The 115343-nt window shown below is 58.1% G+C and carries 99 protein-coding genes, 1 tRNA gene and 4 pseudogenes (2 of these 104 only partly in view); 50 read left to right on the forward strand and 54 right to left on the reverse strand.

The genetic code is table 11. The features are described from left to right. On the forward strand, positions 1-72 hold the 3' end of the coding sequence (locus N6G83_RS01390) for a type 1 fimbrial protein (RefSeq protein WP_004935734.1). 237 nt of this gene lie to the left of the window's left edge; 72 of the gene's 309 nt are visible here — the last part of the coding sequence; its start codon lies off the left edge, out of view; it ends in the stop codon at positions 70-72. 61 nt (positions 73-133) lie between these two features. On the opposite strand, the gene N6G83_RS01395 is transcribed toward N6G83_RS01390, so the two are convergent. Next, positions 134-1606, reverse strand: coding sequence for a mannitol dehydrogenase family protein (locus tag N6G83_RS01395; RefSeq protein WP_260514405.1), 1473 nt, complete (start codon positions 1604-1606; stop codon positions 134-136). A 293-nt stretch (positions 1607-1899) separates the two neighbouring features. Here N6G83_RS01395 and uxuA point away from each other — a divergent pair, with 293 nt between their 5' ends. Further along, positions 1900-3090, forward strand: a complete 1191-nt coding sequence (gene uxuA, locus N6G83_RS01400; RefSeq protein ID WP_049208508.1) for a mannonate dehydratase — start codon at positions 1900-1902, stop codon at positions 3088-3090. A gap of 42 nt (positions 3091-3132) precedes the next feature. On the opposite strand, the gene yeiP is transcribed toward uxuA, so the two are convergent. Continuing rightward, positions 3133-3705: an elongation factor P-like protein YeiP gene (gene yeiP, locus N6G83_RS01405; RefSeq protein WP_004935725.1), complete on the reverse strand. Its 573-nt coding sequence runs from the start codon at positions 3703-3705 to the stop codon at positions 3133-3135. Between the two features lie 126 nt (positions 3706-3831). Then, complete coding sequence (mtr, locus tag N6G83_RS01410) at positions 3832-5076, reverse strand: tryptophan permease (RefSeq protein ID WP_197826440.1); 1245 nt, start codon at positions 5074-5076, stop codon at positions 3832-3834. 271 nt (positions 5077-5347) lie between these two features. Between mtr and N6G83_RS01415 the strand changes: the two genes are divergently transcribed. Continuing rightward, positions 5348-5602 (forward strand): YkgJ family cysteine cluster protein, encoded by a 255-nt coding sequence (locus tag N6G83_RS01415; RefSeq protein ID WP_019453627.1) that lies wholly within the window; start codon positions 5348-5350, stop codon positions 5600-5602. On the opposite strand, the gene N6G83_RS01420 is transcribed toward N6G83_RS01415, so the two are convergent. The 4 genes from N6G83_RS01420 to N6G83_RS01435 form a co-directional block, all read right to left on the reverse strand. Next, on the reverse strand, positions 5599-6774 hold the full coding sequence (locus N6G83_RS01420) for a sugar efflux transporter (protein WP_260514409.1): 1176 nt from the start codon (positions 6772-6774) through the stop codon (positions 5599-5601). The genes N6G83_RS01415 and N6G83_RS01420 overlap by 4 nt on opposite strands. A gap of 154 nt (positions 6775-6928) precedes the next feature. Then, positions 6929-9403, reverse strand: a complete 2475-nt coding sequence (torA, locus tag N6G83_RS01425; protein ID WP_025303546.1) for a trimethylamine-N-oxide reductase TorA — start codon at positions 9401-9403, stop codon at positions 6929-6931. Between the two features lie 12 nt (positions 9404-9415). Further along, positions 9416-10576 (reverse strand): NapC/NirT family cytochrome c, encoded by a 1161-nt coding sequence (locus tag N6G83_RS01430; protein WP_043136424.1) that lies wholly within the window; start codon positions 10574-10576, stop codon positions 9416-9418. Between the two features lie 215 nt (positions 10577-10791). Continuing rightward, on the reverse strand, positions 10792-11214 hold the full coding sequence (locus tag N6G83_RS01435; RefSeq protein WP_043136420.1) for a nucleotide triphosphate diphosphatase NUDT15: 423 nt from the start codon (positions 11212-11214) through the stop codon (positions 10792-10794). 247 nt (positions 11215-11461) lie between these two features. Here N6G83_RS01435 and fruB point away from each other — a divergent pair, with 247 nt between their 5' ends. The 4 genes from fruB to N6G83_RS01455 all read left to right on the forward strand — a co-directional run bounded on the left by fruB (position 11462) and on the right by N6G83_RS01455 (position 15984). Continuing rightward, on the forward strand, positions 11462-12595 hold the full coding sequence (gene fruB, locus N6G83_RS01440) for a fused PTS fructose transporter subunit IIA/HPr protein (RefSeq protein WP_025303543.1): 1134 nt from the start codon (positions 11462-11464) through the stop codon (positions 12593-12595). Further along, complete coding sequence (fruK, locus tag N6G83_RS01445) at positions 12592-13533, forward strand: 1-phosphofructokinase (protein WP_043136417.1); 942 nt, start codon at positions 12592-12594, stop codon at positions 13531-13533. The genes fruB and fruK overlap by 4 nt, the downstream gene beginning before the upstream one ends. 11 nt (positions 13534-13544) lie before the next feature. Next, entirely contained in the window at positions 13545-15230 is a 1686-nt protein-coding gene (gene fruA, locus N6G83_RS01450) for a PTS fructose transporter subunit IIBC (protein ID WP_049208513.1), read from the forward strand. 160 nt (positions 15231-15390) lie between these two features. Beyond that, the gene (locus N6G83_RS01455) at positions 15391-15984 is read left to right on the forward strand and encodes a DJ-1/PfpI family protein (RefSeq protein ID WP_080287108.1); all 594 of its coding nucleotides are present in this window, start codon (positions 15391-15393) and stop codon (positions 15982-15984) included. A gap of 19 nt (positions 15985-16003) precedes the next feature. Here the strand turns inward: N6G83_RS01455 and nfo are convergent, their stop codons facing one another. Continuing rightward, positions 16004-16843: a deoxyribonuclease IV gene (gene nfo / locus N6G83_RS01460; protein WP_049205268.1), complete on the reverse strand. Its 840-nt coding sequence runs from the start codon at positions 16841-16843 to the stop codon at positions 16004-16006. A 98-nt stretch (positions 16844-16941) separates the two neighbouring features. Further along, entirely contained in the window at positions 16942-18015 is a 1074-nt protein-coding gene (locus N6G83_RS01465; RefSeq protein ID WP_049205269.1) for a YeiH family putative sulfate export transporter, read from the reverse strand. A 192-nt stretch (positions 18016-18207) separates the two neighbouring features. Here N6G83_RS01465 and N6G83_RS01470 point away from each other — a divergent pair, with 192 nt between their 5' ends. The 3 genes from N6G83_RS01470 (at position 18208) to N6G83_RS01480 (ending at position 21066) form a co-directional block, all read left to right on the forward strand. Beyond that, the gene (locus tag N6G83_RS01470) at positions 18208-18405 is read left to right on the forward strand and encodes a hypothetical protein (RefSeq protein WP_049294861.1); all 198 of its coding nucleotides are present in this window, start codon (positions 18208-18210) and stop codon (positions 18403-18405) included. Positions 18406-18502: 97 nt separating this feature from the next. Then, complete coding sequence (gene yieE / locus N6G83_RS01475) at positions 18503-19369, forward strand: DNA-binding transcriptional regulator YeiE (RefSeq protein ID WP_025303536.1); 867 nt, start codon at positions 18503-18505, stop codon at positions 19367-19369. Positions 19370-19587: 218 nt separating this feature from the next. Further along, positions 19588-21066 carry an amino acid permease gene (locus N6G83_RS01480; protein ID WP_167324457.1) on the forward strand — a complete coding sequence of 493 codons (1479 nt, stop codon included), beginning with the start codon at positions 19588-19590 and terminating at the stop codon, positions 21064-21066. 45 nt (positions 21067-21111) lie between these two features. Here the strand turns inward: N6G83_RS01480 and N6G83_RS01485 are convergent, their stop codons facing one another. After that, a complete protein-coding gene (locus tag N6G83_RS01485; protein WP_089181131.1) occupies positions 21112-22212 on the reverse strand; it encodes a GGDEF domain-containing protein in 1101 nt (366 codons plus the stop codon). 364 nt (positions 22213-22576) lie between these two features. Between N6G83_RS01485 and N6G83_RS01490 the strand changes: the two genes are divergently transcribed. Further along, positions 22577-23659, forward strand: a complete 1083-nt coding sequence (locus N6G83_RS01490) for a FecCD family ABC transporter permease (protein ID WP_025303533.1) — start codon at positions 22577-22579, stop codon at positions 23657-23659. After that, complete coding sequence (locus N6G83_RS01495) at positions 23656-24444, forward strand: ABC transporter ATP-binding protein (protein WP_004935663.1); 789 nt, start codon at positions 23656-23658, stop codon at positions 24442-24444. Before N6G83_RS01490 ends, N6G83_RS01495 begins: the two co-directional genes overlap by 4 nt. Before the next feature lie 33 nt (positions 24445-24477). Here the strand turns inward: N6G83_RS01495 and N6G83_RS01500 are convergent, their stop codons facing one another. The 5 genes from N6G83_RS01500 to puuR all read right to left on the reverse strand — a co-directional run bounded on the left by N6G83_RS01500 (position 24478) and on the right by puuR (position 30936). Further along, positions 24478-25431 (reverse strand): siderophore ABC transporter substrate-binding protein, encoded by a 954-nt coding sequence (locus N6G83_RS01500; RefSeq protein ID WP_260514415.1) that lies wholly within the window; start codon positions 25429-25431, stop codon positions 24478-24480. Positions 25432-25486: 55 nt separating this feature from the next. Continuing rightward, on the reverse strand, positions 25487-27475 hold the full coding sequence (locus N6G83_RS01505; protein WP_049205277.1) for a ligand-gated channel protein: 1989 nt from the start codon (positions 27473-27475) through the stop codon (positions 25487-25489). Between the two features lie 244 nt (positions 27476-27719). After that, positions 27720-28715, reverse strand: a complete 996-nt coding sequence (locus N6G83_RS01510; protein WP_016926998.1) for an ABC transporter permease — start codon at positions 28713-28715, stop codon at positions 27720-27722. Further along, entirely contained in the window at positions 28712-30223 is a 1512-nt protein-coding gene (locus N6G83_RS01515; protein WP_049294859.1) for a sugar ABC transporter ATP-binding protein, read from the reverse strand. Before N6G83_RS01515 ends, N6G83_RS01510 begins: the two co-directional genes overlap by 4 nt. Before the next feature lie 155 nt (positions 30224-30378). Then, positions 30379-30936, reverse strand: coding sequence for an HTH-type transcriptional regulator PuuR (gene puuR, locus N6G83_RS01520; RefSeq protein ID WP_025303528.1), 558 nt, complete (start codon positions 30934-30936; stop codon positions 30379-30381). 395 nt (positions 30937-31331) lie between these two features. Between puuR and N6G83_RS01525 the strand changes: the two genes are divergently transcribed. Beyond that, positions 31332-32750 (forward strand): glutamine synthetase family protein, encoded by a 1419-nt coding sequence (locus N6G83_RS01525; RefSeq protein WP_025303527.1) that lies wholly within the window; start codon positions 31332-31334, stop codon positions 32748-32750. A 535-nt stretch (positions 32751-33285) separates the two neighbouring features. Beyond that, the gene (locus N6G83_RS01530) at positions 33286-34653 is read left to right on the forward strand and encodes an APC family permease (RefSeq protein ID WP_025303526.1); all 1368 of its coding nucleotides are present in this window, start codon (positions 33286-33288) and stop codon (positions 34651-34653) included. 71 nt (positions 34654-34724) lie between these two features. On the opposite strand, the gene sbcB is transcribed toward N6G83_RS01530, so the two are convergent. The 3 genes from sbcB to N6G83_RS01545 form a co-directional block, all read right to left on the reverse strand. After that, entirely contained in the window at positions 34725-36152 is a 1428-nt protein-coding gene (sbcB, locus tag N6G83_RS01535; RefSeq protein WP_089196082.1) for an exodeoxyribonuclease I, read from the reverse strand. A 90-nt stretch (positions 36153-36242) separates the two neighbouring features. After that, a complete protein-coding gene (locus N6G83_RS01540) occupies positions 36243-36431 on the reverse strand; it encodes a DNA polymerase III subunit theta (RefSeq protein WP_025303524.1) in 189 nt (62 codons plus the stop codon). A 54-nt stretch (positions 36432-36485) separates the two neighbouring features. After that, on the reverse strand, positions 36486-36692 hold the full coding sequence (locus N6G83_RS01545) for a hypothetical protein (RefSeq protein ID WP_149570617.1): 207 nt from the start codon (positions 36690-36692) through the stop codon (positions 36486-36488). A gap of 258 nt (positions 36693-36950) precedes the next feature. Between N6G83_RS01545 and N6G83_RS01550 the strand changes: the two genes are divergently transcribed. Further along, positions 36951-38060 carry an SDR family oxidoreductase gene (locus N6G83_RS01550; RefSeq protein ID WP_025303522.1) on the forward strand — a complete coding sequence of 370 codons (1110 nt, stop codon included), beginning with the start codon at positions 36951-36953 and terminating at the stop codon, positions 38058-38060. Positions 38061-38094: 34 nt separating this feature from the next. Here the strand turns inward: N6G83_RS01550 and N6G83_RS01555 are convergent, their stop codons facing one another. Further along, positions 38095-38841, reverse strand: coding sequence for a helix-turn-helix transcriptional regulator (locus N6G83_RS01555; protein ID WP_033643785.1), 747 nt, complete (start codon positions 38839-38841; stop codon positions 38095-38097). 176 nt (positions 38842-39017) lie between these two features. Between N6G83_RS01555 and N6G83_RS01560 the strand changes: the two genes are divergently transcribed. The 10 genes from N6G83_RS01560 (at position 39018) to araD (ending at position 49469) form a co-directional block, all read left to right on the forward strand. Next, positions 39018-39785 carry an N-acetylmuramoyl-L-alanine amidase gene (locus N6G83_RS01560; protein ID WP_025303521.1) on the forward strand — a complete coding sequence of 256 codons (768 nt, stop codon included), beginning with the start codon at positions 39018-39020 and terminating at the stop codon, positions 39783-39785. Positions 39786-39879: 94 nt separating this feature from the next. After that, positions 39880-40947: an FUSC family protein gene (locus N6G83_RS01565; protein WP_260514418.1), complete on the forward strand. Its 1068-nt coding sequence runs from the start codon at positions 39880-39882 to the stop codon at positions 40945-40947. A 160-nt stretch (positions 40948-41107) separates the two neighbouring features. Continuing rightward, positions 41108-41425 (forward strand): PTS system regulator TmaR, encoded by a 318-nt coding sequence (gene tmaR, locus N6G83_RS01570; RefSeq protein WP_004935612.1) that lies wholly within the window; start codon positions 41108-41110, stop codon positions 41423-41425. A 354-nt stretch (positions 41426-41779) separates the two neighbouring features. Then, on the forward strand, positions 41780-42847 hold the full coding sequence (locus N6G83_RS01575) for an erythritol/L-threitol dehydrogenase (RefSeq protein WP_016927009.1): 1068 nt from the start codon (positions 41780-41782) through the stop codon (positions 42845-42847). Positions 42848-42982: 135 nt separating this feature from the next. Further along, positions 42983-43900: an ABC transporter substrate-binding protein gene (locus N6G83_RS01580; protein ID WP_015378502.1), complete on the forward strand. Its 918-nt coding sequence runs from the start codon at positions 42983-42985 to the stop codon at positions 43898-43900. A gap of 54 nt (positions 43901-43954) precedes the next feature. Then, positions 43955-45445, forward strand: a complete 1491-nt coding sequence (locus N6G83_RS01585; protein ID WP_033655112.1) for a sugar ABC transporter ATP-binding protein — start codon at positions 43955-43957, stop codon at positions 45443-45445. Continuing rightward, positions 45442-46431 carry an ABC transporter permease gene (locus N6G83_RS01590; protein WP_167324452.1) on the forward strand — a complete coding sequence of 330 codons (990 nt, stop codon included), beginning with the start codon at positions 45442-45444 and terminating at the stop codon, positions 46429-46431. The genes N6G83_RS01585 and N6G83_RS01590 overlap by 4 nt, the downstream gene beginning before the upstream one ends. An 8-nt stretch (positions 46432-46439) precedes the next feature. Continuing rightward, positions 46440-47927 carry an FGGY-family carbohydrate kinase gene (locus tag N6G83_RS01595; RefSeq protein WP_260514419.1) on the forward strand — a complete coding sequence of 496 codons (1488 nt, stop codon included), beginning with the start codon at positions 46440-46442 and terminating at the stop codon, positions 47925-47927. Then, a complete protein-coding gene (locus N6G83_RS01600; protein WP_046687461.1) occupies positions 47914-48783 on the forward strand; it encodes an L-ribulose-5-phosphate 3-epimerase in 870 nt (289 codons plus the stop codon). Before N6G83_RS01595 ends, N6G83_RS01600 begins: the two co-directional genes overlap by 14 nt. Beyond that, a complete protein-coding gene (araD, locus tag N6G83_RS01605; protein WP_033632583.1) occupies positions 48777-49469 on the forward strand; it encodes an L-ribulose-5-phosphate 4-epimerase in 693 nt (230 codons plus the stop codon). Before N6G83_RS01600 ends, araD begins: the two co-directional genes overlap by 7 nt. Before the next feature lie 6 nt (positions 49470-49475). On the opposite strand, the gene N6G83_RS01610 is transcribed toward araD, so the two are convergent. Next, positions 49476-50480: a LacI family DNA-binding transcriptional regulator gene (locus N6G83_RS01610; RefSeq protein WP_043147707.1), complete on the reverse strand. Its 1005-nt coding sequence runs from the start codon at positions 50478-50480 to the stop codon at positions 49476-49478. Positions 50481-50750: 270 nt separating this feature from the next. Between N6G83_RS01610 and N6G83_RS01615 the strand changes: the two are divergent. Further along, positions 50751-51134, forward strand: a pseudogene (locus N6G83_RS01615) (phage virion morphogenesis protein). Positions 51135-51138: 4 nt separating this feature from the next. Here N6G83_RS01615 and N6G83_RS01620 read toward each other — a convergent pair. The 3 genes and pseudogenes from N6G83_RS01620 to N6G83_RS01630 all read right to left on the reverse strand — a co-directional run bounded on the left by N6G83_RS01620 (position 51139) and on the right by N6G83_RS01630 (position 54021). Continuing rightward, positions 51139-52809, reverse strand: coding sequence for an AAA family ATPase (locus tag N6G83_RS01620; RefSeq protein ID WP_312847094.1), 1671 nt, complete (start codon positions 52807-52809; stop codon positions 51139-51141). After that, positions 52804-52914 (reverse strand): annotated as a pseudogene (locus N6G83_RS01625) (AAA family ATPase); the annotation flags it as partial. The pseudogene N6G83_RS01625 and the gene N6G83_RS01620, both read right to left, overlap by 6 nt. Before the next feature lie 213 nt (positions 52915-53127). Then, positions 53128-54021 (reverse strand): LysR family transcriptional regulator, encoded by an 894-nt coding sequence (locus tag N6G83_RS01630; protein WP_260514422.1) that lies wholly within the window; start codon positions 54019-54021, stop codon positions 53128-53130. Between the two features lie 107 nt (positions 54022-54128). Between N6G83_RS01630 and N6G83_RS01635 the strand changes: the two genes are divergently transcribed. Next, positions 54129-55436, forward strand: coding sequence for a serine hydrolase domain-containing protein (locus N6G83_RS01635; protein WP_260514424.1), 1308 nt, complete (start codon positions 54129-54131; stop codon positions 55434-55436). A 67-nt stretch (positions 55437-55503) separates the two neighbouring features. Here N6G83_RS01635 and N6G83_RS01640 read toward each other — a convergent pair whose 3' ends face one another. From N6G83_RS01640 to N6G83_RS01675, 8 genes are all read right to left on the reverse strand, one after another. Continuing rightward, positions 55504-56253 (reverse strand): glycosyltransferase family 2 protein, encoded by a 750-nt coding sequence (locus tag N6G83_RS01640; RefSeq protein WP_043143064.1) that lies wholly within the window; start codon positions 56251-56253, stop codon positions 55504-55506. 103 nt (positions 56254-56356) lie between these two features. Beyond that, positions 56357-57436: an LPS export ABC transporter permease LptG gene (gene lptG / locus N6G83_RS01645; protein ID WP_197765087.1), complete on the reverse strand. Its 1080-nt coding sequence runs from the start codon at positions 57434-57436 to the stop codon at positions 56357-56359. After that, a complete protein-coding gene (gene lptF, locus N6G83_RS01650; RefSeq protein ID WP_025303507.1) occupies positions 57433-58503 on the reverse strand; it encodes an LPS export ABC transporter permease LptF in 1071 nt (356 codons plus the stop codon). Before lptF ends, lptG begins: the two co-directional genes overlap by 4 nt. A gap of 28 nt (positions 58504-58531) precedes the next feature. Next, on the reverse strand, positions 58532-59098 hold the full coding sequence (locus tag N6G83_RS01655; RefSeq protein WP_025303506.1) for a YtfJ family protein: 567 nt from the start codon (positions 59096-59098) through the stop codon (positions 58532-58534). Positions 59099-59118: 20 nt separating this feature from the next. Then, positions 59119-59988 (reverse strand): hypothetical protein, encoded by an 870-nt coding sequence (locus N6G83_RS01660; protein ID WP_164099709.1) that lies wholly within the window; start codon positions 59986-59988, stop codon positions 59119-59121. Then, positions 59985-61322, reverse strand: coding sequence for a lipopolysaccharide biosynthesis protein (locus N6G83_RS01665; protein ID WP_004935553.1), 1338 nt, complete (start codon positions 61320-61322; stop codon positions 59985-59987). Before N6G83_RS01665 ends, N6G83_RS01660 begins: the two co-directional genes overlap by 4 nt. 72 nt (positions 61323-61394) lie before the next feature. Then, positions 61395-62189: a hypothetical protein gene (locus N6G83_RS01670; protein ID WP_260514426.1), complete on the reverse strand. Its 795-nt coding sequence runs from the start codon at positions 62187-62189 to the stop codon at positions 61395-61397. Positions 62190-62219: 30 nt separating this feature from the next. Beyond that, positions 62220-62945: a lipoprotein gene (locus N6G83_RS01675; RefSeq protein ID WP_038629668.1), complete on the reverse strand. Its 726-nt coding sequence runs from the start codon at positions 62943-62945 to the stop codon at positions 62220-62222. Positions 62946-63316: 371 nt separating this feature from the next. Between N6G83_RS01675 and N6G83_RS01680 the strand changes: the two genes are divergently transcribed. Further along, a complete protein-coding gene (locus N6G83_RS01680; RefSeq protein ID WP_025303502.1) occupies positions 63317-64048 on the forward strand; it encodes an ATP-binding protein in 732 nt (243 codons plus the stop codon). 68 nt (positions 64049-64116) lie between these two features. On the opposite strand, the gene spt is transcribed toward N6G83_RS01680, so the two are convergent. From spt to N6G83_RS01700, 4 genes are read right to left on the reverse strand one after another with little or no spacing between them, the layout of a single operon-like run. Then, entirely contained in the window at positions 64117-65289 is a 1173-nt protein-coding gene (gene spt, locus N6G83_RS01685; protein ID WP_025303501.1) for a serine palmitoyltransferase, read from the reverse strand. Beyond that, positions 65276-65536 (reverse strand): acyl carrier protein, encoded by a 261-nt coding sequence (locus N6G83_RS01690; RefSeq protein ID WP_015378483.1) that lies wholly within the window; start codon positions 65534-65536, stop codon positions 65276-65278. Before N6G83_RS01690 ends, spt begins: the two co-directional genes overlap by 14 nt. Before the next feature lie 31 nt (positions 65537-65567). Next, a complete protein-coding gene (locus N6G83_RS01695) occupies positions 65568-66482 on the reverse strand; it encodes an NAD-dependent epimerase/dehydratase family protein (protein ID WP_025303500.1) in 915 nt (304 codons plus the stop codon). After that, the gene (locus tag N6G83_RS01700) at positions 66479-68218 is read right to left on the reverse strand and encodes a fatty acyl-AMP ligase (protein WP_260514427.1); all 1740 of its coding nucleotides are present in this window, start codon (positions 68216-68218) and stop codon (positions 66479-66481) included. The genes N6G83_RS01695 and N6G83_RS01700 overlap by 4 nt, the downstream gene beginning before the upstream one ends. 738 nt (positions 68219-68956) lie before the next feature. Between N6G83_RS01700 and N6G83_RS01705 the strand changes: the two genes are divergently transcribed. From N6G83_RS01705 to N6G83_RS01715, 3 genes are all read left to right on the forward strand, one after another. Continuing rightward, positions 68957-70081 carry a hypothetical protein gene (locus N6G83_RS01705; protein ID WP_043143083.1) on the forward strand — a complete coding sequence of 375 codons (1125 nt, stop codon included), beginning with the start codon at positions 68957-68959 and terminating at the stop codon, positions 70079-70081. Between the two features lie 219 nt (positions 70082-70300). After that, positions 70301-70666 carry a diacylglycerol kinase gene (locus tag N6G83_RS01710; RefSeq protein ID WP_004935528.1) on the forward strand — a complete coding sequence of 122 codons (366 nt, stop codon included), beginning with the start codon at positions 70301-70303 and terminating at the stop codon, positions 70664-70666. 103 nt (positions 70667-70769) lie between these two features. Beyond that, positions 70770-71669 (forward strand): LysR family transcriptional regulator, encoded by a 900-nt coding sequence (locus N6G83_RS01715; protein ID WP_043143085.1) that lies wholly within the window; start codon positions 70770-70772, stop codon positions 71667-71669. Here N6G83_RS01715 and N6G83_RS01720 read toward each other — a convergent pair. Both N6G83_RS01720 and N6G83_RS01725 read right to left on the reverse strand, forming a co-directional pair. Continuing rightward, a complete protein-coding gene (locus N6G83_RS01720) occupies positions 71644-72450 on the reverse strand; it encodes a substrate-binding domain-containing protein (RefSeq protein ID WP_060447908.1) in 807 nt (268 codons plus the stop codon). The two genes, N6G83_RS01715 and N6G83_RS01720, sit on opposite strands and share 26 nt — an antisense overlap. Before the next feature lie 26 nt (positions 72451-72476). Then, complete coding sequence (locus N6G83_RS01725; RefSeq protein WP_025303494.1) at positions 72477-73772, reverse strand: MFS transporter; 1296 nt, start codon at positions 73770-73772, stop codon at positions 72477-72479. 438 nt (positions 73773-74210) lie between these two features. Here N6G83_RS01725 and N6G83_RS01730 point away from each other — a divergent pair, with 438 nt between their 5' ends. The 3 genes from N6G83_RS01730 (at position 74211) to N6G83_RS01740 (ending at position 76493) form a co-directional block, all read left to right on the forward strand. Beyond that, entirely contained in the window at positions 74211-74564 is a 354-nt protein-coding gene (locus N6G83_RS01730) for a type II toxin-antitoxin system RelE/ParE family toxin (protein ID WP_025303493.1), read from the forward strand. Between the two features lie 4 nt (positions 74565-74568). Beyond that, entirely contained in the window at positions 74569-74871 is a 303-nt protein-coding gene (locus N6G83_RS01735; protein WP_016927038.1) for an XRE family transcriptional regulator, read from the forward strand. A gap of 413 nt (positions 74872-75284) precedes the next feature. Continuing rightward, complete coding sequence (locus N6G83_RS01740; RefSeq protein WP_260514431.1) at positions 75285-76493, forward strand: aldose 1-epimerase family protein; 1209 nt, start codon at positions 75285-75287, stop codon at positions 76491-76493. A gap of 390 nt (positions 76494-76883) precedes the next feature. Here the strand turns inward: N6G83_RS01740 and N6G83_RS01745 are convergent, their stop codons facing one another. Continuing rightward, the gene (locus tag N6G83_RS01745; RefSeq protein WP_135718557.1) at positions 76884-77723 is read right to left on the reverse strand and encodes a hypothetical protein; all 840 of its coding nucleotides are present in this window, start codon (positions 77721-77723) and stop codon (positions 76884-76886) included. Positions 77724-77738: 15 nt separating this feature from the next. After that, the gene (locus N6G83_RS01750; protein ID WP_260514446.1) at positions 77739-79439 is read right to left on the reverse strand and encodes a zinc ribbon domain-containing protein; all 1701 of its coding nucleotides are present in this window, start codon (positions 79437-79439) and stop codon (positions 77739-77741) included. 77 nt (positions 79440-79516) lie between these two features. Between N6G83_RS01750 and N6G83_RS01755 the strand changes: the two genes are divergently transcribed. Beyond that, complete coding sequence (locus N6G83_RS01755; protein ID WP_197832533.1) at positions 79517-80653, forward strand: N-6 DNA methylase; 1137 nt, start codon at positions 79517-79519, stop codon at positions 80651-80653. A gap of 49 nt (positions 80654-80702) precedes the next feature. On the opposite strand, the gene N6G83_RS01760 is transcribed toward N6G83_RS01755, so the two are convergent. From N6G83_RS01760 to N6G83_RS01770, 3 genes are read right to left on the reverse strand one after another with little or no spacing between them, the layout of a single operon-like run. Further along, a complete protein-coding gene (locus N6G83_RS01760; protein WP_197832534.1) occupies positions 80703-81617 on the reverse strand; it encodes a hypothetical protein in 915 nt (304 codons plus the stop codon). Continuing rightward, positions 81614-83617 carry a hypothetical protein gene (locus tag N6G83_RS01765; RefSeq protein ID WP_197832535.1) on the reverse strand — a complete coding sequence of 668 codons (2004 nt, stop codon included), beginning with the start codon at positions 83615-83617 and terminating at the stop codon, positions 81614-81616. Before N6G83_RS01765 ends, N6G83_RS01760 begins: the two co-directional genes overlap by 4 nt. A gap of 2 nt (positions 83618-83619) precedes the next feature. Continuing rightward, positions 83620-84525: a hypothetical protein gene (locus tag N6G83_RS01770; RefSeq protein WP_124988805.1), complete on the reverse strand. Its 906-nt coding sequence runs from the start codon at positions 84523-84525 to the stop codon at positions 83620-83622. A 470-nt stretch (positions 84526-84995) separates the two neighbouring features. Here N6G83_RS01770 and N6G83_RS01775 point away from each other — a divergent pair. After that, positions 84996-85781 (forward strand): annotated as a pseudogene (locus tag N6G83_RS01775) (ArdC family protein); the annotation flags it as partial. Positions 85782-85789: 8 nt separating this feature from the next. Here N6G83_RS01775 and N6G83_RS01780 read toward each other — a convergent pair. The 3 genes and pseudogenes from N6G83_RS01780 to N6G83_RS01790 form a co-directional block, all read right to left on the reverse strand. Then, a protein-coding gene (locus N6G83_RS01780; RefSeq protein ID WP_260514448.1) for an IS3 family transposase occupies positions 85790-86967 on the reverse strand; the annotation gives its coding sequence in 2 pieces (ribosomal slippage) (positions 85790-86709 and positions 86709-86967; 1179 coding nt in all). Between the two features lie 72 nt (positions 86968-87039). Then, positions 87040-87729 (reverse strand): annotated as a pseudogene (locus tag N6G83_RS01785) (tyrosine-type recombinase/integrase); the annotation flags it as partial. A 161-nt stretch (positions 87730-87890) separates the two neighbouring features. Further along, positions 87891-87966 (reverse strand) — tRNA-Asn (locus N6G83_RS01790). A gap of 456 nt (positions 87967-88422) precedes the next feature. Here N6G83_RS01790 and N6G83_RS01795 point away from each other — a divergent pair. The 5 genes from N6G83_RS01795 (at position 88423) to N6G83_RS01815 (ending at position 93463) form a co-directional block, all read left to right on the forward strand. Then, complete coding sequence (locus tag N6G83_RS01795; RefSeq protein ID WP_016927040.1) at positions 88423-89541, forward strand: branched-chain amino acid ABC transporter substrate-binding protein; 1119 nt, start codon at positions 88423-88425, stop codon at positions 89539-89541. A 125-nt stretch (positions 89542-89666) separates the two neighbouring features. Continuing rightward, on the forward strand, positions 89667-90581 hold the full coding sequence (locus tag N6G83_RS01800) for an ABC transporter permease subunit (RefSeq protein WP_004928592.1): 915 nt from the start codon (positions 89667-89669) through the stop codon (positions 90579-90581). Positions 90582-90591: 10 nt separating this feature from the next. Next, positions 90592-91878 (forward strand): high-affinity branched-chain amino acid ABC transporter permease LivM, encoded by a 1287-nt coding sequence (gene livM, locus N6G83_RS01805; RefSeq protein WP_260514450.1) that lies wholly within the window; start codon positions 90592-90594, stop codon positions 91876-91878. Beyond that, complete coding sequence (locus tag N6G83_RS01810; RefSeq protein ID WP_260514451.1) at positions 91875-92750, forward strand: ABC transporter ATP-binding protein; 876 nt, start codon at positions 91875-91877, stop codon at positions 92748-92750. Before livM ends, N6G83_RS01810 begins: the two co-directional genes overlap by 4 nt. Beyond that, positions 92747-93463, forward strand: coding sequence for an ABC transporter ATP-binding protein (locus tag N6G83_RS01815; protein WP_025303489.1), 717 nt, complete (start codon positions 92747-92749; stop codon positions 93461-93463). Before N6G83_RS01810 ends, N6G83_RS01815 begins: the two co-directional genes overlap by 4 nt. 30 nt (positions 93464-93493) lie before the next feature. On the opposite strand, the gene N6G83_RS01820 is transcribed toward N6G83_RS01815, so the two are convergent. Next, positions 93494-93916, reverse strand: a complete 423-nt coding sequence (locus N6G83_RS01820) for a winged helix-turn-helix transcriptional regulator (protein ID WP_260514455.1) — start codon at positions 93914-93916, stop codon at positions 93494-93496. 86 nt (positions 93917-94002) lie between these two features. Between N6G83_RS01820 and N6G83_RS01825 the strand changes: the two genes are divergently transcribed. Further along, positions 94003-94950, forward strand: a complete 948-nt coding sequence (locus N6G83_RS01825) for an aromatic alcohol reductase (protein ID WP_260514456.1) — start codon at positions 94003-94005, stop codon at positions 94948-94950. Positions 94951-94967: 17 nt separating this feature from the next. On the opposite strand, the gene N6G83_RS01830 is transcribed toward N6G83_RS01825, so the two are convergent. Then, complete coding sequence (locus N6G83_RS01830; protein ID WP_025303486.1) at positions 94968-95654, reverse strand: aspartyl/asparaginyl beta-hydroxylase domain-containing protein; 687 nt, start codon at positions 95652-95654, stop codon at positions 94968-94970. A gap of 268 nt (positions 95655-95922) precedes the next feature. Here N6G83_RS01830 and N6G83_RS01835 point away from each other — a divergent pair, with 268 nt between their 5' ends. The 6 genes from N6G83_RS01835 to N6G83_RS01860 all read left to right on the forward strand — a co-directional run bounded on the left by N6G83_RS01835 (position 95923) and on the right by N6G83_RS01860 (position 102842). Then, positions 95923-97113, forward strand: a complete 1191-nt coding sequence (locus tag N6G83_RS01835) for a sugar transporter (protein WP_049209254.1) — start codon at positions 95923-95925, stop codon at positions 97111-97113. Between the two features lie 174 nt (positions 97114-97287). Next, positions 97288-98682, forward strand: coding sequence for an MFS transporter (locus N6G83_RS01840; protein WP_187181963.1), 1395 nt, complete (start codon positions 97288-97290; stop codon positions 98680-98682). A 142-nt stretch (positions 98683-98824) separates the two neighbouring features. Beyond that, positions 98825-99655: an alpha/beta fold hydrolase gene (locus N6G83_RS01845; RefSeq protein ID WP_043143107.1), complete on the forward strand. Its 831-nt coding sequence runs from the start codon at positions 98825-98827 to the stop codon at positions 99653-99655. Positions 99656-99664: 9 nt separating this feature from the next. Further along, entirely contained in the window at positions 99665-100090 is a 426-nt protein-coding gene (locus tag N6G83_RS01850) for a DoxX family protein (protein WP_049209251.1), read from the forward strand. Beyond that, entirely contained in the window at positions 100083-101693 is a 1611-nt protein-coding gene (locus N6G83_RS01855; RefSeq protein ID WP_260514466.1) for an MFS transporter, read from the forward strand. The genes N6G83_RS01850 and N6G83_RS01855 overlap by 8 nt, the downstream gene beginning before the upstream one ends. 96 nt (positions 101694-101789) lie before the next feature. Then, positions 101790-102842 (forward strand): nitronate monooxygenase family protein, encoded by a 1053-nt coding sequence (locus N6G83_RS01860; protein WP_142590222.1) that lies wholly within the window; start codon positions 101790-101792, stop codon positions 102840-102842. Positions 102843-102949: 107 nt separating this feature from the next. Here the strand turns inward: N6G83_RS01860 and N6G83_RS01865 are convergent, their stop codons facing one another. From N6G83_RS01865 to N6G83_RS01885, 5 genes are all read right to left on the reverse strand, one after another. Then, positions 102950-104332, reverse strand: a complete 1383-nt coding sequence (locus N6G83_RS01865; protein ID WP_089181109.1) for a serralysin family metalloprotease — start codon at positions 104330-104332, stop codon at positions 102950-102952. A gap of 502 nt (positions 104333-104834) precedes the next feature. After that, the gene (locus N6G83_RS01870; RefSeq protein WP_260514472.1) at positions 104835-106124 is read right to left on the reverse strand and encodes an alginate export family protein; all 1290 of its coding nucleotides are present in this window, start codon (positions 106122-106124) and stop codon (positions 104835-104837) included. 41 nt (positions 106125-106165) lie between these two features. Beyond that, positions 106166-107065 (reverse strand): glyoxalase/bleomycin resistance/dioxygenase family protein, encoded by a 900-nt coding sequence (locus tag N6G83_RS01875; protein ID WP_025303477.1) that lies wholly within the window; start codon positions 107063-107065, stop codon positions 106166-106168. Positions 107066-107593: 528 nt separating this feature from the next. After that, positions 107594-109789, reverse strand: coding sequence for a catalase/peroxidase HPI (katG, locus tag N6G83_RS01880; protein WP_260514480.1), 2196 nt, complete (start codon positions 109787-109789; stop codon positions 107594-107596). Positions 109790-110048: 259 nt separating this feature from the next. Continuing rightward, positions 110049-111473, reverse strand: a complete 1425-nt coding sequence (locus N6G83_RS01885; RefSeq protein WP_260514481.1) for a coniferyl aldehyde dehydrogenase — start codon at positions 111471-111473, stop codon at positions 110049-110051. A gap of 204 nt (positions 111474-111677) precedes the next feature. Between N6G83_RS01885 and N6G83_RS01890 the strand changes: the two genes are divergently transcribed. Beyond that, on the forward strand, positions 111678-112508 hold the full coding sequence (locus N6G83_RS01890; RefSeq protein ID WP_260514482.1) for an alpha/beta fold hydrolase: 831 nt from the start codon (positions 111678-111680) through the stop codon (positions 112506-112508). A gap of 67 nt (positions 112509-112575) precedes the next feature. Beyond that, positions 112576-113520, forward strand: a complete 945-nt coding sequence (locus N6G83_RS01895; protein ID WP_260514487.1) for an NAD-dependent epimerase/dehydratase family protein — start codon at positions 112576-112578, stop codon at positions 113518-113520. 120 nt (positions 113521-113640) lie between these two features. On the opposite strand, the gene N6G83_RS01900 is transcribed toward N6G83_RS01895, so the two are convergent. Together N6G83_RS01900 and amiA are read right to left on the reverse strand one after the other, a co-directional pair. Then, positions 113641-114693, reverse strand: a complete 1053-nt coding sequence (locus N6G83_RS01900) for a porin (protein WP_260514488.1) — start codon at positions 114691-114693, stop codon at positions 113641-113643. A gap of 54 nt (positions 114694-114747) precedes the next feature. After that, positions 114748-115343, reverse strand: the 3' portion of a protein-coding gene (gene amiA / locus N6G83_RS01905) for an N-acetylmuramoyl-L-alanine amidase AmiA (RefSeq protein WP_260514492.1). It continues 247 nt past the right edge of the window; only the last 596 of its 843 coding nucleotides appear in the window; the start codon falls outside the window, past its right edge — the gene reads right to left on this strand; it ends in the stop codon at positions 114748-114750.

Below are 115343 nucleotides of genomic sequence, written 5' to 3' on the forward strand. Positions count from 1 at the left end.
CTTGGCACAACCGAAATGAAGTGGGTAGACCAACAGAAGAAACTTGCTGTTATGACGGTCGTTTATCGTTAAGTCGTTCCGCCATGCCGGCGTAACGTTACGTCGGCATGGTTATTCTCAGCCTGCAGGCACTTCACTGCTTCACCCACTCCTTCACCGTTTCACGCGCACCGCGATCGCGCAGTGATAAATAGGCTTGCGTCACTGCGTCGGTAAACCCCCCATGCGTCGCCAGCGCTTCGCCGAACACCGGTTTGAGCGCCAGCAGCGCCGTTACGCGCCGCCGATCGTCCGGCGTGGCGGCGACAGTCTGTTGCAGCACGTCTGCCAGCGGATCGCGAATGTCGATCGGCTGTCCGGCGTCATCGACGCCGCCGACGTAACGCATCCAGCCCGCCACGCCCAGCGCCAGCCCGCTATAGTCGCCGCCGTGCCGCAGATGCCAGCGCACGGCGTCCAGCAGACGCTGCGGTAGCTTCTGCGAACCGTCCATGGCGATCTGCCAGGTGAGGTGTTGCAGCGCCGGATTGCTGAAGCGCGCGATAAGCTGTGCGGCGTAGTCGGCCAGACTGATGCCGGTGACGCTCAGCGTCGGGGCCTGTTCGTCCAGCATCAATCGCAGGGCGGCGCGACGGTAGTGCTCATCCGCCATGCACTCGTTGATATAGCGGTAGCCACCCAGGTAGCCGAGATAAGCCAGGAACGAGTGGCTGCCGTTCAGCATGCGCAGCTTCATGTGTTCAAACGGCAGCACATCGCTGACCAACTGGGCGCCGGCCAGCTCCCACGCCGGGCGTCCGGCGACGAAGTGGTCTTCCACCACCCATTGAATGAAGGGCTCGCAGGCGATAGCGCATTCGTCGCGCACGCCGCCCAGCGCGGCGGCGATCTCATCCAGCGTAGTCGGCGTGGCGGCCGGCACGATGCGGTCCACCATGGTGCAGGGGAAGGTGGCGGCGGCGGCGATCCAATCGGCGAGCGACGGATCCCGCGCCTGCGCCAGATCGAGCACCGCCCGGCGCAGCACGTGGCCGTTCTCCGGAATATTGTCGCAGGAGAGCAGGGAAAAGGCGGGCAGGCCGCGTTCGCGCCGCAGCCGCAGCGCCTCTACCACAATGCCGGGCACGGTCTGCGGCTGATGCGGCGCCGCCAGATCGGCGACGATCCCCGGATGCTGCCAATCCAGTTGCCCGTTGCCGGGCTCGATGCAGTAGCCTTTTTCGGTGATGGTCATCGAGACGATTGCCACCTGCGGCTCTGCCAGCTTCTCCAGCACTGCGGCGATGCCCTCCAGCTTGCGGTGCAGGCTTTCATGCACCGCGCCGATCACAATGGCCTGATGGCCGTCCGCGCCTTTCTCCAGCACGCTGTACAGATGATCCTGCTGCCGCAGCGCCTCAAACAGCGGCACGCCGCCAGACAGGCTGATTTCGCAAATGCCCCAGTCGCCGCCCTGGGCGTTCAATACCCGATCCGTCAGCAGCGCTTGATGTGCGCGGTGGAAAGCGCCGAAACCCAGGTGCACGATACGGCTGCGCAGGGCACGGCGATCATAGTTCGGTTGCCGGACGGTGCCCGGTAGCGGGGTGTTGGCGATCGTTTTCATCTCATCTCCAAAGCGTGTAGGACAGCTGGCGGGCCACTTGCATCAAGTTAGCGGACCAGTTTGCCGCCGTATGGGCAGGGTGGCGCCGGCGATAAAAAACTGCGACCAGTGTAGGTCTGTCGACAAGTTAAAGGAATTGGTCAGTCCAAAATAAGCCAAAATCGTGAAGTGGATCAACCAATGCGCGGTTCACTTTTGACAGCGCGTTGCGAAAGAGTACCTTAAAGGTAACTGACATCTACGTTAAACTGGTATAACAGCATCGCGATGCGAGACAGGCATAAGGACAAAACATGGAACAAACATGGCGTTGGTATGGCCCGAACGATCCGGTCTCTTTGGATGATGTGCGTCAGGCCGGGGCGACCGGAGTCGTGACGGCGCTGCATCATATCGCGAACGGCGAAGTCTGGCCGATTGATGAGATCCGCGCGCGCCAGACGTTACTGGCGGAAAAAGGACTGGTGTGGTCGGTGGTGGAGAGCGTGCCGGTGCATGAGGAAATCAAAACTCACAGCGGTGACTGGCAGCGGCATATCGCCCATTACCAGCAGACGCTGCGCAACCTGGCGGTCTGTGGCATCGATACCGTCTGCTATAACTTCATGCCGATCCTCGACTGGACGCGCACCGATCTGGCCTATTCGCTGCCGGACGGCGCCAAAGCGCTGCGTTTCGATCAGATCGCCTTCGCCGCGTTCGAGCTGCATATCCTGCAGCGCGCCGGCGCCGAGGTGGACTATACGCCGCAAGAGCGCAGTCAGGCGGCAGCCTATTTCGCCGCCATGAGCGAGGAGGAGAAAGCCACGCTGACCGGCAATATCATCGCCGGCCTGCCGGGAGCGGAAGAAGGCTATACGCTGGATCAGTTCCGCCGCCGCCTGGCGGAATACGACGGCATCGACAAGGCGCAATTGCGCGAAAACATGGCGATCTTTCTGCGCGCCATCGTGCCGGTGGCGGAAGAGGCCGGCATCCGGCTGGCGGTGCATCCCGACGATCCGCCGCGGCCGATCCTCGGCCTGCCGCGCATCGTCTCCACGATTGAAGACATGCAGTGGCTGAAGCAGACCGTCGACAGCATTCATAACGGTTTCACCCTGTGCACCGGTTCCTACGGCGTGCGCGCCGACAACGATCTGGTGCGGATGATTGAAACCTTCGGCGATCGCATTCACTTCACCCACCTGCGCGCCACCTGCCGCGAGGAGAACCCGAAAAGCTTCCACGAGGGGGCGCACCTGCAGGGCGATGTGGACATGGTGGCGGTGATCGAAGCGATCCTGACCGAAGAGCTGCGTCGGCAACGGGCCGGCGATCGGCGGCCGATCCCGATGCGCCCCGATCATGGGCATCAGATGCTGGACGATTTGAAAAAGAAAACCAATCCGGGCTATTCGGCCATCGGGCGGTTGAAAGGGCTGGCGGAGCTGCGCGGCGTCGAGCTGGCGCTCAAGCGGCGCTTTTTCCCGGAATTGCCGTAGCGGAAAATGAAACGGGGCCGAGACTCGGCCCCGCTGGCGCGACTAGTCAGCGCGGCTCATGTAGCGGCGTTCGGCGATATGAATGCGAATTTTGTCGCCGGCGCTGAGGTATTCCGGCACGTGGATCACCAGACCGGTCGCCATGGTGGCCGGTTTGTTGCGGGCGCTGGCGGAAGCGCCTTTGATGCCCGGCGCGGTCTCGACGATTTCCATATCTACGGTCTGCGGCAGCTCCAGCGCCAGCACCTGGCCATCCAGCGTCAGCACCTGCATGCCCGGCAGGCCGCCTTCCGGAATGAACAGCAGCTCGTCTTCGATCTGGTCTTTCTTGAAGATGTACGGCGTGTAATCTTCGTCATCCATAAACACGTATTCTTCGCCATCGATATAGGAGAAGTTCACCTTGCGGCGCGACAGGGAAATGGTGTCCAGGATATCGTCGCCCTTGAAGCGTTCTTCCACTTTCAGGCCGGTGCGCACGTCGGAGAAGCGCATTTTGTACAGGGTGCTGGCGCCGCGGGCGCTCGGGCTCTGCACGTCGATATCTTTTACCAGCAGCAGCTTGCCGTTGTAGCTGATCGCCATGCCGCGTTTAATTTCGTTAGCTCTTGCCATTTCAATTCATCCGCAATGAAGAGTATTAGAGAAGTTGCGACAAGGTACTCGCGCCACCGATTTCAGGCAATAGCCCGGCGCAAAAACAGTGCGGGAAAGGGAGGGCGGCCGCCCTCCCGTCGGGGATTAGTGGAAGACCGGCAGCAGGCCGAAAAGCGACAGAATATGCGCGGCGGCGTTGATCAAGCCGAACAGGATGACGAACAGGATCACGCCGTTACCGCCCGGTGCGCGGTAACCCGCCTGCGGATAGCGGCGGCGGCTGGCGCGCGCCATCAGCGCCGGCACGATCACCGCCCAGATGGTGGCCGCCAGCCCGGCAAAGCCGATGGCGTACAGAAAACCGTTCGGGAACAGCAGCGCGGCCAGGGTCGGCGGCACAAAGGTCACCAGCGCGGTCTTGCTGCGCCCGACGGCGTCATCCTTGAACTTGCAGAAGTCCGCCAGGTAGTCGAACAGGCCCAGCGACACGCCGAGGAACGAGCTGGCCAGCGCCATATAGGAGAAGGCGTTCAGCAGTTGGCTGACGGTCTGGCTGCTGGAGACGTTGCCCATTTGCTTGAGCAGGCTGCCGATATTGCCGCCTTCGGCGATCACCTGCTTAAAGGCATCACGCGCGATATTGCCCTGAATCACATACTGCCACAGGATGTAGATAGCCAATGCCAGCAGGGTGCCGTACACCAGGCTGCGCACCACGGAGCTGCTGTCCTTGTGGTAGTACTTCACCAGCCCGGGAATGTTGCCGTGGTAGCCGAACGAGGTCAGCAGGTAAGGCAGCGCCGCCAGGGCGTAAGGCAGATAGCTGGCCTGGCTATCGCCGGTGTTGAACAGCACCGCGGGCTGCACGTGGGTGAACATGTCGCCCACGGACATCACGAAGGTGATCACCATGCCGCCGATCAGAATGGTGCTCAGGCGGTCGACCGCGCGGGTGGAGAGCCAGACGATAAACGCCACGACCAGTGCGAAGACCAGGCCGGCGGTGGTCTGGCCGACGCCGACGATGCCCTCCAGCGTATGCGCGATAATCGAGCCGCCGGCGGAGATATAGGCGTAGGTCAGGATGTAGAGTACGAACGCCACCGACAGGCCGTTCACGGCGTTCCAGCCCTTACCCAGCAGATCCTTGACCATGGTGTTGAAGCTGGCGCCGCTCGGGTAGTGCAGCGTGGCTTCGAGGATCATCAGGCCGGAAAGCAACATGCAGGCCCAGGTATACACCAGCAGCGCGACGGAGCCGCTGAACCAGACACCGGAAGTGACGATCGGAATGGAAAACATGCCGGCGCCAACGGCGGTTCCGGCAATGATCATCGCGCCGCCGAGGACGGAAGGGCGGGCTAGCTTCTGGATGGTGTCCGTAGACATGCGTGCTCCTGATGGAAGAAGTTCTTTTGTACTAGCTCAATGGTACATGGGTGCATGGCGCATGTAAAGCGGGGGGATTGCACGTTTCACGCGTTTTTGTCTTTAAATTGCGGCTTTTTGGGCGTTTACTCGCCAGGCGGCGAATCAGGCGGGGTAAGACGGTTGCGGGACGAGTGTAAAGATCGCCAAGGCGCAGGGATTCTGCTGGCGGCCACCGCGCGCGGCTGCTATTGTCGCGCTTCTTTTCCCCAGCCCACCAGGAGTAGCGCTGATGGACTGTCGCAGCGACTGCGGCGCCTGCTGTATCGCGCCGTCAATATCCAGCCCGATCCCCGGCATGCCGAACGGCAAGCCCGCCAATACCCGCTGCATTCATCTGGATGAACAGCTGCGCTGCGGCCTGTTTCATTCGCCGCTGCGGCCGAAAGTGTGCGGCAGCCTGCAGCCGAGCCGCGATATGTGCCACGATCACCGCGATCAGGCGCTGATCTACCTCGCCAGGCTGGAAGCGGACACCGCGCCCTAAGCTTCCCTCAGCTTCCACTGACACAGCGTCGCACCTGCCGCCATCGCCAGCGCGGCGTAAAATACCGCATGGTAGTTCCAGATTTCCGCCACCGCACCGGCGATGGCGCCGGCAATGACCCAGCCGACCCGAATGGTGTTGGTGAACAGCGTGGTGGCCGTGCCGGCCTGGCCGGGCATCAAATCCTGGAAGTAGAGCATGCCGATCCCCGCCAACACGCCGATAAACGCCGCATTCAGCAGCTGCAGGGCGATGAGTTGCCAACTGCCGGTGATAAACAGCAGGCTGCAATAGAATAATACGCCGGCGACGGCGGCACCTAGCATCAAACAACGCTTGCCGCAGCGTTTCGCCACCAGACCGGCGATCAGCATGATCGGGATTTCCAGCCCGGCGGCGGTGCCCATCAGCACGCCGACCAGCCGCTCCGGCAGCCGCAGTTCGTGCACCATATACAGTGGCATGTTGATCAGGTACATGCTGTTGGCGGTCCACATCAAAGTGCTGGCGCCAAACAGCAGTAGCGCATCGCGGCGATGCTGGCGCGGTGCGGCCAGGGGCGCACTCGCCGCGGCAGTTTTCGGCATGGAAGGCAGCCGTTTCCACACCAGCAGGCCGCACAGCACAAAGGCCGCCGCGCCCGCCAGATACATGGCCTTGAAGCCGAAGCCCAGCGCCAGCGCGAAGGCGATCGGCGGGCCAATGACCCAGGCGAGCGAGACCTGGGCGCGCATGATGGAGGTGAACATGACCGCCTCGCGGCCGGTGCGATCGGCGTGTTCGCGCGCCAGAGCGAACATTTGCGGGTTAGCGGTGGAGCCGAAGCTGGTGAGCAGTACGCCGACGAGCAGCAGCAGGTAATAGTTGCGGCTCCAGGCGAACAGAGTGAACCCCAGCGCACCCAGCATGCAACAGAGAAAAATCAGTGATTTGCGGTCGCCTTTTTTATCCGAGCGGCCGGCGAGAAACTGGCTGACCAGTATGCCGATCACCGCGCTGCCGGTAAAGAACAGCCCGACCAGCGCCGGCCGCACCTTGACCTCGGTTTCCAGAAACAGGCTCAGCGTCGGGGTTTGCAACGCACCGGCGATGCCGGTCAGGAACGCCACCGCCAAAAAGGCCAGCGAAGTGAGATCGGGCGCGCGTCGCGTTACTGCGGATGAAGTCGGCATGGTGGTTGAGAATTCGTCGAAAAAGGAAGGTCGCGCGCATCATACGCCCGTTGAAATGAAACGCAAACCGCTCCTTTGCGGCGAAGGGTAAACGGATATGTCGCGCGGCGACGAGAAAAAAGGGGCGCGTTGCGCCCCCTTGCTTGCCGGTAAATCAGGCGCCTTGCGGCACCGCGTGCGCGGTATTTTTCAGCGCCGGCCCCTGATATTTCTCGATCTGCAGCTGCGCCATCTGCCCGCAGTTGCCCTGCGCCAGGCTGGAAGAGCCGATGTCGAAGGTCAGGCAGTTGACGTTACCGTTCTTGCACAGCGAGCCGGGCTGCGCCGGATCGGCCGGATCGAACCAGGCGCCTTCGCTGATGCGCACCACGCCGGGCCGCACGTCTTCGCTGACCACCGCGCCCACCAGGATCTGGCCGCGATCGTTGTACGCCCGTACCAGATCGCCGCCGGTGATGCCGCGCGGCTGCGCGTCCTGCGGGTGGATCAGGATCGCTTCACGATCCGCTACCGCGTATTTCTCGCGCAGCGGCGTGTTGTCGAGCTGAGAGTGCAGCCGGTTGGTCGGGTGCGCGGTATTGAGCGACAGCGGATACTTGGCCGCTTCCGGCCCGCGATACCACTCGTGCGGCGGCATCCAGGTCGGGATGCCGGGGCAATCCGCATAATGCATTTTGGCGATCGCGTCGGAGTAGATCTCGATCTTGCCCGACGGCGTGCCCAGCGGGTTCAGCAGCGGGTTGTCACGATAATCGGCGAAGCGCACCCACTGCTTATTGGCCTCGGGCACCGGGAAACGCACGTAGTTATTGGATTGCCAGAACATGTCGAACGGCGGCAGCGCCACCCGCGCGGCGCGCGCCTGGTTTTTCATGTCGTCATACATGCCTTTCAGCCACTGGGTTTCATCCTTGCCCTCGGTAAAGGCCTCCTGCACGCCCAGCCTGGCCGCCATCGCCGAGAAGATGTCGAAGTCACTGCGCGATTCGTGCTGCGGCGGCACGCATTGATGCATCGGGAACACATAGAGCTGCGAATAGTCGCCCCCCATCTCCAGATCGTTGCGCTCGTAGCTGGTGGTGGCCGGCAGCACGATATCGGCATGCTTGGCGGTGGCGGTCCAATAAGGTTCGTTGACCACGATGGTGTCCGGCCGCTGCCAGGCTTTGACCAGGTTATTGGTGTCCTGATGCTGGTGGAAGGTGTTACCGCCCGCCACATACACCATTTTCACCTCGGGGTAGGTGACCTTGGCGCCGTTGAAGTCGATGGTTTTGCCCGGGTTGCTCAGGCATTCGGCGATGCGCGCCACCGGGATCGGCGCCGGCGAGTTTTTCGGCGCATTGCCGGCGGAGATGCCGGCGATGATGCCACCCTTGGCGGTTGGGCTGCCGCCGGACGAATAGTGGTAGCTGAAGCCGAAGCCGCCGCCCGGCAGGCCGATTTGGCCGAGCATCGCCGCCACCGTCACCAGCAGCCAGTGCTGCTGTTCGCCGTGGTGCTGGCGCTGAATGCCCCAGCCGCCCATGATCATGGTGCGGCTCTTCGCCATCTCGCGCGCCAGCGCGCGCAGCGTGTCGGCATCGACGCCGCTGATGTCGGCCGCCCATTCGGCGGTTTTCGCCACGCCGTCGCTCTCGCCCAGCAGGTAGGCCTGGAACTTGTCGAAGCCGACGGTGTAGGTTTTCAGGAAGTCCGGGTTATGCAGCTTCTCGGTCAGCAGCGTGTGGGCGATGCCGATCAGCATGGCGCCGTCGGTGTAAGGGCGCGGGGCGATCCACTGCGCATTGACGAACTTGGCGCTGTCGTTGTGCACCGGATCGATGCTGATCACCCGGGTGCCTTTTTTCTTCAGCGCTTCGAAACCGGTCTGGCCGACGTGATCCGGCACGTTCCAGCTGTTTTTCAGCGTGACCATCGGGTTGCAGCCCCACAGGATCACCAGCTCGCTGTTTTCGATCACGTTCGGCCAGGCGGTCTGCTGTTCGTAGACCTCCATCGAGCCGACCACGTGCGACATGATCACCTGCGCCGCGCCGGTGGAGTAGTCGCCGGCGTAGCCGAGGAAGCCGCCGGTCAGGTTCATCAGGCGCTGCAGCAGCGTGCGGCTGTTGTGCAGCATGCCGACGCTTTTCCAGCCGTAGGAACCGGCGTAGATCGACTGCGGGCCGTGATCTTTCTGCAGGCGGGTGATCTCATTGCACACCAGCTCGGTCGCTTTGTCCCAGCTGACGCGCACCCACTCGTCGCGGCCGCGCAGCTCGGTACGGCTGCCGGGGCCGCCTTCCAGCCAGCTTTTACGCACCATCGGGTATTTGATGCGGTTCTCGGCGTGCACCTGATAAGGCGCCATGGTGATCAGCTCATTGGGATACGGATCGTCCTGCACCGGCTGCACGCCGACCATCTTGCCGTCCTGCACGATGGCCTCAAACGCGCCCCAGTGGGCGCCGGTCAGGATGCCTTTTTGCGCCTGACGCAAGACGATGAACTGCGGCAGCGCTTCGCTGATGGCCTGCGCCAGTGCCGCTTTGGGCCATAAGCCCGCCAGCAGCGGAGCGGCGGTCAGCGCGGCGGCGCCGGTCAGAAAGCGGCGGCGGCTCATGGTTAACGGTTGTTGGTTGCTCATTGCGCTTCTCCCTTAAAGCTTGGCCGGTGCGGCAGGTGGCATGTCGCTGGCGTGTTTTTGTACGTATTGTGTCAGCACGCGCAGCTGTTCCTGCGTCAGCGAGGTTCGCGGTGCCATGCCTTTGATGACGCCGATCCATTGGTTGGCGTTGAAGCGATCGAGCGCGGTCAGCCCGTGACAGCCGGTGCAGTTGGCCGACATCATGTCCGCGGCGTAGCGCCAGATTTTTTGCTGATCGTCGATCAGCTGCTTGCGCGGCAGCCACACCTGCAGAGAGACCTGATGCCAGACCAGGCCGGTTTCCGCATCGGTCTGGGTGGACGCGGTCTTCAGCTGTTTGCGCGCGTCTTCACCCAGCAGCACGCTGAGGATGCGCTTGCCCTGCGCGGCGTAGAACACTTCGCTGACCCCGTCTTGCTGCCAGCCGCTCACGGTGGCCAGCACCTTGTCGCCCTCCTGTTTCACCACCTGCACTTCGGTGGACGGCATCAGGTTGCCGGCATTATGGCTGTCGTCTGCGCTGAGGAAGAACGGTTCGGTGGCGATGGTGTAGAGGGTGGTGGCGCCCGGTGCGGTCAGCGCTGCGGCCTTGGCCAGCTCGGCGGCGCCAGCCTGGGTTTCGCCGCTCATGTCCGGCAGGATGTGGGCCACGCCTTTATGGCAGTCGATGCAGGTTTCGCCCTGTTTGATCGCCACCGGGTGCTGCAGGCGCGCCTCAGGGCGCTGGGCGGTGATGTCCATGGCGTCGTAGCTGTGGCAGGAACGGCAGGTGGCCGAATCGTTTTCTTTCAGCGTCTTCCAGACCGACTGCGCCATCGCCAGCTTGTGCGCTTCGTATTTTTCCGGCGTATCGATGGTACCGACCATCTCGCCGTAGATGTCTTTTACCGCGCGGATCTTGGTCCACAGGTAATCGATCGGCTGATGGGGGACGTGGCAGTCGGCGCACTCGGCGCGGATGCCCTTGGTGTTTTGGAAGTGGACGCTGCCCTGATATTCGGCCAGCGGTTGTTGCATGGTGTGGCAGGAAACGCAGAAGGCGGTATCGCTGGTTTTATGGAATACGGTGGCAGTCCCGGCCAACAGCGCCGCGCCGAGGATAATCCCCAGCAGCAAAAGCCATAACCATCCCCACCGGCGCTTTTTTTCAAAGCCAGTCAGTTTTTTGCTCATGGTAAACCCGCTTATAATTATGAATTTAAAATAAAATCTTGCCAAAAGGCCACCGACCGGAGGTCAGAATGCCACGTCGATTGCAGGGGTAATAATAGAAGAGGGTTAACCCCATGGGGTTATCCGTAGTCAAAAAAATGGTTTATATCGCAAAAAATAGCGTTATATTCTAATTTATATAGCGGTGGGGCGGCGCAGCACGCGCTCGCGATGGGTCAGGCCGTGGGCAGATAGGCCTGGCCGCTCAGCCACAGGCGGATCGCTGTGCGGCTGGCTTCGAAATGGGGTTCCGGCAGAGAGTCTGGCGCGCACCAACGCCATTCGGCGCATTTTTCGGGTTCTTTCAGCTCGGCTTCGCCGCCGGGGTGATCCACCTGCAGGCAGATAGACACGGTGTGTTTGCCTTCGGCGTGCCAGGTTTGCAGATTGTTGCTGACGCCAACGAAGCGCGGCGGATCGATGATCAACCCGGTTTCTTCGGCAATTTCGCGCTGGGCGCACTGCTCGAAGGTTTCACCGGCATCCAGATGCCCGCCGGGGATCGACCAAAAGGGCGCGTGGGAGCCGCAGCGTTTGCCCAGCAAAATCTCGCCTTGCGGGTTGACGATGATCACCCCGACGCCCGTCACTACATTCATGCTTTTCTCCGTCAGCAAAGTTTCAGCACAGTATGTCATTTTGCCCCGGCGCTGACCAATGCGCCGATGAAAGTGTGCGTAAGCTCAAAAATCTGCAATGGCGAAAGGGAGAAAGCTTGCTTTCATCTTGCGCTGCTTACACACTCCTTGAAACGTTTCAGCGTTATCCGACCGCTTGTGGGCAGCGGGTAACGCTCCTTTTTCTCAATAAAGCTGAAACGATTCAATTCAGCAGGAGAGGAGAATCATGTTCCAGTTGTCACCGCAAGACATTCATCTGGGCGCCGCTGCCGCCGATAAGCAGGGGGCCATCCGTCAGGTGGCCGCCGCGCTGACCGAAGCCGGCTGCGTCAGCGCCGGTTACGTGGACGGCATGCTGCAGCGCGAACTGCAGACGTCCACCTACCTGGGCAACGGCATCGCCATTCCGCACGGCACCACCGATACCCGCGATCTGGTGTTGAAAACCGGCGTGCAGGTGTTCCAGTTCCCGCAGGGCATCGCGTGGGGGGAAGGCCAGACCGCTTATGTGGCGATCGGCATCGCCGCCCGTTCCGACGAGCATTTGGCACTGCTGCGTCAGCTCACCCACGTGCTGAGTGATGATAGCGTGGCGGAGCGGCTGGCGAAAACCACCTCCGCGGAAGAGCTGCGCAGCCTGTTGATGGGCGAACAGCAGAGCGCTGAATTCCAGTTCGACGTTTCGCTGATTGCGCTCGACGTCGCGGCCGACAGCCTGATGACGCTGCAGGCGCTGAACGCCGGCCGTCTGCAAAAAATTGGGGCGGTCAACGCGCAGTTCGTCAGCGATGTCATCACCCGCAGGCCGCTGAATCTGGGGCAGGGCATTTGGCTGAGCGACAGCGTTGAAGGCAACCTGGCCAGCGCGGCCACCGTCAGCCGCCCGGCGCAGGCTTTCGTGGAAGACGGCGAGCCGGTGGCGCTGCTGCTGACGGTGTCGGTCGCCGACGCGCAGCCGCTGGCGGTGCTCAACTACCTCAGCGATCTGCTGCTGGCCAACAAAGCTGAACGCTTGCTGAAGGCGGATGCCGCTGGGGTGCTGGCGCTGCTGACCAGCGACGTGGCGGAAGAGAGCAGCGTGCTGAGCGCCGAATTCGTGATCCGCAACGAGCACGGTCTGCACGCGCGGCCGGGCACGGCGCTGGTCAACGTGATCAAAAGTTTCAACAGTGACATCACCGTCACCAACCTGGACGGCAGCGGCAAGCCGGCCAACGGGCGCAGCCTGATGAAGGTGGTGGCGTTGGGCGTGAAGAAAGGGCATCACCTGCGCTTTACCGCCAATGGAGAAGATGCTGAAGCCGCGCTGAAGGCGATTGGCGAAGCGATTAATGAAGGACTGGGCGAGGGCGCAGCATGAGCAGAAGAGTAGCAACAATCACCCTGAACCCGGCGTACGATCTGGTGGGTTTCTGCCCGCAGATCGAGCGCGGGGAAGTCAACCGGGTAAAAACCGCCGGCCTGCACGCCGCCGGTAAGGGCATTAACGTCGCCAAAGTGTTGAAGGATTTAGGCATCGACGTCACCGTCGGCGGCTTCTTGGGCAAAGACAATCAGGACGGTTTCCAACTGCTGTTCAGCGATCTGGGGATCGCCAATCGCTTTCAGGTGGTGCCGGGCCGCACCCGCATCAACGTCAAGCTGACGGAAAAAGACGGCGAAGTGACCGATTTCAACTTCTCCGGTTTTGAAGTGACATCACAGGACTGGGATCGCTTCGTCAGCGACTCGCTGAGCTGGCTGGGCCAGTTCGACATGGTGGCGGTGAGCGGCAGTCTGCCGGCCGGTGTCGATCCCGACGCCTTTACCGACTGGATGACCCAGCTGCGCGCCAAGTGCCCGTGCATCATTTTCGACAGCAGCCGCGAAGCGCTGGTCGCCGGGCTGAAGGCCTCGCCGTGGCTGGTGAAGCCGAACCGCCGCGAGCTGGAAATCTGGGCCGGTCGCCCGCTGCCGACGCTGGCGGACGTGGTCGAGGCCGCGCATGCGCTGCGTGAACAGGGCATCGCCCACGTGGTCATCTCCCTCGGCGCGGAAGGCGCGCTGTGGGTTAACGCCTCCGGCGCCTGGATCGCCAAACCGCCGTCCTGTGAGGTGGTCAGCACCGTGGGCGCCGGCGATTCGATGGTCGGCGGCCTGATTTACGGCCTGCTGATGCGCGAATCCAGCGAACACACTCTGCGTCTGGCCACGGCGGTAGCGGCGCTGGCGGTCAGCCAAAGCAACGTCGGCGTGACCGATCGTCCCCAGTTGGCCGCGATGATGGCGCGCGTCGATCTGAAACCTTTCAATCAATAGCAGGAGGCAGAATGAAAACGCTGCTGATGGTAGACAGTTCGCTGGGGCAGGCCCGTGGCCACCTGGCGAAACGCATGCTGGAGGCCGCCGCGGCCAAAAACGGCCTGACGCTGGTCGAGTCACTGCAGGACGCCGAACTGGTGGCGGTGGCGGGGCAGTCTGCCCCTGCTGACGCCGGGCTGAACGGTAAATTGGTGTATGTGGGCGATGTCGAACAGGCGGTGCGTGAACCGGACGCTTTTCTGGCGCGTGCCCAGGCCGAAGCTGAAACCTATCAGGTGCCGCAGGCGGCGGCACCGGTGAAAGCCAATGGGCAAAAACGCATCGTGGCGATCACCGCTTGCCCAACCGGCGTGGCGCATACCTTTATGGCGGCCGAAGCCATTGAAAGTGAAGCCAAGAAACGCGGCTGGTGGGTGAAGGTGGAAACGCGCGGTTCCGTCGGCGCCGGCAACGCCATCACCCCGGAAGAAGTGGCGGCGGCGGATCTGGTGATCGTCGCGGCGGACATCGAAGTGGATCTGGACAAGTTTGCCGGTAAGCCGATGTATCGTACTTCCACCGGTCTGGCGCTGAAGAAAACCGCGCAGGAACTGGACAAGGCGCAGGCCGAGGCGGAGGTGTTCCAGCCGCAGCAGCGCGGTAGCGCGGCGCCGGCGGCGAAAAAGAAAGAGGGCAGCGGCCCGTATCGCCACCTGCTGACCGGCGTGTCCTACATGCTGCCGATGGTGGTGGCCGGCGGTCTGTGCATCGCGCTGTCGTTCGTGTTCGGCATCAAGGCGTTTGAAGTCAAAGGCACGTTGGCGGCGGCGCTGATGCAGATCGGCGGCGGCTCCGCCTTTGCGCTGATGGTGCCGGTGTTGGCCGGTTTTATCGCCTTCTCCATCGCGGATCGTCCGGGCCTGACGCCGGGCCTGATCGGCGGCATGCTGGCGGTGAGCACCGGCGCCGGGTTCCTCGGCGGCATCATCGCCGGCTTCCTGGCGGGTTATGTCGCTAAGGCGATCAGCAGCAAGCTGCGCCTGCCGCAAAGTATGGAAGCGCTGAAGCCCATCTTGATCATTCCGCTGGTCGCCAGCCTGATCACCGGCCTCATCATGATTTACGTGGTCGGCACGCCGGTGGCGAAAATCATGGAAGGTCTGACCCATTGGCTGCAATCGCTGGGCACCGCCAACGCCGTACTGCTGGGGGCAATCCTCGGCGGCATGATGTGTACCGACATGGGCGGCCCGGTGAACAAAGCGGCCTACGCGTTTGGCGTGGCGCTGCTCAGCTCTTCGGTGTATGCGCCGATGGCGGCGATCATGGCGGCGGGCATGGTGCCACCGCTGGCGATGGGTCTGGCGACACTGCTGGCGCGCCGCAAGTTCCCGAAATCCGAACAGGAAGGCGGCAAGGCGGCGTTGGTGCTGGGGCTGTGCTTCATCACCGAAGGGGCGATTCCGTTCGCCGCCCGCGACCCGATGCGCGTGTTGCCGTGCTGCATCGCCGGCGGGGCGCTGACCGGCGCGCTGTCGATGGCCTTCGGCGCCAAACTGATGGCACCGCACGGCGGGCTGTTCGTGCTGCTGATCCCGGGCGCGATTTCGCCGGTGTTGCTGTACCTGGTGGCGATCGCCGCCGGTACGCTGCTGGCGGGCGTAGCTTATGCCCTGCTGAAACGTGCTGAAGTACCGGTTACTGCCGCGGCGTAAGCCTCGCGATACCGCAAAACGCGCAGCCCCGAGCTGCGCGTTTTTGTTTGTGCCTTAGGCAGTTAGCACGATTTACCCCTGGTCAGAAACCACAACGCTTTCTAAGCTGATAGCGCGACTTTGTTCCTGCGAACAAGCAATGACTCAAGGAGATTCATCCGTGGCTAAAAAAGTGGCGATCGTACTCACACCCGGTTTCGCCGATTGGGAATACGCGCTGATTGCCGGCGTTGGCGGCCCGTTTTATGGGCTGGAGGTGGCGTTTTTTGCGCCGCAGGCCGGAACGCTTCGCTCACAGGGCGGGCTGACGGTCGAGGTTGAAAAAAGCGTGGCCGAACTGGCGGATTGGCGCCCCGAGGTGCTGGTGGTGGTCGGCGGCACCCTGTGGGAAACCGAACGGGCGCCGGATATCCGCGCGTTGCTCAACGAGCAGTCTCAACGCGGCGCGACTCTGGCGGGCATTTGCGGCGGGACGTTGGCGTTGGCGCGGGCTGGCCTGTTGAACGGCAGGGCGCATACCTCCAACGCTGCCGAGTTCTTGACGGGCAATGTTGAGGGCTACAGCGGGCAGCGCCATTACGTTGCGAGCGCCGCCGCCGTCGTGGATGACCGTGTCATTACGGCACCAGGCTCGGCGCCGGTCAGCTTTACCACCGCGGTGTTTAGGGCGGCGGGCCTGGATGAAGAAACGCTGTGTCAGTTCGGCGCCATGCTGGCGGCAGAGCACACGGTGGGGGAAACCGCTCGCGCATAGGCGAGCGGCCAAGGGAGGGTTACTGCTGTGCTTTCAGCCAGGCGATCTCTTCCGCCCAGATATCCGGGTTTACCGTTTCCAGAATCAGCGGAATATTGTCGAAGCGCGGATCGCGCATGATGTAGCTGAACACCGTTTTGCCGATGTTGCCTTCCCCCAGGCTGTGGTGGCGGTCGACGCGGCTGTTGAACTCGCTCTTGGCGTCATTCAGGTGCATGCCGCGCAGGTAGTTGAAGCCGACGATGTCGCCCAACTGCTTGAAGGTGTGCTCGCAGTCTTCTTCGGTACGCAGATCGTACCCGGCGGCGAAGGCGTGGCAGGTGTCGATGCAAACGCCGACGCGGCTCTTATCTTCCACGCCGTCGATGATCGCCGCCAGATGTTCGAATTTGAAGCCCAGGTTGCTGCCCTGGCCGGCGGTGTTCTCGATCACCGCCGTCACGCCAGCGGTTTTATCCAGCGCGATGTTGATCGATTCGGCGATGCGCGCCAGGCACTTGTCTTCATCGATTTGCAGCAGGTGGCTGCCGGGATGGAAATTCAGCAGCGTCAGCCCCAGCTGTTCGCAGCGCTGCAGTTCGTCGATAAACGCCTCGCGCGATTTTTCCAACGCCTCGGCCACCGGGTGGCCCAGATTGATCAGGTAGCTGTCGTGCGGCAGGATCTGCCCCGGCCCGAAGCCGTACTGGGCACATGCGCTCTTGAACTTATCGATCACGTCGGCGGCCAGCGGTGCGGCCTTCCATTGACGCTGATTTTTGGTGAACAGGGCGAACGCGGTCGCCTCCAATTCGTGCGCGCGGATAACCGCCTGATCCACGCCGCCTGACGCGCTGACATGTGCACCGACAAACTTCATCTTCATTCTCCTGTGTTATCGGTGACATTATGGCATTGATGGCGGGCGGATTGAATGGCGAAAAGCGGCGGCCCGCCGAAGCGGACCGCCGAGGGGGATTACAGCAGGTGTTGCACCAGTTGGTTTATCGCGCCGCCGCCGACCAGCAGCCAGACGAACAGCAGCGTCGCCAGCAGAATCGGTTTCATCCCGGCCTGGCGCACGGCGCTGATGTGGGTGGTCAACCCCAGCGCCGCCATCGCCATCGCCAGCATCCAGGTGTCGGCGGTGATCAGATGGCGCACCAGCGTGGCCGGCAGCAGGTTGAAGGAGTTCAGCCCGGCGACGGCGATAAACAGCACGGCGAACCACGGAATGGTGATGGCGGATTTTTCCGCCTTGCCTGCGCTGCCGCGGCTGATGTAGCCCGACAGCAGCAGCAGGAACGGCGCCAGCATCATCACGCGGATCATCTTGGCGATCACCGCCGCATTTTCGGCGTCCGGCCCGATGGCGTGCCCGGCGGCGACCACCTGAGCCACTTCGTGGATGGTGGAGCCGGCGTAAATGCCGAAGGTTTCCTGGCTGAACGGCAGCCACTGGAAGTGTTCATTCAACTGATACAGCCAGGGATAAACGAAAATAGCCAGGGTGCCGAATACCACCACGGTCGAGACCGCTACCGCCACTTTGCTGGAATCGGCCTTCAGCACCGGCTCGGTGGCCATCACCGCCGCCGCGCCGCAAATGCTGCTACCGGCGCCGATCAGTATCGCGGTCTGGCTGTCGATGCCGAACACTTTCTTGCCGAGCCAGCAGGCCAGCAGGAAAGTGGTGATCAGGGTCAGTGCGTCGATGATGATGCCGCTGGCGCCGACGTCGGCGATCTGCTGAAAGGTCAGCCGGAAGCCGTAAAGGATAATCCCCAGACGCAGCAGCCGCTGTTTGGCCAGCTGTACGCCGCTGTGACAAACGGTTTGCCAGTGGGGGTACAGCGTGTTGCCCACCAGAATGCCGAGCAGGATCGCCAGCGTCAGCGCCCCCAGCCCCAGCTCCGCCACCCAGGGAATATCGCCGGCCCAGACGGCCAACGCGGTGAGCGCGCCGGTCAGCGCCAGCCCCGGCACCAGCCGTGGCAGGCCAAACAGCGGAAAGCGTCGCTCGGGATAGGTGTGAGTGGTATCAGTCGCCATAAAAGTCAGTCCTTCAGTCTGTTTCTTGCTGCTAAGAGTACGTTTGGGCTGAATAAAAGAGAAATTGATTATATATTTATAACCTATCTGAATAAGTGGTATGGGATCAGGCATTGGCATAACGCCGCATTGCGGCTAGGGTGTGGAGGAGCGGCGAGCCGCCGTCAACTTTCCAACTCACAGGAGCAGGCGATGGATACCGACGATCAACGCAGAGAGCAGGTAGATCAGGAAGTGGGGCGCGCGGTGCGGCGGTTGATTGAAGAAAACAAGGCGATCGACCGCGATCATCTCGTTGCGATGCTGCAATTGATACTGCGGGACGAAGTCGGCACGCCGCGCGAGCCGGTGCTGGCCGCGGCGGCGCAACTGGTCGCGTTGGGCAAATAGCGCGCCGATCTGGCCGCAAACAGGGTAGCCTGGCCGGGCTGCCCACATCACCATGTTGGGTTCTCTGGCAGAACATTCTTTCAATACCGGGACGGCTATGCATATCACGTTGCGTCAACTGGAAGTTTTCACCGAAGTGCTGAAAAGCGGTTCGACCACTCAGGCCTCGGTGGTGCTGGCGCTGTCGCAGTCGGCGGTCAGCGCGGCGCTGGCGGATCTGGAGGGGCAGCTGGGCGTGCAGCTGTTCGATCGCGTCGGCAAACGGCTGGTGATCAACGAGCACGGCCGGTTGCTGTATCCCAAGGCGCTGGCGCTGTTGGAACAGGCGGGGGAGATAGAGCAGCTGTTCCGCCATGACGGCGGGGCGCTGCGCATCGCCGCCAGCAGCACCATCGGCAACTACATGCTGCCGGAGATGATCGCCCGTTACCGTCGGGATTTTCCGGCCACGCCGCTGGAGCTGAACGTTGGCAACAGCCAGGACGTGATCGTAGCGGTGGCGGATTTTCGCGTCGATTTGGGGCTGATCGAAGGGCCTTGCCATATGCCGGAGCTGGTGACGCAGCCGTGGCTGGAGGACGAGCTGGTGGTGTTTGCCGCGCCGGACAATCCCTTGACCCACCAACCGCCGACGCTGGAGGCGCTGGCCAATGCGCCTTGGATCCTGCGCGAGCGTGGTTCGGGCACCCGCGAGGTTCTGGATCATCTGCTGTTGGCGCACCTGCCGCACTTCCAGCTGGTGATGGAACTCGGCAACTCGGAGGCGATCAAGCACGCGGTGCGGCACGGTATCGGCATCAGCTGCCTGTCGCGGCGCGTGGTGGCAGAACAGCTGGCCAGCGGCGCACTGGTAGAACTGCCGGTGCCGCTGCCGCCGCTGCGGCGCACCCTGTACCTGATCCGCCATCGGCAAAAGCACATTTCCAACGCCTTGCAGCGTTTTCTCAGCTATTGCGCGCTGTAATCGACAGCGCGTCACGTCCTCTGCTGCTGCGCAGGCCGAAGAAAGCATAAAAACCTGCGCGCGCTCACATTAATGAGAGTAAGTAAGGCCATAAGGGCCGCGGCTAATAATTGCCTCTGAATTATGAAGCTATCTTATATCAGTGCAATGTTGCTAGTTCACCGGCGGGTATTTGTTACAATCCGCCCTCATTTTTTCAAAGAGCAGATAGGGTACGAATGGCTCAGCAGGATATAAAAACATCGGGGCAGCAAGCACCCGGATTGCGCCGCGAGCTGAAAGCCCGGCATTTGACCATGATCGCCATCGGCGGCTCCATCGGCACCGGCCTGTTCGTGGCCTCGGGGGCCACGGTTTCTCAGGCAGGCCCCGGCGGCGCGCTGCTGTCTTACGCTCTGATCGGTTTGATGGTGTACTTCCTGATGACCAGCCTGGGCGAACTGGCGGCCTTTATGCCGGTCTCCGGTTCATTCTCCACTTACGGCGCCAAATACGTGGAAGAAGGCTTCGGCTTCGCGCTAGGCTGGAACTACTGGTACAACTGGGCGGTGACCATCGCCGTTGACCTGGTGGCCTCGCAGTTGGTAATGAACTACTGGTTCCCGGACACCCCTGGTTGGATCTGGAGCGCCTTGTTCCTCGGTCTGATGTTCCTGCTGAACTACATTTCGGTGAAAGGGTTCGGCGAGGCGGAATACTGGTTCGCGTTAATCAAGGTCAGCACGGTGATTATCTTCATCGCCGTCGGTGTGCTGATGATCGTCGGCATTCTGAAGGGCGGCGAGCATGCCGGTTGGCAGAACTGGACGGTAGGAGACGCGCCGTTTGCCGGCGGGTTCTCGGCGATGATCGGCGTGGCCATGATCGTCGGCTTCTCGTTCCAGGGCACCGAGCTCATCGGTATCGCGGCCGGCGAATCGGAGAATCCGGGTAAAAACATCCCACGTGCAGTGCGTCAGGTGTTCTGGCGTATCCTGCTGTTCTATATCTTCGCCATTCTGATCATCAGCCTGATCATTCCGTACACCGATCCGAGCCTGCTGCGCAACGATGTGAAAGACATCAGCGTCAGCCCGTTCACTCTGGTGTTCCAGCATGCCGGCCTGCTGTCGGCGGCGGCGGTGATGAACGCGGTGATCCTGACGGCGGTGCTGTCGGCCGGTAACTCGGGCATGTACGCATCGACCCGCATGTTGTACACCCTGGCGTCGGAAGGCAAGGCGCCGCGCATTTTCGCCAAGTTGTCGAAAGGCGGCGTGCCGCGTAACGCGCTGTATGCGACCTGCGTGGTGGCTGGCCTGTGCTTCCTGACGTCAATGTTCGGCAACCAGTCGGTTTACCTGTGGCTGCTCAATACCTCGGGCATGACCGGTTTCATCGCCTGGTTGGGCATCGCCATCAGCCACTACCGTTTCCGTCGCGGTTACATGCTGCAGGGGCGCGATCTGAACGATTTGCCGTACCGTTCCGGGTTCTTCCCACTGGGGCCGATCTTCGCCTTCGTGCTGTGTCTGATCATTACCCTGGGGCAGAACTACCAGGCCTTCCTGCAAGATAAGATCGACTGGTACGGCGTGACCGCGACCTACATCGGCATTCCGCTGTTCCTGCTGATCTGGTTCGGTTACAAGCTGTCGCAAGGCACCCGTATCGTGAAGTACAGCGAAATGGAATTCCCGAAGATGGACGTGAAGTAATTTTCGGTGAGTGATACGCGGCGGGGGTTCCCGCCGCGTTTGGTTTTACTTTTTCCCGCCTTTGGCTTCCGCCAGCGCCCGCTGCGCCGAACTCATCAAATCTTCCACCGTCGCATAATGCTGCGTCAGCGCCACAATGCCGGCGTTAAGCTGCATGTTCACCTCGCCGAACGCGCCAAAATCGTAGGGCGCCTCCAGCGGCGGCACGATGCGCGCCAGGAATTCGCTTTCCGCGCCGTAGGGCAGATCGTGCACCAGAATCAAAAACAGGCCGCCGGTATAGCGGCAGACGTAGTCGCTCGGGCGGATCAGCGTCTTGAGACGCTCGCCGACGGTGCGCAGTACGTCGTCGCCGATCTGGACGCCGTGGCTTTGGTAGAGCGCCGCCAGTGGACCGAACTCAAGAATGAACAGGTGGGAGATCGTCTGTGCCGCTGCGGGGCGGCAGATGCTGCGCATCACCACCTCGCCGCCCGCGCGGTTGAGGAAGCCGGTCAGGCGATCGCGGTGCGACGCCTGCTGTTTCTCCCAGGCCAGCGTGACGTGCTGCACCAGTTGGCGGTGGTAGCGTGCGATCATGCCATGGGCCAGCACCAGCCACAGCGGCGCGAGGTCCGCCAGGACAAACAGATTTTGCACGCGCGACAGCGGTGCCGCCAGCAGGTAAGGCAGCGTCAGCGCGATCACCTCAAGCAGCGCGAAGCGTGGCGCGGCGGCGTGGCGCTGCATCAGCCAGCAGGCCAGAGCGGTGATGGTGAGGCCGGCGAAAAGTATTAAAACGAAGCGGCCCGACAGCATCGCCAGCGCGGCGCTGGCGCCGACCAGCAGCGTCCACAGCAACACCGTCACCAGCATGGCGTCCGGCCAGGCGGGTTGACGCCGGCGCGCCAGCCAGGCTCGCCCGGCGGTCAACAGCAGCAACAGCAGCAGCAGGCCGATACCGATCAGCGGTCGGTTCAGCCAGGCGTACCCCACCAACAGCGCGACCGGCCCTGCGGCATTCAGCCAGGGAGTGAGAGGAGAGGGCGTCAGCGTGAGACGCAGCTGGCGTTGAAACGGCTCGTCATCGGCCTGCAGCGGGCTGTATAACAGCCAGTTCAGCAGCGCCGGGCGTTTGGGCGTTGTCGCCGGAGATGGACTTCTCATTACAGCCTCGTCAATAAGGCCGCTCTTGCGGCGGCCTGAAGGTTTTTTGCACGCGCGGTGCTGTGGCTTTGGATTCTATGTGGTTTTGCCGTTATTTGTCAGAGTCTGGTCGGATCAGGGATCACTTTCAGAATAATGAACCTACTGGCCGCTGGCGGGGGTAAGCGTGGTGGTTTGAAAAATGGCGTGTAAAAACAAATTGTTACATTTCGATAACGCTGTTTTCACCGATTGATATGATTGATAAGTATTATCGTTTGCTTTATTGTGGACGGCTGCGCGCAGGCTGCTGCCGCACACTTTCCGGTTCACGGCGGACGCCTTCGCGCCGCTGTCATGATGGTTGTAACAGGTATCTTAACGAATGAGCGTATCCACCGATCCCATGACTGACGCCAAGGGGCAACCCAACGCCGGCGTGATGGGGCGTTATCAGCATATTCTTCGCCATCGCCTGATGATGATGGGCGTGTTGGCACTGGCGATCCTGGGCTCGCTGCTGCTGGATTTCACCATGGGGCCGTCCGGCCTGTCGCTGTCGTCCTTATGGCACACGCTGCTTGACCCCGCCGCGGCCGATGCCGGCACGCGGGTGATCGTCTGGGACATCCGATTGCCTTACGCGCTGATGGCGGTGGTGGTGGGCTTTGCGCTCGGCCTGGCCGGGGCGGAGATGCAGACCATCCTGAATAACCCGCTGGCCAGCCCCTTTACCCTCGGGGTCTCTTCCGCCGCGGCCTTTGGCGCCGCGCTGGCGATCGTGCTTGGCATCGGCATTCCGGGGATTCCCGACCAGTGGTTCATCTCCGCCAACGCCTTTATCTTCGCGCTGTTCGCTGCGCTGATGCTCGACGGCATCACGCGCTGGACGCGGGTCGCCACCTCCGGCGTGGTGCTGTTCGGCATCGCGCTGGTGTTTACCTTCAACGCGCTGGTCTCGATGATGCAATTTATCGCCAGCGAGGACACGCTGCAGGGGCTGGTGTTCTGGACCATGGGCAGCCTGGCGCGCGCCTCGTGGGACAAACTGGGCATTCTGTTCGGGGTGTTCGCCGTGCTGCTGCCGCTGTCGATGATGAGCTCGTGGAAACTGACCGCGCTGCGTCTGGGTGAAGACCGGGCGGTGAGCTTCGGCATCGACGTGCGTCGGCTGCGTTTGACCACGCTGCTGCGCATCAGCATGCTCTCGGCGCTGGCGGTGGCTTTCGTCGGGCCGATCGGCTTTATCGGTCTGGTGGCGCCGCACATCGCCCGCATGATCTTCGGCGAAGATCACCGTTTCTACCTGCCGGCCAGTGCGCTGATTGGCGCGCTGGTGTTGTCGATGGCCTCGGTGGCGTCGAAAAACCTGGTGCCTGGGGTAATCATCCCGGTGGGGATCGTCACGTCGCTGGTCGGGGTGCCGTTCTTCCTGAGCATTATTCTGCGCCACCGGGGGAACGTATGAGCCAGGGTTTACGGATAGAAAACTTCTCGGCGGGTTACCCGAAACGCCAGGTGATCGACAATCTCTCGGTGCCGATGCTGCCGCGCGGGCAAATCACCGTGCTGCTGGGGCCGAATGGCAGCGGCAAATCGACGCTGCTGCGCTCGCTGGCCGGGCTGAACCCGGCGCAGGGCAAGCTGTGGCTGGACGACGGCGATCTGATGCAGATGCCGTTCGCCCGTCGGGCGGAGAAAGTGGTGTACCTGCCGCAGTCGCTGCCCGCCGGAGTGCATCTGCACGTGCTGGAGTCGATCATCGTGGCGCAGCGCGCCTCGGGCGGCCGCAGCAACGCCGGCAGCGAAGCGGAAGTGATGGCTTTGCTGGAACAGCTGGGCATCGCCCACCTGGCGCTGAGCTATCTCGATCAGCTGTCCGGCGGCCAGAAACAGCTGGTGGGGTTGGCGCAGTCGCTGATCCGTCAGCCGTCGCTGCTGCTGCTGGATGAGCCGCTGAGCGCGCTCGATCTCAACTACCAGTTCCACGTGATGGATTTGGTGCGCCGCGAAACCCGCAAGCGCAATATCGTGACGGTGGTGGTGGTGCATGACATCAACATCGCGCTGCGTCACGGCGACCACGTGCTGATGCTGCAGGATGGCGATCTGATCGCCGATGGCGCGCCGGATCAGGTGATTACGCCGCAGAGCCTGGCGCGGGTCTACGGCGTGCGCGGGCGCATCGAGCGTTGCTCGCAGGGCACGCCGCAGGTGCTGATAGACGGTCTGGTGAACCAGCCGACGATTTAACCCAAGAAAAAGCCCGGCATCGCCGGGCTTTCTTTATCGCGCAGCGTGGTTCAGGGCCGCGCTCACGCGTTCGACGACGTGCTGGGCGGTGACGATGCCGCCGGACAGATACACCTCGGCTGCCGGCAGGTAGACCACCTGGCCTTTTTTCACCGCCGTGGTTTTCTTCAGCGCGGTGCCGGTGAGGATTTTCTGCGGTGCCACCGCGTTCGGCCGCCCGGTCGCGGCGTCTCTGTCGATGACGAACAGCCAGTCCGGATTCAGTTTGGCGACCTGCTCAGGCGTCAGCTTGTTGCCGCGCACGTCTTTTTCGTCGGACTGCAGCGCGGACGAGAAGCCGAGGGCGTCATAGACGAAGCTGAAACGGCTCTTGGGGGCGTAAGCGCTGATCTTGCCGCCGGAGAACAGCACCACCAGCCCTCGCCCGGCCTGGGTGGCCTGTGGTTTGACTGCGGCGATCTGCGCATCCAGCTTATCGATCGCCGCCTGCGCCTGTTGCTGCTTATCGAACAGCTCGCCCAGCTGCAGGGTGCGCTGTTTCAGGCTGCCCAACTGATCCTGCTGATCGACGGACATGTTCAACGTCGGTGCCAGCGCGTTCAGCTCGTCATAGGCTTTGGACGCCCGGCCGGCGATCAGGATCAGGTCCGGCTTGGCGGCGCGCAGCACGGCCATATCCGGTTCGAACAGGGTGCCGGCATTGAGGTATTTGTCATCCTGATAGCGCTTCAGGCTATCCGGCAAGTTCTTGCGGTTGCCGGGCAGCGCCAGCGGTTCGACGCCCAGCAGCTGCAGCGTTTCCAGAGACGCGTAATCCAGCACCACGATGCGCTGCGGGTGCTTCTTCACCTCGGTGCTGCCGTTCAGGTGCTGGACGTTGACGGTGGCCGGAGTAGCGGCTATCGGCGTATCGGTTTTGCTGTGGCAACCCGCCAGCGCCATCGCGGCCAGCAGGGCGATCATCAGGGGGGAGCGGCGTAATCTCATGGAGCTTCCTCACGGTGATGGAATGAAAAGGGCGCGCAGCGCGCGCCCAGGGGCATCAGAAGTTGTAGGTCATGCCGACGGTGTAACGGCGGCCGTCCAGCGTGGTGCGGTAGTGATCGTAATCCACGGTTTTGTCGAGGATGTTGTAAACCCCGCCGGTCAACTGCAGGTTTTTCGCCGCCTGATAGCTCAGGCCCGCATCGACAAAGGTGTAGGACGGCGTGCTGGTCTCCATCGACGTGCGGCTCAGGTAGTCTGAGGTGCGGCTGCGGAAGTTAACGCGCGACCACAGGCTGAGGTCCTGCGTGGCCTGCCAGTCCAGCACGGTGTTGAGCATATGCTTCGGCATCTGGTTGAGCGCCTTGCCCTGGAACTCGCCGCTCTTCTGCTCGGAAGCGGTGTAGGTGTAGTTGGTGTTCCACTTCCAGTCTTTGTTGATCTGCCAGCCGAAGGTGGCTTCTACGCCGCGCATATTGGCTTTGTCGACGTTGACGCGATCGCTGATAAAGTCATAGACCTCGTTGCCGATCTTGCAGTCCGGCGTGTCTTCGCAGCGGCGGACTTCGGTGATCTTGTTCTTGAAATCGGTGTTGAAGACGGTCACGCCGGCGTTGACGCCTTTCAGGCTATCCCACATCAGGCCGATCTCTTCGCTCAGGCTCTTCTCCGGCTGCAGATCCGGGTTGCCGACGATGATGCCGTTACGCACGCCGCCACCGGTGACCTGGCCCCAGCTGGCGGAGGATTGGCGCAGATCCGGCGAACGGTAGCCGGCGGAGACGCCGCCTTTCATCGTCCACTGCTCGGTCAGGTGCCAGACGCCGTACATGCGCGGCGACCAGTGGCTGCCGAAGTTCTGATCGCGGTCCATACGGATGCCGCTGGTCAGGCTGAAGTCGTTGGTCAGCGCCCATTCGTCTTCGGCGAACAGCGCCCAGCTCCAGCGCGTCAGCTGGTTGACGTCTTTCGCCGAGCTCAGCTGGTTGCCGCTGTCGCCCAGTTTCTCATAGCGGTATTGGCCGCCGAGGTTCAGCATGTGGGAACCCAGCTCGAACTGGTTCTGGGTGTTGAAGATGGTGTTGTACATCTTCATCTTACGGCCCGGGTTGTTGGTCTCTTCCCGCTGAACGTAGCTGGTTGAGTTACCGAAGTCGTAATAACCGTTGTGGGTCAGCGAGTAGTTGGTGCGGGTGTAGAGATCTTCGCTGCGAGAGGTAGGTTTGCACTTGCCTTTGCTGCAGCGCTCCGCCACCACCGATTTGCCCGGCGTGCTGTTACGATCCTGCAGCGAGCGGCCGATTTCGAAGTCGAATTCGTTCTTCTCGTCCGGTGTCAGAGTGAACACCGCGGTGCCGCTGCGCATGCGCTGTTCGTTGTAACCGTTGGCGATTTTATCTTCGGCGCGGCGCGACAGCAGGCCGTTGACCCGCACGCCGAGCAGGCCTTCAATCAGCGGGCCGGAGGCGTAGGCGTTGGTCTGGAACAGATCGCCGGAATCGCGGTTTTCCTGAAGGGTGGCGTCGCCGTGTAGCGAGCCTTTCCACTCGGTGCGGGAAGTCTTGCGGGTGATGACGTTGATCACGCCGCCCATGGCGTCGGAACCGTACAGCGAAGACATCGGGCCGCGCACCACTTCGATGCGCTCGATGGCTTCCATCGGCGGCAGCCAGCCCTGTTCGATGCCGGCGTTGTCGCTGTTCGGACGGGTTCCGCGGGTGTCAACGCGCTTGCCGTCCACCAGGATCAGCGTGTACTTGGAGGACATGCCGCGGATGCTGATGTCGCTGCTGCTGGCGCCGCCGGTGACCACCACGCCAGGCACGTCTTTCAGCGCGTCGGTCACGTCGCGATAGGCCTTGTCTTCGATCTGCTGGCGCGGGATCACCGAGATGGACGCGGCGGAGTCCTGAATTTTTTGCTGGAAGCCGGAGGCGGTGACGACCATGGTGTCCTGGGTGTCGTCCTGCGGCGCGGCCAGTGCGGCGGTGGCGCTGAGTGAGGCAATCACCAGAGCGGCGAGCTTGCTGTAACGTGGCGTTTCCATGAGGTGAACCTTTCCTGGATTGAAGTGAAAGTAATTAACCAATTGAATTTCTAATGAAATTATTCATCGTTCGCTGAGAAATACTTCGCTTCGTCAGCGTTGCGTGAGGGTATTGTAAGGATTTTTTACTGAATGTAAACGCTAATGATAATTCATATCATTTGTATGCTTGTTCTGCTGACGGGAAAGGGTAACCGGATGAATTAAAGGGAAAAGCGGCGCAGCGGGCGTGCGCCGGGGAGGATCAGCGTTTCTGGATGTAGGTGATGGCCAGCGCCAGCGCCAGCACCAGGCCTTTGATAATATCCATGGCGTAGTAGGGCACCGACAGCATCACCAGGCCGTTTTGCAGCACGCCGAGGATCACTGCGCCGATCAGGGTGCCGAGCGCATTGGGTTTGCCGGAGCCCGCCAGCGAGAAACCGATATAGGCCGCCGCCACCGCGTCCATCAGATAGCCGCCGCCGGCATTGACCTGCGAAGAGCCGATACGTGACGCCAGCAAGATGCCGCCAAGCGCCGCCAGCCAGGAAGAAATGACGTAAGCGGCAACCCTGTAACGTACGGTGCGGATACCCGACAGACGCGCAGCCTCGGGGTTGCCGCCGATGGCGTACATCCGGCGGCCGTGCTTGGTCAACGAGAGGAACAGCTGTACCGCCACGGTGACCGCCAACATGATCAGCACGATCACCGGCACCTGGCCGAGGGCGGAAAACACCTCTGGGATCAGGCCTTCCGCCATGTCGCCATTCGGCAGCACCATGTTTTGGGTGATGGAGCCGCCGTAGCTGTAGGTCATCGCTACGCCCTGGATCACGAACAGGCTGGCCAGCGTCGCCAGCATATCGGGAATTCTGAACACCACGATCAGCAGGGCGTTGAACAGGCCGACCAGCGTGCACAGCAGCAGCGTCACCACGATGGCGCCGGTGGTGCCGAACCCGTGCCAGACGAACAGTGAAATCACCAGCGCGTTGGCCAGCGAGGCGGTCGAGCCGACCGACAGATCGAAACCGCCGACCGACAGCGAGATAGAGACGCCGATGGCGATCACCGTCACGATGGCGATCGAACGCAGGATATTGATGATGTTATTGGCATCGAGAAAGTTGTCCGACGCCAGGCCAAACAGGGCGATCAGCGCCGCGACGGTCAGCAGCATGCCCCACTTGTAGAGGAAATCAAACAGCTGTTGGCGCCAGGGCAGCGCAGGCCGCAAGGCAAATTCTTTACTCACGCAGGGGTTCCTCCGGTGGAATAGAGCAATAAGGTTTCTTCGTCGATGTCGGCGGCGTTCAACTCCGCCACGATGCGGCCGTCCCACAGCACGCAGATGCGATCGCACAGGCCAATCAGCTCGGCGAACTCGCCGGAGGCGTAAATCACGCCTTTGCCGGCGTGAGCCAGGCCGTCGATCAGGCTGAACAGCTCCTGCTTGGCCTTGATGTCCACGCCCTTGGTCGGCTCATCGAAGATCAGCACCTCGGCGTTGCCGCGCAGCCACTTGCCGATCGCCACTTTTTGCTGATTGCCGCCGGACAGGCGCGCCAGCCGCTGTTGCGGGCCGGAGGCGCGAATGTTCAGACGCTGCATGATCTCGCGCGCCCAGCGCAGCTCTTGCCGCCGGCTGAACAGGCTCCAGCGCGAGAAGCTGTCGTCGGCGCTGACGCTCAGGTTCATCGGGATCGCCTCATCGATAAAAATGCCTTCTTTGCGGCGCTCTTCCGGCACCAGCGCCAATCCTTGTTCGACCGACAGGTGCGGCGCGCGTGGCGCCCAGGGCTGCCCGCGCAGTTCGCCGCGCTCGAGCTGCACGGTGCTGGCGCCGAACAATGCCTTGCACAGTTCGGTTTTGCCCGCTCCGGCCAGCCCGGCGATGCCGAGGATCTCTCCTTCATGCAGCCGCAGCGAAACGTCGCGCAGCTTATGGCGATCGCGCAAGCCCTCCACCTGCAGCAGCTTACGCCCAGCGTGCGGCGGGCGCGGCGGCGGGAAAATGTCGTCCAGCCGGTGGCCGAGCATTTTCTCGACGATCTGTTCGCCGCTCAGCCCGCGCATGGCGTCTTCGCTGACGCGCCGCCCGTCGCGCAGCACCGTCAGCCGATCGCAAATGTCGCTCAGTTCGTGGATGCGGTGAGAAATGAACACGATGCCGATGCCTTCGGATTGCAGGCGGCGCACCACGTTGAACAGGCGCTCGCTCTCGGCGCGATCGAGCGGCGCGGTCGGTTCATCGAGCACCAAAAAACGGCAGCGGTGCGACAGCGCGCGCGCCAGCAGCACCTGCTGTTTTTCCGCCAGCGTGCAGTCCGCCAGGCGTCTGCGCGGGTTGAGCGGCAGCGCCCATTGCTGCAGCAGCTGCGCGGCGCGGCGGTGCAGCTCCGCCCAGTTCAGCCAGTGGCCCGGCTCGTTCAGCCAGTCCAGCATGATGTTCTCCGCCACCGACAGCGTGGGGATCAGCGCGACGTCGACCTCTTGCTGTACCACGTGAATGCCGTGGCGGCGCGCCTGCAGCGGGGAATGAATTTCCACTGCCCGGCCGTCGATCAGGATCTCGCCGCGGTAGTGATCGTGGGCGCCGGAGAGGATCGCCATCAGCGTCGACTTGCCCGCGCCGTTGGCGCCGACCAGCGCATGGATTGAACCGCCCTGCAGCGTGAAGTCCACGTCCTGCAGCGCGTTGAAGCCGGCGAAGGCGATCGAGATATTGCGCATCTCGAGGCGTGAAGGCGTTGCGGTTGACATAGGGTAGTAAGGCCGTTTAGATGTTTAGATGGCTGTTTTGCTCTGTTGTAACACAGATTGCGCCGTTGGCAACCAACAAAATGGCATAACGGCGATGAAAAACGTCGAGAGGCAGGGGCGCAACCCGCGTCAGGCTGCGCCGGTGCGAGAAGCGGTCAGAAGGTGGTGGGGGTGTGTGCGCTGACGATGCGGCAAATGCGCGCCGAGGTATTGCTGAAGCTGTGCGGAATGCCGGTGTTGATGGCGTAACTCTGGCCGGCGGTCAGGCAATAGCTCTGGCCGTTGATGGTTAGCACAATCTCGCCCTCCAGCAGGGTGCCTATCTCTTCGCCCTGGTGCTTGATCTTTTCACCGGTGGTGGTGCCGGGCTGGTAGGTTTCCAGCATCATCGCCAGGTTGCGCGTCGGGCTGCCGTTGTGCACCAGCTTCATCGACACCCCCTGGCTGCCGATCTCAATCAGATCTTCGGCGTCGATCACCACGCGCGGTTCGTCGGCGGCTTCCGGTTCGGCAAAGAATTCAGACAGCGACAGGCCATACACCTTCAGCAGCTTTTGCAGCGTGCTGATGGCCGGGCTGACCTTGTCCTGTTCGATGGTGCTGATCGCACTGTGGGTTAACCCGGACAGTTCGGCGACCCGGCGCTGTGACAAACCCAATTGCTGACGGATCTGCGACAGGCGTTTGCCCGGTGCCAAGCTGACTTCGCTCATAGCGGTACTTCCTTCTGGTAAGGGCGACAGGCAGAAATGAAGATCGCTATCGGGTGCCTGTCTGGTCGATAACGATACTGCATGATATCGGTAGTTAGGGTGGGTTTGGAAAATATATTGCCCATGTTCACTCTTGGTGCGTTGGACAAAATAGTTGACGTGAAAATGGCAGTAAGGCCTTTTCGGTCAATATTTTATCAATTTAGCAGCCGCTGGCGAATAATCAAACAGGATTGTAACATTTGCAAACCCATTCTGTTAATACTATGTTTCATATTGTGGATGTTATTTTGAGCGCCCGGCAGCGGCGCGGCCTGACGAGAAATCCAATCATGTGTTGAATCGAACGGTGGACGGGCGCCAACGCGCCTTCAGAGCATAATGGCGGGTGACGTATGCAAACCAATAGCGCAGCAGTTGAACATTTTGCACAGCATCATGAAGAGAGGCGAAGTAGCGCGTTCCAAAATGAGGTTGCTCATTATTTGGAACGCCATCCCGCCACGCAGTATGTCGATATCCTTCTCACCGATCTTAATGGTTCCTTCCGCGGCAAACGCATACCCGTCTCTGGGTTAAAAAAACTGGAAAAAGGCAGCTACTTCCCCGCGTCGGTGTTCGCCATGGACATCCTTGGCAACGTGGTGGAGGAGACCGGCCTTGGGCAGGAGCTCGGCGAACCAGACCGCATTTGCCTGCCGGTGCCCGGTTCGCTGACGCCGTCAGCCGCCGATCCGGAGCACATCGGCCAGGTGCTGCTCACCATGTTGGATGAAGATGGCACTCCCTTTGACGTTGAACCCCGCAATGTGCTGAACCGCGTGTGGCAGGCGCTGCGACAGCGCGGTTTGTTTCCGGTGGCAGCGGTAGAGCTGGAGTTTTATCTCATCGATAGGCTGCGCGACGCGGAAGGCGATCTGCAGCCGCCGTGTGCGCCCGGCACTCAGGAACGCAACACCCAAAGCCAGGTGTACTCCGTCGATAACCTGAACCATTTCGCCGAGGTGCTGAACGATATCGACGCGCTGGCGAAGCTGCAGGGGCTGCCGGCGGACGGCGCGGTGGCGGAGGCGTCGCCGGGGCAGTTCGAGGTCAACCTGCGTCATACCGACGACATCCTGCTGGCCTGCGACCACGCGCTGGCGCTGAAGCGGCTGGTGCGGCTGGTCGCCGAGAACCACGACATGCACGCCACCTTTATGGCCAAACCCTATGAGGATTACGCCGGCAGCGGCATGCACGTGCATGTCAGCATGCAGGATAGTGCGGGCAACAACCTGTTTGCCGACGCCGAAGGCGAGGATTCGCCGCTCTTGAAACAGGCATTGGCCGGGATGATCACCCTGATGCCGGCGTCGATGGCGCTGCTGGCGCCGAACGTCAACGCCTACCGGCGCTTCCAGCCGGGGATGTATGTGCCGATCCAGGCCGCCTGGGGCCACAACAACCGCACCGTGGCGCTGCGCATTCCCTGCGGCGAACCGGAGAACCACCGGGTGGAGTACCGCGTGGCCGGCGCCGATGCCAATCCTTATCTGGTGATGGCGGCGATCCTGGCCGGCATGCTGTACGGGCTGGACAACCTACTGCCGCTGCCTGAGCCGGTGACTGGCAACGGGCTGGAGCAGGAAGGGCTGCCGCTGCCGATCCGCCAGAGCGACGCGCTGTACGAGTTTGAACATCAGCACGCCCTGACGCACTATCTGGGCGAGCGTTTCACCCAGGTGTATCACGCCTGCAAGACCGACGAACTGCTGCAGTTTGAACGGCGGGTGACGGAAACCGAGATCGACTGGATGTTGAAAAATGCCTGAATGGGCGTATAAAGTAAGAGGTATGTGCGGGTGACTGGCCTGCCGGCAGCGGAATAATTCGCCTGCCGGGCTGGTTTTCCGTGCGATCGACAAAAAGAATTTGTATTTGAGGGTTTCCGGATCTTGTCATTCGGAGGCATTCTGGTGCAAAATATCTCAAATGCAGATAGCCGACGTTTTGAAAGCGTCGGTTATTTTTTTTGCATTATGTTTTACCAACGTAGCGTTTCATACACCAAGCGAGGCCGGACACCGATCCGGATAGATAAATAGTTTCGTGCACGATCAAACAAAACTCTATGGTCGTGACTCATGAGGATTAGAAAGATGGGGCAATTTTTCACTTTAGCGCCGGTGCCCGCCGGTTTCCGCTGTGGCCGCAGCGACTATGGAGCAGCCGAGGTTTCCTCGACCCGTTATCCAGCTTACAACCCCCTTCTTTTAGAATTAAGTCGCTCGTTGCGAAGTTTCCCCGCAACCTTAAGTCTTGGCGTGTCCGCCATCCGCAAGGCTCAAGGTAAGGGGGGGCTGAACAATGTCCGATAACACCATCAACGCCGCTCCGGCTCAGCGCACTCAGCTGCGTAAAACCCTGACATTAGTTCCGGTAGTGATGATGGGCTTGGCTTACCTGCAGCCAATGACCATTTTCGATACCTTCGGCATCGTATCCGGTTTGACCGATGGTCACGTCGCGACCGCGTACGCCTTCGCTCTGCTGGCGATCCTGTTTACCGCCCTGAGCTACGGCAAGCTGGTGAAGAAGTTCCCTTCCGCCGGTTCCGCCTACACCTACGCCCAGAAAGCCATCAGCCCGCACGTCGGCTTTATGGTGGGCTGGTCATCGCTGCTGGACTATCTGTTCATGCCGATGATCAACATTTTGCTGGCCAAGATTTACCTGGAAGCGATCTTCCCGGGCGTACCGTCCTGGATCTTCGTGGCGGTGCTGGTCGGCTTGATGACGATTTTCAACCTGCGCGGCATCAAGCTGGTGGCTAACCTGAACTCCATCATCGTGGTGGTGCAGGTGGCGATCATGATCGTGTTCCTCGGCCTGGTGATCAACGGTATTTACCACGGCGAAGGCGCCGGTACGCTGGTCAGCAGCCGCCCGTTCTGGTCCGATAACGCCCACGTGGTGCCGATGATTACCGGCGCGACCATCCTGTGCTTCTCGTTCCTGGGCTTCGACGGCATCAGCTCGCTGTCCGAAGAGACCAAAGACGCGGAAAAAGTGATCCCGAAAGCCATCTTCCTTACGGCGCTGATCGGCGGCATCATCTTTATCGTGGTGTCTTACTTCGTGCAGCTGTACTTCCCGGACATCTCGCGCTTCAAGGATCCGGACGCCTCACAGCCTGAAATCATGCTGTACGTGGCGGGCAAGTTCTTCCAGTCGGTGATCCTGGTGTTCTCCTGCGTGACGGTATTGGCGTCGGGCATGGCGGCGCACGCGGGCGTTTCGCGTCTGATGTACGTGATGGGCCGCGACGGCGTGTTCCCGACTCGCTTCTTCGGCTATGTGCATCCGAAGTGGCGTACCCCGGCGCTGAACGTGCTCCTGGTTGGCGCCATCGCGTTGTCCGCGGTGTCGTTTGACCTGGTGACCGCGACCGCGCTGATCAACTTCGGTGCGCTGGTGGCCTTCACCTTCGTCAACCTGTCGGTGATCTCGCAGTTCTATATTCGCGACAAGATGAACCGCACCGTGAAGGACACATTTAACTACCTGATCCTGCCGGTGATGGGCGCACTGACCGTCGGCGCGCTGTGGATCAACCTGGAAGCCAGCTCGATGACGCTGGGCCTGGTTTGGGCGGCCATCGGCCTGATCTACCTGGCCTTCGTCACCCGCAGCTTCCGTCTGCCGGTGCCGCAAGCGAGCGAAGACGCCGCCTAAGCGCGAGCCGTCTCCTCAGCCACAAAAAAGGCCGCTTTCGCGGCCTTTTCCTTTTCTGCTTGCTGCGGGGTTTATCCCACCAACTCTTTGCCGTAATCGAACAGCGCTTTCAACAGGGCGGTTTTCTCTTTGTCGCCTTCGTGCAGGTTATACAGCGATTCGAGCTGCAGCAGGTAACTCTGCACGCGCTCTGCGCTCAGCGCTTCCTGGCGGTGTTGCAGCCAGCGACGTTGCTCGGCGTCGTCCAGCGTATTCGGGTAGTTGCGCGCGCGGAAGCGGAACAGCAGCTCTTTCATGCGTCCGTCGCTGAAGGCCAGATCCAGCGCCGGCAGGTTCTGCGGCTTGGTCTGCTGGATAATCCTCATCGCCGCCTTGTCGGCGTCGCTGAAGAAACCGTCGTACAAGCGGGCGTCGACGTCGTCGGCGCCTTTGAACGGCTCGGCTTCGGCGAACAGCGCGACCACTTTCTCGCGCACTTCCGGATGCTGTTTCAGCAGCTGCAGATTTTGCAGACACGCCTGACGATCGATGCCCAGCCGCTCGGCATTCTCCGGCAGCAGGGTTTTGGCCGGCGCCAGCACCGGGCATTTGTTGATGTGCACCAGCTTGATCGGCACCGGTGCCTGATCCGGCGCCAGATCGTCACGGCGGGTATACAGCCGTTCACGCAGCTGCTCGGCGCTCAGCGTCAACAGCGGCGTCATGTCGCCGGCCAGATCGCACATGATCACCGCGTTCTTGTTGTCCGGGTGCCAGGCCAGCGGCGACACCCAGCTGGTATTGCCGCGCGCCGCGCCGAACATGCCGGAGACGTGCACCAGCGGCGTCATGTCGGCGACGTCGATCAGGGCGTTCAGCTTGTGCTTGTTGCGGTGCTGCAGCAGGAAATCGAACAGCCGCGGCTGTGCCTGTTTGACCAGCTTGGCCATGGCGATAGTGGCGTAAACGTCCGACATCGCGTCGTGAGCCTGCGTGTGCTCGACGCCGTTGGCGCGCGTCAGATGTTCCAGGCGGAAGCTGGGGAAACCGTCTTCGTTTTCCGGCCAAACGATGCCGTCCGGGCGCAGAGCGTAGCAGGCGCGCATCACATCCAGCAGATCCCAGCGCGAGTTGCCGTTTTGCCAGCTGTAGGCGTAGGGATCGTAGAAGTTGCGATAGAAGATATTGCGGCTCACTTCGTCATCGAAGCGGATGTTGTTGTAACCGAGAATGCAGGTGCCGGCCACGCTGAAGGCCTGATGGATTTGGCGGGTGAACTCGGCCTCGTTAACCCCTTTAGCACGTGCCACCTGCGGCGTGATGCCGGTGATCATCACCGCCTCGGGTTCCGGCAGGTAGTCATCAGCCGGGGCGCAGTAGATGACCAGCGGCTCTTCGATAACGTTGAAATCCATATCGGTGCGCACGCCGGCGAACTGCGCCGGGCGGTCCAGCGACGGGCTCTTGCCGAAGGTCTCGTAATCGTGGATATAAAATGTGGCCGGTGCCTTGCTGCTCAAAATCGCGTCTCTTCAGTGGCGGATACAATATGCCTCTATTGTAACGGCGTAGGGAGCGATGCCAAGCGGCGGTTAGCGAAATGCGCGCAATTACGCACGGCGATAGAAATCCAGCCGCTGGTGAAAGTAGGGGAGCAGGTGGTCGGGGATCTGTCGTTCTGTTTCCGCCTGGGTCGAAGCGATGCCGTAGCGCTCGTTGTAGATCACGCTGATGGCCAGCAAATCGGCTTCTATTTTCTCGCGTTGCGCCTGCGGTAAGCTATCCAGCTTTCGAACCATCGTTATCTCCCTGTTAACCTTAGGGTATAATAGGATCGTTAGCGGGTCTTGTCCCTACCCATTCCGAGGGGAGGTGGACGCCTGCGCGCTTTGCTGCGAGCTGGGGGCCAGACTGTGGCGCGCGGCGAACTCGCTCTGCGCCTGGTGCGCATTGAGGCGATCTGCCCGGTTATACAGCGAACAGGCGCCGCTTATCACCGCCCCCCAAAACAGGGCGCACAGCAGTAAAACCCCCAACCAGATTTTTTGGTTATAGGTCATAGGTCCTCCACGGACGAGAAGAGAAATAACATTGACCGTTAAATTAAATCAGGCACTACATCAATGGTATTTAAACGGCAGAGATTAATCATCCAATCTACGCGCTTCTTTTGTTACTAAAGCCACGATGGATGTTTCAAAAGATTCCTTAAGATAATATTAAGAAAAGTGATTCTGGGCGCCGTAATTCTATTTAATATTTGTTTAAATATCCGCAGATACAATCACCCACATTCAATACCAATGTGGGTGACAATGATGAAAACGCTACTGTTAACCGGCGCTACCGGCTTTCTCGGTGGTGCAGTTCTCGAAAAATTATTGATTGAAAATCAGTCTATTAATTATCTTTTGCTGGTGCGCGCCGATGATGCGCAGCAAGGATTGGCCCGTATTCGTACGAATATGGAAAAGTTTAATATCGACGCGAATCTGCTGTCTAAAATTACGATAGAAAATATATTGTTGGGCGACCTTTCCGAGCCGGCCGAATTTTTAACTGACGCACGTATTAACAATGTCACGCACGTTATTAACTGCGCGGCCGTTGCTTCATTTGGTAATAACCCGCTCATTTGGAAGGTAAACGTAGAAGGCACCCTGGCCTTTGCCGAAAGAATGGCGCAGGTGCCGGGATTAAAACGCTTTCTGCATGTTGGTACCGCCATGTCCTGTTCCCCGGAACCGGGTTCGCTGGTGGCGGAGAGCGGCGAATTTGAGGAAGATGCCGAGCATCTGGTGGAATATACGCGTTCCAAATCCACCATCGAACAGCTGATGCGCCAACGCTGCCCGCAAATGCCGCTGACCATCGCTCGTCCGTCGATTGTCGTGGGCCACACCCGCCTGGGCTGCCAGCCTTCGAGCAGCATTTTCTGGGTGTTTGGCATGGCGCTGATGCTGCGCAAGTTTATGTGCTCGCTGCAGGACAATATCGACGTGATCCCGGTGGACTACTGTGCGGATGCGCTGGTGATGCTGATGAACAGCGAAACGCTGGAGAACGACGTTTATCACATCTCCGCCGGTGAAGAGCGCAGCGTCAGCTTTGCCGAAATCGACCGCGCCATGGCGGCAGCGCTGGAAAAAGCGCCGGTGGGCGATGAGTATGCGCAGGTGACGTATGACGCGTTGGTGAAAATGCGCCGTCAGCTGAAAGACATTTTCGGCCCGTGCAACGAGCGGCTGATGCTGAAGGCGATGCGCCTGTACGGCTCGTTCGCCATGCTCAACGTGCGTTTCAGCAACGAGAAGATCCTCAAGCTGGGCATGCCGAAACCGCCGCGCTTCACCGACTACATCGCCGGTTGCGTGCAGTCGACTCGCGGGTTGTCTATCCAGCAGCAGATGGTGGTGGACTTCAAATAACCGCCGGGCGCAGCGGGCGCCCGAGGTTGCTCTGCTACCAGGACGAAGAGGACCAGAAGACGCGGCCGAGCACCACCAGTTGCTCCTTGCGCTGCTGATAGCTGAGATGCTCGTCCTGGTACTCTTCACGGTTGAGGGAGCGGATGATGACGCCGCCGTCCGGCTGCTCGATCAGCACCTTCACCCGCAGCAAATTGCCGTGGCGGATGGCGTAGGTCTTGCCCTCGCGGATGCGCGTGTCGTCGGTGTTGATGCCGACCACGTCGCCATCCTGCAGACGCGGTTCCATGCTGGAGCCGGAGATGCGGATAATGCGCGCGGCGTTGACCGCCACCCCCATCTTGTGCAGATAGTAACGGCGGAAGATCAGCGAAAATTCCTCGCGATCGACGATTTCGTAGCAGCCGTCGCCGGCGGAAAAATCAATATCCAGCAGCGGGATCTCCACAAACTCTTCCTTGTCCTGTTCGGTATCTTCCCATACCACCGGTTTTAAACGGGCGGGCTGGAAGTCCGACTCCGCCGCCACGTTGTCAAACGGGCGCACCAGCTGCTTTTCATGAAACACGTCGAACCAGCCCTTGGGCAAATTCAGCTTGGCCTCGATCCGCCTGGCCAGATTGTCGCCAAGATTGCGGGAGGATTTCTCCCCGATGATTTGGCTCAGCGTCGGCGCGGAAGACTCAACCAGCGTGGCGAATTCATTCTGGTTGACGCCTTGCCGGGCGTAGCGGGCCATCAATTCGCGCAGATTGTTGCGCCTGATTTCTTTAGTTTCCATCGTGCAATGATCGCACTCTTTAGCAAAAAGGTAAATAACGATTTTGCTAAAAAACACTTGCGCATGATTTAGCAATTAGCTAAAACAAAAAGGGTGAGCCAAGGGTTCACCTGTGCGGGGCGGCCTGTCATGATGAGGGGCCGCTCAGTGAAATCAAACGAGAGAGGGACTTTACGATGTATAAGATTGATTACAATAGCTACCGATCGGTCGCCAGCTTCGGCCACCGCGTGCGTTTTCTGGTGCTGCACTACACGGCGCAAAACTTCGCCGACTCGGTGAAGTCGTTGACCGGAAAATCGGTTAGCGCGCACTATCTGGTGCCGGATCCGACCGAGGCCACCTATCAGGCCGCCGGCTTCAGCGGCGTGCGCATTTTCAACCTGGTGGACGAGAACGAGCGCGCCTGGCATGCCGGTACCAGCCAGTGGGGCACCCGCAGCAATATCAACGACACCTCAATCGGCATCGAGATCGTTAACCTGGCGAGCGGCGACGGTGGAAACATCACCTTCCCGCCGTTCAATCCGCAGCAGATCGAGGCGGTCACCCAGCTGGCGCAGAACATCCTGCAGCGTTATCCGGACATCTCGCCGGTGAACGTGGTGGCGCACTCCGATATCGCGCCGGGCCGCAAGAGCGATCCGGGCCCGCAGTTCCCGTGGCAGCAGCTGTATCAGGCCGGCGTCGGCGCCTGGTATGACGAAGCGACCAAGCAGCAGCGCCAGCAGGAATACTGCAGCCAGGGCCTGCCGGCGCAGGCCGATTTGCTGAAACTGTTCGCCCAATATGGCTACGACACCTCGGCGGCGAACACCGCAGAAGGCTATCGCCAGCTGGTGCGCGCGTTCCAGCTGCACTTCCGTCAGCAGAAGTATGACGGCGTGATGGATGTCGAAACCGCCGCCGTTCTGCGCGCGCTGGTCGACAAGTACGCCGCCTGAGCCTGACCGCGAATGGGGGACGCCTCATTCGCCTTTTCCTCGCCGGGCTTCCTCCGCTAAAATAGCGGCCTGGCTGGTCTTTATCGGAGGCATCGTGCGCCTCGATCGAAAAATCTCTTCCCTTGAACTGCTGACCTATCGCCACTACCGCATCGTACACGGCGTGCGCATCGGGCTGGCGTTTATTCTGACCTTTCTGCTGATCCGCCTGCTGGCGGTGCCCGAAGGCACCTGGCCGCTGATCACCCTGGTGGTGGTGATGGGGCCGATCTCATTTTGGGGTAACGTGCTGCAGCGGGCGCTGCAACGCATTGCCGGCACGGTGTTCGGCGCCGCGTCCGGCCTGATCGCCCTGTATCTGGAACTCTATTCGCTGCCGCTGATGCTGGCTTGGTGCGGCGTGGTGATGTTCGTCTGCGGTTACCTGACGCTCGGCAAACGGCCGTATATGGCGCTGCTGGTGGGGATCACGCTGGCGGTGGTATGCGGCGCGGGCGCCGGTGACATGCACACCGCGCTGTGGCGCAGCGGTGACGTGATCTTCGGTTCGCTGCTGGCGCTGCTGTTCACCAGCGTCTACCCACAGCGCGCCTACATTCTGTGGCGCATGCAAATGGCGGACTGCCTGCAAACCGCCGCCCGCCTCTACGGTGCGTATTTTTCGCCGAACGTTATCGAGCGGCCGCGGCTGGAGCCGCAGCTCAAGGATCTGTTGAATCAGGTGGTGAAGCTGCGCAGCCTGATCGTGCCCGCCAGCAAGGAAACCCGCATCCCCAAAGCGGTGTTCGAGGCGGTGCAAACCCTCAGCCGCAATTTGGTGTGTACACTGGAGCTGATGGCCGACGCCTACTGGGCCTCGCGCGAAACGCACTTCATCATGTTGAACGCCCGCACGCTGCGCAGTACCCAACTGCTGACGCTGAGCTCGCTGGAATCGCTGGCGGTGCTGATGCGCGAAGGGCCGCAGGCGCAGCGGCAGGCGGTGGCGGGGCAGTTGGCGGAGATCGCCGGCGAGCTGAAAACGCTGATGCAGGAGGTCAGCCTCGGCCAGCACGGCGAAGCGCCGATTTACGGCTACGTTTGGCTCAGCATGGAGCTGGCGCAGCAGCTGGAAGAGTTGGGGGATCTGCTCCAGGTTTGTACCGCCGCCGAGCGTGAATAGGGGGTCAGATCATGAAGGCGGCGCTTTGGGTTTTGGCCGCCGGGGCAAAGTGGGTAAGATAAGGCAATCACTGTTGTGCCGGACCGCCACAAACCTGTATCTTGGTGCCATGTGGCCGTAAGCAAATGAATCTGTGTATTACTAAAGCAAGGGTATAAAGATGGATAATGCAAATAAGCCGAGTTTCCAGGACGTGCTGGAGTTTGTGCGTATGTTCCGCCGCAAAAACAAACTGCAACGCGAGATCGTCGACAACGAAAAGAAAATTCGTGATAACCAGAAGCGCGTGCTGCTGCTCGACAACCTGAGCGAGTACATCAAGCCCGGCATGAGCATTGAAGACATTCAGGGCATCATCGCCAACATGCGCAGCGACTACGAAGATCGCGTTGATGACTACATCATCAAAAATGCCGATCTGTCCAAAGAGCGCCGCGAGCTGTCCAAAAAGCTGAAAGCGATGGGCGAAGTGAAGTAACCCGCTTTATCGGGCCGGGTGCGATGCCTGGCCCGCATTCCTGCCAATCATCTTCTTCCCGCCGTTTCGATCATCTCCCGATCCTCATCGATCCTTTAAATGGGATCGCGATCCGCATTTGTAGCATTTTTAGCCGCAATGTTAACGAACTGTGATTTTGCTCAAACAATTATTTTTGCAGCTTTGGTTATATGTCGATCAATGTTCACGTTGTCATTTTGAGTTTTCGGGATGTTTGATGATTAATTCATTGAAATTTATCATGTTGTTTCGTTACTTGTTTTTTGTTGGATAAAAATGACAACGTCAACATTAAGAAAATTCAAGCGTTTAACGAGTGTATTGGAGGAAGAGATGAGCCAGTTGCCGGAAAAAATGCGCGCGGTCGTTTGCCATGGCCCGCAGGATTATCGTTTCGAACAGGTGCCCACGCCGCTGCCGAAGGCGCGCGAGCTGGTGATCAAGGTGGAAGGCTGCGGCATCTGCGCCGGCGACTGCAAATGCAAGAACGGCGCACAGATGTTTTGGGGGGAGAATCCGTGGGTCAAACCGCCGGTGGTGCCGGGGCATGAGTTCTACGGCCGCATCGCCGCGCTGGGCGAGGGCGCGGAAGGTAAATACCGGATCGGCGAGCGGGTGATCGCCGAGCAGATCGTACCGTGCTGGGAGTGCCGCTACTGCAAATCCGGCAGCTACTGGATGTGTGAGACGCATAACATTTACGGCTTCCAGAAAGACGTGGCGGAGGGCGGCATGGCGGAGTACATGCGTTTTTCCGAGAACGCCATCGTGCACAAGATCCCGGAAAGCCTGAGCCATGAAGACGCGGTATTGATCGAGCCGATGGCCTGCGCCATCCACACCGTGGCGCGCGGCGACATCCAACTGGACGACGTGGTGGTGCTGGCCGGCGCCGGGCCGCTCGGGTTGTGCATGGTGCAGGTGGCGCGCCTGAAGACGCCGAAGAAACTGATCGTGATCGATGCCATCGACGAGCGGCTGGCGCTGGCGAAGGAGTTCGGCGCCGACGTGGTGATCAACCCGCTGAAGGAAGATGCCGACCAGATCGTCAAATCGCTGACCGGCGGCTACGGCTGCGACGTGTACATCGAGGCCACCGGCGCGCCGATCGGCGTCACCCAGGGGCTGCAGATGATCCGCAAGCTGGGCCGCTTCGTGGAGTTCAGCGTGTTCGGCAAGGAAACCACCGTCGATTGGTCCATCATCGGCGATCGCAAAGAGCTGGACATTCGCGGCGCGCACCTGGCGCCCTACAGCTACGAAATCGCCATCGATCTGTTCGAGCGCGGGCTGGTGACTTCCAACGGCGTGGTCACCCACAGCTATTCATTGAACGACTGGGACGAAGCCTTCGCCCTGGCGGACTCGACCGACTCCATCAAGGTGATCCTGGTTCCCTGACCCTCCCGCCGTACCGCTGTTGCAGTCACGATCGCCGGCCCATCCGCAATGGGGGGCCGGCCGGTCGGCCAAACGTAAAGACATGCTGTTGCTCTGATAACCACAACAAGAAGCTTCCCTACAGGAGAATTGGCTATGTTTTCATTATTCAAAAAGACCCTGCCTTTTATCGTCGCCGGTGGAATGTTGGCGGCCAGCCATGGGGCGCTGGCCAAGCAAATCACTATCGGTATGTCGTTCCAGGAAATGAACAACGACTACTTCGTCACCATGAAGCAGGCGCTGGATCAGGCGGCGGCGGATATCGGCGCCAAGGTGTACGTGGCCGATGCGCGCCATGACGTCGCCAAACAGATCGGCGACGTGGAAGACATGCTGCAGAAGAAGGTGGATATCCTGCTGATCAACCCGACCGATTCGGTGGGGGTGCAGTCGGCGGTGATCTCCGCCCATAAGGCCGGCGCGGTGGTGGTAGCAATCGACGCGCAGGCGGAAGGGCCGCTGGATTCGTTCGTCGGCTCGGAAAACTACGACGCCGGCTTCCAGGCGGGTGAATACCTGGCGAAAGCGCTGGGCGGCAAAGGCAAGGTGGCGATCCTCGACGGCATCCCGGTGGTGCCGATCCTGGAGCGCGTGCGCGGCTTTGAAGCGGCGATGAAGAAATACCCCGACATCAAGATCGTCACCAAGCAAAACGGCAAGCAGGAGCGTGACACCGCGCTGACCGTGACCGAAAACATGCTGCAGTCGGCGCCGGATCTGGCGGGCATCTTCAGCGTCAACGACGTCGGCGCGCTCGGCGCCCTGGCGGCGATCGAAAGCAACGGCGCCAAGGTCAAGCTGGTGAGCGTCGACGGCCAGCCGGAAGCCATCAAAGAGATCCTCAAGCCGAATTCGCCGTTCATCGCCACTTCGGCGCAGTTCCCGCGCGACCAGCTGCGCATTGCGCTCGGCATTGCGCTGGCCCGCTACTGGGGCGCCACGGTGCCGAAAACCGTGCCGGTCAAAGTGAAGCTGATCGACCGCAGCAATGCGGCCGGCTTTAGCTGGTAACAGCAGCCGGGTTCGCCCCGCTGCGGCGGGGCGTTCGGCGCGGAGGGCAATGCGGTGACACCTTTACTGGAACTGAAGCGAATCAAAAAAAGCTTTCCCGGCGTGAAGGCGCTGGACGGCATCGATCTGGCCATTCAACGCGGCGAAGTGCACGCCCTGCTGGGCGAAAACGGCGCCGGCAAATCGACGCTGGTGAAAATCATGTGCGGCATCTATCAGCCGGACGAGGGCGATATTTTTATCGACGGCGAGCAGCGCCGCTTTAACAACTATCGCCAGGCGATCGAGGCCGGGGTCGGCATTATTTTTCAGGAATTCTCGTTGATTCCCTACATGAGCGCCATCGACAACATCTTCCTCAACCGGGAGATCAGGAACCGCTGGGGCCTGCTGGATCGGCGGGCGATGCGGCGCAAGGCCGAGGCGATCTTCAAGCGGCTGACGGTGGCTATCGATCTCGATTGCCCGGTGGAGCAGCTGAGCGTGGCGCAGCAGCAGTTCGTTGAGATCGCCAAGGCGCTGTCGCTGGAGGCGCGGGTGCTGGTGCTGGATGAGCCGACCGCCACGCTGACGCCAGGCGAGGCCGAGCACCTGTTCAGCGTGATGAACGATCTGCGGCTGCTGGGCGTCGGCATGGTGTTTATCTCGCACCACCTGGACGAGATTTTCACCATCTGCGATCGCATCACTGTGCTGCGCGACGGCGCCTACATCGAAACGCTGGCCACCGGCGACACCAACGTGGAAGAGCTGGTGCGGCTGATGGTCGGGCGCAAAATCGAGAACGCCTTCCCGGTGAAACAGCACCCGGTCGATACCGCGACGGTGCTGCTGGAGGCGGAGATCCAGCGCGAGAAGCACGGCGCGACCGACCGTTTTCACCTGCACAAGGGCGAGATCCTCGGCTTCGCCGGGCTGGTGGGCTCCGGGCGCACCGAGACCGTCTCCGCGCTGATCGGCGCCAGCCGCTGCCACCGCAAACGCGTCAGCCTCGGCGGCCAACCGGCGGCGCTGCGCTCCCCAGCGCAGGCGCTGGCGCAGGGCATCGGCCTGCTGCCGGAGAGCCGCAAAACCGAGGGCCTGGTGCTGCCGTTCTCGGTGGCGCAGAACATCACCCTCAACCGGCACCACCGGCGCGGCAAGATCTTCGTCAGCGCCCGCAAGGATCGCGACGTGGTGCAGCGGCTGATCCGCGCCGTGGGGGTGAAAACCCCGGACGCTGAGACCGCCGTCAGCACCCTGAGCGGCGGCAACCAGCAGAAGGTGGTGATCGCCCGCTGGCTCAACAACGACTGCAACATCCTGATCTTCGACGAGCCGACGCGCGGCATCGACGTGGGCGCCAAGGCCGAGATCTACCAGCTGATGCAGCAACTGACCCAGCAGGGCATCTCCATCATCATGATTTCTTCCGAACTGCCGGAGATCATCGGCGTGTGCGACCGCGTGCTGGTGTTTCGCGGCGGCCACATCGTCGCCGAGCTGACCGGCGACGACATCGAATCCAACCACATCATGCTTCACGCGACCGGGAGTGCCTTATGATCGGAATTGAACAACCCGCCGTGGCGCGCCGCGACGTCGGCCCCAGCCTCGGCAAGCGCTGTGAAAAACTGCTGCATCACCCGGCGGTCTTGCCGTTTATCGGCTTTGTGATCCTGTTCGTGCTGATGAGCCTGTTGAACGACAGCTTCCTCAGCGTCAACAACCTGACCAACGTGGCACGCCAGGTGTCGATCAACGCCATCATCGCGGTGGGCATGACCTGCGCCATCCTGACCGGCGGCATCGATCTCTCGGTGGGGCCGGTAATGGCGCTGGCCGGCTCCGTCGCCGCCGGGCTGATGCTGGCGGCGGTGCCGATCCCGCTGGCGATGGTGGCGGCGCTGGCGGTCGGCGCGCTGTTCGGCCTGGCCAACGGCGCCTGCATCGCCTACCTGCGCATGCCGCCGATCATCGTCACCCTGGCGTCGATGGGCATCGCCCGCGGCCTGGCGCTGCTTTATACCGGCGGCTACCCAATCTCCGGCCTGCCCGACGTCTTCTCCTTCTTCGGCCGCGGCACGGTGCTGGGCATTCAGGTGCCGATCCTGATCATGCTCGGCGTGTACCTGCTGGCCTGGCTGATGCTCAACCAGCTGCCGTTTGGCCGCTACGTCTACGCGATGGGCGGCAACGAAGAGGCGGCGCGCCTGAGCGGCATCCGCGTGCCGCGCTACAAGATGCTGGTGTACGTGATCAGCGGCCTGACCGCCGCGCTGGCCGGGCTGGTGCTGACCTCGCGCCTGATGAGCGGGCAGCCCAACGCCGGTGAAGGCTTCGAGCTGGACGCCATCGCCGCGGTGGTGCTGGGCGGGGCGGCGATCTCCGGCGGGCGCGGCGCCATCGTCGGCACGTTGGTGGGGGCGATGATGCTCGGGGTGCTCAACAACGGCCTCAATCTGATGAACGTGTCGCCGTATATCCAGAACGTGGTGAAGGGCGGCATCATCCTGGCCGCCATCTACCTCAGCTCCGTGCGGCGCAAATAGGAGGCGCGATGTCAGTCTTTCTTGGCATAGACGTCGGCGGCACGGTGATCAAGGCCGGGCTGTACCGGGCAAGCGGTGAAGAGCTGGCGATCGCCGAGCGCGACGGCGCGGCGATTGCCGCACAGCCGGGCTTCAGCGAACGCAATATGGACGCGCTGTGGGATGATGTTTGCGCGGCGATCCGCCAGACGCTGCACGCGGCGGGGCTGGAGGCCGGGCAGGTGCGCGGCGTCAGTTTCTCGGCGCACGGCAAAGGGCTGTACGCCATCGACCGCCACGGCAAACCGGTCGGCAACGGCATCCTCTCTTCGGACAACCGCGCGGCGGCCACGGCGGCTGAGCTGCGCCGCACCGGCGTGGACGCGCAGACCTACCCGCGCAGCCTGCAGCCGCTGTGGCCCAGCCACCCGGCGCTGCTGCTGCGCTGGCTGAAGCAGCAGCAACCGGCGCAGTACGCCGCCGTCGATCGCATCCTGATGGCGCACGACTACCTGCGCTTTCGCCTCACCGGCGAGGCGGTGGCCGAGGTGACCAACATCTCCGGCAGCAACCTGTTTAACCAGCACAGCGGCGCTTACGATCCGGCGCTGATGGCGGCCTTCGGCATCGAAGAGGCGCAGGAGAAGACCGCGCTAACGATCGGCTCGGCGCAGCTGGCCGGGCGGGTGACGGCCTCTGCGGCGGCGCAGTGCGGCCTGCGAACGGGCACTGCGGTGTACGGCGGCCTGTTCGACGTGGTGGGCGCGGCGCTCAGCTCCGGCGTGGCCGACGATCGCACGCTCAGCGCGGTGGCGGGCACCTGGTCGATCGCCACCTGCGTGACCGAGCGCATCATTCCCGCCGATTACCCCTACGCCTGGGGGCGCTACTGCATCGACGGACGCTATTTCGTGCACGAAGGCAGCCCGACCTCGGCCGGCAACCTGGCCTGGTTCCTGCGCCAGTTCTGCGCCGACGACCGGCAGCGCTACGCCCAGTTTAACGCCTGGGTGGCCGAGCGCCGCGAGCAGCCGAGCGGGCTGCTGTTCCTGCCTTATCTGTACGGCTCCAACCTCGGCGGTAACACGCCGGGCGGGCTGATCGGCCTGAGCGCCCACCACGAGATGGCGGACGTGGTGCAGGCGATCTACCAGGGCATCGTGTTCTCGCACCTGATCCATCAGGAGCGCATGGTGCAGCTGAACCCGCGCATCGAGCGGGTGCGCATGACCGGCGGGCCGACGCAGTCCGAGGTCTGGATGCAGATGTACGCCGACGCCGGCAACCTGCCGCTCGAGGTGGTGGAAACGCGCCAGAGCGGCTGCCGCGCCGCCGCCCTGTGCGCCGCCGTCGGCGCCGGGGAGTACGCCGGGTTCGCCGAGGCGATCGCCGCCTCGCCGCCCAAACTGCGCTGTTATTATCCCGCGACCGCCGCCCACCGGCGCCTGCGCGCCCAGCAGGCGCGCTATCTGGCGGTCGCTCAGGCTTTGAGTGAGGTGACTGATGCAAACGACTAACGCCGCCTGTCTGGGGCTGTATGAAAAGGCGCTGCCCGCCGATCTGAGTTGGCCGCAGCGGCTGGCCACCGCCGCCGAGCTGGGCTTTGAGTTCGTAGAGATGTCGATCGACGAACAGCCGGCGCGCCAGCAGCGGCTGGATTGGGATCGCCGCCAGCGGCTGGCGTTTATCCAGGCGCGACTCGACAGCGGGGTGACGGTGCCGAGCCTGTGCCTGTCGGCGCACCGGCGCGACCCGTTCGGCAGCGCCGACGCCGCCACCCGCGAGCGGGCGCGGGTGCTGATGAGCAAAGCGCTGGAACTGGCGACGGATCTCGGCATCCGCAACATCCAACTGGCGGGCTACGACGTCTATTACGAACCCGCCGATCGCCACAGCCGCGAACGCTTTATCGAGGGCATGCAGTGGGCGGCGGCGCAGGCCGCCAGAGCGCAGGTGATGCTGTCGGTGGAGGTGATGGACACGCCGTTCATCAACAGCATCAGCAAATGGCGCGACATCGCCCGCCACGTCAACAGCCCGTGGTTCACGGTGTATCCCGATCTCGGCAACCTCAGCGCCTGGGGTAACGATGTCGCCGCCGAGCTGGCGCTGGGCATCGGCAGCATCACTGCCGTGCACCTCAAAGACACCGTCGCGGTGGGGCCGGGCAGCGCCGGGCAGTTCCGCGACGTGCCGTTCGGCGAAGGCTGCGTGGATTTCGCCCACGCCTTTTCCGTGCTCAACGCGCTCGGCTATCGCGGCCCCTACCTGCTGGAGATGTGGGCGCGCGAAGACGGGCAGGATAAGCAACGCATCGCCCAGGCCAAGGCCTGGATCGAACAACAGATGATCGAGGGAGGCATCGCATGCTGAACGAACTCAAGCGGCAGGTGCTGGCCGCCAACCTTAGCCTGCCGGCATACGGGCTGGTGACCTTTACCTGGGGAAACGTCTCGGCGATCGACCGCCAAAGCGGGCTGGTGGTGATCAAGCCTTCGGGCATCGCCTACGAGGCGATGACGCTGGAGGATCTGGTGGTGGTGGATCTGGAGGGCAAGGTGCGCGAAGGGCACCGCAAACCCTCATCCGACACCGCCACCCACCTGGCGCTGTACCGCGCCTTCGCCGATATCGGCGGCGTGGTGCACACCCACAGCCGCAACGCCACCATCTGGGCGCAGGCCGGGCAGCCGATCCCGGCGCTGGGCACCACCCACGCCGACTACTTTTACGGCGACATTCCCTGCACCCGGCCGATGAGCGAGGCGGAGATCGCCGGCGATTACGAGGGGGAAACCGGTAAGGTGATTATCGAGACCTTCAATCAGGCGGGGCGCGATCCGCAGCAGGTGCCGGGAGTGCTGGTCTATTCCCACGGCCCGTTCGCCTGGGGCAAGGACGCGGCGGATGCGGTGCACAACGCGGTGGTGCTGGAAGAGGTGGCGATCATGGCGATGGCGACGCGCCAGCTGGCGCCGGCCATCGCCCCGATGCAGCCGGAGCTGCTGGATAAACATTTCCTGCGCAAGCACGGCAAACACGCCTACTACGGGCAATAGCGCCCGTCAGCGATTCAACAGCGAGCCGGTGAAGAATTCCCTGCGCACCGGCAGCTCGCCGCGCGGGCTGTTAATGGCGCTGAACAGCAGCTCCGCGGCGATCTCCCCCAGTTTCTGCGTATCGTGATACACCCCCGGAATGTGCAGGCCGTAAGCGCCGGCGCGCGGCGGCTCGTCTATCGAGAAGAACTTCACCTGTTCATAAAGCCCCATCTCGTGGCAGATGGCGATGGCACCCAGCGTGATGATGCCGTTCAGGCCGATGATGTAATCCGGGCGGTTCTCCGGCTGCGCCAGATAGGCGCGCACCTCGCTCTCTTGCGAGGTGAAATCGTAGTCGCCGTTGATGATGTGAATCTCACGGCCGCTGCCCTGCAGCGCCGCGACGATGCCGGCGGTGCGCGTTAAGGTGATCTCCGAATCCGCCGGGCCGCCGATAATCAAAAGCTTCTGCTCCGGCTGTTCCGCCAGATAGCGCCCGGCCAGCACGCCGATCTCGCGGTTATCGAGGAACACGCCGCTCAGCTGCTGATCGTAAAGGTCACGGTCGATCAGGATCAGCGGCACGCCGTACACCTCGGCCAGCTCAAGATAGGCGGGGCGGTAGCGCTTGTCGTCGCGCACCGCCGACAGCAGAATGCCGCGCGCCTTGTAGCCGAACAGCGCCTGAATGGCGCGCATTTCCGCCTCTTCGCTGCCGTCGGTGTCGAACAGCATGATCTGGTAGCCCTGCTGACGCGCAATGCGCGACACGGTCTTGATCAGGCCGGAATAGAACGGGTTGTACATGCTGCTGGTGACGATGCCGATAATCTGGCTGCTGCTGCTTTTCAGCCCCTGCGCGAACGCGTTGGGCACATAGTTCAGCTCTTTGGCGATGGCGTGAATGCGCTCGCGGGTTTCCGGCTTGACCAGCTCGGGCTTATTGAAGGCGCGGGAAACGGTGATATTGGTCACCCTGGCGCGGCGGGCGATATCCACGATAGTGGCATTGGGATTGGCTTTCGACACCGTCTTTCCTTGCGTTATGCCTCAACAGATCCCTTATTGTAGGGAAAGGGCGGGGGCGGTGCTAGGGGGGGCCAGTTTCAGCGCAAACGTAATCTGTGCTTCGGTATAATGAGTCTTTTTCATGATGATGTGCCTCTCGGTGAGATGGAAGAAAAAACCGATACTTCAGTTTAGACTGGCGCTGCTTTCAGGGAGGAGATCAATGACACGCTGGATATGGAAGATGTGGTGAACTCCTGCAGCAATTCGGCGCACCGTCGTAATGAAATTATGGTAGCGCTGCTGGCGCATTTAGAGTCTATAGAACAGCAGCGCATGATACGAGAACTGGCGCAGGAGCTGAGCCGGAATCAGCAAAACAGTATCCGGTTGCAGCGTAATCCTGATGGCAGTGGCTACGAGCCGCGAAAGGTCACGGCCCGAACAAAAAAAGGGCGCATTCGAAGCTGCGCACGGCGAAATATCTGAAAACTGTGCAGCAAGCGTGCAGTTTGAGGGTAAGGTACAGCGGATTGCGCTGGTGCATCATTGCGGTTTGCGTGATCGTGTAAGCCGTGCGGGCCGGAGGTGCGGTATGTAGAGCGAAGATCTTTAGGCACTAATAATGCCGTTGTGATCACTGTCCGCGATACCCTCCTCCGTTTGTTAAGATAAAACTTCAAGGATTAGAAAAGGCTATTAAGCTTTGGCAAAAGTATTTTATATCATCGCAGATTCTATCTATGCTCATTTTGTCCAGAACATCGTCTCTTGTAATTGAGAATTCATGTTTAAGACTATTTGTCCCATCAATGAAAATTTCTTTACCCCGTGCATCTCTAAGGGCAGGAGCTATATCAGAAGAAACTATAGACGCCGGCATGAACAATGCATGTCTAAGACCAAAGAAACTGTACACATTTTGCTCATCTTTATTTGCAGCGAGGGATATTGCTGTCACATCGAGGAAATAATTTTCGATGTGTCTGCGCCTCCATTTCATTGCTTGGAAACTAGGGTCGTTATAAGTAGTACCTTTATCTTTTAAAGTGACATCAACGGAACCATCGCTGTCATCATCTCGGTCTCGTATGCTAATGGTTTTCAAATCTGGAATCTCGGCTTTGAGTTGTTTGTGGAGTTGATATCTTTCTGAGGATTTACCAGTCCAAAACCAAGTTACAAGATTTTTAGGCCATTCTAGATTTAACTTTGTGAAAATTTTCTTTAAAAATCTTTCATCGCTTACACCTTCGACGATCAATAATCGTTTTTGCTCTGTTAATTTATGCACTTTCGGACTGAACATTGTGCCTATACCGCTTAATAACCCAATTTTGTCATCATCAGAACCAAGGTATTTACCTTTTGCACTTGAAAGAGAAAGGATTTTATAAGGTTCATAGGCCCTAATAAGTTCTGTTGAATGCGTTGCCAATAGTACTTGCTTACCATTTCTTATGGTTATTTCTTCTAAGCGTTCTGTAAGGTTTTTCTGCAGTTGTGTATGTAGGTGAGCATCCGGCTCATCAAGTAAGATTACATTGAATTCTTCCGATAAAGCTAGGGTATAAACACTCAACCATTGAAGAAAGCCACTTCCTTCAACCATTATATCTCTAGCATTAAAGTTCTTATGTTTAGTGAATTGATATCCATTAGCAATGCCAGAAACACATTCTATTTTTAAATAACTATGATATTGTTCATTGAATGGTTTAACTTCAATTTTAAGTGAGAAAAGATCAAATAATGTTTTTTGTAAAATTTCCCACGCATCGTGGGTTCGCAATTCGTTTAGGTTTTTTGTTGAAATCCTGTCACCTGTTCCCTTGAGTTTTTGGCGTTTGATCTGATTTGACAGATGGATATCATATAGAGAGTTTCTTATTACCCCGCCGGACAAACCTTGCCCTATTAATCTATTTCTCATTGCTGGACTCATTCTGACTTCACGGTCTGTAATTCCAGCGAAAGGAGGTAGGTATGCAATTTGAGGTATATTTTCATTATTTGGCGAACCATCAACATTCTCAATTTCATTTATTGTTAGGTTACTGGCTGTATTTTTAATGAAAAGTCTGTCGTTGGCTAATGATAATCCCATTTCTAAGTGTTTTTCATTGCCCGCTTTGTCATCCCAGTATAATTTTATTTTAAGAGTGTATCCATCTAATTCTGTTTGCTTTTGAGATTTTAAATTCGTCCATAAATGGTTTAGGGATGGGATAAACATTGGAGTGAAATCAACCATGCCTAATCCCAAACCTTGATTTGTCGCTCCCCTTGTCCAGCTTAACCTTCCCTTTTCAATTTCCAATAAGGTTTTGCAAAACTGCCATGTTGCCATTGCTTGAAGTAAAGATGACTTTCCAGAGTTATTTCCTCCTACTACAAGACTCAGTTCATTATTTAATTTTATTGATGAGTCTTTATATTTTTTGAATTTTTTGAGTTCAACCTTTTTATATGCATTATGAAATCCCTATTGTTTTCCTTAATTTTATAATTTCTCTATCACAACTTAAGTATTTTACTACTCATTCTATTTTTTCAAAAGAGGATTGTTTGGGTCTTGATACAACTGATCGTCATTTTTGGATACGCCAGGACGATGAGTTCAACGAACGACTCTCGATAACAACACCGCTAATCTAGCAGCAACTTTTCACCCCCCAACCCCCCGCCACAACCCCGGCAACAACCCCAGCGTCTCATCAATCAGCGCCCGCCGGTCATTGCCCGGCTTCCAGATGGTCACCATGGTTTGGCTGATCCCCTGGCTGCCCACTTCGGTGCGCAGCGTGTTGACGTTTTTCCACTGTTCCGCATGCATGTGCGTCGGCAAGAACCCCCAGCCGCAGCCCTGTTCGAGCAGGGCTCGCAGCATTTCCAGTTCGTTGGTGAAGATGGTGTGCCCTGAAATTTGCAGGCGGCGCGCCACCGGTTCGTCAGAGTCCGGGTGCATGATTACCTGCGGCGTGAGCGAGAGATCCAGCAGCGAAAGCGGCTGTTCCGCGCCGGGGAAAAGCGCTTTAGACGCGTAAAAGTCCATCTCTATCGCCCCTAAGGCGCGCCACTCCATGGTGTCGCCCACGCTGCGGTGGCGCGCCTGGCAGATGCCCAGATCGGCCTGGCCGCTTGCCAGCAGGCTTTCCGCTTCGTCGCGCGAGGCATTAATCAGGCTCAGCCGTGTGTTGCGTTGGGCCATGGCACCAATCAGCGCCTGCAGCAGCGCGCGGGGCGTAAAGGGATCGTAAACCAGCGATATTTCCTGCGCCGCGCTCTTGGGCACGTCTTTGGCAAACGCCTCAAACGCTTTCACCTGGCGCATCAGCAGGTGCGCCTGGCGTTGCAGCTGTTCGCCCTCCGGTGTCAGGTGCAGGCTGCGCCCCTCGCGCAGGAACAGCGCATAGCCCAAGCCATCCTCGAGAAAATCAATCAAATCGCGCAGCGTCGTGCGGTCTTTGCCCAGCTTGAGCGAGGCTTTCGCCAGGCTGCCGTGCTCGGCCACGGCGGTGAAGGCTTCCAATTGGGCAAAGGAATAAATCAGGCTCGGCACGCGGTTCCCCCGTCGATTTTGCGGGGGATTTTCCCCCATCAGGCGTTTTTTATTATAGGTCGCGTTTTTTTAAGCTGAACGCCTTCCTGAGCTAAGCGAGAAAAAATATGAAAAGCAAAGTGTTTAACCGCAGCCTGCTGGCGGGTGTTGTCATCAGTCTCTGCAGCGGCCTGTTGGCGCCCGCCGCGCTGGCCGCCTGTGCGGGCACCGAACTCAGCGCCTGTCCCGCACCTTTTGATGCGCAATTGCCGGACACGCACGAGATGCTCACCTGGAGCCAGAGCGATCGGGTGATCGGTTTTCGTAACGACTACCGCAACTATGCCGGGGATGTGTTTCATCACGGTAGTGCCACACCGCTGGTGGCTGCCGCTAAACAGCTAACGAATGCCAGCTATCAGGTGAATGGCAAAACCTACAGCCTGCAGGACTATCTGCAGCGCCAGAACGTCAGCGGCATGCTGGTATTGAAAGACGGCAAAATCGCCTGGAAATACCTGGGGCAGGGCAATACCGACGCCACCCTGTGGACGTCGCGCTCGGTGGGCAAATCGGTGGTCGCCACGCTGGTGGGCGTGGCGATTAAACAGGGCAAGATCCACTCACTCGACGATCTCATCACGCAATACGAACCCGATCTGAAAGGCACCGCGTGGGATGGCGTGACCCTCAGGCAGCTGATCACCCACACCTCCGGCGTGGCGTGGAATGAGGATTACACCAACCCGAAATCGGACTTCGCGCAGCTGACCGAGTGTGAAGCCAAACCCGGTACTTATGCCTGCGTGCGCAAGCTGGTGGCCGGCTTGCAGCGTGCGCACCCTGCCGGGCAGAACTGGTCTTACTCCTCCGGCGGCGCGTGGCTGCTGGGCGACGTGCTGGAGCGCGCCACCGGCATGCCGCTGGCGGCCTATCTGCAGCAAAGCATCTGGCAGCCGTACGGCATGGCGAGCGACGGCGTGTGGCATGCCTACGCCAAAGGCCAGCACGACGTGGGTGCACACGGCTTTAACGCCACGCTGGAAGACTGGGGGCGCTTCGGTGAGTTCATTCTGCATAACGGGACGTTGCCGAACGGCAAACAGATCTTGCCGGAAGATTGGGTAGCCCAGTCGTCCAACTGGACGCGGGCGGCGGGCTCGGTATCGGCGGCGCATCCTAACGGCATCTACGGCTACCAGTGGTGGAACAACGAAGTGCCGGCCAATGCGGCCAACGTAGAACCCACTCCGCAGGCCTCCCTCAAGCATTCTCTGTGGGCGCTGGGGATCTTCGGTCAGATGATCATGGTCAATCAGGCGGAGAATCTGGTGATCGTCCAGTGGTCCACCTGGCCGCAGGCGGAGCCGTCTTTCAGCGCGCAACCGCTGGAGGCGTCGCTGATGTTTAGCGCGATAGCGAAGGAATTGCGTTAACGTCGGCTGGGCAAGCAGGGGCTGGATGGCGGTTGTCATTCAGCCCCTATTTCTGTCCTTAACGCTATCAATCTTTGCCATACCAAGATTTAAAATACTTTAGGAAACTGTAGGCCACGGCATAAAACCCAGTAACGGCGCCGACTTTGCCTTCCTTCCATGCGCCGCTCAGTACGTACCATTTGAAAAACGCGCCGATCGCGCTTACGACGCCACGAAATATCGAGGGCCTAATGTCTCTGTATTTGACTACCCTTGTCGTATAGCTATTGAGCTTGTTGAGTATTTCATGGAGAGAGTAAAAAGTATCGTGCTTAACATTGCCGGGAATGACCGACGTGTGAATATAGCCTTCAGCGGCATCATCTACCGGAGCATCATTGAACCTGACCTGTGTTCTATTGAACAGTCGAACGGGGTAGTCCGGTGAGGAGATGGGATAAATCGTTCTGACTGGCTGCCCGAGTACAAACCAATTCCTTTTTATTCTATAGGCTTGCTGTGGTGGCGGGTTTGCCTGCGATTTGAATGTTAAAATGGACGCTATGGTTTCGGCATCAAGGATTTCGTCGCTGTCCAGGCACAGTACCCAATCATGGTGAGATTGAGAAATCGCAAAGTTCATTTGTCGTCCATGCGTTTCGAAACGATGGTAAATAGGGCTTATTCCAAAGCTTTGGCAAATAGACAGCGTTTTATCCGTACTTCCGGAGTCCACCACAATCCACTCATCCGCAATGCCCATGAGTGGAGAAAGCACCTCGTGTAATAAACGAGAGGAGTTAAAAGTCAGTATACAAACAGCTATTTTTGCCATTAACTAACATCCTTAAAAATCGCTGAGCAGGTGAGCGCGTAATGTTTTCTCTGGAATGGAAATTGCGATTCTCTTCTTATCCCTTATCAACCTCAGAAAATGCCTAACCCCGTCGATCAAACCGATAAACCAGCGCCAGCGACAATGCCAGGAGTAAAAGCGGCGGGGCGAGGGCGGTGAAGGGCGCGTTGAGGGCGAACAGCAACCCCAGATTGAGGACGATCTGGTAAGCGATGTAGGTCAGCAGCCCGATGATGACGCCGAGCGCTAATCGGCTGCCCATGCCGGGCGCGCGTGGGGCGGTGAAGGTAAACGGGATGGCCAGCAAAATCATCGCCAGCACCAGCAGGGGCTGGCCGAGTTTTTTCCACAGCGCCAGGCGGTATTCGGTGCTGGGCTGCCCCGAGCCCTGCAGGTAATCGATATAGCGATCCAGCTGTTGGAGCGAGAAGCTGCCGGCCGGCAGGGTCAGCTCTTTCAGGCTCGGCACGGCGAACAGCGAGCGCCAGAGCAGGCTGTCTTGCCGCTGAATCGTCTCCTTTCTGCCTTGCCAGCTTTTTTGCATCACGTTGTGCAGCAGCCAGCTGCCGTCGGCGGCGGTGCTGGCGCTGTCGGCGTAAAGGTAAGATTCCAGCGCGTGGTTGGCCTGATAGCGGAAGATCTCAATGCCGTGGGGCTGGTCGTTCTCATCGACGGTTTTGACCGTCACAAACTCGTTGCCGCGCCGCGCCCACAGCGGGTTAACGGTGACGTCGTTATCGTTCGACTGCGCCAGCGCGTTGTTCTTTATCTGCAGCGCGCGTTGCTGCAGCGGCGAAGCGGCCCATTCATCGAGGGCGCCGAGCGAGAGGTTCATCAGCAGCCCGGCGGCGAGCATCACCAGCGCGATGCGGAATATCGACATCCCGGCGGAGCGGATCGCCGTCAGCTCCAGGGTTTTAGACAGCTGCCCCAGCCCGACGATGCCGCCGAGCAGCGCGATAAACGGCCCCAGATCGACCAGGCTGCGCGGCAGCGTCATCACGGTCACCAGCAGCGCCTGTTGCCAGCGGTAGCCGCCCGGGGTCACGTCCTCCAGCTCGTTGATCAGCGTAAAGGTGGTGAACAGCGGGATGAGCAACCCGGCCGCGGCGGCGAAGCCGATGAACACGTTGCGCATTAGGTAGCGGCTAAAAATAGTCATCGGGAGGTTTTCCGCAGCAGGGATAAGTCGCGCGCCAGCAGCAGGGCGATGCCGACAGCCATCGCTATCGGCACCAGCCAAACCCCGGGGATCGTTGGCAGAGAGCCGTTGGCCACCAGCGTACGGCAAATGTTGCCGCCATAGAAAATCACGGTAAACAGCACCGTCAGGGGCAGCAGCGCGGCGTAGCGCCCCTGCCGCGGTTTGATGCGGCTAAAGGGGATCGCCAGCAGCACCATCAGCACGGTGGTCAGCCCGCGGCTTTCGCGCCATTGCAGTTCGGCGGCGTCGCCCGGATCGGCGGAGCGCGCCAGCTCCGCCGGCGAGGCCGACTTGTGCCGGCTCTCGGCGCTGGGCACGAACGGTTTGAGCGCGATGTCGAAGTTGTCGTAGTTCTGCCCGTTGTCGTCGGCGCCCTCACGATCCAGCACATAGGCGGTGCCGGTTTTCAGCCGCACGGCGGGGCTGGCGGGAGAGGCGTCGAGTACCTCCACCGACTGCGCGCGGTACAGGTTGGTGTGATGGCCGCCGCGCACATAAATCAGGGCGTCCGTCAGGTGGTTGGCCGTTTTGTCGACGTGATTGGCGAGGATCATACGGCCGTTGCCGCTGACGTTGAATTTGTCGGCCTGCAGGTGGCTCACGTCCAGCACCGATTGCGACTGTTGCTGCAGCTGATAAATATTGGCGTACGCCCAGGGCCTGCCATACAGCGACAGCAGCGTGACCGCTATCGCCAGCGGCACGGCGAGCAGCAGCACCGCCTTGTACAGCCGCAGCGGGCTGGCGCCGGCGGCCAGCATGGCGGTGATCTCCGCATCGCTGTACAGCTGGCTCAGCGCCACCGCCACCGAGACATACAGCGCGACGGGCAATATCATCTCCAACGCGATCAGCGATTTATAGAAAACCACGTCGGCCACCACCCGCAGCGCCAGCGTGCCGTTGGCGGCGTCGGTCAGGTAGCGCTGGGCGGAGTAGCTGGCGAACATAAAGATCAGAAACCCGGCGATCATCATCACCAGGCGGCGGATCTCAACCGTGATATAGCGTTCAATCAAAGACATGCGTCATCGGCTCCCGGCGGCGTGCGCTTCATGGCGTTTCCTGCGCGATCAGGGTGCGCAGCAGGGCGATCACCTGGTCAACTTCCTGCGGGGTGAGTGCGCCGTCCTTCGCCCACTGCACGCGCCCGGCCTTATCCAGCACTACGATGGTGGAGCTCTCCTCTGGCAGCCGCCAGGCCATGCGCCCCAGCCCGTCGCTGTCGACGATGAACTGCGCCCAGGGATAATGGCGCTTGTTTTTCTCGATCTTGCCGCGCACGAAGAAGCCGGAGCCCGGTATCGCGTCGTCGGTGTTAACGATGGTGGTCGGCTGGAAGCGATCGCCCGGCAGGTTCGCGTCCTTGACGGCGTTGATCAGCAGCGAGTTCTTCTTTTTGGCGGAGGTGCGCCCGGCGATGTACTGGATCACCCGCACCTTGCCCGCCAGTTTTGCGCTGTTCCACGGCCGGTAACTGAAATCGCCGTTGCGCAGCAGCAGCTCGCCGCGATCGGCGATGGCGATCGGCGCCACCGGCCGGCCCTGCACGAAGTTATGCGCCGGCGCCGCCAGCGGCGACAGCAGCAGGGCGAGGGCCAGCAAGCGAGGTAACGTCATCATGGCTACGGGCAACGTGCTTATCTGCCGGCCGCGACGGCCGACGGGGAAAACGACAGCGGAAAACGCGCCAGCAGCAGCTCCAGGCGCTGGCGGATGTCGATGTCCAGCGTCGCCGGCCGGTCATAGATATCGCCGCCGGCCAGCTTGTCCGCCACCATCACGTCGTGCCGGTCGCCCATCAGGCCGTTAATCGCCGCCAGGAAGCGCGAGATCTGCCGGGCCTCGCGGTTGTCGGGATCGATCGATCTCAGCGTGTCGTAAAACGACACCTGGCGGCTGACGATTTTGCGTACGTCATGGAACTGATGCCCGGTCAGCGCCGGGCCGGCGATCAGCGTTTGCAGCTGGCGCATCTGCTCCTGGCGGTAGGTGATAAAGCCCTGTGCGCTTTCCAGGCGGGTGTGGCGCAGCGCATAACGCACGTATGACCACACCGGCTTGCTGAGCAGTAGCCGCAGCAGGTTGCCGTACAGCGTGAGGTTCTTCTGGTTGCCGTTGCGAAACGCGTCCTGAAAATGGCCAAGTACCACGGTGGTGGTGTGGAACAGGCGGTTGGCGCGGTGGGGCGCACCGTACAGCTGCTGGGCGAAGCGCAGGTGCTTGTAGCGGGCGCGGATATATTTGTAGCGCATGCGGGTAGCCGCCGCCAACTGCGGGTCTTGCAGGAAACCGTTCACCAATTGCAGCAGCTCGCGGCGGGAAAAACCGTCTTCCCAAAACTGCAGGCACAGCGCGTAGTTGTCCCGAATGCTCTCGGGGGAGCATTCCAGATCGATCTGCTGCGGCAGGCTGATATTCGCCTCGACCAGGTCATCCTCTTCCACCGCGACAAACAGCGCCTGGGTGGTTTCGGCGGAGAACTTCTTCCAATTCGTGATAGCGGTCATTGATTACTCTCTTTGGGCACATTCAGCCCCAACATAAAGCGATTGCGGTAGGCGCCGATCGTCGGTATCAGGGATAACAGCACGTCTAAACATTGCCCCAGTAAATAAGCGAAGGCGGCGCCCTGCACGCCGAAGGCATACGCCATCGACACCAGCAGCGCAATGTAGGCCGCCGAGGCCGTCGCCTGCGCGATCAGGAAAGCGCGCTGCTTGCCTGCCATAAACAGTAAGGATTCCTGCGGGAAGCCCATCATGGAGACGATGATCGCGCCCAGCATGATTTGAATCAGGTCATAGGCTTCCAGGTATTGCTGCCCGAAGACGGCGGAAATGAGCGGTTTGCCCACCAGCAACATCAACACCGCGACGGCCAGGCCGATGCCGCCGGCCAGCAGCGAGGAGCGCAGGCCCAACAGCCACGGGGTCTTGGTGCGCGGATCCAGGCGCATGATCTCGGGATAGAAGCTTTTTTCCAGCAGCTTGGCCGGGGTGCCCGTCGCATCGAAGAAGGTCATGGCGATCTTGAACAGCCCGGCGGCGGCCGGTCCGAGCACCACGCCCACCAGCACGGTGGTGCAGGAGTTGCGCGCGGCCCAGATGGTATGGGCGATGTTGGTGGTCCAGACGAAGTTCCAGGCGCCCTCGATGCGGCGCGCGACGTTGAACAGGCGTGGCCTCAGCGCGCCGTGGATATCGCGGCGGCGCAGTTCGCGCGCGGTGAACCACCAAAACAGCGTGCCGCCGATCAAGTTAGAGGCGTACCAGGTGACGATAAAGCCGGGGAACCCCAGATCGAAATAATAGGAGATGACGCTGCCCACCGCCTGCAGGAACGGCTTGATCGCCTGCTGGATGGCGATGAGATCGAAGCGGTTGAAGGCGCGCAGCACGCCGGTCGGCGTGGACGAGGTCATCGACGGGATCAGGGTGCAGTACAGCATGGCGAGCCAGAAGCTTTCGCTGTCCAGCCCCAGGGCGTGAGACAAGAACGGCAGCATGATCATGCCGCCCAGCACGGCGATGACGCCGCTGGCGATATCCAGGCCAAAGGAGAAGGCGACGACGTCGCGGAAGCGCCCGGTATTTTGATGCTCCAGCGCCGGGGTGCCGAATTGCACCACAAACTGCCAGGTCTGGAATTTGATGAAATCGCTGACCGCTTTGGTGTAGGCCTGGATCACCACCAGCACGCCGAACATTTCAGGCGACATGCCTTTCCCGGCGCAGGAGAGCGCCAGCAGGCCGAGCAGCGCGCTGGCGACGCTGCCGGAGCCTAAATAGGCGGCATTACGTAAAATGGAGCGAAACGCGCCATCGGAAAACCACCGTTTCATAACCAAAACCAGCCGTTATCGTTGTTTTGCTGCATTTTTTGTTCCGCCGTCATGCGCTTGCCCTGTGTGCGTTTAATAAACCTGAGTTTCTTCGCCGGCGTTTTCGCCGGGTTGCCCGATATCGCTCTGTGGGCGCTTCGCGGGATTCACTACGGCGGAAATGGCGTTGAGCGCGTTGCTCAGCACCTCGTCGTAAGGGGCTCTGGCGTCCAGCTCGATGATGCGCGCACCGTTGTACTGCAGGCGCACCATAGCGGCGATCTTGTCTTTCAGCTCTTCATAGCTGTGATCGGGCTTGCGGGAAAATGCCGTATCGACGTCGATATCAAGGCGAATGATCAGCGCCGGCCGATAGACGGCCATGCGTTGATATAAACGGCGTTCGCGCGCCGCCAGGCGGTTCAATAGCCAGCCTTTTGCGCGTTCCACGCCGATGCCGGGCCCATCGTAGTAAAAACCTGAAATTTCCGCCTGCGGGTAGCGATCGCTGACCACCAGCACGCCGCTCTGCGCCAGCCGTCGCACCTTGCGCAGGTTGGCGGCGCGCCACAGCGAAAAGCCGTACATGATCAGCGCCGCCCACAGCGCCGGCGGCCTGTTGCTCATGCGCTGGGTTTTATCGGATTTGGCCGCGAGGCGCCGTTCCAACCACACGCCGATGAACGGCAACTTCTTGATTTTGTCGCCGTCTTCGCCGGAGATCAGCCCCAAATAGCGGCGCTCCGTGGGGCGATGTTGCTGCAGGTTTTTCACCAGATCGGCGGTCAGCGTGGACTTGCCCGTGCCGTCGCTGCCCACCACGGCAATCAGCCCGGTGATGCAGGTGGGAGAGGTATCCTGTTCGGCGGTGAGTTTATTTTTTTTCATCTGTTTCGGTACGAAAAGGTTATTTGGCGGCTAGGCATTGGCGGCCCTCAGCGATATTTTAACGGCGCGCAGTGAGGCATCGAAAATACGGTTAGCCGGCTCGCGGCCGTCTAAATCCAATATGTTAGCGCCATTAAACGTCAGGTGCGGGATGACGGCGATCTTTTCACGCAACGCCGCCAGCGAGTGATCGGGTTTACGTGAATAGGCCGTTTGTTCGTCAATATCCAGCCGAATTAATAATAAGGGCTGATAAGACGCCATCCATTGGTACAGCTTTTGTTCGCGCTTTCTCAGCCCGCGGATCCAGCGATTGCCGCCGGCGGTTTTCGCCAGCTGCGGGCCATCGAAACGAAACCCTGCCACTTCGGCCTGCGGATAACGATCGGTGATCAGCAATGCGCCGCTGCGGCTTTTCTTCAGCATGCGACGGAATTTATAAACGCGCCAATAGGAGAGTAAAAAAATTACCAGCGCCGTGGCATTATCCGGCGGTGTGGAAGGGCGCTCATGCACGCGTTCCGATTTCTTCAGCAAATAACGCCCGAAGGGCGCGCCAATAATCGGCAGCGAACTGATCCATTCGCCGATGCGCCCGGAAGACTGGCCGAGATACAGCAGTTCGGCAGGTTCTTGTGCCGATAACGCGTTGACCAGGCTGGCAGCTAACGTGGATTTTCCCGAGCCGTCACAGCCGGTTATCGCTATTACGCGCACGGGCGAGCGATCAGATGAAGGTCTTATCTGCTGACTCACAATAATTGATCCAATGCGAAAAAAACTATTGTATTCCAATACGCCTTGGGTTCAAGATATTTATTGTGCTTTGCTGCGATAAAATAATGAGATTGGTATTCTTGTTCGCTATTTGAATTGATATTTATGGCGTTCGTTCTTGTTATTTTGTGCTAATTGTTCGTGCGCGCGCCGGTTTCGCTTTTTATGTTAATTCCCGGCAGGGCTCACGGTGAAAAAAGAGCAGAGGTTTTCCATTTTCGCTTAATATTTTGTGCTTTTTGGCGCCGCGCTACGGTAGATTTTTTCACGTAGCCGCCACGGCAATGATAAGCGATAGGCCGCTTCAAATATGGCACGCCGTTTCTGGTGTATTGAAAGAGAGTCTTATTATGAGTGCAAAATTTCCGCCGCTGATTGCGGTTATCGGCAGCGACGGATCGGGTAAGTCCACCGTTTGTGAACATCTGATCGCGTATATGAAACATTATGGCCCGGCGGTGCAAGTGCATCTGGGCAAACAGGCGGGCAACGTCGGCCGCGCGGCGGCGAAATTGCCGCTGCTCGGGCGCTCGGTGGGCAAGGCTATCGAGAGTAATACCAAAAAAGTCAAAACGAAAAAATCCCGCATCGGCCTGTTGCCGTCGGCGGTGATCATCGCTTTCGTGGGGCGGCGGCTGCTGCGTTTCCGCCGCATGCTGGCGTACCGTCGGCAAGGGTTCATCGTGTTGACCGACCGTTTTCCGCAGGCGCAAATCCCCGGCGCTTACGACGGTACGGTTTTTCCCGTCGACGTGGAAGGGAGCCGTTTTGTCCGTTGGCTGGCGGCGCGCGAGCGGGCGGCGTTCCAATGGATGGCGGGGCAAAAACCGGATCTGGTACTCAAGCTGAATGTCAGTCTGGACGTGGCCTGCGCGCGTAAACCCGATCACCGCAAAGCGGCGTTGGAGAAGAAGATCGCCGTCACGCCGTTATTGACGTTCGAAGGCGCCGACATCGTGGATCTCGATGCCGATCGGCCGATCGAGGAGGTGCTTTCGGCGGCGGAAAAAGCCATCGGGGAATTTATGGCGGCGCAGGGTTATCGCTATTCGGCTGATGGGGTATCAACGGCTGCGCACTGAGGTGCGCAGCGATTCGGCAGGGCGGCGATACCATTTTGGCACCGCCGCCGCGGCCGAGAGGGAAGGCTTTATTTTTTCAGCGCCGCAAAGGCGCGCACGATGGCGTCTATCTCTTCATCGCTGTGCGCGGCATTGACGCTGCAGCGCAACAGGGTGACGCCCGCCGGCGCGGCCGGTGGCAGCACCAGGTTTACATACACCCCGTGGGCGATCAGCTCGCGCCAGAAACGCAATCCTTCTTCTTTTGAACCGATCATCACCGGCACCACCGGGCTGATGCGCGGCCCCAGGGTATACCCCAGTTCGGCGAGGCCGTGGTACAGACGGTGCGCGTTGCTCCACAGCTTTTCCCGCAGCTCGGGATGGCGCGCGATTTTTTGCAGCGCCGTGCGCACCGATGCGATGCTGGACGGCGACGGCGAAGCGGTAAAGATATACGGCCGGCTGCTGTAGCGCAGCACGTCCATCCCTTTGCCGCCGACGGCGAAACCGCCGATTGAAGCCAGGCTTTTGCTGAAGGTGCCCAGGATAATATCCACGTCTTGCTCGACGCCGAGCGCTTCGGCCAGGCCGCGGCCGTGCTCACCCATCACGCCGAAGGAGTGCGCTTCGTCGACCAGCAGATAGCCGCCGAGCCGCCGCTTGATATCGACGATTTCCACCAGCGGGGCGACGTCACCCAGCATGCTGTAGATGCCTTCCACGATAATGATCGCCTCGCGGGCCCGCTCGCCCAGGCGCACCATGCGGCGCTCCAGATCGGCGGCGTCATTGTGGCGGAAGCGAATAATCTCCGCGCCGCCGAGGGCGCAGGCGTCGTAAATGCTCGCGTGGCTGTCCGCGTCGATCAACACCACGGCGCCCGGCCCCGCCAGGGTGCTGATGACGCCCAGGTTGGCGGTATAGCCGGTGGAGAAAACGATGGCGCTTGGGCGATCGAAGAATTCCGCCAGCTCCCGTTCCAGCGTCAGGTGCGATCCGTAGCTGCCGTTCGCCATGCGCGAGCCGGTGGTGCCGGTGCCGAGTGCGGCCAGGGCCGCCTGGCCGGCGGCGATCGCCTGCGCATCGAACGTCAGGCCAAGGTAATTATTGGTGCCGGCGAGGACAATCTTTTGATCGCCGATGCGCCCCTGGGTGGCGGAATAGACTTCGTCGATGCAGGTGCCGAACGGATTCAGACCGGACGTTTGAAATTGCTCACGGTCATTGGCGAGCCGCGCAAACTTATCATACAGTCCCATGGTTTTTCTCCAGATAAGGGCGCAGCGCGTCAAGCAGTTGCTCCGGCGTTCTGACATCAAGCAATATATTGATAGGAATGGAGATATCTAATTCATCTTCCAGCATCATCAGCAGATCCAAGACTCTGATGGATTCCAGGCCAAGATCATTGACGAGATCGCTATCAGGTTTTATTTCCACTCCGCCTTCGACGATACCTTGCAAACACGTCAGGATATAATCCATTACAGCATCGCGATTTAGCATAAGAACGTTGACACACCTCTAATTGGAATTATTAAAACAGCCCTTCGCGCAGTGCACGCTCCAAACTTACCTGTGGAAACCAATTAATCTGTTGCGACAGCGCGTGATTACTGGCGGACCAGTCGTGATGCGTTAATTCGCGTATTTTGCTGCGCGTCAGCATCGGCTCTTGTTTGACCAGGCGGTTCCACACCACGCTGATATCCGCCAGGGCTTTCAGCAGCGGCAGCGGAATGCTCACCAGACGCACCGGCCCGTGACGCACGGCGGCGCCGATGTCGCGCAGGCGCAGCCAGTTATAGCCTTCGGCCACGCCGTCGCACAGTTCGTAAATATTCGGCTGCGCGGGTTCGGCCTGCACCCATTGGCTGACCGCCTTTGCCAAATCGCTCACGTGCAGAAAAGTGAGCTTGGCCTCAGGCGCGCCCAGCCGGGGCAGTACGCCGCGCAGCAGGCCGTTGAACAGCGGTTTCAGCTCTTTATCGCCCGGCCCGTAAACCGCCGTTGGGCGGAAAATCCCCAGCGCGATATCGCCGGAGGCGGCGATGAGTTGCTGCTCGGCGGCCTGTTTTGAATGGGCGTACCAGGACAGCGCCGGATGGCGGGCCGCCAGCGACGACATGAACAAGAAACGATTGCAGCGGCCGTTTTGCCTGGCCGCCTGCATCAGGTTCAGGCTGCCGGTGACGTTGCAGCGGGTGAACACCGCTTCCGCATGCCCGCGCACCTGGCCCGCACAATGCACGACGTATTCTGCGCCGCGCACCAGCTCGGTGAGCGAGGGCCGATCTTCCAGCGCGCCGGGGATCCACTGCAGGTTGTCCGCGGCGGCTTTTCCGGCTTGCCGCGTAAGGGCGCGCACGTTAAACCCTTGCGCCAGCAGTTCCTGGACGATATGCCGGCCGATAAAGCCGGTCGCGCCCGTCACTGCGACGGTGCCGCTCATTGCGCGAAACCGGCCAGCTGCGGCATTTGCGGATAGAGCGAAGCGCTCAGCCAGCGTTTTTTGGCCTCCGCACGGGCGGGTTTGCCCGATGACGTGCGGGGAATGCTGTGCGGCGGCAGCAGCTCGATGTCCACCGCAATGCCGAACTCGCTTTGAATGCGCGCGCTCAGCGAATGCACGATTTGTTCCCGGCGTTCTTCCGAACTGACTCGGCACTGGATTTGCAAAATGATCCTGGCCGCTTCGTCGTGTTCTTCAGTCACGAAGGCAATCGCATCGCCGGAACGGATTTCCGGTTCGGATTCCGCGACGTACTCGATATCCTGTGGCCAGATATTGCGGCCGCGAATGATGATCAAGTCCTTCTTGCGGCCGGTGACGTACAGATAGCCGTCCAGCAGGTAGCCCAGATCGCCGGTATCCATCCAGCCGGTCACCTGAATTTGCTTCTGAGATTCATCGTCGCAGAAATAGCCGTTCATCAGGCTGGGGCCGGAAATCGTGATATGGCCGACCTGGCGCTCCGGCAGCGGTTGCCCGGTTTCGCTGCGGATCTCGATGCGGTGGCCGGGCAGCGCACGGCCGCAGTTGACGAAGGTCGAGACGGCGCGGGTTTTTTTGCCCGGCGCGACCGCTTTACCCTCGTACTCCAAAATATCGCGGTCGACCGCGTTGGTTTGCGGGCCGGAGCAAGGATCGGAAAAGCTCACCGCCAGGGTGTTCTCGGCCAGGCCGTAACACGGCATGAAGGCTTTGCTGTCGAAGTTGATGCTGCTGAAGTGTTCGCCAAACTGGCCGAGCAGCTCGGCCGGGATCGGCTCGGCGCCTACGCCGGCAACCCGCCAGCTGGAAAGATCCAGATCGGCCAGCTCTTTGGCGTTGCTGCGGCGTAGACACAGATCGTAGCCGAACGGCGGGGCGACGGACACCGTACCGCGATTCTTGGCGATCAGTTTCAGCCACTGCATCGGGCGCATGGCGAAATCTTGCGTGCGCAGATAATCGACGGACAGCTGGGTCGCTACCGGCGTCAGCAGGAAACCGACCAGGCCCATGTCGTGATAGAAGGGCAGCCATGAAACGCAGCGATCGCCCGCACGCAGCTTGATCCCGTCGCGGCTGATCGCGTTCAGGTTCGCCATGGCCGCCCGCTGGGTAATGATCACGCCGCGCGGAAAGCGGGTGCTGCCCGAGGTGTATTGGAGGTAGGCGATATCGTCGGGCGAAGGCGCGGGCAACGCGATCTCCGGCTCCGGCAAGGCGTTAAAATCCTCGTCGCTGAGGATGTGCATCGCCGACGTGTTTTCCGTGGCCGACGCGATGAGCGGTGTCCACTCTTCGCTGCTGATGATCGCCGCCGGGTTGCAACTGGCGATCAGCCCTTTCAGTTTGGCGGTGTAGGAGTCGCGCTGGCCCACGCCCATCGGGATCGCCAACGGTACCGCCACCAGGCCGGCATATTGGCACGCAAAAAAGGTTTCGACGAATCCCGCGCTGGTTTCGGCGATAAGCGCCACGCGATCGCCTTTCTTGAGCTTCAGGGACAATAAGCGCCGCGCACCCGAGATCGCTTTTTGCTGCAGCGTGCGATATTCGAGAACGGTCACGAGTTGATTGCGACGGTCGTAAAAATTCATTCCCGTATTGCCCAGCGCCGCGTAATCCAACGCGTCCACTAAAGTGGGGAAGTCCGCATAGCGCATAGGAAGAGAATGAACGGAACTTGTTTCAGACATAGACAAACTTAGCCATAGATTAAAAATCACCAAAAGAGAAAAATCACTCTTGGCGAGGTAATTGATGTTTTACTATGAATAGGTTTTTGAATAAGTTTGTTATTCAACCATCTTCATTCCGCGAACAGCGTATATTGCCGTGCTTGAGCGGCACGCCGGTTATTAACCGGTCAGAGCGCGAGTAGCCCGTGCTATCAGCCTGAACGGCACCCCGGCGATATACGAGAGGCTATTGTAATATCCGGGGTTTGCCGTTCTTTAGTCTGCATCTGTCGGGCAGGAAATAACGGTCGGCTCATAGGTTATGACCTCATGCATGGCTATCTTGGAACTTAAACACTTCCTAAACAGTATGCCGCAAGAAATCCAAAAGTGAACGATTCATTTAAGGCTAATCTTAAAAAGAGCATTAAGTGGTAAAGATGGCGGCACACCTCCTGATTAAAGTCGGTACACTAAAAACGGCGAGTTTCTTTTGCCATAACAGCACGAAATAATAAAAGAGCACCATTAGCGTAGCCTGGCTGCGCCGCTTTCTGTTTCCTTTTTTTATCAATTATGGACATCACAGGGTGAATGTAGAGCCAATAATGCGCTGATTCACAGGGGGTAATATTCGGTTTTTCTTATCATTGAACCGGAGGCAATACACAATCCAATAAAAGAGAACAGCATAAAAAATGCTAAAGGCGTTGTCGCGCGCTCATTTAATTATTTTATTAAAACGTAAGGCTATTTATGATCCGTATTGAGAAAGTTCTGGATAAACGCGAACTTAAAGAATTTATTGCTTTCCCCTCGCAACTGTTTCGCGATGATCCGAACTGGATTGAGCCGCTGCATATCGAGCGCGAAGAGCACCTGTCAAAGAAGAATCCCGGCACCGACCATATTGAATGGCAGGCATGGGTGGCCAAAAAACATGGCAAAGTCGTTGGGCGCATCACGGCGCAAATCGATTCTCTGCACCGGGAGCTGCATGGCGAGGATACCGGCCACTTCGGCATGATTGACGCCGTTGACGATCCCGCCGTTTTCAGCACCTTATTCACGGTCGCGGAAGAGTGGCTGAGATCGAAAGGCGCGCGTAAAATCACCGGGCCATTCAGCCTCAATATCAATCAGGAAAGCGGCCTGTTGGTCGAAGGGTTCGATACCCCGCCTTCCGCCCTGATGACGCACGCGAAACCCTACTACGCGGCCCAGATAGCGCAACAGGGCTACAGCGAAGGGATTGATTTGCTTGCCTATTGGATGAAAAGAACCGATCTGCATTTTTCGCCGTCGCTGACCCGGATGATGGATCAGGTGCGCAAAAAGGTGACCGTGCGCCGCCTCAATCGCAAGCGCTTTCGCGAGGAGATGCAGGTGCTGCGCGAGGTGTTCAACTCCGGGTGGCAGCATAACTGGGGGTTTGTCCCGTTCACCGAGCATGAGTTCGCCACCATGGGGGATCAGCTGAAGTTTCTGGTGCCCGACGATATGATCCATATCGCCGAGGTGGATGGTGCCCCCTGTGCCTTTATTGTCGGCCTGCCAAACATCAACGAAGCGATTGCCGATCTGCAGGGGCGGTTATTGCCGTTCGGTTGGGCGAAGCTCTTGTGGCGGCTGAAAGTCAGCGGCGTGCGCACCGCGCGCGTGCCGTTGATGGGCGTGCGTCAGGAATATCAATTCAGCCGCATCGGGCCGATTATTGCGCTGTTGCTTATTGAGGCGCTGCGCGAGCCTTTCGCGAAGCGCAATATCGACGCGCTGGAAATGTCGTGGATCCTGGAAACCAATACCGGCATGCGGACGATTTTAGAACGCATCGGCGCAGTTCCCTATAAGCGCTACCGCTTGTTCGAGAAAACGCTTTAACCGGCTGATAACGCATCGCCTTTTCACGTTCTCAGAATAATAACCGCGGCAGGGTATTTTCGGGCGGTGCCGTTTCAGGGGCAGGGTGACGGCGCGTGAGGGAATGCATCGCCTCCTGGAAGAGAACAGTTAAGGTCCTTAATTAATAAACTCGTGATAAATTCACGCCGCGTTATTTATTCGCGAGTGATTGTCGCAGTCTTGACGAGAGCAGATTGTATGCCTGTGGAAAAGAAAAAAGGAATAAGCCGATTAACCTACAGCATAAGGAATTCCTGGGCCGGGTTTATTGACGCCGTGCTTACCGAAGATGCGTTCCGCCAATTATTGGTTATTAACGCCATTTTACTGGTTGTTACATTTGGTTTAGATATTACAAATATAGAGCGGCTGTTATTAATCACCTGCAGTTTTCTGCTATTGGTGGTTGAACTGCTTAATACGGCGATTGAAACCGTGGTCGATCGCATTTCGCTGGAATTACATCCGTTATCCAAACGCGCCAAAGATTTGGGCGGCGCAGCGCAGCTGGTGGCCGTGGTGATGACTATCATTATTTGGGGAATGGTGCTGCTGGGGCGATAGGGGCTTTGGTGGCTCAACCAGCAAGCCGGTTGCCGTGGCGATATAAGCGGTTATCATCGTTGTTTTGCGTCCTCTGCCATTTCAGCAAGGAGAGTTGGCCGTTATGCCCGTGAATTTTGATCTCAACGATCTTTATGCGTTTCGCGCGCTGGTGGAGTACGGCAATTTTCGGCTGGCCGCAGAGTCCATCTGCCTGTCGCAGTCGGCATTGAGCCGCAGGATTGAGAAGCTGGAAAACGCGCTGGGCATCAAATTGTTCGACCGCACCACCCGGCGCGTGACCTTGACGCTGTACGGGCAGGCCTTCGCCGAACGTTCGGAGCAGTTACTGATGAACGTCGAAGCGGTGATGGCCGATATCGATAAGGTCAGCCAGGAGCGGGTGGGGCTGGTCACCGTCGCCACGGTGCCATCGGCGGCCTACTATTTCATGCCCGACGTGATACGCCGTTTCCGGCTTCGCTATCCGCGCGTGCGCGTTAAGCTGATCGACGGCAGCGCAGGCAATGTCATCGAGGCGGTCACCGGCGGCCAGGCCGATTTCGGCATCTGCTTCGCCGGGCGGCTGCAGCCTAATCTTGAGTTTGTGCCGTTGGTGGGGGACGTCTACGTGGCTGCCTGCCGGCGTGACCATTCGCTCGCCGGTAAAAAGAGCCTCACCTGGCGGGAGTTTTATCAGCAGGATTACGTGTCGCTGGATAAAACCTCCGGCAATCGCAATCTGCTCGATCAGCGCCTGGAACACCTCGTGCCGGAACGCCCCAGCGTGTGTGAAACTCGCCATGTGACGACCATGCTGGGCATGGTTGAGGCGGGCATCGGCATTGCCGCCGTGCCCGCCATGTCGATGCCCGCTTCAGAGCATTCGGTGTTGACGTCGGTACCGCTGGTCGATCCGGTGGTGAAACGCACCGTAGGCCTCATCAGACGCGGCGGCCGCATGCAGTCTTTCGTCGCCGCCGAGTTGGAAAAGCTGATTACTGAACAGTATCACTCTGCCTGACCGGCTGCGGCGCCGGCACGGTTCGCATGCCGGTCGCACGAATGGTCGGCTGCGCCTGAGAGGAGGTGAGGAAGTCCAGCAGCGCTTTGCCTTCGCGGCGGTGCTCCGCCTTGGCGGTTACCGCGCCCGCGAAGCGGGTGATGTACTGCACGTTTTCCGGCAGCTCGCCGATAAAGGTCACGCCCGCCACGGGTAGCAATTCGCTGACCTGCTGGAAGCCCAGTGCGTATTTCCCCTGCGCCACTTCAGAGGCCACCGGAATGCGCTCAACCTTATGCGCTTTCCCTTTCACCTGTTCCTCGATACCCAGCTTTTTAAACAGTTGGCCGCTGACATAGCGGCCGCTGGCGCTGTCGGAATAGGCGAAAGAGTCCGCCTGCAGCAGGACATTGCGCAGGTCGGCATCCGTTTTTACCACCGGCTTGGGCGCGCCCTGTTTGACCACCATGCCGATCGGCGAATCGGCCAGCTCCACGCGCGAACCCGGCTGGGTCCAGCGCTCTTTTTCCAGTTGGGTGAGCGCGTCGCCCACCATGATCAGCACATCGGCTTGCTCTCCGCGCGCTAACCGCGCGGGGATCGCCTGCGGCGTTTTGCCCATCGAGGGGCCGGACACCAGAATGATTTTATCGCCGCTTTGGGCTTCATATTCCGGGGCCAGCTTCTCCAGCGCGGCTTTGAAGCCGCCGGAGATCATCACGGTCACGTCTTTGGCCAGCGCCGCCGTACTGCAGGAGACGCACACCAGCGCGGCGAGGATCGAACGAGTGAGTTTTAGCATGACATCATTCCTTTTGAGATGGCGGCTTAGCGCGCGGTTTGCAGCGGCATGGCGATGCGGCGATACATATACAGCGTCGCCAGCAGGGCGCACAGCGCGGCGAAGCTCATCCAGTAGCCCGGTGAAGCCTTGTCGCCGGTGTATTCGATCAACGCGGTGGAGACTACCGGCGTAAAGCCGCCGAACACCGCCGTCGCCAGGCTGTAGGCCAGCGAGAACCCGGCCACCCGCACTTCCGTTGGCATGATCTCCGTCAAGGCCGGGATCATCGCGCCGTTGTAGAGGCCGTAAATGAAGGACAGCCACAGCAGCACGGCCAGCATCATGCTGAAGCTGGGGGCGGCGGCGAGCAGGCTCAGCGCCGGGTAGGCGGTGGCCAACGTCAGCAACGTCATGGCGACCAGAACCGGTTTGCGGCCGAAGCGATCCGACAGCGCGCCGCCGATGGGCAGCCAGATGAAGTTGGAGATCGCCACCAGCAGGGTGACCAGCAAGCTGTCTGAAGCGCTGAGCAGCAGCACCTTTTTGCCGAAGGTCGGCGCATAGACGGTGATGAGGTAAAACGCGGTGGTGGTCATGGCGACCATCAGCATGCCGGCGATCACCACCGGCCAGTTTTTCAGCAGGGTTTTAAACACGTCGCGCATCGCCAGGTGGTGACGGCGAGCGGTAAATTCCTGCGTCTCTTCCAGCTTGCGGCGCAGGAAGAAGATGAAGGGAACGATCAGGCAGCCAAACAGGAAAGGCAGGCGCCAGCCCCATTCGCGAATGGCGCTTTCTTCCAGCGCCGCATTGAGCGCGAAGCCCATGGCTGCCGCCACCATGATAGCCACCTGCTGGCTGCCGGACTGCCAACTGGTGTAGAAGCCTTTACGGCCCGGCGTGGCGATTTCAGCCAGATAGACGGACACGCCGCCCAGCTCCGCGCCCGCCGAGAAGCCTTGCAACAGACGCCCGCACAGCACCAGCAGCGGCGCCCAAAGCCCGATGCTTTGGTAAGAGGGGATCAGCACGATCAGGAAGGTGCCTGCGGCCATGATCGACAGGGTCACGATCAACCCTTTGCGGCGGCCGACTTTATCGATGTAAGCGCCCAGCACGATGGCGCCGATCGGGCGCATCAGAAAACCTGCGCCGAATACCGCGAAGGTCATCATCAGCGAGGCGAACTCGCTGCTGGCCGGGAAAAAGGTGTGTGCGATGTAGGTAGCGTAAAAGCCGAACAGGAAAAAATCGAACTGCTCTAAAAAGTTGCCGGAGGTGACGCGCAGTATCGCGCCGGTTCTGGCCCTGATGGTCATGGGTGAGGTAGAGGAATGCATCTTTATCTCCAGTTTGTTATTGGCGCTTGACGCCGCGCCTGTTGCTGAAGACTCGCTCAGGAAAATAAAGTAAATAAGCGCAATAAACGCATGACGCGATGCGTTTGACGCATCAATCGGCGTTAACAATGTTGCCTAACCCGATGTAACGTGGCGTTAACAAGTTTGTCGCTCATTGCCCGCTGCGCAGAACGCCGAAAACGTTATGCGCTTTTTGTGACAGGGTTCATAAAGGGGCGGCGGGGAAGCGCCCCGTGCCTCTGAACGATTGTTCGATACCGTACGTAAAAAGATGAATACCTCGCACTGCGTTTGCAAAATACGTGGATGTACGTTCAGCCTTGCAGTATCCACGTATGCCTTTGCATGTTATCCCTGCGCCTCTCTGCTATAGCTTTACATCTATATAGTTACTGATCTATATTTTAGGGAGGTCCCGTGTGGGAAATTAAAACAACGGATGCATTTGATCATTGGTACAGATCGCTCAGCGATGCCGATCGGGCCGGCGTACTTGCCGCATTGATGGTCCTGCGGGAAAAGGGGCCGGGTCTGCCCAGACCCTATGCCGATACGGTTAAAGGCTCACGTTACAGCAATATGAAAGAGTTGCGCATTCAGTGCCGAGGCGAACCGTTGCGGGCATTCTTCGCTTTCGATCCGTACCGTATTGGCATCGTGCTTTGCGCGGGCAATAAAGCTGGTAATGAAAAGCGTTTTTACGATCGGATGATCCAGGTTGCCGATCGGGAATTCACGAACTGGCTGAACACATTAAACGAGAAGGAGTGACGCGATGGGCAGAACGTTGGAACAGCTTATTGCGGATGAAAAGCCCGAGGTCGTGGCCAAAGCGCAGGCGCTGGCGGCGGACATCATGCTGAACATTCACCTTGCCGAGCTGCGTGAAAAAGTACAGAAAACGCAGGTTGAAATGGCGCAGGCGCTGGGGATCAGGCAGCCGACCGTTGCCGTAATGGAAAAACCGGGCCGCGATCTGAAACTGTCTTCGCTTAAACGCTATGTTGAGGCGGCCGGCGGCAAACTGCGCCTGGACATCGAACTGCCGGACGGCTCTCACTACGAGTTTGTGCTGTAAGCGCTAACGGCAGAAAGGCACAAAGCCCGCTCAGATTCCCCGGTGCGGGCTTTGTGCTTTGACACAAGCAGGCGGCCGTGAAAGCAACGAGGCTCAAGACGGGCAGGCTGTCTGAGCGCTTTCGTTTGGGCCGGATAGCGTTAAACAAGCCACGCGCACTCCCTTCGCGATGTCTTGCTTGCCCGTAACTGTCTCCTTGCTCCTTAGCTGAAACGATACAAATTATGTTGATAAGTAGCTCGTTTCATGTGCAAAAACTCAACGTCTTTCATTAAAACTGCGATGGAATTCGTATTTTTATCGCGCTATTTCTTCAAATACTCACCCGGTGAAGCTCATCACATTTCTTTAACCTGCTTAACAGTAGATTTTCCTTGTTTAGAAAAAATCGATTCAGCTAAAGGGGAAGGGAAATGAAAAAGACATGGGTTATGGCGGTGTTTTCGGCCCTGATTTCAGGGCAGGCGGCGGCGCAGAGTTGGGTGCTGACCAGCGCTGAAGATGGCGTGGAGAAAGGAAACTGGAAGATTTCGAGTGAGGCGCTGAAGGTGAAGGATAAAACGTTCAGCATTGAGCAAAAAGTGTTGCACGGCGGCAAGCAAGAAGGCAGCAAAGTCGTCATTATCCGCAGCGAGGATGGCCTGACCATCACGCTGAGCCCCACCCGCGGCATGAATCTCCTGCGGGCAGAAGGCTTTGGCGCGAAAATGGGATGGGATTCCCCGGTCAAAGAGGTGGTCAACCCCGCCTTTATCAACCTGGAAAGCCGCAATGGGCTCGGCTGGCTGGAAGGTTTCAATGAGATGATGGTGCGTTGTGGCTATGAGTGGACCGGTCATCCGGTGACCGAAGGAGGGCAAATGTACACGTTGCACGGCAAAGCGGGCAATACGCCGGCCTCGCGGGTTGAGGTTGAGGTCGCGGATACGGCGCCGTATGAAATTCGTGTTCGCGGCCTGATCAAAGAGAGCACATTCAAAAAAGCCGATCTGCAAACCCTGACCGAATTGCGCTATGTGCCCGGCAGCAACAGTTTCCGCCTGCATGATGTGTTAACCAACCGGGCGGATTATTCCCATGACTACCAGATTATTTATCACAGCAATTTCGGCGCACCGATTCTGGAAAATGGCGCCCGCTTCCTGGCGCCGATGGCCAGCATCAGCCCGTTTAACGACTATGCCAAAGCCGGGCTGAAGACCTGGGCAACCTATGCCGGTCCAACCAAAGGGTTCGATGAAATGGTCTTTAACATTAAGCCATTATCGGATCCGAATCATCAGACACTGGCGGCGCTGGTCAATAACGCGGGCGACAAAGGGGTGGCGATTCAGTTCGATACCCGCCAGTTGCCCGTCCTGACGCTGTGGAAGAATACCGATACGTTAAAACAGGGGTATGTGACGGGGATTGAGCCGGGCACCAGCTATGCCTACCCGGTCACTATTGAGCGTGAACAAAAACGCGTTAAGCAGCTGCAGCCTGGCGCCAGTGCGCAGTTTGATCTGACCTATACCTTGCTGCACAGCAAAGCGCAGGTGGCGGATCTGGAGAAGAAGATTGCGGATATTCAGGGCAAGGTAAAAATTGAAGAGAATGACGCGCCGATAGCCAAAGAGTAACGCTGCCTGTCGATGCATTTAGCGTTAAAGCAAAAAGCCCGCTTAAGTTTCCTTAAGCGGGCTTCTCTAAATATGGCTCCTCTGACTGGGATCGCCTTTGCCAGTAACTGGCTAAAAAGTAAGCTAAACCTGAATTACCTTTCTGTCAAGACCACCAGAATGACCACCATAAATGTACATGGATGCGTACATATGAATAACATAAAGATTGCTGGTAATAGTAAGCACCTAAAGTTATCAACTCTCAATACTACCGACACCATCCTATACATACGAAAAAATTAATGACTAATCTTGAAGGTTGCTCATAAATAGCCTTAGCATATTAGTGTTAAACATTTTCTCAACTCACCCCTCTTTTATGTTTTGGCATATAGATGGACGGAATGTCTAAAAACCATAATGGCTGCAAAAAGAGCGATAACATTTTTTTAATTCAGCAGATTTATTAGCATTCGCGCTTGAAGAATAAAAAACATCAAAATATTTTGAGAATGTTTTTTTATCTTTTCTAAGATCTCCAGTCCATTCAAATTGTTGAGCAATCCCATCAAGAAGGAGGTTGAAAATTTCATCATTTAATTCTTTTACAACATTATCACATACTGAAATAATAGACTGTATTGCATCATAACTAATAATAATTGGTTTTTCTAAAAAAGTATAATGTTGTTCAAGGCCAAGTTTTAAAGCATTCTTTGTACCTAATAAACCTGAACGATGAACTATACAATGCCGTAGTTGGCATACTTGTTCATACTTCTGCAAAGCAGATATTACAGATGGTGATTTTTGTCTATCTATACGTAATCCGGTAAATATCTTAATGGTGTCAAGTATATTTGATTCAGAGATGAATGTGGCATCTTCTAATAAAGCTTCTGGTAGAATACTTTTTTCATGATAAACAGCTGCAGCATAGCTTACGTTATTTTTGAAACTGAATGACCTTGCTTGTTTATCAACAATCAATACTCTGCGTATAATACAACGGCAATAGCTTTCAACTAATGATATAAATCCCAGCATGATAAGGTTTACAAGCAATTTCCATTCATCTGATTCGCTTGGTTCACCTAGTAATCTGATATGAATGTTTTTTTTGCTATTGTAAATATCTATAGCAGAAAACTGAGGTTCTTGATAACTTTGATCAAAAAAATTTATTGTATTAATGTTTGGCGTGATTTTTTGCCCAGATATATTATATGAAAATTTATTATTATTCATGATTTTTTCTGCCATTTAAGCTAAAAACTCGTTAACCCATGAGCGAACTTTAAATTCTAATGCTGCAGCTCTTTTCTGCGCGACCTGTCTAACTTTCATAAATTCTGTCGCTGTGTTTTTAGATGAAATAACATCCTCAACTGTTTTGAAATTAGTTTGTTGGATTACTGCCTTTTGGAATTTTGTTAAAGGTAGTTCAAGTAAGTTTTTCTTCATACACAAACGAAAAGATGATTCATCGATAAGTTCTTTACCGCAGTTATGACAGAATTTCTGATTGTCCGATAACCGTTTTTCACCACAATTAGAGCAGTTTGGTAATGTTAACGATATTTTTTCAAAATGTTCCTTAGACAATAACGAAAAAAAAGACCTTCGCAAGGGATGTTTTTCAGAACGAGATGTTAATATTTCAACCAGTCTCGTTGCACTAAATCCTCGGCTAATTGAAAACGTTTTTTCCTTTATAAGGAAAGCATAATGTGGTGTAAAGCGGCGTAATTTTCTCTCGCGGCCATGCGAGGTGCTAGTATATTCATAAAGGAGACCTGCTTCGATTAAGAAACTAATTATTCTTTCTATTTTGTCAGAATCCATATCTTCAATACCGACTGAAACTGTTTTTTTATAATTAGCCTTATCCTTTTGTATGTTTTCATAATTTATTGTTTTTAAATCCATCAATATTTTATTGAAAAGTTCCCATCCAGATTTAATATATTCACCATATTGAGGTAATTTATCAATAATTGAAATATACTCGTCATAGGTGTACTTGCATCTGTCTTCAATAACATGATTGAATTTTGCTTGTTTAGTTTTAGATTTTGACTCAGAATAAGCTCTTATCAAATTAATATAAGCTCTTGGGATTCCGAATGATGCATAAATAAGAAGGGTGTTTATATCTTTATCTTCAACGACTTGGTTGTTAAATCTTTCCTTGACGAGCGCATACATAAAATCTATGTATTCACTTTGTTCAACGTCTTGCCATATTAATACAGGTTCAGCATCTTGACCTAAATGAAATCTTGGACCATATTGTGTCGTGCCTGGATATACTGATGCCTTAGGTGATATTCTTGAAGTCTTAATGCTCCTGAAAATATCAAAAAACTCAACCATATATTCTTTTGTTAAGGTAAGTGCAGCATCATCAAAGAACAGAACGGATCTTTTTCTGTTTTGTGAATTTGCACAGGTATCAATTATTGATTGAACAATATCAATATTTAGTGATGTAATTATATTGTTATGCTCTGGCAAATAATTCTGCTTCTCAATATCTATAATGAAGTTTTTAATATCATCTATAGAAATATCATCAAAAGGGAAAATATCATAATCCTCATGACATGCATTTATTATCTTGGCGAGGACCCATGTGTGAAAAATCTCGATAGCATTTGAAGTTTCATGAATGTATGTTTCTAGACGTAGATAATGATTAAACGACACATATAGTGGAAGAGGGAGTGATTTATTTTTCCTGCATTCAAGATAAGCGTGTCGCATATAATGAGTTTTACCAGAGCCTCTCGGTCCCACCAAGAGTTTTGCTCCAACTTGCGTTAGTTTTTTTTGTACTGAGTAAAAATGGCTATTATTTGGAGACCAACGTACAAGGACATCGTCCGGAAGGTAGTCGGCTCTTTCCTCAAACTCAAAGCTGTCAAGATCGTCTGGGAGATTTTCGATATGGTTTGTAGTCATAAACAATCTCTTTGATTGTAAACAGGAATTTAGTTAAGATAACACAAGGATTTAATAAACAGTAGAATTATAAATAAGTGGTTGAATTTAAACAGTTTTATACAGAGAGCAACGTCAGTGAGATGCTTGCATCCATGATTGAGCAGTCGTACCCACAAAGTTGCCTAGAGTTAAGTGCAGGAGAGGGGGCTCTAATCGATGCATTGGTGAAACGTTTTCCAGATATTAAAATAACGGCTGCAGATATTGATGCAAAGAATGTAGAGTTTCTCAATAATAAACATCCTGATGCTGTTTGTTATTATATCGATTCGACCACTCCAGAGCTATTTGCTCTTGTGCCATGTGAATCATTTGATGTTGCTGTATGCAATCCACCATTTAAATTCATAGAAGTTAATGATTATTTATTGTCCTTAATCACAAAGATGACATCGAAGGTTATTAATGCAAAAAAAATTAGGGCGGAAATAGTTTTTTTAATCTTAAATATTATGAAGATAAAGAAAGGAGGTGAATTAGCTATAATTCTTCCGGATATGTTTTTCTCTTCAAAGTCTTTTGTTTGGCTAAGGTCGTTTTTAATTTCGAATTTCGAAATTAAAAAAATTATCGAATGCAATCATAAGTCATTTAAAAAAACAGAAGCTAAAACACATATCTACCACATTAAGAAAAATGTACCTTCAAAATCACAAAGATTAGTTTTAGTGAGGAATTGTACTACAATTTCATTAAGTTATAAGGAGTTTATAAATGAAAAAATAATTCCTCAGAATGATAGTATTGATAATTATTTCCATCTTTTTAGAGGAAAGAAAACGGGTAAAGAATGTCGGGCGTCTAAAAAATCATTCTTCCACACTTCATCATATAGCAATCCATCAGAGTATCAAAGAGGGGAGCCGCCAGTAAACGAATGCTTGGTTAAATCTGGAGATATTTTGATCGCTAGAGTAGGAAGTAGAGTTCTCGGGAGAACCATTTTGTATGCAGGCACAGATGCGATATTAAGTGATTGCGTGTTTTGTTTGAGGATAAATGACTCGGCTCTAAGAGATTATATTTTCCAAGCATGGGAAAAAGATAAGGCTCAATGGTTAGATTATTATGCAACAGGAACGTGTGCTAAGCATATTAGTCTGGAAAATTTCAAAAGCTATATTAGAATTAAATTGAGAAAATATTTTTCATCAGATATGAAATTCGGTTAGAAAAAAGAAGCAAAGAATGACTAATACTCTGCTTCTTTTTCTAATCTAGCTAATTATATATTTCTAATTCATATGAGTAAATTTGCCCAATTCCTTTACTTCGATTAGCTGATTTTTCGGGGAAGTCGTAAATTGCGCCTATTTGATTATCCACGTTATTTTTTGATATGTTATTTATTAGAAAAACACAAATTCCGATAGCAGTAGGTTTTGTTCCTAAAGATGTTATAACAATTTTGTTATGTTCAGATATAATATCATTAAGAAGTTCATTAACTGCATAGGGATTAGAGCCTGGGTATGTTATTAATTCTGAGTTCAACATATTAAAATATTTCATATGCCGTTTTAATGAAATGTTTTCCCATCCTGCTTTATAAGCGGGAATAGCAAGGTGAGCCAATAGTTGTTTATAACTGGCACCATCATCATGCTCTAAAATGTGACCTAACCTAGAATTTTCAAATCCCAGAAAAGATACTAGAGTTGCTTTATCATCCGAATTAGATTGATTATCTAGAGCAAAAGCCGGTAATGCAATAAATGGATAACGTTTGTCACTCAGTACAAATTCGTCATCACCTTCTTTAGATACTTCTTTTGCATATTCTTTCGGCTCTACATATATTATAGTGCAATATAAATGTTTTCCTGACTTATTCATGGAATCCAATAGGTATAGAAGTTCAGGGAATCCTAGTGAAGTTGAATCAATTAAAACTCTACTGATATCGGATGAAATGAAGAATTCTTGTAATCTGAATATTTTATATTGCGTTGAACCTATCGTTATTGAATAGTTTGTCTTATCAAACGTAATCGCATAATTTGGGGTAACTTTTATTTGATTTAAAACAGTATTTGTTCGTTCATCAATTGCTTTACCACAAAAGAAAACATCATATTCTTCAGTACAACATGAATCTATAGTTGGGTTTTGTCTTATTCTATTTATTGTGATCATAAAAGCCCCAGTTGTTTTACCACATCATTTGTATTTTCTAAAGGCTCTTCATCTAAATCCCACTTGGTAATAAAGCTTTTTAATAATCTATTGAATTTATTATCATCAGCAGTAAATATTATAGTTAAACTTTCTTTGTTTAATTTTAATTTTTTCTTCTTCCTGTAGCTTATCCCAAAATGTGCGGATAATACAGGGTGAAGTACATAATCCTTAACTTCTAAAGATTCTGAGTTTTTTTGTTTAGTACTATGTTCTTCGATAAGGACAGACCAGATTATTGCTTCATTAAGTAACGTGCGAGTATCTTCGTTTAGTTCTGTTTCATCAGATAGATCCAGAGAGAAATGATTAATTTCTACTTCACTTTGACTTTTTCTAGTTTGGCTATATGAATATATTCTCCCCAATCTAGTTGCTATTTTTTTTAAATGAGAACCATGTGAACCTAAATCAGATATTTTTTCTAATTCTAGTCCGCTTGTTTTTTTTGTTGCCCTAGATTGAATATTTACGGGGATTTTGTCAAGCCTTCTCGAGGAAGTCTTGGCATTAAATTGCTCATTCAACAATACAGATTGATGACATAACTCCAGAAAATGTCTTATGTTACCTCTTGAGAGTAAAACGTATTGTTTGTAACCGGAATAAAAAGGACAATCTTTTGAAGGTGATTTTTTATATATTAAAAGAATTACACCTACCAAATAATTATGAATCCACTGTTGATATTTATTTGAAGTTCCTCCTTTGTATTCCTCGAATTGTTCTAGCAAAACATGAGGTAATGTATTGCTTCTATTTAATATGGCAGCATTAACTAAACTGGCCTCAGGAAATTTTATGTCAATAAATTGTTCTGCATTTAATACTTTTGATTTTTTATGCAAAACCAGCCCATCGGCTATAATTGCTAATAACTTATCATAAAGTGAATTATCGCTGAAAATATTTTGAGCCATTTCACTATATGTTAAGCTTGGCAAAAATCTTTCAGCTAAATTCCTTATTTCTTTCAAATAATCATGAGTTTGTCTGTATTCTAGGTTTTCTTCTTTACGAACAAAAAGATTAAGTTGCTTCTGATCAAAAAATTCCTCCAGTCTTAAAGCCAATACTTCTCCAGCAAATACATCAAAATTATTATTATAATGTTTTTCCAAATCAATTGTTCTATAATCATTCCTTTCAACAATTTTTTCATTGCCTAAAGTATCATGAGATATTATGGCATTTTTCTTATGAGCTATGCTGAAAATTAACTGTTTTTCCCCATGTTTCATTAATGTATTAATTATTATTTGCTGCGATTCTGTAAGATTTTCAAATTCGTCAATGAATATATGATATGTTATGTTTTCAAGTTCACTAACAGCTGTATTTAGCTCATTAGCAATAAGTGACAAAGTTCCTTTTGTGTTTAACGAAAAAGGAGGTGTTTCTGTGAATGGAGAATTGATCCAGTTGCATAATGTGAATAATGAATTTTGTAATATTTTCTTTGCTTCAAATAAATAAATCTTATCACTTTTAACAGATAATTGGTTTGTTATGCTTTCGGGAATTTCGATATTTTTTATCGATATTTTAGAATTTTCTGATAATTGATTATGATTAATCAACGTCTGGAGTAACTTATTATATTCTATTAATATAGACAACGTCATATAGCTGTTAAATGCACTTGACCAATATTGTCCAAGCCAATTTTGTGATATATGTTGTGTAAATGATGTATCAGGTCTCCAATAAAGCCCTAGGTTCTTCAAATTTTTTAAATCAATATCAGATCTATTTGAACTCAAAATTGTTGGAAAGCAATAGTATTTTAAATACATCGTCTTTCCCGACCCTCTCCCTCCTACGATCACGCAGGCCTTTGAGGCATCACTAATATCAATTTCATGATTATTTATAGGAAGAACATACTTTGAATATACGTCATCAGGAAACTCTTCTGTACGATTTTTGGCAAATACGGAGCTTAACATGTTAGCCATTTTTACCTCTTAAATAATTCGTTCCAGTTTTCATCTTTATGTACTATCATGGAAATATTGTTATTGGGTGTTGATTTTGAAAATAAATAGGTTAACTCAAAACCGCCATATCCAAGATTTCCATTAATACTTATACCTTTGCTTTTGCACACATGAAGATAGAATTTTTTGAAGTCTTCCTCTGTAAGTCCTTCAACTGCTCCTAGCATTTTATTTTCCTTAGTAAAAAAACTATGTGATTCGTCTATTATTTCTACTGGCTTAATTACTAGGTTATCAAATTTACCTTCAAGATCTTGATATGTTTTATTTACGGCTGAGAATGGTATGTAAATAAATTTAATATCACTTTCATGAAATTTTCTTTTGGTGAAGAAATTTTCGAGTTGTGATCCCGTTCCGATTATATCGTCAAACAAAATGATAGCTTTTATATTGTTATTTTGATTTTGTGTGACACTATGTGAGTTGATTCCTAGAGTGCTATCAAAAAACAATTTTTGTAATGTATTCAGGATGATGCTACTACTTTTAACTGCTTTGTTATCCACATCATCAATGGCTGTAAATCTAATTGGAATACTTCTACAATTGCGACCATTCAAGAGTTTCATCCAGTCTTTTATATTGCTTACTTTATATATTCCTTCTTGCTCGAGCAGTTGAGGCAACATGATTTGAAATATATCAGCGCCTATAGACTTAATTGACTCTTCATTTCTGAATATCAAGGAGTTTAAAATGGCCGCGCTTAAGTATTTTTCGTCTCGACTTTGAAAATTATCAATCCATTTATTTAATGTTCGAATGTTTATATTGTCTATGTATTTGTATTTAATCATGCCTCTGGCATTTTCAAAGGACTTTTCAATTAAGAAATCATATCGCTCATCAATATTTAAATTCATTGTTTTTCCAATGTGTTAATCTAAGTTACTTGGATAAATAGAGGATTAACGATAATTCTGGTTATTAAAGATAATTAGCTGAGATGATTTTGGCTATAGCTACCGCAATCAATGCACATTTTCTTCATGATAAGAGATTAAAAGAAAGAAATCAATATGTTAATAATGTATTAATCTTGTGCTAGTCAAGAGAAGTTAAAGTCCCGCCTATCTAAATCTCCAACTGATGACTGCAAGAACATTTCCCCCTACGGAGGAAGGGGCGCTACACCCGGCTATGCAGGGGCAAGTTTTTTCTCCCGTGTGATTTCCGTTCCCGTATCGGCTTCCGGTTAATCGTTTCCCAACACAACCCGTCCTGCAAGGGTAAATGGCACGCATTCTGCGCCCTTGCAAGACAGAACGCTGCCGGGAAAGCGAACCGTCAGGCGATACGAAGACGAAAATCACACACTGACGGAGAGAAAACCATGACGATTTCCCTGCATACCCAGACTAGCGCCCCTAACACCGCAGCGGCAACCAGCGTATCCCCGCTGGACCCGTCAGGCTCCTCAAAAACGAAATTTTCTAAAACCAGAGCCGACATTTATCAGACCGTTACCGACAACATCATTGCAGCACTTGAAGGCGGTGTAAAACCGTGGTCCTGCCCGTGGCAGCGTGTAGATGGCATGTCTGGTCTGCCTTCCAATTACGCCACTGGTGCGGCTTATAGTGGCATGAATATCATGTTGCTGTGGTGCAGCGCATCTAAACAGGGTTTCAGCGATTCCCGCTGGATGACTTACAAACAGGCACAGGCAGCAGGTGGACAGGTTCGCAAGGGTGAGCATGGCACAACAGCCATTTTCTACACTACGCTGGAGAAGGAAAACGCCGCCGGAGACGTTGAACAAATCCCGATGCTGAAAACTTTCACCGTGTTTAACGTTCAGCAAATCGACGGTTTGCCCCTGACTACGGAAACCGTAAGCCCGGAAGCAACCTTTAACCCGTTGCCGCAGGCTGAGAACCTGTTACGGAAGAGTGGCGCAAACATCATCGAGAAAGGACAAAACGCCTTTTTCAGCCCATCAACTGATGAAGCCTGGTTACCGGAGCGCCATCTGTTTTCGGATGCAGCTAACTTCTACGCTACCGGTCTGCATGAGCTGGTTCACTGGAGCGGGGGTAAAAAACGCCTGAACCGTGAAATGAAAGGGAAGTTTGGCAGTGCGGATTATGCAGAGGAAGAACTGGTGGCGGAGTTGGGATGTAGTGGTCAAGTAATATTGGCCACGGTTTTACAGTAAGAACGGTACCTGTTCTCTGATTCTTCCGGCGTCAGCCCTCCGTTATAGTGGTGTGGTCTGACGCTATTGTAGTAATTCAATATATAGCGATTGATTTGCCGCCGGGCTTCGTCTTTGCCCACGTAGCCATTCGCTGGTACCCATTCTGTTTTCAGGCTGCGGAAGAAGCGTTCCATCGGGCTGTTATCCCAGCAGTTTCCCCGCCGACTGACGCTTTGCTTTATTCTGTAACGCCAGAGAAGTTGCTGATATTTCAGGCCTGTATACTGGCTTCCCTGATCGCTATGGAACATGACATCACGCGGTTGGCTACGCGTCTCATATGCCATCCGCAGAGCGTTGCTTATCAATGCTGTATCGGCATTCGCTGACAGACTCCAGCCGATAACTCTGCGGGCAAAAAGATCCATTACGACCGCCAGATAGCACCAGCGATTTCCTGCCCAGATATAAGTAATATCTCCGCACCATACCCGGTCTGGCTCCGGTACAGCGAACTGGCGCTCGAGCAGATTCGGCAGGCATGTATGCTCCTGACGGGCATTTTTGTACTGATATTTTCCGGGCTGACAACTGCTCAGGTTCAGGGATTTCATCAGACGCCCGGCACGGTAACGGCTCATCGGAATGCCGTTTTGGGTCAGCATTTCAGCCAGAGTGCGCGCGCCAGCAGAGCCACGGCTCTGGTTCCATGCCCGACGTATCTCGCTGTACAACCTGACTCGCGCCGGATTAATAGTATCGCATCGTTTCTGCCAGTACCGGTAACTGCTACGGTGTACTCCCAGAGCGGAACAAAGTCTGACTACCGTGTGGCTGTCACTCAGCCTGGCAATTATCGTGAACCGTTCAGTGAGTCGGACATCAAGAGCGCGGTAGCCTTTTTTAATATCGTATTCTGTTCCTCCAGGCGGCGAACCTGCTTTTCCAGCTCGCGGATACGCTGCTGCTCTGGGGTAATGGGGGTGGCAGAAGGCGTAATACCCTGACGCTCTCGTCTGAGCTGGCGTACCCAAGATTCAAGCGTGGTAGAACCAACATTAACCGCTTCACTGGCTTGTCGATATGAGTAACCCTTATCAACAATCAGCTGTGCACATTCCAGCCTGAACTCAGGGTTAAAAGTACGCTTAGTTCTCTTGTTCATTAAGTCACCTATTTTATGTTGAGGTGAGAATATCACCTTTAATCAGGTGGCCAAATTCACTGTGCCACTACAAACAGCCAGCCGGGTTAATTCCCATCCCTGACGATAACCATCAATTCGACTCAATAGTTCGGGTAGTCGTTCAAGGGGAAGGGCTGGGTAGTGTCGTTTAACCGGTGCTGTGATGATACCTTCGAGATTCGACGCCGGATTGCTCTCAATCATTCCCTGATGCACGGCATGACGCATGATGTTGCACATATGCTGCCGGGTACGTGCTGCGACTTCCAGCAGACCTTTTTGCTCAATGCCTTTCAGCAGGTCGATAAAGTGACGAGGTTTCAGTTCAGCTACTGGCAAGTGTCCTATCACAGGAAATATATGATTGTTCATGCTGGCAAGCAGACGGGAGGCGTGGTTCTCTGACCATGTTCTGTTGCTTTTATGCCAGCTCAATGCAACGTGCTTAAATGTTTTTTCCGGTGAGCGGGCTGCTTTCTCTGCGATACGTTGCTGTGATGGATTGATATTCTGCGTCAGCAGCTTGCGTATGCCATCACGTTGCTGACGAGCATAAGCCAGAGAAACATCGGGATAGGCACCTAAGCCGAGGCGGGATTCTTTACCATTGATACGATATTTGAGATACCAGAGACGTGAACCGCCTGGATTGACTAAAAGGTACAGTCCATGAGAATCGGAAACTTTGAAAGGTTTAGCGGATGGTTTTAAGCTACGGATTTTAGTGTCGTTCAGAGACATATGGTGGTCACTCCATAATCGAACTGAAATGACCCCAAATCAGACCACCAATCTTGCCCGATGCGGAGGGGGAAATGAAAATGCATCGGGAAGACTTTTCACGCTAACCTGTTGAATCTAAATCGTATAAAGATTCGTGAAGATGCATGAAAACAAGAATTTGGCTCCTCTGACTGGACTCGAACCAGTGACATACGGATTAACAGTCCGCCGTTCTACCGACTGAACTACAGAGGAATCGTGTGAACGGGGCGAATAATAGCGGGGCGCCTGGGGTTTGTCAAAGCGCTAAACTGCAAAAAAAGTGCGTTTGCTGAGGGAATGAGCACCTTGCGCTGTTTTTCGGCATTTTCCATCGCTATGCGTTGATTTTTGCATCCCAAATCGTTTTGACGCCGCTTGCACACGCCTTTGCACGGCGATGGTGCAGGGCCGTTCTCCCTCCCATACTTCCTCTCGCGTTAGCCGTATTGCCCAGTCCCCGGCTAACGCCGCCACACGCCGCGCCGCAACTGATATGTAGGATGAATAAGCAAACAATATGTATTCGTCGTCACAATGGCTGGATTTTTGCTTACCCATTTTTGGGGAATGCGACTGCGCTCTCAAGAAAATTATTTTCCCCGTCTACACATAAAGTGACTGATCCGCGCCCCAGGGCGTTTCGCTACAACAGTGCTGAGGAAGATAACAATGTCATCGAAATTGATAAAAAGTCCGCTCGCTGCTTTGCTCATCGGTTGTTTAGGTACGGCGTTTTCCGCGCAGGCCGATATTGTCATCGGCGTCGCCGGGCCGTTCTCCGGGCCGAACGCCACATACGGCGATCAGTATTGGCGCGGGGCTTCGCAGGCAGCGGCGGATATCAACGCCGCCGGCGGCATCAAAGGGGAAAAAATCAAACTGGTGCAGGGGGATGACGCCTGCGAACCGAAGCAGGCGGTCGCGGTCGCCAACCGGCTGGTGGATCAGGACAAGGTCTCGGCGGTGGTCGGCCACTTCTGCTCCTCTTCCACCATGCCCGCCTCCGAGGTGTATGACGAGGCCGGCATCATCGCCATTACCCCCGGCTCCACCAACCCGCAGATCACCGAGCGCGGCATGAAGACGATGTTCCGCATGTGCGGGCGCGACGATCAGCAGGGGGTGATCGCCACCAACTACATGCTGGATACCCTGAAGGCCAAACGCATCGCGGTGATCCACGATAAAGACACCTACGGCCAGGGGCTGGCGGACGCAGCGAAGGCGGCAATGAACAAGCGCGGGGTCAAGGAAGTGCTGTATGAGGGGCTGTCGCGCGGTGAGAAAGATTTCAACGCGCTGGTGACCAAGATCGCCTCGGTCAAGCCGGACGTGGTCTACTTCGGCGGCTGCCATCCGGAAGCCGGGCCGCTGGTGCGCCAGATGCGCGAGCAGGGCGTGACCGCCAAGTTCTTCTCCGGCGACTGCGTGGTGACCGAAGAGCTGGTGACCGCCGCCGGCGGGCCGCAGTACACCAACGGCGTGCTGATGACCTTCGGCAACGATCCGCGTCAGATCGCGGAAGGCAAGGCGGTGATCGCCAAGTTCCGCGCCAGCGGTTTTGAACCGGAAGGGTACACCCTCTACTCCTATGCCTCGATCCAGGCGATCGCCGCCGCCTTCAACGCCACCGGCGGCAAAGACAGCGCCAAGGCCGCCGAATGGCTGAAGTCGCACGATGTCGACACCGTGATGGGCAAAAAAGCCTGGGATCAGAAGGGCGACCTGAAGGTCTCGGACTACGTGGTCTATCAGTGGGATGACAAGGGCAAATATCACCAGCTTTGAACAACCCAATACTGACGTTGTGACTCTATGACAGACGGGCTCGCCGCCCTGGCGAGCCCGTTCCGCGATGACCTTTGGGCCGCGTCGGACTGCGTTGGCGGCCTTACCAGGCGAGACTGCTCATTATGGATGTATTCTTTCTGCAACAGCTGATCAACGGCCTGACCCTCGGTGCGGTGTATGGCCTGATCGCCATTGGCTACACCATGGTTTACGGCATCATCGGCATGATCAACTTCGCTCACGGTGAGGTGTACATGATCTCCGCCTACCTGTGCGCCATCGGTTTGGCGCTGCTGTCGTTCTTCGGGCTGCACTCGTTCCCGTTGCTGATCCTCGGCACGCTGGTGTTCACCATCGTTATCACCGGGGTGTACGGCTGGGTGATCGAGCGTATTGCCTACAAGCCGCTGCGCAACTCCACCCGCCTGGCGCCGCTGATATCCGCCATCGGCATGTCGTTAATCCTGCAAAACTACGCGCAGATAAGCCAGGGGCCGCGCCAGCAGGGTATCCCTACGCTGCTGAGCGGCGTGTTCCGCCTGGAGTTCGACGGCGGCGTGGTGCAGATCACCTACACCAAGGTGTTCATTCTGGTGGCGTCACTGCTCGGCATGGCGATCCTCACCTACATCATTCAGCGTACCCGGCTAGGGCGCATCTGCCGCGCCACCCAGCAGGATCGCAAAATGGCCTCGATTCTCGGCATCAATACCGATCGGGTGATCTCGCTGGTGTTTGTGATCGGTGCTGCCATGGCCGGGCTGGCCGGGGTGCTGATCACCATGAACTACGGCACCTTCGATTTTTACGTCGGCTTTATCATCGGCATCAAGGCCTTCACCGCCGCGGTGCTGGGCGGCATCGGCTCGCTGCCGGGCGCGATGCTGGGCGGGCTGCTGCTCGGGGTGGCGGAGGCGCAGTTCGCCGGCATGGTGAACTCGGATTACAAGGACGTGTTCTCCTTCGGGTTGCTGGTGGCGATCCTGATCTTCCGTCCGCAGGGGCTGCTCGGCCGGCCGCTGATCGCCAAGGTTTAAGGAGAACGCCATGTCGCAATCCGTGATCAACGGCGGGCTGGACGTTAAACGCAGCCTGCTGGACGCCGTCTTGGCCGGGCTGATCGCCCTGATCGTGTTCGGGCCGATCGTCGGCATCGTGCTGAACGGCTACAGCTTCAACTTCGAACCGCACCGGCTGGTGTTGATTATCGTCGCGGTGATGGTCGGGCGGCTGCTGCTGAGCCTGTTCCTGCAAACCGCGCCGGGGCGCAGAGTGCTGGCGCGCTTCGACGGCGGCAACGACGGCGTCTACGTACGGCCGCTGGGCGATAAATCCAACCTGCGCTGGTTCCTGCCGCTGATGGCGGCGATCGCGCTGCTGTTCCCGTTCGTCGCCACCAAATACCTGCTGACGGTGGCGATCCTCGGCCTGATCTACGTGCTGCTCGGGCTGGGGCTGAACATCGTGGTCGGGTTGGCGGGGCTGCTCGATCTGGGGTACGTGGCGTTTTACGCCATCGGCGCCTACGGGTTGGCGTTGGGCTACCAGTATCTCGGGCTGGGGTTTTGGGCGATGCTGCCGCTGGGGGCGCTGATGGCGGCGTTGGCGGGCGCGCTGCTGGGTTTCCCGGTGCTGCGCATGCACGGCGACTACCTGGCGATCGTCACGCTCGGGTTCGGCGAGATCATCCGGCTGGTGCTGAACAACTGGATGTCGCTCACCGGCGGGCCGAACGGCATTTCGGTGCCGGCGCCGACGGTGTTCGGCCTGGAATTCGGCCGGCGCGCCAAAGACGGCGGCGTGCCGATCCACGAGTTTCTCGGCATCGATTACAACCCGAATCTCAAGTTCATTTTCATCTACGCGGTGCTGTTTTTGGTGGTGCTGCTGGTGCTGTACATCAAGCACCGGCTGACGCGCATGCCGATCGGCCGCGCCTGGGAGGCGCTGCGCGAAGATGAGATCGCCTGCCGCTCTCTCGGGCTGAACCACGTGCTGGTGAAGCTGTCGGCGTTTATGCTGGGCGCCTCCACCGCCGGGCTGGCGGGGGTGTTTTTCGCCACCTATCAGGGCTTTGTCAATCCGACCTCGTTCACCTTCTTCGAGTCGGCGCTGATCCTGGCGATCGTGGTATTGGGCGGCATGGGGTCTACCCTTGGCGTGGTGCTGGCGGCCTTCGTGCTGACGGTGGCGCCGGAGCTGCTGCGCAGCTTTGCCGAATACCGGGTGCTGTTGTTCGGCGTGCTGATGGTGGCGATGATGATCTGGCGGCCGCGCGGGCTGGTGCGCATCAGCCGCGCCAGCTTTGCGGAACGCAAGGGGGTGGCGCCATGAGCGACGCCATTTTGCGGGTGGAACACCTGATGATGCGCTTTGGCGGCATCAAGGCGCTGAACGACGTCAATCTGGAGGTGGAGCGCGGCTCCATCACCGCCCTGATCGGCCCCAACGGCGCCGGCAAGACCACGGTGTTCAACTGCCTGACCGGTTTTTACCGCGCCACCGGCGGCGCGATCCTGCTCAATACCCACAAGCGGCCAACCGATGTGATCCAGGTGCTGGGGCAGAAGTTTCGCGCCGGTGATTGGATACGCCCGAAGCGGCTCGGTTCGCGCCTCTATTACAAGATGTTCGGCGGCACCCACCTGGTCAACCGCGCCGGGCTGGCGCGTACCTTCCAGAATATCCGCCTGTTCCGCGAAATGTCGGTGGTGGAGAACCTGCTGGTGGCGCAGCACATGCAGAGTAACCGCAACCTGATCGCCGGGGTGCTGAATTCGCCGGGCTACCGCCGGGCGGAAAGCGCCGCGCTCGATCACGCCTTCTACTGGCTGGAGGTGGTAGATCTGGTGGACTGCGCCAACCGGCTGGCGGGGGAGATGTCCTACGGCCAGCAGCGGCGGCTGGAGATCGCGCGCGCCATGTGCACCGCGCCGGAGATGATCTGCCTCGACGAGCCTGCCGCCGGGCTGAACCCGGTGGAGACGGCCACGCTGAGCCGCATTATCCGCTTCCTGCGCCAGCATCACGGCATCACGGTGCTGCTGATCGAGCATGATATGGGCATGGTGATGGAGATCTCCGATCGGGTGATCGTGCTCGATCACGGCGACGTGATCGCCCGCGGCACGCCGCAGGAGATCCAGCACAACGAGGCGGTGATCGCCGCCTACCTGGGCGCGGACGAAGAGGAGCTGGCGGGATGAGCGAGGCGATGCTGGAATTTCGCGAAGTGGACGTGTTTTACGGGCCGATCCAGGCGCTGCGCAAGGTGTCGCTGCAGGTTAACGCCGGGGAGACGGTGGCGCTGATCGGCGCCAACGGCGCGGGCAAATCCACGCTGTTGATGTCGATCTTCGGCCAGCCGCGCATCGCCGGCGGGCAGATCCTGTTTGGCGGCGAGGACATCAGCCGCCGCTCCACGCACTTTGTTGCCAGCAGCGGCATCGCGCAGGCGCCGGAAGGGCGGCGCATCTTTCCGGACATGAGCGTAGAGGAGAACCTGCTGATGGGCACCATCACCGTCGGCAATCGCTACCTGGAGGAGGATTTGCCGCGCATGTTCGAGCTGTTTCCGCGCCTGAAAGAGCGGCGCAACCAGCGGGCGATGACCATGTCCGGCGGTGAGCAGCAGATGTTGGCGATCGCCCGCGCGCTGATGAGCCGGCCGAAGCTACTGCTGTTGGACGAGCCGAGCCTGGGGCTGGCGCCGATCGTGGTGCGGCAGATCTTCGGCGTGCTGCGCGAGCTGACCCGCAGCGGCATGACGCTGTTTCTGGTGGAGCAGAACGCCAACCACGCGCTGAAGCTGTCCGATCGCGGTTATGTGATGGTCAACGGCCAGATCCGCCTCACCGGCAGCGGCCAGGAGCTGTTGAACGATCCGGAGGTGAGAAAGGCCTATCTGGGCGGCGGCTGAGCGCCGCCCCACGGGCAGGGATGCCCGCGTTCATCCCTCGATGGCGCTTCGTTCTTGATCGTCGTAGCGCGAGCGGGCCGCTCTGAAGGAGCCGGCGGAGGAGATAATCCACGACCAGAGCGGCAGCATGTTGAGCAGCATCTCTTCCCCCGCGTCGGTGATGGTGTAAACCACGCGGGGCAGTTTTTCCTGATAATCGCAGCGCGATATCAGGCCGTCCCGCTCGAGATGGCGCAGCGTCCGCGTCAGCATTCTCTGCGTCACGCCCGCCAGTTGGCGGCTTATCTCGCCGTGGCGCAGCGGCCCGTGAGTGCCCAGGATATGCAATACCCCCAGCGACCAACGGTTGCCCGCATGCGCGAGGATCTCACGCTTCAATCCTTCATCGTCGTTGCTCAGTTCTTCACAGAACGCCTGCGAAAATTGCAGCAGCGCTTCCCGATCGCTCGTCATATTCCTCTCCGGTATCACGCGTGTACCTAATTGAACCCGTTTTTGTCAGCTGTCAGGATGGCGCAGTGTCAAGACAGGAGGCAAGAATGAAATCCACAAATCCATCTATCCATACCGTGCTCATACTCGGCGCCGGTGAACTGGGGCTGCCGGTATTGCGTGCGATGAGCCGGCAGGCTCGGTTATCTCCATCTTTAAAAATCAGCGTGCTGCTCCGGCCGGAGGCTGCACGCGCCGTCAGCGGCCCGCTCCGGGCGCGGCGGGATGCGCTGGCGCGGCTCGGCATCGCCGTGGTGGAAGGCGATCTGCAGCAAAACGGCGTGGAGGCGCTGAGCGCGCTATTCCGTTCCTTCGACGCGGTGATCAACTGCAGCGGCTTTGTCGGCGGGGCGGGCACGCAGATAAAGATCACCCAGGCCGTCTTGCTGGCGGGCGTGGCGCGCTACTTCCCGTGGCAGTTCGGCGTGGACTACGATGTCGTGGGTAAAGGCAGCGGGCAACAGGTGTGGGATGAACAGCTTGAGGTGCGTCACCTGCTGCGCGCGCAGAGCGCAACGGAGTGGGTGATTGTTTCCACGGGCATTTTCACCAGCTACCTGTTTGACCCCGGCTTTGGCGTGGTGGACGCGGCAAGCAAAACGGTGCGCGCGCTGGGCGACTGGCGCTACGCGGTGACGCTGACCACCCCTGAGGACATTGGCCGGCTGACGGCCGCGATTTTTTTCCATCGGCCCGCGTTTCGCAACCAGGTAGTCTATATCGCTGGGGACACGCTGACCTACCGCGAGCTTGCCGATGTCATGCAGGCGCACTGGGGCGTTGAGGTCAACAGAGTCTTGTTGGACAAAGAGCGGCTGCAGGAGGAGGTGCGGAACCATCCGCGCGACGTCGGCGCCAAATACCGGCTGGCTTTCGCCCGCCCCGACGGCGTGGCCTGGGATAAGGCGAAAACCTTCAATGCGCGCCAGGGCATAGCCACCACCACCGCCGAGCAGTGGCTGGCGCAGCAATGGCCGATCTCTCAGGACGGTTAGTCGCCTGAGCGCCGGAATCAGAACTGGCGCTGCATCCAGCGCACGTTCAGCCGCACCAGGGCGATGATGGCGCTGGAGAGCAGCCGCAGCCCGCCGGGCATGTCGCGGCGGCGGATGTCCAGCAGCAGCACGGTGCGCACCTGCGGGCTGTCGTTCCACACCTCGTGTTCGAAGGTATCGTCCCACAGCATGAACTCCCCTTCGTGCAGCCGGTATTCGCGGCCGTCCACTTTCAGCACCGCCGCGGGTACGCCGTCGGCGCGTTTGGGCATGTCCAGCACCAGATAGCCGCGCAGAATGCCGCGAAACGGCCCGCGGTGGGGCGGCACCTGCTTGCCGGGCGCGAGGAAGGAGAGCGAGGCGGACAGTACGTCCGGCGACGAAGCGATCAGCGCCGCCAGCGTCGGGCAACGCGCCAGGTTGCGGTCAATCGGCTGGCCGTAGGCCTTCATGATGAACATGCGCCAGTCGCGCGCGTCGTTGGCGGAGATCGATTCCTGCTGGATCATGATCTCGTGAAAACGGGGAATATTGTGCAGATCGTGGGCGACGGTCAGCGCCTCTTCGCGGATCTGCCGCCATTGGGCGGTGAAACGTTCGGCGTCGGGGAACAGCGCGGCGCTGTCGAGCACTGGTTTGCCCTGAATGCGGCGATCGTAAACATTGCGCAATGCGAGCACGGACCAATCATAAATCGCAGACATAATGACCTCGCCTCAGAAAACGCCAAAGGGACACTGCGCGCGGTTCTTCGGCGCGGCGCGTCCTGTGTGGCGGCCGGAGGGGAAGAGCGGCAGGAAAAATTGGTACGCTTCAAGAGATTAGCACAGCATTTGTGCAACCGTGTGTCTGCGAATGTGTCGAAATGCGGCGAAAAAAACCACACAATTAAAGTGTGACGCGTATCGCATTTAGCGGGCCGGTTGGTTAAAATATCGCTACTTGCCCGCACCTGTCCGGATTTTGTTTACCATGGAACACGCTCCCGTTTCGCGCTCAACCGCCTGGTTGCGCGTGGTTATCCTCGCCGTCTCGGCCTTTATCTTCAACACCACCGAATTTATCCCGGTCGGTCTGCTGAGCGATATCGCCGCCAGCTTCTCGATGCAAACCGAACAGGTCGGCCTGATCATTACCATTTATGCCTGGATCGTCGCCGCCGCCTCGTTGGCGTGCATGCTGCTGACCAGCAAAATTGAGCGCCGCAAGCTGCTGATCGGCGTGTTCATGCTGTTTATCGCCAGCCACGTGCTGACCGCCGTGGCCTGGGACTTCACCACGCTGGTTATCTCGCGCGCCGGCGTGGCGCTGGCGCACTCGGTGTTCTGGTCGATCACCGCCTCGCTGGCGATCCGCGTGGCGCCGCCGGGCAAGAAAGCCCAGGCGCTGAGCCTGCTGGCGGGGGGCACCGCGCTGGCGATGGTGCTCGGCCTGCCGCTCGGGCGGGTGGTGGGGCAGTTGCTCGGCTGGCGCATGACCTTTATCGGCATCGCGGTGTGCGCCACCCTGGCGCTGGTGCTGCTGTGGCGCCTGCTGCCGGTGCTGAAAAGCGAACATTCCGGCTCGCTGGCCAGCGTGCCGCTGTTGTTCAAACGCCCGGCGCTGGTGGCGCTGTACATGCTGACCGTCATCGTGGTGACGGCGCACTTCACCGCCTACAGCTACATCGAGCCGTTTATCCAGACCGTGGCCGGGCTGTCGGAGAACTTCACCACGCTGATGCTGCTGCTGTTCGGCGCCGCCGGCATCGTCGGCAGCCTGCTGTTCAGCCGCTACAGCGAGCGTTTTCCTTCCGGCTTCTTTATCGGCGCCATCGTGCTGCTGGCCTTGAGCCTGCTGCTGCTGTTGCCGGCCGCCGGCAGCGAAAGCCACCTGACGGTGCTGTGCATCTTCTGGGGCATGGCGATCATGGCCATCGGCCTGTCGATGCAGGCCAAAGTGCTGAGCCTGGCGCCGGACGCCACCGACGTGGCGATGGCGATCTTCTCTGGCCTGTACAACTTCGGCATCGGCAGCGGCGCGCTGCTGGGCAACCAGGTGAGCCTGCATCTGGGCATGGGCAACATCGGCTTCGTCGCCGCGCCGTTGGCGCTGATCGCTCTCGGCTGGTGCCTGCTGAGCGTCTATCGCAGCGAACGGCTGCAGCAGCACCACAGTCGTTAATCTACCGATTCGGGATGCCGCTGCGGCATCCCGCGCTGCATTTTCCTGCTATAAAACAGGCTGCTGCAGCGTTTTATGCTTAACTTTTTTTCATAGTCTGCTAATTAAAAATTTAACTCCGACGCCGCTTCGCTAGCATAGAAAGTCATCAAAAATGTTAATGCGAGGTTAACGGTGAGTGAATCTGTAGCGGCGTCGCCGATCCATGCGCGGGATTTGGCAGCCAGAATCGACGCCTTGCCCGCGTCGGCCGGCCTGTGGCGCTTTATTATTCTGCTGTCGCTGGGCGGTTTTTTCGAACTCTACGATCTGTTCCAGACCGGCTATATCAGCACCGGCCTTATCGCCGACGGCATTTTCCACACCGGCGCGCAGGGTGTCTTCGGCGTATCGGATCAGGCGGCCTTTGCCTCCGCCACCTTTCTCGGCCTGTTCGTCGGCGCCAGCCTGCTGAGCCCGTACGCCGATCGCTTCGGCCGGCGTGCCACCTTTATGTTCGCCCTGATCTGGTATGGCGCGTTCTCGCTGCTGCTGGCGTTTCAACAGCAGGCGGAATGGGTGATCTTTCTGCGTTTTCTGGTGGGCGTTGGGCTCGGTATCGAGCTGGTGACCATCGACACTTACCTGACGGAATGGGTCCCCGCGCACTTGCGTACCCGGGCTTTCGCCTTCGCGTTCTTCGTGCAGTTTCTGTCGGTGCCGGCGGTGGCGCTGATGTCCTGGTGGCTGGTGCCGCAGACGATTTGGGGCCTGAGCGGCTGGCGCTACGTGGTGATCGCCGGCGCGCTGGCTTCGCTGGTGATCTGGCTGGTGCGCAAGGGGCTGCCGGAGTCGCCGCGCTGGTTGGTGCAGCAGCGGCGCTATGCGCAGGCCCGGCAGGTGATGCGGGACATGGAGCGGCGCTGCGGCGTGGCGGTCACGGATTTTCCGTCGCGCCCGGTGGACGATGCCGAGGGGGCGCCGCTGCGCGGCCGCTTTCGCGACATCTGGGCGCCGCAGTATCGCGATCGCACGCTGATGCTGGTGGTGATGAACTTCTTTCAGGCCATCGGTTTCTTCGGCTTCGGCAACTGGCTACCGGCGCTGCTGTCGGGCAAGGGCGCTTCGGTCACCCACAGCCTGCTGTACGCTTTCTTCATCACGCTGGCTTACCCGCTGGGCTCGCTGCTGTGCAGCTTCTACGCCGACAAGATGGAGAACAAGTGGCAGATCGTGTTGTCCTGCCTGGTGACGGTGATCTTCGGCTCGCTGTTCGCACTGCAGAACAACCCGCTGTGGCTGATCCTGTGCGGCTTCTTCATCACCTGGTCCAACGCCTGGCTGACCTACAGCTACCACTCTTACCAGTCCGAGATCTTCCCGACCCATATCCGCGCCCGCGCCGTCGGCTTCTGCTACTCCTTCAGCCGCCTGTCGACGGTGTTCAGCAGTATCATCATCGGTATTATCTTGCAGTACGGCGGTTCGCTGGGAGTGATCGCGTTTATCGTTGCCAGCATGCTGATCGTGATGCTGGTGATCGGGCTGTTCGGCCCGAAAACGCGCGGCATCGATCTGGAAAACATCTGACGTTTTGCGCCGGCGGTGACGCCGGCTTCTTCAGCAAAAAAATTCGCGATCATGCGAAAATTATTCCGTTATCACTGCCTTTGCGCCTGCCGTACTGTTAACCCGTACAAAATCCAATTCGATACCGAGCGGGGAACACGTCATGAGCACCCTTACCGCGCCCGATGGCGCACGCATTTTCTATAAGGATTGGGGCCGCGGCCAGCCGATCCTGTTCTCCCACGGTTGGCCGCTGTCCGCCGACGCCTGGGACAACCAGCTGCTGTTTTTCGGCCAGAGCGGATTCCGCGTGATTGCCCACGATCGCCGCGGCCACGGCCGTTCCGATCAAACCTGGCACGGCAACGACATCAACCAATACGCCGACGATCTGGCTCTGCTGATCGAAACGCTGGATCTGCGCGATCTGATCCTGGTCGGCCATTCCACCGGCGGCGGCGAAGTGGCGCGCTACATCGGCCGTCACGGCAGCGATCGGGTGGCGAAGGTGGTGCTGGTCGGCGCCGTGCCGCCGCTGATGCTGCAAACGCCGGTCAACCCTGAGGGCACGCCGATGGCGGCCTTCGACGGCATTCGCAGCGGCGTGGCGGGCAACCGCTCGCAGTTCTTCAAAGATTTGGCGGTGCCGTTCTATGGCCTCCACTGCGACGAGGTGGAGAGCAATGCGGGGCTGATCGACCACTTCTGGCTGATGAGCATGCAGGGCGGCGTGAAAGGGCAGTACGAGTGTGTGCGCGCGTTCTCCGAAGTGGATTATACCGCCGATCTGCTGGCGATCGACAAGCCGACGCTGCTGGTGCACGGCGATGCCGATCAGATCGTGCCGATCGGTGCCTCGGCGCTGAAAGCCGCTAAGCTTATGCAACAGGCGGAGCTGAATGTTTACGCCGGCGGTTCTCACGGTTTGGCGCAGGTCGATCCCGATCGCTTCAACGCCGATCTGCTGGCCTTCATCCAGAATTCGCCGTTTTAAGGGGGCGCGATGAACCTGACTGCTATCGCCGCCCGCTGCGTACAGCGGCTGAATGCGCCCGCGGTGCGCTGGCTGCTGCTGCTCGCGATTTGTACCGCCTATATTCAGGGCGGATTGGTCAAGGCGTTGAACGTTGAGGGCGCCATCGCCGAAATGACCCACTTCGGCCTGCAGCCGGCGGCGCTGTTCGCCGTGCTGGTGACGCTGCTGGAACTGGCGGCGTCGGCGCTGATCCTGAGCGGCTTTTATCGCTGGCTCGGCGCGTTGGCGCTGGCCGGTTTTACCCTGATGGCGACGCTGATGGCCAATCCGTTCTGGCAGTTCGACGGGGCGGAGCGCGGCCAGATGATGAACGGATTTTTTGAACACCTCGGGCTGGCCGGCGCGCTGTTGCTGGTGGCATTTAACGATTTGAAGGAGCGAACGGATGGCTGAACAGACGGAAAACAAGGCGACGGCGGGCGGCTTCGCGCCGCTGAAAATCCCATTATTTGCGGTGCTGTGGGGTGCCACGGTGCTCGGCAACGTCGGCAGCTTTATGCGTGACGTCGCCAGCTCGTGGCTGATCACCGACCTGTCGAGCAACCCTTCGGCGGTGGCGCTGATGCAGACCGCCGCTACGCTGCCGGTGTTCCTGCTGGCGATCCCGGCCGGGGTATTGTCGGACATCCTCGATCGGCGGCGCTTTCTGATCTTCGTGCAAATTCTGCTGGCCTGCGTCAGCGGCAGCCTGTTGCTGCTGTCGCAGACCGGCGCGCTGACGGTGGAATACCTGCTGGCGCTGACCTTCGTCGGCGGCATCGGCGCGGCGCTGATGGGGCCGACCTGGCAGGCGATCGTGCCGGAGCTGGTACCGCGCACCGAGCTGAAAAACGCCGTGGCGCTGAACTCGCTGGGCATCAACATCGCCCGTTCCATCGGCCCGGCGGCCGGCGGTCTGCTGTTGGCCAGCTTCGGCGCCGGCGCGGCCTACGGCGCGGACGTGATGAGCTATGTGCTGGTGATCGCGGCGCTGCTGTGGTGGAAGCGGCCGAAGGCCGAGGACAGCGGGCTGTCGGAGCATTTCTTCGGTGCCTTCCGCGCCGGCCTGCGTTATGCCCGCTCCAGCCGCGAGCTGCACGTGGTGCTGCTGCGGGCGGCGGTGTTCTTCGCCTTCTCCAGCTCGGTTTGGGCGCTGTTGCCGCTGGTGGCGCGCCGCATGCTGGGCGGCAGCGCCGGTTTCTACGGCGTTCTGCTGGGGGCGGTAGGCGCCGGGGCGATCCTTGGGGCTATTGTGCTGCCGCGTCTGCGCCAGCGGCTGAATGCCGACGGGCTGGTGTTGCTGGCGGCGGTGCTCACCGCCGTGGTGATGGCGGCCCTGTCGCTGGCGCCGCCGCAGTGGCTGGCGGTGGTGCTGCTGCTGGTGCTGGGCTCCGGCTGGATTATCGCGCTGACCACGCTTAACGGCGCGGCGCAGGGCGTGCTGCCCAACTGGGTGCGCGGCCGTGGTCTGGCCATTTACCTGATGGTGTTCAACGGCGCGATGGCGGCGGGCAGCCTGCTGTGGGGACTGGTGGCGCAGGAGCTGGGCGTGGCCGCCACGCTGCTGGTCGGCGGCGTCGGCCTGTTGGCGGCGGGGCTGCTGTTCCATCGCCTGCGTCTGCCGACCGGTGAGGCCGATCTGCAGCCGTCGAACCATTGGCCGGAGCCGTTGGTTAACACGCCGGTCGAGAACGATCGCGGCCCGGTGATGATTCAGGTGGAGTACCGCATTCGCGAGCAGGATCGGCCGCAGTTCTTGCGTACGCTGCTGATGCTGGAGCGGGCGCGCCGCCGCGATGGCGCTTACGCCTGGGGCATCACCGAGCACACCGGCGATCCGGAATGCATCATGGAGTGGTTCCTGGTGGAGTCCTGGGCGGAGCATCTGCGGCAGCACCAGCGGGTATCGCACGCCGATACCGATCTGCAGCAGGAGGCGCTGCGCTTCCATATCGGCCCTGAGAAACCGGTGGTGCATCACTTCCTGTCGCTCGACCGGCGTCAGGTGAAGCATTAACTGCACGGCCAGGTGGTGAGAAGGTGCTATGCTTTTGGTCGGTTCGGCGGCGCGGCCGCCGTAAGACGAATGTAGTCAGCACAGGGAGACACATTGATGACGGCACCTTCTGCTTTTGCCCGCGAGCTTGGGCTGCGCTATCCGATCGTTCAGGGGCCGATGAACGGCGCGTCGCCGCCGGCGCTGGCGGTGGCGGTGAGCAACGCCGGGGCGCTGGGATCGTGCGCGGCGGCGCTGTTTTCACCGGCGGTGATCCTCGAACGGGTGCAGCAGATCCGCGCGCAGACCGCCGCGCCGTTCAACATCAACCTGTTTCTGCTCGATGAGCAGCACCCGGATCTCGCCGAGCTCAAGCGCGCCCAGCACCTGCTGCGGCCGTTCCGCGAAGCGCTGGGGCTGAGTGAGCCGCCCATGCCGACCCAATTCGCCGAAAACAACCGCGACCAGATCGCGGCCCTGTTGGAGGCGGCGCCGCCGGTGGTCAGCTTCACCTTCGGCGTGCTGCCGCGCGCCACGGTCACGCAGTTCAAGAAGGCCGGCTCGCGGGTGATCGGCACCGCCACCACGGTGGCGGAAGCCCGCGCCTGGGAAGAGGCGGGCGCCGACTTCGTGTGCGTCTCGGGCGCGGAGGCGGGCGGCCACCGCCCGACCTTCCTCGGCGACATTGAGCAATCCTGCGTCGGCCTGATGGCCCTGCTGCCGCAGGTGGTGGCGGCGGTGAAGATCCCGGCGATCGCCGCAGGCGGCATCATGAACGGGCGCGGCATCGCAGCGGCGCAATTGCTGGGCGCGCAGGCGGCGCAGCTGGGCACCGCGTTCCTGTGCAGCCCGGAGTCGGGCATCGCCGAAGCCTGGCGGGCGGCGCTGCGCAACGCCGGCGATGACAGCACGCGCCTGACGCGCGCCTTCAGCGGCCGCCCGGCGCGCGGCATCGTCAATGATTTCATGCGGCAGATGCGCGCGGAAGAGGCGCAGATCCTGCCTTATCCGGTGCAGAACGCGCTCACCGGCGATATCCGCCAGGCGGCGGCCAAGGCCGGGCGCGGGGAGTTTATGTCGCTGTGGGCCGGGCAGGGCGTGGGCCTGGCGCGGCCGATGCCGGCGGCGGAGCTGGTCGCCACCCTGGCGGCGGAGCTGGAAGCGGTGTGAGCTCGTCTGCGCGATTTATTGCTGTGGCAATGTAAAAAGACGCCGGGGTGAGGCCTGAGAAGAGATGAACAGTCCGGCGTGAAGGCCGGACTGCGGGTTTGCCTTGGCTAGACGAGAATATCGGCGGAAGCGTCGACATGCCCAACGATTTTGACAAGGAAATCAGGTAATTGATTGCCGGAGAGATTGATGGCCAGATCGGTGACATTCTGCTGCGCGTCATAATTCAGCGCCGCTTCATACAACGAGCCGCTTAAACTATCCACGAAGTGCAGCTCGCTCCCGTCGGCCTTAGCCGTCTGGTTGAGCCACGACAGATCGATTTTATCCACCGCCGTCTGGAAATCGCGGATCCAATCCGGCGCGGCGGCTTGGCTGTCGCCGGCTTCGCGGAAGACGAAGGTGTCCGCGCCTGCATTGCCCCAGAGCTGATCGGCGCCGCCGGCACCGTAAATGATGTCGTTGCCTGCACCGCCTTTTAGCGTATTGTTCAGCGCGTTGCCCACTAAAATGTCTGCGCCGCTGCCGCCGATGATATTTTCAATCTGCGCGCCGTAGGCGATGGCGATATTTGCCTTCAAGCCGCCCACATCAGAGAATGCGCCTTCGTTAATGTTGATGCGCTGATCCTGGCTGTAGCCTGAAAAATCCAGCGTGTCATTGCCGCCGGCATCCCAGATAGCCGCCACGATTTTGTCCGTGGACGCCTTAACGCTCAAAAAGTCTCTGTCCGTATTCGAGTTGAAACCATAGGTGGTATCGCCGGTGCGCGTGGTGGTATTCGCGCCGTAAAGCTTCTGTATGGCGGTAATATCATCCAGCTGCGGCCCTGATGGCCAAACGCCTTTATAGTCAGCGCTGGTGTATTGTTCGTTAAAATAGCTCATCAAAGAATATTGATGGTCGTCTTCATAATACTTCGCCGAGTTGGCGTAGGTGGGGTAGGTGGCATTTGACGCATCATAATTGCCGGGATGAGAAAGCCCCAACGCATGCCCTATTTCATGAGTCAGCGTATCCCTGGCGTAGTTATTGGTTTGCGGATTGGAGGCGTCGTAGCCGTTATTGCCGCTGATCCAAATGGTGCTTTTGAGATTGCTCTGCGTACTTTCATACGAGGTGTAATTGCCCCCGCTGGCCGCCTTATAAAAACCAAACTTTATATCTGCATTTTTCGCGTCGTTGCCTTTAACCTCGGTGAACGTGATGTTGGCCACATCCGACCAGGATTGCAATGAAAGCTTGGTTTGGGCTTGCTGGGCGGCGGTAAGCTGCGCGGCGCCCGTCTTGTCGCTGTCGGTATAGACGGGGAAAGAGTAGGTCAAGGTAGCCGCATGGTCGGTCACGCCTTTGCCATTGGCGGAATAATGGCTCCTCAGCAGCAGATCTGAAACCTCTTGCGTGGTATATGACGGTTTACTGCTCCCCGCGTGATCGCCTCTTTCATAACGGGTTAAATAATCGGAAATCTTATCGGTCGCTAATGACATATCAAACTCCTTTGGACGTTGACAATATTGCACCTAACGCTCTATATGCTCGTACACAGGTTTGAAAATCAGGGGTAATTAATGTGATATCATTGGTTTGCCTCCTTGGTCTGGCTTGAATATTGCGTTCAAGCGGAATATATCCTTATCATTAATCACGGTGAGGAATTAATTGTGCACTGTGATTGAGTTAAAGCAGTATAAACACAATTATTTCATTAATGAGTTATTCTTATATGAATCTTTTACATAAGATATGCGTAAAAGGCGTGCTTAAATAACTAGGTGGAATTAAATTTTTATTTAATATTACACTGTAATTGGCTCGCGAAATTTACGTGATTGATTTATCTTTTTGCTTTTATTTAATTTTTATCTATGAATGGCGGCGAGTACCCGCCATTGCCGCAATGCATATGGGCGGCTACTCGCCGGCGCTCGTCATTAATTGAGTACGGGATTATTAAGGGCGTCCGCGTACACCGATTAACTTACCTGATACTTAAAAACTGTAGGTGCCCTGCGCCAGCACGAAGTTCATGTTTTTCAGCCCGGCATGTTGCTGCAGGCTGTTGCTGACGTCGAAGTAGACATAGGCCACCTTGAACTGAAGATCGCTGCGCGGTGTCCAGGTCGTTTCAACCTGATACTGGTTGCCGATAAAGCGCGAGCCCTGCGCGCTGCCCTTCACCGGGCGCATTGGCCCGAGGTAGAAGGCATCCTCGCGGCGTTGCCGCCACAACGCGTCCCAGCTGAAGTCGATGGCCAGGGTTTGCCACGGCATAATCGTGACCGAAGGATGGATGGCGATCAGGTTAGCCGGCGCCACCAGTCCGTTCTCGGTCAGGTAGGGCAGCTTGGGGTACATGGCGTTAAAGGTGTTGAGCTGCCCATCATGTCCGTTTTTATCGCCGCTGGCGATGCCAATCTTGCCGCCAAAGCGCGGCTGCCAGCGCCAGTCGTTGACCGTATAGCCGGCGTGCGCCGACGCCGACCAGGCGCGGATGTCGCGCTGTTCTGCGTTGCCGAACTGCCAGGCGGCCTCGTTGTCCCAGTCGAACCCCTGCGCCGTGCCGAAAATGCGCGCGCCGACGGTATAGCGGCGCTCTTGCCCGCTGAGCTGCGCGTAGTGGACGTCGTTATCCTCAAAGCCAAAGGTGTAGAGGTCGAGCGAGGAGGCCAGCGCGGTCAGCGGTGTGGTGCCGTACAGCCCCCACACCTTTTGGCTGTTGTCGGTATCGTCGTCGAAACTGCCGGTTTTGAGGGTGACGGGATGGCCGATAAAGGCGTCGAGGCGGTTTTTATCCTTGGCCCAGCTGGCGCGGATGGCGTCGAAAGAACGGCGCACGTTGGGGCCGTCGCGGGTGCCCAGCAGGTGCAGCGAGCCCAGCGCAATCTCCTGGCGGCCGATCCGCAGGGTGCCGAGGCCGTAGGCGGTGGGCAGTTTTAAGTCCACATAGCCCTGGCCGAGGTAGGCATGATCTTCGTCAGTCGGCTTGCGCCCGCGGTCGCGCGGGGTGGCCAGCGACGATCCCACCTGCACATAGGCGCCGACATAGTCGCCGTAGTCGAGGCGCGCGCCAACCAGCAAGCGCTGCATGAAAGTGTCGTCGCGTCCGCCGTTCAGATCCCGCTGATCCGTCCATTCATAGCGCTCGCGCAGTGAACCGTCGAAAGACAACGTGGCCGCATCGCCCAACGGGATGTTTTTCCAGGGGGAAGCGGCGGGCTCCGCCGCCAGCGCGGGGAGCGTGGAGAACAGCAACAGTGCGGGTAGCGTGCGTTTCATCATGGATATCCGAAGAAAAGAGCGCGCCGCAGCGCGCCTTGGGTTTATTTAGCCGTCTGGTGAATTTCGGCGATGTAGCCGCCGGGAAAACGCACCAGCGCCGAGGCGCGGCGTTCCGCCGCCGTCGAACGCCACAGCACCTGCGCGCCGCTGGCCGTCGCTTTGGCCAGCGTGGCCTGCAGATCGTCGACGCCATAGCCGGTGCGCTCATGGCCGAACGGATAAGGCAGATGCCCGTCGGTGACGAAAATGCGCGTTTTGCCGAAGCGGGAGTCCAGTTCGATCTGGCGGATCTTGCCGTTGCCGTTACGGCCGATCGCCGTGTCGCTGACCTGTTCGTCGCTCACGACCTTGCCGTGTGAGAACGCCTGGTAGCTTTTCAGGAAATCGTCGACGCGGTAGGCGGAGAGATACAGGCGGTTTTCCGGCACGCTCAGCAGCGGCTTGTAGTCAGGCGCCTTGGTGTGCCAATAGAGCTGCATGTTGACGCCGCCGGGCCACTGGATCACCGCGTCGCGGCCGATCGGATCGTCGAAAGGCGCAACCTGCACATCGGCGCCGGCGTCCCTGGCTTGCCGGATGGCGGCGTCCATATCCCTGACCAGAAAACCGTTGCGCTCGGCGCCGAACGGGTACGGGATCGGCGTTTTGAAATCGAACACCGAGAAGCTGCCGGCCGGCGTCAGTATCAGCTGGGAGTAAGTTTCGCTGGGGGTGGGCGTGACGTTGACCAGCACGCGTTCGGTACTGGTGCCGCCGAAGGTTTTCAGGATGCTGTCGACAAAGGCGTCCATCTTGCCGCGTTCGACGTAGACATGGGTGGTGTCATATTGCGGCCCCACGGCAAGAGGCGCCGTATCGGCCGCCCATGATACGGCAGGGAGCAGTAGCGCAAGGGCCGATATCCTCAGCCGACGAGAAGAAATGCCGATAATATGTTGCATGATGACCTCCAGGTAGCGGTTATTTTCCTGAGTGAAGCGTAATTCCCTATGAGCTTTCCCGTCGGCTGAAAAATAAAAACGAAAAACGCAATGTGCGTCGTGAAACATTAAATAAGGGCGATGTTCTGGCGCCTAAGCGAATATCGCGCAGGTGCAAAATATCTCTTTTTATGGGCGTGGAACGGTGGGGCGCCTTTGCCGGCTCAGCCCGCTATCGCTAAGGAATGGCGGTGGTCATGAGGCCCGCTTCGCCGCGTGTTGAGGTGAATCGAGGATAATCCATAACGGTGTTCTCCTAGATGGGATATATCGCATGAGCCAGCTGAGTTTACGGTCTTCATTGCCGTCTAAATATAAATACATCATTAAAAGAATTGCCGCCCATCAAATTTTTATATGACTTGTTGAGTAAATACGAATAAGCGGGGAAAGAGAATATCGCGGCGCCTGACAGGGCTGACGTGGAGCAGAGGTGGTGCTGATCTCAGGGGAAAAAACGGCCTGCCAAAGCAGGCCGTTGGGAGGACGTTACGCCAGATCGAAACGATCGAGCTTCATCACTTTGTTCCAGGCGGCGACGAAGTCGTGGGCGAACTTCTCCTGCGCGTCGGCGCTGCCGTAGACTTCGGCCAGCGCCCGCAGCTGCGCGTGCGAACCGAACACCAGATCGACGCGGGTGCCGGTCCACTTGACCGCGCCGCTGCGGCGATCGCGGCCTTCGAACAGGCCGTCTTCACCGATCGGGTGCCAGGTGGTGCCCATGTCGAGCAGGTTGACGAAGAAGTCGTTGGTCAGCGCCTGCGGCCGCTGGGTGAACACGCCGTGCTGCGTGCCGCCAACGTTGGCGCCGAGCACGCGCAGCCCGCCGACCAGCACCGTCATTTCCGGCGCGGTCAGGGTCAGCAGCTGCGCCTTGTCGACCAGCAGCGTTTCGGCCGGCACGCGGTATTTACCCTTCAGGAAGTTGCGGAATCCGTCGGCGAGCGGCTCCATCGCCTCGAAGGAGTCCACGTCGGTCTGTTCCTGCGAGGCGTCCATGCGGCCCGGGGCGAACGGCACCGTCAGGGTGAAACCGGCGTTCTTCGCCGCCTGTTCCACGCCCGCCGCGCCGGCCAGCACGATCAGATCCGCCAGCGAGACGCGCTTGCCGCCGGTCTGCGCGTCGTTGAAGGCGCGTTGGATGCTCTCCAGCTTGGCCAGCGTCGCGGCGAGTTGCGCAGGTTGGTTGACCGCCCAGTCCTTTTGCGGCGCCAGGCGAATGCGCGCGCCGTTGGCGCCGCCGCGTTTGTCGGAACCGCGGAAGCTGGAAGCGGAAGCCCAGGCGGTGGAGACCAGTACCGACACCGGCAGGCCGGAAGCCAGCACGGCGTTTTTCAGCGCGGCGATGTCCTGCTCGTCGATCAGCGGATGATCGACCGCCGGGATCGGATCCTGCCAAATCAGCTCTTCCTGCGGCACTTCCGGGCCGAGGTAGCGCGCGCGCGGCCCCATATCGCGGTGGGTCAGCTTGAACCAGGCGCGGGCGAAGGCGTCGGCCAACTCTTCCGGATGCTCATAGAAACGGCGCGAAATCTTCTCGTAGGCCGGATCGAAGCGCAGCGACAGGTCGGTGGTCAGCATGGTCGGGCGGCGTTTCTTGTTGGGATCGAAGGCGTCGGGAATGGTTTCGCCGATGTCTTTCGCCACCCACTGGTGCGCGCCGGCCGGGCTTTGGGTCAGCTCCCATTCGTATTCGAACAGGTGGCGGAAGAAGTCGTGGTTCCACTGGGTCGGGGTAGTGGTCCAGGTGACTTCCAGGCCGCTGGTGATGGCGTCTTTGCCAACGCCGGTGCCGAAGGTGCTGTGCCAGCCGAGGCCCTGCGACTCCAGCCCGGCGGCTTCCGGATCGGCGCCGACGTTAGACGCCGGGCCGGCGCCGTGGGTCTTGCCGAAGGTGTGGCCGCCGGCGATCAGCGCCACGGTTTCTTCGTCGTTCATCGCCATGCGGGCGAAGGTTTCACGGATGTCGCGTGCGGCGGCCACCGGATCGGGATTGCCGTCCGGGCCTTCCGGGTTGACGTAGATCAGGCCCATCTGCACTGCCGCCAGCGGGTCCTCCAGATCGCGGTCTCCCGAGTAACGGCTGTTTGGCCCGCCGCTCAGCTCCAGCCAGATCTTCTCAGAACCCCAGTAGACGTCGTCCGGCTCCCAGGTGTCGGCGCGGCCGCCGGCATAGCCGAAGGTTTTGAAGCCCATCGATTCCAGCGCCACGTTGCCGGTCAAGATAATCAGGTCTGCCCAGGAGAGGTTGCGGCCGTATTTCTGTTTGATTGGCCACAGCAGGCGACGCGCCTTGTCGAGGCTGACGTTGTCCGGCCAGCTGTTGAGCGGGGCGAAGCGCTGCTGGCCTTCGCCCGCGCCGCCGCGGCCGTCGCCGATGCGGTAGGTGCCGGCGCTGTGCCAGGCCATGCGGATGAACAGGCCGCCGTAGTGGCCGAAGTCTGCCGGCCACCATTCCTGCGAGTCGGTCATCAGGGCGTGCAGATCCTGTTTGACCGCCGCCAGATCGAGACTGTTGAAGGCATCGGCGTAGTTGAAGTCTTTATCCATCGGATCGGACAGGGGGGAATGTTGGTGCAGCGGTTTCAGGCTGAGCTGATTAGGCCACCAATCCTGATTGGTGGGGCCGTTCTGCGGTGCGGGCTGCTTGCCGCCCGAAAACGGGCATTTGCTTTCAGTTGTCATAATGCGCTCTCTGCTTCCATAAAGGTGCTCCAGCCGCCGGGCGTGGAGCGGTTAACAAGGCATGCGGGTAAGGCTTGCGTCGGGTGTTGCGCTAAATAACTGAACTCAATGGATTCGCATCGCCCCGGCCGCTAACGGGCAAAAGGCGACTCATGGCTAAGCTTAGTCAGCGGTGGCGGAGAGATAAAATAGGAATGAGTGAATATTGTGATAGCTTGCGGCGATTTATGGGTGTGTTATTGATAGTCAACACGCCGTGTTATCGGCGCCGCAGCATAACCTTGAGCACCGCGTCCGCCAGCTTGCCGAACGGCGCGCGCAGGAGGTCGGTAAAACGCCAGCGGCTCTGGATAAAGACGCCTTTGGCGTGGCTCAGCGCCCGAAATCCTTCGATGCCGTGACAGGCCCCCATGCCGCTGGGGCCGATGCCGCCGAACGGCAGATCGTCCTGGGCGAAATGCAGTAGGGTGGCGTTAACGCTGACGTTGCCGGAGGTGGTGCGCGCCAGCAGCCGGTCCCGATCCTCGCCCGGCGGACCGAAGTAGTAGAGCGCAAGCGGGCGCGGCCCGGCGTTGATAACGTCGATCGTTTCATCAAAGGCGGCGTAGGTGCACACCGGCAGCAGCGGCCCGAAGATCTCCTCTTGCATGATCCGGCTGTCGTCGGGGGCGCCGACGATAAGCGTAGGGGCCAGCGTGTTCGGCCGTTCAGACGCCGAGTCCGGGCGGTGGCCGACCGGATGGATTTGCGCGCCGCGCTCCTGTGCGTCGGCAAGCAGCGCTTGCAAGCGGTGGTAGTGCCTGTCGTTGATGATGGCGCCGTAGTCGTCGCCGGTTGGCCCGTCGGGATAAAAGCTTTTAACCGCCGCGTCATAGAGCGCCATGAAACTTGCCAGATCGTCCTGATGAACCAGCAGGTAATCGGGCGCGATACAGGTTTGGCCCGCGTTTGACAGCTTGCCGAACGCCACGCTCTTGACGTTTCTGGCGTTAACCGCGCCGCGCGCCATGACGGCGGGGCTTTTGCCGCCCAGTTCAAGCGTTAACGGCACCAGATGTTTGCCGGCCGCCTGCATGACCTGACGGCCGATCGCCGTGCTGCCGGTGAACACCAGATGGTCGAACGCCAGCTCGCTGAATTTGGCCCCGACGTCCGGCCCGCCGGTCACGACGGCGACCTCATCGACAGGAAAAAGCGCCGCCAGCATCGTTTCGATGAGGCGGCTGGTATGTGGCGTGAGCTCCGAAGGTTTCAGCATCACGCGGTTGCCGGCGGCCAGGGCGGTGGCCAGCGGGATGAAGGTCAACGAGAAGGGATAGTTCCACGGCGCCATGATGCCAATCACCCCCTTGGGCTGATATTGCACATAGGCGCGTGCGGCCTGATACGGCAGGGCGACGTGGCGGCGCTCCGGCTTCATGAAGCGTTTCAGGTTGCGCAGCAGGTAATCGATCGCCTGCACGGTGACCAGAATCTCCAGAATGTCGGTTTCGTAAGGCGAACGGTGGCCGAAGTCCGCGCTGACGGCCGCCGCCAGCGCGGCGCGCTGGGCCAGAATGGCGCTTCGCAAGCGGCGCAGAGCGGCCTTGCGCTGATCCCTCGTCGGCGCGCCGTCGCGCAGGAAGGCGTGGCGCTGGGCGGCAAGCCGTTGCTCCATCGTCGTGGCGGTGTCATCTCCTTGCACTTGAATACTCCTGATGCCGATCGCGTTACTGAGGGAAATACCGCTTGCCGGGCCACTATTGACCTTAAAGTGAACTTTAAACCTATACTCGTTAAACGATCAACGCAAGATCGTCGGCCAACCGGGATGAGGGAGCCAGAGATCCCGGCGCCGTGCGCAGTATAAACCTTCTTTTTTAACCATAGTGTAAATGGGAGAAACGACATGGGTTATGTAACGACCAGCGATGGCGTCGAGATTTTCTACAAGGATTGGGGCCCAAAAAACGGCAAGGTTATCTACTTCCACCACGGTTGGCCGCTGTCCAGCGATGACTGGGATGCCCAGATGCTGTTCTTCGTGAACCAAGGGTTCCGCGTGGTTGCGCACGATCGCCGCGGCCACGGCCGCTCCAGCCAGGTGTGGGAAGGGCACGACATGGATCATTACGCCGATGACGTCGCCGCGGTGGTAAAACACCTGGGCGTGCAGGGCGCCATGCACGTAGGCCACTCGACCGGCGGTGGCGAGGTGGTGCGCTATATCGTGCGCCACGGCGAGGACAAGGTGTCCAAAGCGGTGCTGATCAGCGCGGTGCCGCCGCTGATGGTGAAAACCGACGCCAATCCGCAGGGCACCCCAAAATCGGTATTCGATGATTTCCAGGCGCAGCTGGCCGCCAACCGGGCGCAGTTCTATTATGACGTGCCCGCAGGCCCGTTCTATGGCTATAACCGCCCGGGTGCCAAACCGTCGGAGGCGATTATCTGGAACTGGTGGCGGCAGGGCATGATGGGGGGCGCCAAGGCGCACTATGACGGCATCGTCGCCTTCTCGCAGACCGATTTCACCGAAGATCTCAAGAAGATTGCCATTCCGGTGCTGGTGATCCACGGCGATGACGACCAGGTGGTGCCTTATCAGGATTCCGGCGTGCTCTCGGCCAAGCTGGTGCAAAACGGCACGCTCCATACCTATAAGAGCGCGCCGCACGGCATCCCGACCACCCATGCCGATCAGGTCAACGCCGATCTGCTGGCGTTCGTGAACAGTTAAGCGCGAACAAGCACTTTTGCTCCGCCCTGAGTGGGTGGAGCTTTTTTCATTACGATGAGGAACGGAAATGCAAACGATCCTGGGCGCCAGTGGCCAGATCGCCCAAGAGCTGGCGCGTGAACTGAAGCGCGCGTACACCGATGATTTAAGATTGGTCAGCCGCAACCCGAAGAAGGTCAACGACAGCGATACGCTGGTCGCGGCCGACCTGCTCGATGCACAGCAGACCCTGGCGGCGGTGAAGGGCAGCGACGTGGTGTATTTCGCCGCCGGCCTGCCGCCGGATTCGGCGCTGTGGGAGCGGCAATTTCCGACCATGCTGCAGAATGCGTTGGACGCCAGCCGTACCGCGGGCGTGCCCTTTGTTTATTTCGACAATACTTACATGTATCCGCAGAACGGCGAGCCGCAGACGGAATCGACGCCGTTCTCGCCTCGGGGGCGCAAGGGACGGGTGCGCGCCCTGATGACCGAGAAGGTGCTCGACGAGATGGAGCGCAAGCAGATCCCCGTGCTGATCGGCCGTGCGCCCGAGTTTTATGGGCCGGGAAAAACGCAGAGCTTCACCAATGCGCTGATCGTCGACAGGCTGAAAGCGGGGGAAAAACCGCGCGTGCCGGTTCGCGACGACAGGCTGCGCACGCTGATCTGGACGCCCGACGCCAGCCGTGGGTTAGCCCGGCTCGGCAATACGCCCGACGCGTTCGGCCAGACGTGGCATCTCCCGTGCTGCGACGAGCGGCTCACCTATGCGCAGTTCGCCGCGTTGGCCTGCGAGGTGTTTGGGAAGGACATTTCATATTCCGTCATCGGCAAATGGGCGTTGATCGCCGCAGGGCTGGTTTCATCCGGAGCGCGTGAGATGCGCGAGCTGCTGCCGCGCTACGAGCACGACAACCTGTTCGACTCGACCAAGTTCAAGCAGCGCTTTCCCGACTTCGCCGTCACGACGTATCGCGCCGGGCTGGAAACGATTTGGCGGGAGTGGAAGAACGCGCAAGCGCCGCGTTAAGATGCCCGCCGCGCCAGGGCTAGCCATAGCGCGCTACGCTGGGCTGCCGGCCCACTCGAGCCATTAAGCGAGCCTCGCCCCTCACCGGGCGGGGCTTTTTATTGGCTGCGCGAAAGCGGATCACCAGTGATAGCTGATGCCCATATCGAGCTTGTCCGACGCATCGACGCCGGCCGCGTGCTGCGAAAGGTTATTGAATTCATAGTTAATAAACACCTGCATGTTGCTGTTGAGCAACCAGGTCACCCCCAGCTCCTCGTAGTTCAATAAGTCGGTGTTGCGGCCTGCCCGGGCCTGTATTAAACGGGTATAGCCGATGTTGGGCTGAATATGGTCCGTCAGCCGGTATTTGACGAGCGCTTCATAACTTGACGCCGAGCCGCGGTTAGCGGTTTGTTGTGGGCTGATGGCGTTGTCGCTTTGGGTGAACACGGCCGCAAGATAGATTTTTTTCGACGCATAGAGAACCCCTTCGGCCAGCGTATCGATGCGTCGGCGATAGCCGGCGGCGTGTTGCTGCCGCTGCGTGGTTTGAGACGCCGAGGCGGCGGCGATGAGGCTGAGCGTCGGCGTCAGCGCATAACGGAACGAAGCGCCGAAGCCGTTGCCGTTTTGTTTGCCCGGCGCTTGCCGATCGTCGCCGTCTTTGAACTGATATTGCAACGCGAGGGCGGCGCGCCGCTGAAACAGGCTGAAAGTTTGGCGGTAGGTGAGCAGGTTATGCGCCCGGCCGCGCATAAAGTTATCGATGTAGTTGTACGCCATTTCCCTAAACAGCGGGGAGCGATCGGTCAGGGCGGTCACATCATAAAGCACGCCCCAGTTGCGGCCGATATCGAGGCTGCCCAGGGTGGCGTTTTGCACGCCGATATAGGCGAGCCGGGTGCTGTTGCGAGTCGCGTCGGCGAAGCTGACGGTATATTCCCAGTGGGCGTAGGCCTGCCAGCGCGGCGCGATCTTTTTTTTGCCTATCAGGCCGAAATAGAGGTAGCTGCGGTCGCCGTCGTCGCGTTCGTTGTGGCCGCTGTAACGTCTGGCGATAATCGTGCCGTAGAAATTCAGGCTGTTTTGCTGCGATCCCGTCAACGACACGGCGAAGGCGCCGCGCGGCAACAGGGCCAGCAGGGGGAACAGCATGCCCGCCGAAAAATAACGAGGATTGCGTTTTATCATGATGGCACCGTCCCTGTGCGCGGCAAGCCCGTGAGCTTGCCGCCCTGGCGAAGTTTAAGCGTGCGTTTCGCGTTTAAAGTAGCTGACGATCCCCTGCGTGATGGCGGTGGCGATTTTATTTCGGAAGGCGGGGGTGCCGAGCAGCCTTTCTTCCTCAGGGTTGGTGATGAAAGAGGTTTCCACCAAGACGGAAGGAATATACGGGGACTTTAAGACCACGAAGGCCGCCTGTTCGGTATTTTTGGCATGCAAGTGATGGATGGGCGCAATATGCTGAATCAGGAGCGAGCCCAGCGCCAGGCTCTCTTTGATCGTTTCCGTCTGCTCCAAATCAAACAGTATCTTCTGCAAATAGCGGTCTTTCTTGATGACGTTGGGGCCGGCGAGATCGTCCGCCGCGTTTTCACTGTTCGATAAGTATTTCGCCATCGCGCTGCTGGCGCCTTTATTGGAAAGCGCAAAAACCGACGCGCCGCAGGCACTGGGGCAGGTAAAGCCGTCGGCGTGGATGGACATGAAAAGATCGGCGCCATGCCGGTGCGCGATCCCCACCCGATCGTACAGCGGAATAAAAACGTCGCTGTCGCGCGTCAGGCGGGCATCGATGCCGTGTCGATCAAGCTGTGCACGCACATTTCTGGCGATCTCCA

The organism is Serratia sp. PL7 (genome assembly GCF_945957435.1).

Coding starts and splice junctions, on each gene's coding strand:
- N6G83_RS01395 (WP_260514405.1), bottom strand. CDS start 1,606: ATGAAAACGATCGCCAACACCCCGCTACCGGGCACCGTCCGGCAACCG.
- uxuA (WP_049208508.1), top strand. CDS start 1,900: ATGGAACAAACATGGCGTTGGTATGGCCCGAACGATCCGGTCTCTTTG.
- yeiP (WP_004935725.1), bottom strand. CDS start 3,705: ATGGCAAGAGCTAACGAAATTAAACGCGGCATGGCGATCAGCTACAAC.
- mtr (WP_197826440.1), bottom strand. CDS start 5,076: ATGTCTACGGACACCATCCAGAAGCTAGCCCGCCCTTCCGTCCTCGGC.
- N6G83_RS01415 (WP_019453627.1), top strand. CDS start 5,348: ATGGACTGTCGCAGCGACTGCGGCGCCTGCTGTATCGCGCCGTCAATA.
- N6G83_RS01420 (WP_260514409.1), bottom strand. CDS start 6,774: ATGCCGACTTCATCCGCAGTAACGCGACGCGCGCCCGATCTCACTTCG.
- torA (WP_025303546.1), bottom strand. CDS start 9,403: ATGAGCAACCAACAACCGTTAACCATGAGCCGCCGCCGCTTTCTGACC.
- N6G83_RS01430 (WP_043136424.1), bottom strand. CDS start 10,576: ATGAGCAAAAAACTGACTGGCTTTGAAAAAAAGCGCCGGTGGGGATGG.
- N6G83_RS01435 (WP_043136420.1), bottom strand. CDS start 11,214: ATGAATGTAGTGACGGGCGTCGGGGTGATCATCGTCAACCCGCAAGGC.
- fruB (WP_025303543.1), top strand. CDS start 11,462: ATGTTCCAGTTGTCACCGCAAGACATTCATCTGGGCGCCGCTGCCGCC.
- fruK (WP_043136417.1), top strand. CDS start 12,592: ATGAGCAGAAGAGTAGCAACAATCACCCTGAACCCGGCGTACGATCTG.
- fruA (WP_049208513.1), top strand. CDS start 13,545: ATGAAAACGCTGCTGATGGTAGACAGTTCGCTGGGGCAGGCCCGTGGC.
- nfo (WP_049205268.1), bottom strand. CDS start 16,843: ATGAAGTTTGTCGGTGCACATGTCAGCGCGTCAGGCGGCGTGGATCAG.
- N6G83_RS01465 (WP_049205269.1), bottom strand. CDS start 18,015: ATGGCGACTGATACCACTCACACCTATCCCGAGCGACGCTTTCCGCTG.
- N6G83_RS01470 (WP_049294861.1), top strand. CDS start 18,208: ATGGATACCGACGATCAACGCAGAGAGCAGGTAGATCAGGAAGTGGGG.
- yieE (WP_025303536.1), top strand. CDS start 18,503: ATGCATATCACGTTGCGTCAACTGGAAGTTTTCACCGAAGTGCTGAAA.
- N6G83_RS01480 (WP_167324457.1), top strand. CDS start 19,588: ATGGCTCAGCAGGATATAAAAACATCGGGGCAGCAAGCACCCGGATTG.
- N6G83_RS01485 (WP_089181131.1), bottom strand. CDS start 22,212: ATGAGAAGTCCATCTCCGGCGACAACGCCCAAACGCCCGGCGCTGCTG.
- N6G83_RS01490 (WP_025303533.1), top strand. CDS start 22,577: ATGAGCGTATCCACCGATCCCATGACTGACGCCAAGGGGCAACCCAAC.
- N6G83_RS01495 (WP_004935663.1), top strand. CDS start 23,656: ATGAGCCAGGGTTTACGGATAGAAAACTTCTCGGCGGGTTACCCGAAA.
- N6G83_RS01500 (WP_260514415.1), bottom strand. CDS start 25,431: ATGAGATTACGCCGCTCCCCCCTGATGATCGCCCTGCTGGCCGCGATG.
- N6G83_RS01505 (WP_049205277.1), bottom strand. CDS start 27,475: ATGGAAACGCCACGTTACAGCAAGCTCGCCGCTCTGGTGATTGCCTCA.
- N6G83_RS01515 (WP_049294859.1), bottom strand. CDS start 30,223: ATGTCAACCGCAACGCCTTCACGCCTCGAGATGCGCAATATCTCGATC.
- puuR (WP_025303528.1), bottom strand. CDS start 30,936: ATGAGCGAAGTCAGCTTGGCACCGGGCAAACGCCTGTCGCAGATCCGT.
- N6G83_RS01525 (WP_025303527.1), top strand. CDS start 31,332: ATGCAAACCAATAGCGCAGCAGTTGAACATTTTGCACAGCATCATGAA.
- N6G83_RS01530 (WP_025303526.1), top strand. CDS start 33,286: ATGTCCGATAACACCATCAACGCCGCTCCGGCTCAGCGCACTCAGCTG.
- N6G83_RS01540 (WP_025303524.1), bottom strand. CDS start 36,431: ATGGTTCGAAAGCTGGATAGCTTACCGCAGGCGCAACGCGAGAAAATA.
- N6G83_RS01545 (WP_149570617.1), bottom strand. CDS start 36,692: ATGACCTATAACCAAAAAATCTGGTTGGGGGTTTTACTGCTGTGCGCC.
- N6G83_RS01550 (WP_025303522.1), top strand. CDS start 36,951: ATGAAAACGCTACTGTTAACCGGCGCTACCGGCTTTCTCGGTGGTGCA.
- N6G83_RS01555 (WP_033643785.1), bottom strand. CDS start 38,841: ATGGAAACTAAAGAAATCAGGCGCAACAATCTGCGCGAATTGATGGCC.
- N6G83_RS01560 (WP_025303521.1), top strand. CDS start 39,018: ATGTATAAGATTGATTACAATAGCTACCGATCGGTCGCCAGCTTCGGC.
- tmaR (WP_004935612.1), top strand. CDS start 41,108: ATGGATAATGCAAATAAGCCGAGTTTCCAGGACGTGCTGGAGTTTGTG.
- N6G83_RS01575 (WP_016927009.1), top strand. CDS start 41,780: ATGAGCCAGTTGCCGGAAAAAATGCGCGCGGTCGTTTGCCATGGCCCG.
- N6G83_RS01580 (WP_015378502.1), top strand. CDS start 42,983: ATGTTTTCATTATTCAAAAAGACCCTGCCTTTTATCGTCGCCGGTGGA.
- N6G83_RS01590 (WP_167324452.1), top strand. CDS start 45,442: ATGATCGGAATTGAACAACCCGCCGTGGCGCGCCGCGACGTCGGCCCC.
- N6G83_RS01595 (WP_260514419.1), top strand. CDS start 46,440: ATGTCAGTCTTTCTTGGCATAGACGTCGGCGGCACGGTGATCAAGGCC.
- N6G83_RS01600 (WP_046687461.1), top strand. CDS start 47,914: ATGCAAACGACTAACGCCGCCTGTCTGGGGCTGTATGAAAAGGCGCTG.
- araD (WP_033632583.1), top strand. CDS start 48,777: ATGCTGAACGAACTCAAGCGGCAGGTGCTGGCCGCCAACCTTAGCCTG.
- N6G83_RS01620 (WP_312847094.1), bottom strand. CDS start 52,809: ATGGCAACATGGCAGTTTTGCAAAACCTTATTGGAAATTGAAAAGGGA.
- N6G83_RS01635 (WP_260514424.1), top strand. CDS start 54,129: ATGAAAAGCAAAGTGTTTAACCGCAGCCTGCTGGCGGGTGTTGTCATC.
- N6G83_RS01640 (WP_043143064.1), bottom strand. CDS start 56,253: ATGGCAAAAATAGCTGTTTGTATACTGACTTTTAACTCCTCTCGTTTA.
- lptG (WP_197765087.1), bottom strand. CDS start 57,436: ATGACTATTTTTAGCCGCTACCTAATGCGCAACGTGTTCATCGGCTTC.
- lptF (WP_025303507.1), bottom strand. CDS start 58,503: ATGTCTTTGATTGAACGCTATATCACGGTTGAGATCCGCCGCCTGGTG.
- N6G83_RS01655 (WP_025303506.1), bottom strand. CDS start 59,098: ATGACGTTACCTCGCTTGCTGGCCCTCGCCCTGCTGCTGTCGCCGCTG.
- N6G83_RS01660 (WP_164099709.1), bottom strand. CDS start 59,988: ATGACCGCTATCACGAATTGGAAGAAGTTCTCCGCCGAAACCACCCAG.
- N6G83_RS01665 (WP_004935553.1), bottom strand. CDS start 61,322: ATGAAACGGTGGTTTTCCGATGGCGCGTTTCGCTCCATTTTACGTAAT.
- N6G83_RS01670 (WP_260514426.1), bottom strand. CDS start 62,189: ATGAAAAAAAATAAACTCACCGCCGAACAGGATACCTCTCCCACCTGC.
- N6G83_RS01680 (WP_025303502.1), top strand. CDS start 63,317: ATGAGTGCAAAATTTCCGCCGCTGATTGCGGTTATCGGCAGCGACGGA.
- spt (WP_025303501.1), bottom strand. CDS start 65,289: ATGGGACTGTATGATAAGTTTGCGCGGCTCGCCAATGACCGTGAGCAA.
- N6G83_RS01690 (WP_015378483.1), bottom strand. CDS start 65,536: ATGCTAAATCGCGATGCTGTAATGGATTATATCCTGACGTGTTTGCAA.
- N6G83_RS01695 (WP_025303500.1), bottom strand. CDS start 66,482: ATGAGCGGCACCGTCGCAGTGACGGGCGCGACCGGCTTTATCGGCCGG.
- N6G83_RS01700 (WP_260514427.1), bottom strand. CDS start 68,218: ATGTCTGAAACAAGTTCCGTTCATTCTCTTCCTATGCGCTATGCGGAC.
- N6G83_RS01705 (WP_043143083.1), top strand. CDS start 68,957: ATGATCCGTATTGAGAAAGTTCTGGATAAACGCGAACTTAAAGAATTT.
- N6G83_RS01710 (WP_004935528.1), top strand. CDS start 70,301: ATGCCTGTGGAAAAGAAAAAAGGAATAAGCCGATTAACCTACAGCATA.
- N6G83_RS01715 (WP_043143085.1), top strand. CDS start 70,770: ATGCCCGTGAATTTTGATCTCAACGATCTTTATGCGTTTCGCGCGCTG.
- N6G83_RS01720 (WP_060447908.1), bottom strand. CDS start 72,450: ATGCTAAAACTCACTCGTTCGATCCTCGCCGCGCTGGTGTGCGTCTCC.
- N6G83_RS01725 (WP_025303494.1), bottom strand. CDS start 73,772: ATGCATTCCTCTACCTCACCCATGACCATCAGGGCCAGAACCGGCGCG.
- N6G83_RS01735 (WP_016927038.1), top strand. CDS start 74,569: ATGGGCAGAACGTTGGAACAGCTTATTGCGGATGAAAAGCCCGAGGTC.
- N6G83_RS01740 (WP_260514431.1), top strand. CDS start 75,285: ATGAAAAAGACATGGGTTATGGCGGTGTTTTCGGCCCTGATTTCAGGG.
- N6G83_RS01745 (WP_135718557.1), bottom strand. CDS start 77,723: ATGAATAATAATAAATTTTCATATAATATATCTGGGCAAAAAATCACG.
- N6G83_RS01750 (WP_260514446.1), bottom strand. CDS start 79,439: ATGACTACAAACCATATCGAAAATCTCCCAGACGATCTTGACAGCTTT.
- N6G83_RS01760 (WP_197832534.1), bottom strand. CDS start 81,617: ATGATCACAATAAATAGAATAAGACAAAACCCAACTATAGATTCATGT.
- N6G83_RS01765 (WP_197832535.1), bottom strand. CDS start 83,617: ATGGCTAACATGTTAAGCTCCGTATTTGCCAAAAATCGTACAGAAGAG.
- N6G83_RS01770 (WP_124988805.1), bottom strand. CDS start 84,525: ATGAATTTAAATATTGATGAGCGATATGATTTCTTAATTGAAAAGTCC.
- N6G83_RS01795 (WP_016927040.1), top strand. CDS start 88,423: ATGTCATCGAAATTGATAAAAAGTCCGCTCGCTGCTTTGCTCATCGGT.
- N6G83_RS01800 (WP_004928592.1), top strand. CDS start 89,667: ATGGATGTATTCTTTCTGCAACAGCTGATCAACGGCCTGACCCTCGGT.
- livM (WP_260514450.1), top strand. CDS start 90,592: ATGTCGCAATCCGTGATCAACGGCGGGCTGGACGTTAAACGCAGCCTG.
- N6G83_RS01810 (WP_260514451.1), top strand. CDS start 91,875: ATGAGCGACGCCATTTTGCGGGTGGAACACCTGATGATGCGCTTTGGC.
- N6G83_RS01815 (WP_025303489.1), top strand. CDS start 92,747: ATGAGCGAGGCGATGCTGGAATTTCGCGAAGTGGACGTGTTTTACGGG.
- N6G83_RS01820 (WP_260514455.1), bottom strand. CDS start 93,916: ATGACGAGCGATCGGGAAGCGCTGCTGCAATTTTCGCAGGCGTTCTGT.
- N6G83_RS01825 (WP_260514456.1), top strand. CDS start 94,003: ATGAAATCCACAAATCCATCTATCCATACCGTGCTCATACTCGGCGCC.
- N6G83_RS01830 (WP_025303486.1), bottom strand. CDS start 95,654: ATGTCTGCGATTTATGATTGGTCCGTGCTCGCATTGCGCAATGTTTAC.
- N6G83_RS01835 (WP_049209254.1), top strand. CDS start 95,923: ATGGAACACGCTCCCGTTTCGCGCTCAACCGCCTGGTTGCGCGTGGTT.
- N6G83_RS01845 (WP_043143107.1), top strand. CDS start 98,825: ATGAGCACCCTTACCGCGCCCGATGGCGCACGCATTTTCTATAAGGAT.
- N6G83_RS01850 (WP_049209251.1), top strand. CDS start 99,665: ATGAACCTGACTGCTATCGCCGCCCGCTGCGTACAGCGGCTGAATGCG.
- N6G83_RS01855 (WP_260514466.1), top strand. CDS start 100,083: ATGGCTGAACAGACGGAAAACAAGGCGACGGCGGGCGGCTTCGCGCCG.
- N6G83_RS01860 (WP_142590222.1), top strand. CDS start 101,790: ATGACGGCACCTTCTGCTTTTGCCCGCGAGCTTGGGCTGCGCTATCCG.
- N6G83_RS01865 (WP_089181109.1), bottom strand. CDS start 104,332: ATGTCATTAGCGACCGATAAGATTTCCGATTATTTAACCCGTTATGAA.
- N6G83_RS01870 (WP_260514472.1), bottom strand. CDS start 106,124: ATGATGAAACGCACGCTACCCGCACTGTTGCTGTTCTCCACGCTCCCC.
- N6G83_RS01875 (WP_025303477.1), bottom strand. CDS start 107,065: ATGCAACATATTATCGGCATTTCTTCTCGTCGGCTGAGGATATCGGCC.
- katG (WP_260514480.1), bottom strand. CDS start 109,789: ATGACAACTGAAAGCAAATGCCCGTTTTCGGGCGGCAAGCAGCCCGCA.
- N6G83_RS01890 (WP_260514482.1), top strand. CDS start 111,678: ATGGGTTATGTAACGACCAGCGATGGCGTCGAGATTTTCTACAAGGAT.
- N6G83_RS01895 (WP_260514487.1), top strand. CDS start 112,576: ATGCAAACGATCCTGGGCGCCAGTGGCCAGATCGCCCAAGAGCTGGCG.
- N6G83_RS01900 (WP_260514488.1), bottom strand. CDS start 114,693: ATGATAAAACGCAATCCTCGTTATTTTTCGGCGGGCATGCTGTTCCCC.